Here is a 113694-nt window from a genome sequence, read left to right as displayed (position 1 = left end):
TGGTGCGGGTCTCCTTCGGTCCGATCACCCTGGGCGACCAGAAGTCGGGCTGGCTGCGCCGGCTGTCCAACACCGAGGTCGGCATGCTGCTCAAGGAGGTCGACCTCTAGGTCGGCCAGGGCGACACCCGCTTGTCACGGACCACCACCCCCTTTTATAGTCGTCATGACTATTAAGAGGGGGTGGTCGCCGTGCCGGCACCGGGCAGCCGTGGAACCGCGGGGCCGACCGGGCCTGGAGGGCCTGCAGGGGTTACGGGGCCTGTGGGGGCTACAGGGCCTGCGGGGTACGACAAGTACGCCTTCGAGCCCTTCGCCGTCACCGTCGATCTCGCCGTGCTCACCCTCCTCGACGGCGCTCTGCACGTGCTGCTCGTCGAGCGCGGACAGGAGCCGTACGCCGGACACTGGGCGCTGCCCGGCGGCTTCGTGCTGCCCCAGGAGTCCGCGGAGGCGGCGGCCCGGCGCGAACTCGCCGAGGAGACCGGCCTGTCGGACGTCTCCGGACTGCACCTGGAACAACTGCGCACCTACAGCGAGCCCGACCGCGACCCCCGGATGCGGGTCGTGTCGGTCGCCTTCGCCGCACTGCTCCCGGACGCCCCCGAGCCGCACGGCGGTGGGGACGCGGCGCAGGCCCGCTGGCTGCCGTACGAGTCCGCCGCGCCGCTCGCCTTCGACCACGACCGGATCCTCGCCGACGCCCACGACCGCGTCGGCGCCAAGCTCGAGTACACCAGCCTCGCCACCGCCTTCTGCCCGCCGGAGTTCACCCTCGGCGAGTTGCAGCGGGTCTACGAGACGGTCTGGGGCACGGACCTCGACCGTCCCAACTTCCGGCGCAAGGTGCTCGCCACGCCCGGCTTCGTCGAGCCCGTCCCGGGTGCCGCCCGGCTGACCGGCGGCCGTGGAAAACCGGCCGCGCTGTACCGGGCCGGTGGCGCCGCCACCCTCCATCCGCCGCTGCTGCGCACACCCAGGGAAGGACGCCCCGCATGACCACCACGACCACGGTCCACAAACGCGCCGCCACCGGAGCCCTGCTGGGCCTCGCCCTCGGCGACGCGCTGGGCTTCCCGACCGAGTTCAACGACGTACCGTCGATCCTCGCGAAGTTCGGCCCCTGGCGCGAGATGCCCCTCGTCAGGCCCGCGATCGTCAGCGACGACACCCAGATGACACTGGCGCTGGGGCGCGGGCTGCGCACGGCGATGGACCGGGGGCTGCTCGGGCCGAAGCGGCTGGAGCGGCCGGTGCGCGAGGAGTTCGTGGACTGGTACCAGTCGCCGGAGAACAACCGGGCCCCCGGCCGGACCTGCCTGGTCGCCTGCGATCTGCTCAAGACCCCGGGCCTGCCCTGGCAGGACGCCAGCCAGATCGGCTCCAAGGGCTGTGGCGCCAACATGCGTGTCGCCCCCGTCGGGCTGGTTCCCGGGCTGAGCGACGAACAGCGTTCGGGAGCGGCCCAGTTGCAGTCCGCCCTCACCCACGGACATCCGACGGCGCTCGCCGCGTCCGACCTCACCGCGCACGCCGTACGGCTGCTCGCCCAGGGCGCGGAGCCGACCGGGCTCGTCGGGCTGCTGCGCTCGTACGCCCTCGACCACCGCACCCGCTACCACGAGCGTTGGCTCGGCGACCTGTGGACGCGCAGTCAGGACCCCACCCCCGAGCACTTCGTCGCGCGCGGCTGGGACGAGTGCCTGGCGGTCCTGGACCGCCTTCAGGAGGCCGTGCGCGCCGGTTCCCGCGAGACCGACCCGTGTCTGGCGACGGGGGAGGGCTGGATCGCCGAGGAGGCCCTGGCGACCGGGCTGTTGTGCTTCCTGCTCTTCGTCGACGAACCGCTGACCGCGTTGCGCCGTGCCGCGTGCAGTTCCGGCGACTCCGACTCGATAGCCTGTCTGACCGGTGCCTTCGCGGGCGCGTATCTGGGGGCAGACGCCTGGCCCACCGAGTGGGCGGACCGTATCGAGTACCAGGGCGAGCTGGTGACGCTCGGCGCGCTCTGGGACGCCTGAGCGGGTGGCGGTCAGGCCAGGCTGATCGAGTCGCCGGTCACCGTGATCTTCTTCTCGGCCAGCGGATGGGCGGCCGGAGGGTGGGCCACCGAGCCGTCGGCGATGTGGAACTTGCTGCCGTGGCAGGTGCAGTTGATCGTGCCGTCGGAGACGCTGGCGACCGGGCACTGCCGGTGGGTGCAGATGTTCGTGAAGGCCTTGAACTCGCCCTTCTTCGGCTGGGTGACGACGACCTCGTCGGCCGCGAAGATCTTGCCGCCGCCGACCGGGATGTCACCGGTCTTCGCCAGCACCTTGGTTTCGGTGTCCGCGGCGGCGGAGGCCGAGACGGTCGAGGAGGCGTCGGCGGCGGAGGCGGAGTCGTTGCTGTCACCGTAGTTGCTGCAACCGGCGACGAACGCGACGGCGCCCGTCGCGAGTACGGTGCGCCGCGTCGGGCCATCGATCATGTCGTCACTCCGAAGGTGTCGAAGAACCAGAAGGCGGAGGTCAGCCAGACGACCGTGAGCACGACGAACACGAGTCCGCCGACGATCGGCAACAGCCAGCCGGGAAGCCGCTCCGAGCGGAGCAGCAGCATCTTGGCACTGAAAACACCGAAGAAGAAGCATCCCAGGACGGAGTGCCACAAAACCCTTGTTTCGTACGTCTGATAGCCCAACGCGTACAAACAGTGCACCGCGACCGGGACCGCCACCAGAAACGCCACCCGGCCCGACCACCGGTGCAGTGCCGGTGCCCAGCCGGGGCCCGGCAGCCTGCCGTACATCACCAGCGCCGAGACGAGCTGGACCAGCGCGAAGAAGACCGCCGTCGTCGCCAGCCACGACTTCACCGCGCCGGTGCTGCTGAATCCCGCGAGGTTGAAGGCCGTGCCCGCCGGGTCGTGGACCCGGCCGTAGACCCCGAGCGCGACCGCGACGCAGCCCGCGGCCAGGGCCGGGACGAGATAGCGGGCCGGGTGCGGACGACGGTGGGCGGGGGCGCGCTCGGGGGAGGGGAAGTTCTGGGTGGCGGCGTTCGGGTCTACGGTCATGATCGGCTCCCTGCTCGAAGGGGTCAGGGGATTGCGGGACCGGCCGTGAGCTGCTGTCCGTCGACCGTCACCGCGCCGGTCTCCGGGTCGATCGCGGGTGCCGCCCCGGGGGCGCCGTCGCGGGTGAGGACACCGACCTGCCGGCCGTCCGGCAGCACGATCCAGCCGCCGTCGACCCTCGCGCCGCGCACCGTGGCGGTCGCCCGGTACAGCCCGGACGGCTTCCTCGCCCGGTCGGCGGTGAAGGCGTAGTGCCCGCCGTCGATGTCGACGGTGCCGCGGATCCGCCGGTTCTCGGCGAGCGTGCCGTCCAGCCTCGCGCCGTGACCCCCGGTGAGCCGCAGGGTGCCGTCGTCCTGGACGTCGCCCTTCAGCCAGGACTCCTTGTCGTGTCCGTCGCAGAAGTACGCGATCGCCCTGCCGTCGCGCACGGTCACGGCGACGGCCGCCGTGTCGTCGTCGGTACGGCCCGCGTAGGAGGCGTCGGGCACGGGCGTGCGCGAGGGGCTGGGTGAGGCCGAGGGCGACGGTGTCGGTGATGGTGATAGTCCGGTCTCGGCGGCCGCCGGGGCCGGGGCCTCCCGCTGGTTCGCCGACGACGGGTTCCTCGCCCCGGTCGTCGCGTTGAGCGACAGGAGGAACAGGCCGAGCAGCAGCCCCGCGAGAAGGGTGAACAGCGGTCCAGGACGCTTCAGGCGCTTCATGGCGGCCTCCCCCGAGGCAGGTGTCCTGCCATCAGAGCCGACCCGCGCCCCGGCGTAAAGGGGCGCACGGGGGCGTTCTCACCCCAAGTAGCGGAATAGGGCGATTCGGGTGACATTGGCATGGTCCGAGCCGGGCCCTTCGACCTGGGCGCGGCAGTACCTCAGAAAGGCTTCATCATGGCGGGTAACGATCTCGGCAGTCTGCTCGGAGGCCTCCTCGGCGGTGGCCAGAGCGGTTCCTCCGGCGGCAACATCCTGGGGGCGCTGATCTCGGCCCTCGGCGGCGGCCAGGCCGGCGGCGGTCAGGCCGGCGCCGGTCAGGGCGGCGCCGCTGCCGGTCAGGGCGGTTCCTCCGGCAGCCCGCTCGGCGGCCTGATGGACATGCTCACCAAGTCCGGCCTGTCCGGCCAGATGGACTCCTGGGTCGGCACCGGCCAGAACGAGCCCGTCACCGGCCCGCAGATCCAGCAGGCGCTGCCCGACGAGACCCTCCAGCACGTCGCCCAGCAGACGGGCACCACGCCCGACCAGGCCGCGGACGAGCTGGCCAAGGCGCTGCCCAAGGCCGTCGACAGGCTCACCCCCGGCGGCAAGGTGCCCCAGGCCGCCTCCCTGGAGGAGCTCATCAGGCAGCAGATGCAGCACTGACCGCGGCGCGGCGCCCGCCGTCTCACCGGGCGGGCGCCGCACCCCGCTCGCGCCCGGTCTGACTAGGCTGGATGGACGAGAGTGATCCGTACATCAGCACATCAGCGAGGAGCAGCGCCGTGGCGGTACGAGCGGTCCGGGGGGCCGTCCAACTGGAGCGGGACGAAGCCGGCCACATGAGCGAGCAGGTCGGTGCCCTGCTGACCGCCGTGCTGGAGCGGAACGGCCTGGACACGGACGACCTGATCAGCATCTGGTTCACGGCCACACCCGACCTGCACAGCGACTTCCCGGCGGCCGCCGCCCGCAAGCTCGGCATCGTCGACGTGCCGCTGATCTGCGCCCAGGAACTCGACATCGCGGGCGCCATGCCCCGCGTGGTCCGTCTCCTCGCGCACGTCGAGTCCGACCGGCCCCGGACCGACATCGCGCACGTCTACCTCGGTGCCGCCGCGGCCCTGCGCAAGGACATCGCCCAGTGAGGACCGCGCTCGTCATCGGTACCGGACTCATCGGTACGTCCGCCGCCCTCGCCCTCGCCCAGCGCGGGGTCGTCGTCCACCTCGCCGACCACGACCCGGAGCAGGCCCGCACGGCCGCGGCCCTCGGGGCCGGCACGGACGAAGCGCCCGAAGGGCCCGTCGACCTCGCGATCGTCGCCGCACCGCCGGCCCACGTGGCCGCCGTGCTCGCGGACACCATGCGCCGGGGCCTGGCCCGCGGCTATCTCGACGTGGCCAGCGTCAAGGGCGGCCCGCGCCGCGAGCTGGAGGCGCTCGGCCTCGATCTGTCCCCGTACATCGGCAGCCACCCCATGTCGGGGCGCGAGAAGTCCGGCCCGCTGGCCGCGACGGGCGACCTTTTCGAGGGGCGCCCCTGGGTGCTCACCCCGACCCGGGACACCGACACCGAGGTGCTGAACCTCGCCCTGGAGCTGGTCTCGCACTGCCGTGCGGTGCCGGTGGTGATGGACGCCGACGCGCACGACCGCGCCGTGGCCCTCGTCTCCCACATGCCCCACCTGGTGTCCAGCATGGTCGCCGCGCGCCTGGAGAACGCCGAGGAGGCGGCCGTACGGCTGTGCGGCGGGGGCATCCGCGACGTGACCAGGATCGCCGCGTCCGACCCCCGGATGTGGATCGACATCCTCTCCGCGAACCCGGGGCCGGTCGCGGACCTCCTCGCGGACGTCTCCGCCGACCTCGACGAGACCGTCCGGTCGCTGCGCGCCCTGCAGTCCTCCGACGAGGACAAGCGCCGCGTGGGCGCCACCGGCATCGAGGACGTCCTGCGCCGCGGCAACGCCGGCCAGGTCCGCGTCCCCGGCAAGCACGGGTCCGCTCCGCGGGCGTACGAGACGGTGGTCGTCCTCATCGACGACCAGCCCGGCCAGCTGGCCCGTATCTTCGCCGACGCGGGACGGGCCGGGATCAACATCGAGGACGTACGCATCGAGCACGCGACCGGGCAGCAGGCCGGTCTGGTGCAGCTGATGGTCGAGCCGAAGTCGGCCCCCGTTCTGACGGCGGCGCTGCGCGAGCGGGGCTGGGCCATCCGGCAGTAAGACGGCGTCCGGGGAGCCAGTAACCTTGTGCGGGGCGCGGTCGTGCCCCGCCCCACCACCCCGGTCCAGGAAGGTACCCCCACTGTGGAAAGCGTCCCGGCAGTGATTGTCGCCATCGACGGCCCCTCCGGCACGGGCAAGTCGAGCACGTCCAAGGCCGTGGCCGCCCAGCTCGGGCTGAGCTACCTGGACACCGGCGCCCAGTACCGGGCGATCACCTGGTGGATGGTGAGCAACGGGATCGACGTCACCGACCCCGCCGCGATCGCCGACGCGGCCGGCAAGGCGGAGATCGTCTCCGGCACCGACCCGGCGAACCCGACGATCACGGTCGACGGTACCGACGTGGCCGGCCCGATCCGCACCCAGGAGGTCACCTCCAAGGTCAGCGCGGTCAGCGCGGTGCCCGAGGTGCGGGCCCGGATCACCGGACTCCAGCGCTCCCTGGCCGCCTCCGCGGCGCACGGGATCGTCGTCGAGGGCCGCGACATCGGGACGACCGTGCTGCCCGACGCCGACCTGAAGATCTTCCTCACCGCCTCGGCGGAGGCCCGCGCCGCCCGCCGCAGCGGTGAGCTCCAGAGCGCCGACGTGCAGGCCACCCGCGAGGCCCTGCTGAAGCGGGACGCGGCCGACTCCAGCCGTAAGACCTCCCCGCTCGCCAAGGCGGACGACGCGGTCGAGGTGGACACCTCCGATCTCACGCTCGAGCAGGTCATCGAGTGTGTCGTCACCCTCGTCGAGGAGAAGCGGGCCGCGAAGTGAGCGACCGTTCCATCCCCTCCGTCAGGGGTGCCGAGATCGGCCGACGCATCGGCGTCGGCCTGATGTACGGGCTGTGGAAGCCGCGCGTCCTGGGCGCCTGGAAGGTGCCGGCGGCCGGCCCGGTCATCTTCGCCGTCAACCACGCCCACAACATCGACGGCCCGATGGTCATGGGCGTGGCACCCCGGCCGACGCACTTCCTGATCAAGAAGGAGGCGTTCATCGGCCCGCTCGACCCGTTCCTGCTCGGCATCGGGCAGGTGAAGGTCGACCGGCAGAGCGCCGACCGCACGGCGATCACCCAGGCGCTGGACATCCTCGACCACGGCGGTGTCCTCGGTATCTTCCCGGAGGGCACCCGGGGCGAGGGCGACTTCGCCTCGCTGCGCGCGGGGCTCGCGTACTTCGCCGTACGCAGCGGGGCGCCGATCGTCCCGGTCGCGGTCCTGGGAAGCTCCGGGAAGAGCAGCCGGCTGACCAAGGCGCTGCCTCCGCTGCGCACTCGCGTCGACGTCGTCTTCGGCGACCCCTTCCAGGCGGGCGACGGCAGCGGGCGGCGCACCCGCACGGCGCTGGACGAGGCGACCGAGCGCATCCAGAAGCAGCTCGCCGCGCACCTGGACAACGCCAGGCGCCTGACCGGGCGCTGAGAGACACTTGAGTAGTGGATCACCCGATACGGGCGGTCCACCGATCACCACGATGAACGAGGTACGGACTTCATGAACGACCAGATCCACTCCGAGGGCTCGGGCGAGGAGCACGACCACGGAGCACTTGGCGACGCGGAGTACGCGGAGTTCATGGAGCTCGCCGCGGTCGAGGGCTTCGACCCCGAGGATGTCGAGGGAGCCATCGAGGAGGCGGGTCACGGCCCGCTGCCCGTGCTCGCCGTCGTCGGCCGCCCCAACGTCGGCAAGTCGACGCTGGTGAACCGCATCATCGGCCGCCGCGAGGCCGTCGTCGAGGACAAGCCCGGCGTCACCCGTGACCGTGTCACCTACGAGGCCGAGTGGGCGGGCCGCCGCTTCAAGGTCGTCGACACCGGCGGCTGGGAGCAGGACGTCCTCGGGATCGACGCCTCCGTCGCCGCCCAGGCCGAGTACGCGATCGAGGCGGCCGACGCCGTCGTGTTCGTGGTGGACGCCAAGGTCGGCGCGACCGACACGGACGAGGCGGTCGTACGACTGCTGCGCAAGGCCGGCAAGCCCGTGGTGCTGTGCGCCAACAAGGTGGACGGCCAGAGCGGCGAGGCCGACGCCTCGTACCTGTGGTCCCTGGGACTCGGCGAACCGCACCCCGTCTCGGCGCTGCACGGCCGGGGCACCGGCGACATGCTGGACGCCGTCCTGGAGGCGCTGCCCGAGGCGCCCGCGCAGACCTTCGGGGGTGCCGTCGGCGGCCCGCGCCGCATCGCCCTCATCGGCCGTCCGAACGTCGGCAAGTCCTCGCTGCTGAACAAGGTGGCGGGCGAGGAGCGCGTCGTGGTGAACGAGATCGCGGGCACCACCCGTGACCCGGTCGACGAGCTCATCGAACTCGGCGGTATCACCTGGAAGTTCGTCGACACGGCGGGCATCCGCAAGCGCGTCCACCTCCAGCAGGGCGCCGACTACTACGCCTCGCTGCGCACGGCCGCCGCCGTGGAGAAGGCCGAGGTCGCCGTCATCCTGATCGACGCGTCGGAGAACATCTCCGTCCAGGACCAGCGGATCGTCACGATGGCCGTGGACGCGGGCCGCGCGATCGTCCTGGCCTTCAACAAGTGGGACACGCTCGACGAGGAGCGCCGCTACTACCTGGAGCGGGAGATCGAGACCGAGCTCGCCCAGGTCGCCTGGGCGCCGCGGGTCAATGTCTCCGCGCGCACCGGCCGGCACATGGAGAAGCTGGTGCCGGGGATCGAGACGGCGCTGGCGGGCTGGGAGACCCGGGTCCCCACGGGCCGTCTGAACGCCTTCCTCGGTGAGCTGGTCGCCGCCCACCCGCACCCGGTCCGCGGCGGCAAGCAGCCGCGCATCCTCTTCGGCACCCAGGCGGGCACCAAGCCGCCGCGGTTCGTGCTCTTCGCCTCCGGCTTCATCGAGGCGGGCTACCGACGCTTCATCGAGCGCCGGCTGCGCGAGGAGTTCGGCTTCGAGGGCACGCCGATCCACATCTCCGTGCGGGTGCGCGAGAAGCGCGGCGCGAAGCGGAAGTAGTACGGACGACGTGAAGGGCGGCCCCGGGAATCCGGGGGCGCCCTTCACGTGTCCGGTCCTTCCGGGTCCGCTCAGAGGCCTCTGCGCGGGCCGGGCGGCAACGCCGCCGGGACGTGCTGCATCCCCGTGCCGTGGTGCTGCTGGCCGAGCTGGCCGAGGTGTCCGACGCGCTGCCACGAGGGCTGCTGTCCGCCGCTGTGCCGCGCGACGCTCGCCCCCGCGCTGTAGGCGCTGTAGGAACTGCTGAACGTCCCCGAACGGTGGCCGCCGAACGAGCCCGTGCTGTGCGGGATGTTCCCGAAGGCGGTGAAGCCCAGTTCTTCCTCACCGCTGCGGTCGCCCGGCAGGGTGCGGAAGGACTTGACGTACTCGGCGTAGAGCGCGTCGTAGATCGGCGTGGCCGATGGCCCGCCATGAGGTTCCTGAGCCGGTCGCGGCGGAGGCACCTCCCTGCCCGAACGGAGCGGAGAACCTGAGGGAGGGACCGACTGGAAGGCCTGGCGGCGGGGAACGTCGTATGCGTGCACGTATGTCCAAACGACCCCGCCGCCCAGGGGATGCGGCTGAGCTGCTGATTCAGCAGGTCAACTGTCCCTGGAGCAAGGGTGCTCAGGTCCCCGCGAGGGGCAGTGCGGACGCGACCAGCTTGCCGTTGGCGGCCGCCTTGTCGAGCGCGCCCCGCAGCAGGTCCTCCCGGGGCTGGCGCCCGATCGAACCGACCGGTGCGGCGAACATGAGCACTTGCTGGTGCTTGTTCGCCGCCGCCCGCCAGCTGTCCGTGACCTGGAGCGGCTGGTGCGCCTGCCACCAGGCGACCGGCTGCCCGCCGCCCGTGCCCGGTTGCAGCACGGCGTGCAGTTGGCCCGCGGCGAGCAGCACCGACCAGCCGTGCAGCACGGGCGGTACCTCGGAGATCTCGCTGAGCGGCATGAAGCCCTGCTCGATGAGCAGCGGCAGGAAGTCGTCGCCGATGGCGGTGGAGCCGGGCCGCACGATGGGCGCGGTCGGCTCCACGACGAGCGCGGGGTGCAACTCTCCGGCGATCAGCACGAGTCCGCTGGTCACGCCGAGCACCGCCTGCTCGGGCATGGCCTGGTGCGGGTCGCCGCCGGCGGTGCCGCCGATGGAACGGACCGCGCCCTGCAACTGCTCCTCGGTGACCTGGACGACCTGCGAGGGCAGGCAGCCGGAGTGGGCGAAGGCGAGTACGGCGGTCTCGTCCCCGATGAACAGGACGGTGCTGGTGCGCTCGTGCTCGGAGTCGCCCGGGGTGCGGCAGGACGTGCAGTCGTAACTGCCCGGGGCGTTCTCTCCGGCGAGCAGCCGGTCGGCTTCTTCGTCGCCGATCTCGGCGCGTACCTCGTCGCTGACGTCGAGCATGCGCGGCACGGTGGCTCCCTCGGGATGCGGTGCGTGGCGGGACCGGGTGGCTCCCGGCCCGTGGTCCGGGTGGGTCCCGGGCTCATGCAGAAGACAACGGGCGATCTGTGGCGGGGGTCACGCTGTCGGGCGAACGGAATCGAACCATCCACCGCACAGGGTCACGTCCGGTGCGGAATCGGACACTCATCGTCAAGAGTGGTGAAAAGCAAGGGAGTTCGTTCAGTGAAGTGAGTCACAGACCGTCTGGGTCGTTGGTCGACAAATGTGGAAATCAGGGAATTAAGTGGGTGGCCGGATTTCGCCGATACCGGCGGTAACGATGAACTGGCCTGGGACGACAGGGAGTTGGTTGATACCGAGTCGCTCCGCTCTCTACATTCCTCCGCCGTGTGCACAGAGCACCGCTCGGGAAGTCCGCCGGCCGCGCCAAGCCAGGGCGCAGCACCACCGTCCGGCGGACGGGTGGAGCGCGACGACCGCGTCCGTACGCGGCGTCGCGAACCGACCTAGGGGGACCCCGGGTTGTTCGAGAGGGATCCACATGTCCGAATGTGCCGATACCACCAGCGACATCACCCGTAAGACCCGTAGGACGGCGGTCCTCGCCGGGGCGGCGCTGCTCGCCCCGCTCGGACTGCTCGCCGCGGCCGGCGACGCCACGGCGGCGGACGGCGGGGTGTGGGACCGCATCGCCCGGTGCGAGAGCGGCGGCAACTGGCACATCAACACCGGCAACGGCTACTACGGAGGACTCCAGTTCTCCGCCGGCACGTGGCGCGCCTACGGCGGCGGCGCCTACGCGCCCACCGCCGACCGGGCCACCAGGTCGCAGCAGATCGCCGTGGCCACGAAGGTCCAGAGCGCCCAGGGCTGGGGCGCCTGGCCCACCTGCTCGGCGCGCGCCGGAGCGGCCGGGAGCGCCCCAGCGGCCCCCGCGAGCGGCTCCGCCTCCACCAAGTCGGCGCCGGCCAAGCCGAAGCCGTCGACGCCCCCCACGTCGTCCGGGGCGTCGAAGACGCCGACCCGTGCGACGCAGCACCCGACCCGCGGCGCCTCCCGTGGCGACTACACCGTCCGCGAGGGCGACACGCTCAGCGGCGTCGCCGCCCGGCACGGGACCACCTGGCAGCGGATCTACGCCGCCAACAAGGCCGTCATCGGCGGTGATCCCGACATGATCGTGCCCGGGCAGCGTCTCGACCTCTGAGCGACCGCGCGCCCCGGCCCACGGCCCCGCCCGGTCCACCGACCGGGCGGGGCCCCGCCGTTGCCACCGTCCGGCCGCTGCCCGCCGTACGTCCCGTGCGACACACTGCGACCATGCTGGAGACCTCCGCACGACTGCTGCGCCTGCTCTCGCTCCTCCAGGCCCACCGCGAGTGGTCCGGGGCCGAGCTGGCCGACCGGCTCGGCGTCACCGCGCGCACGGTGCGGCGCGACGTGGACCGGCTGCGCGAACTCGGCTACCCGGTCAACGCCAGCCGCGGCACCGGCGGGGGCTACCAGCTGGGCGCGGGCGCCGAACTGCCGCCGCTGCTGCTCGACGACGACGAGGCGGTGGCCGTCGCCGTGGGTCTGCGCACGGCAGCCGGGCAGGGCATCGAGGGCATCGGCGAGACCTCCGTACGCGCCCTCGCCAAACTGGAGCAGGTCCTGCCGCACCGGCTGCGCCGCCGGGTGGGGGCCCTCAACGCCTACACCGTGCCCATGCTGCGCGGCCCGCAGCCCTCCGCCGTGGACCCGGCCGTGCTGACCGAGCTGGCCCACCTCTGCCGGGACGCCGAACGGCTGCGCTTCGACTACCGCGGGCACGACGGCTCGGCCACCCGCCGCAGCGTCGAACCGCACCGCCTGGTGTGCACCGAGCGCCGCTGGTACCTGGTCGCCTGGGACCTCGACCGGGAGGACTGGCGTACGTTCCGCGCCGACCGCGTCACGCCCAGGCCGCCGCACGGGCCGCACTTCACGCCCCGTGAGCCGCCCGCCCAGGATCTCGCCGCCTATGTCTCCCGGGGGGTCTCCACGCGCGCGTACGCCTCGCACGCCGTCGTCCGGCTGCTGGTGCCGCTGCACGAGGCCGCCGAGCGGGTCTCGCCCTCCGCCGGAACGCTGGAGCCGGACGGCGACGACGCCTGCATCCTGCGGACCGGGGCCGCGAGCCTGGACGTGATGGTCGTTCACGTCATGATGACGGGCTTCGCGTTCGAGGTGCTGGAGCCCGTCGAGCTCATCGCGGCGATCAGGACGGCCCGGGACCGGCTGGACGCCGCTCTGGCCCGGGCAGCGGGACCGGGGCCGCGAACTCCGGGTGGTGCAGGTCGAACGCCGGGGACTCCGAGCGGATCCGGGGCAGCGTCGTGAAGTTGTGCCGGGGCGGGGGACAGGAGGTCGCCCACTCCAGGGAACGGCCGAACCCCCAGGGGTCGTCGACCTCGACCTTCTCGCCGTACCTGGCGGTCTTCCAGACGTTGTAGAGGAAGGGCAGCGTGGACAGGCCGAGCAGGAAGGCGCCGATGGTCGAGACGGTGTTCAGGGCCGTGAAGCCGTCGGCGGCGAGGTAGTCGGCGTACCGGCGCGGCATTCCCTCCGCGCCCAGCCAGTGCTGCACCAGGAACGTGGTGTGGAAGCCCACGAAGAGCGTCCAGAAGTGGATCTTCCCGAGCCGCTCGTCGAGCATCTTCCCGGTGAACTTGGGCCACCAGAAGGAGAACCCGGCGAAGATCGCGAAGACGACCGTGCCGAAGACGACGTAGTGGAAGTGCGCGACGACGAAGTACGAGTCCGTGACGTGGAAGTCCATCGGCGGGGACGCCAGGATCACCCCGGTCAGCCCGCCGAACAGGAACGTCACCAGGAATCCCACCGCCCACAGCATCGGCGTCTCGAAGGACACCGAGCCCTTGAGCATGGTCCCGGTCCAGTTGAAGAACTTCACACCCGTCGGCACCGCGATCAGGAACGACATGAAGGAGAAGAACGGCAGCAGCACCGCGCCGGTCGCGAACATGTGGTGCGCCCACACCACCACCGACAGGCCCGTGATCGCCATCGTCGCGCCGACCAGCGTCAGATAGCCGAACACCGGCTTCCGGCTGAAGACCGGGAGGATCTCCGTGATGATCCCGAAGAACGGCAGCGCGATGATGTACACCTCGGGATGCCCGAAGAACCAGAACAGGTGCTGCCACAGCAGCGCGCCGCCGCTGGCTGCGTCGAACACCTGCGCGCCGAACCGCCGGTCCGCCTCCAGCACCAGCAGCGCCGCCGCCAGCACCGGGAACGCCATCAGGATCAGGATCGACGTGAACAGCGTGTTCCAGGTGAAGATCGGCATCCGGAACATGGTCATGCCGGGGGCGCGCATCCCGATGATGGTGGTGATGAAGTTGACCGCGCCCAGGATCGTTCCGAAGCCGGCCAGCGCCAGGCCCATGATCCACAGATCGGGGCCGAGCCCGGGTGAGTGCTCCGCGCTGTTGAGCGGCGCGTAGGCGAACCAGCCGAACGCGGCCGGGCCCTCGGGCAGCAGCAGCGAGCCGAGCACGATCAGACCGCCGAACAGGAACAGCCAGTACGACAGCATGTTCAGCCGGGGGAAGGCGACGTCGGGGGCGCCGATCTGCAAGGGCATCAGCTCGTTGGCGAAGCCCGCGAAGCTCGGTGTCGCGAAGAGCAGCAGCATGATCGTGCCGTGCAGGGTGAACAGCTGGTTGTACTGGTCGCTGTCGACGATCTGGAGTCCCGGCCGGGCCAGTTCGGCCCGCATCAGCAGCGCCATGACCCCGCCGACCAGGAAGAACCCGAACGACGTGATCAGGTACAGGTGGCCGATCTTCTTGTGGTCGGTGGTGGTCAGCCAGTCGACGACCAGTCGCCCTCGCCGCTTGGCCCGCGTGGGCCGTGCCCCAGCCTGAACGGTCTCCGTCCCCATCGTTCGCTCGCCCCTTCGCTCGTCGCTCCCCGGGTCAGCCGAAGCCCGTACCGCACCGGTGTCCACGGGCCCACGCCATGATGCTCGCGCCGCCACCGACCCGACAGAGGGCCTAAGGGGGTTCTGTGGTGAAGCCGTGCATTACTTATGTGGCGTCAGCTGTCGCGGCCCGCGCGGAATCACAGGAGAACTTCACTCCAGGGACGGTTCTCCCGGTACTTTTCGCTGTCCAATTCACCGACTCCGACCGACACGCGGAAATTACGTTCGAATACCCGCAGAAGGCGTACGCAACCGCTCTTTCGTGTGATGCAGTTCGACCGAAACGCATGTCGTGATCCTGTGACAGAAGTGTGACCAGAGTGATTCACGCCGCCGGTCCGGCTTCCAGGAGCGCCGCCCACGGCCTAGCGTGGCGGTATGTCACCGATTCCCACTCCGCCAGCGGAGCCCCAGGACAGTCCGGACGGGTACGTCGGCCTCGAGGACGGGCGGGCCGAACGGCTCGCCCGCGAGCGCGGGTGGACGACGGTGCGCTCGCTGCCGCCGGGGTCGATCATCACCATGGAATACCGCGTGGGGCGGCTGAACTTCGAGGTCGAGGACGGCCGGGTGACGCGGGCCTGGAAGGGCTGAGGCGCGCTCCGGGACGAAGGCCCCGGCTCCTGGGACACAGGAGCCGGGGCCTTCGTCGTGCGCCGTGCGGGGCCGGGTTGTGCGTACCGGCGGCCCCGCCGTGCGTCGCGGTCAGCTGCCCGTCGGGCGGGCCGCCGAAGCGGCCGTGCCGCGCGGCAGCCGGTCCGGGTGCGGCGGCGGGCGGCGGCTGCCCACCGGGGTGACCGGAGTGCGCTCGGAGCGGGCGGTGTGCGGTCCGGGGGCCAGGTGCAGGGAGGCCCGCGGCGGGCGGGGCGCGGTCGACTCGTGGGCCGCCGCGGCGTCGTCATGCGCGGACGCGCGCGGCTTGAGCAGCACCGGAGCGCCGATCGGGCCGGCCGGAGCGGGCACCGGCACCGAGGTCGTACCGGCGCGACGGGCGCGCCAGCGGTCGCGCAGGTCGAACAGCACGGTCTCGGCCAGGGCGACCAGCGGCTCGAACCACGGCAGCGCCAGCAGGATCAGCAGACCCGCGGCCCAGCCGAGGACCACGTCGCTCAGCCAGTGCGTACCGAGGTAGACGGTGGTGAGGCCGACGCCGAGCGAGGTCACCGCGGAGAGGGCGGACAGCCAGCGGCGCGCTCTTGGCGTGGAGGCCAGATACGCCAGAATCCCCCAGGTCACCACGGCGTTGGCGGTGTGACCGCTGGGAAATATATCGCCGCCCAGGCCCATCTCGTTCGAGCCGATGGTGGTCGCGTAGTGAGGTCCGAGGCGGCCCATGCCCAACTTGGCTGTGCCGACCGTGATGTTCAGCAGCAGCAGTGAGGTGCCCAGGGTCAGCAGCGGACGCAGCGTGTGCTGCCGCCAGGAGCGCCAGCCCAGCCAGGCCGCGACCATCACGGCCGTCGGGCCGCGCTGGCCGAGGACGACGTAGTAGTCGAGGAAGGCGTGGATCTCCGGCCACTGCTGGTAGGGCCGGAAGAACATGACCTGCCAGTCGAGCCGGACCAGCCACGAGGTGATGACCACGGCCCACACGATCGCCAGGTAGAAGGCCAGGGTCGCGCCGAACAGCACGACCCGGTGCCGACTCATTTTCGGCACATCGATGTGGGCCGGTCGTTCCGGCTCACGGTCCAGCCTGGTGAACACCCGGTCCAGACGGGTGAGGTTTCGTTCGGTACGCACCCAATCGACGTTACAGCGAGTGAGCTCTGTCCCCGGTCGATTCAGCGTGTTTGTGATGACGATGTGATGTGGGATTCCTCTCAGGAGGATGTTTATTTCCTGGGATTCCTCAATGTCGAACTGGCGCACCCTGCAATTCTTTTGATCATTCCGGGGGGCAGTTTTATGTCACTTATGAATTCGTTCACCGAATCCTTGGGTGGAATTCTCCGGGTGCTCACCCACCGTCAGGTGTTGATCATGGCGGACCGGAGCCGTTCAGCCAGAACGCCCCGTACGCGGCCGACAGCACCGCGACACCGCCCACCACCAGCGCCGCTCTCGACGTACGCAGCCGCGCCAGGGCCAGGGCGAGGGGCAGCAGCAGCGGGAAGGCGGGCAGCAGCAGCCGCGGTTTCGAGCCGAAGTAGCTCGACGCGCACAGGGCGAGCGCGGTGACGACACCCGTGTACACCAGCAGCGGAAGCGGCTGACGCTGCCGTACGCCGATGACGTACAGCCAGATCACCAGGCCCACCCCGACGATCAGCCCGACCCCGGCCAGGGCCGACGGGAACGACGTGAACTTGTCGGCGACGAAGCGGGCGAAGGCCCAGCCGCCGTCGAAGCCGTTGCGCCAGCCCGCCTGGACGTCGAGGTAGCCGAGCGGTCCCCTGCCGGTGCGGTGGCCGACCCACAGGACGTAGCCGGCGGCGCCCAGGGGTGCGAGGGACATCGCGAGGGCGCGACGGGTGAAAGAGGGGGCGTGCTCCTCTATATATGCGCCGTGCGTGGACGCCTCGCTCCGCGTTCGCACGAACGAGACGATCCCCGCCGTCCACACCGCGGCGACCACGGCGAGCCCGACCGGCCGGGTCAGCCCGGCCAGCGCGGCCAGCGCCCCGGCGGTGAGCCAGCGTCCGGTCAGCACCGCGTACAGCGACCAGGCGGCGAGCGCGGTGAACAGCGACTCGCTGTACGCCATCGACTGCACGATCCCCACCGGCAGCACGGCCCACAGCAGTACGGCGCACACCCCGGCCCGGCGCCCGTACACGAAGTCCGTCACCGCGAAGATCCCCCAGGCCGCGGCCAGTGAGGCGAGCAGGCTGACGGTGAAGCCGGCGCCGGCGTACGACAGCGGGGTGGCCGCGTGCAGCAGCCGCTCCAGCCAGGGCAGCAGCGGGAAGAAGGCGAGGTTGGAGTGAACGTCCCCGTTCGCCAGGCGTACCTCGTAGCCGTAGCCGAGTTCGGCGACCCGCGTGTACCACAGCGAGTCCCACCGGGCGGTCAGCAGCGAGTACGCGCTCTTGCCGCTCGCGCCGCTCCACAGGGCCAGCACGAGCAGGCCCAGGGCGCGCACGGCCGCGTACCCGAGGAGAGCCGGAGCCGCCCGGCGCGGGGCGGCGGAGCGCGGGGGTGCCGCGCGCGTCTCTGGATCGATCACGGGCTCGATTATCGACCGTCTCAGGAACCGGACGGCTCGCCGGGGCGTGGGAGGGGGTGAGGGCAGTGGCGTACGCCACACGGGTTCCGTGTCGGGTGTGAGAGGTCCGCCACTCGGCGTGCGAACGAACTCGCGTACGCTGACGAGTCACTCGCAGGCGATCAGTGCGGGCCGGAGACCGCTCGCTCCGCTCCGGCCGAGACGCGGGGGAGTCCCCCACCCCGTGAGCCCGCCGCACCGCGAGGGATCACCTTGGAGGTACGTACATGTCCGGGACGACCACGGCCGCCGCTGCGCTGCGCCGTCGGGCGGCCGGGGCCGGTGCCAACCGCTGGGTCGTACTCGTCGTCCTGTGCGTGAGCCTGCTCCTCGTCGCCGTCGACGCGACCGTACTGCACGTAGCGGTACCCGCCGTCACCGAGGACCTCAGACCGAGCGGCATGGAGCTGCTCTGGATCGTCGACACCTACCCCCTCGTCTGTGCCTCGCTGCTGATCCTCTTCGGCACGCTGGGCGACAAGGTGGGCCGCAGGCGGATCCTCCTCCTCGGCTACACGCTGTTCGGCCTCGCCTCGGGTCTCGCGGCGCTGGCCCAGGACGCGCACATGCTGATCGTCGCGCGGGCGCTGCTGGGCGTCGGCGGCGCGATGATCATGCCCGCGACGCTCTCCATCCTCCGGCAGGTCTTCCCCGAACGGCGTGAGCGCGCGATGGCGATCGGGGTGTGGAGCGCGGTGGCCGCGGTCGGGGCGGCGGTCGGGCCGCTGCTCGGCGGCTTCCTGCTGGAGCACTTCTGGTGGGGCTCGGTCTTCCTGGTCAACATCCCGCTGATGCTGGTGAGTCTGCCGGTCGGGCGGCTGCTGCTGCCCGAGTCGACGGGCGACGGGCACGGGCCCTGGGACGTCGTGGGCGCGCTGATGGCCGCGGCCGGACTGTTCGGTGTGGTGCTGGGCGTGAAGCGGCTCGGCGGCGGGGAGCCGGTGGTGAGTGTGCTCACCCTGCTGCCGCTGCTGGCGGGCGCCGCGCTGATCGTTCTGTTCGTACGGCGTCAACGGCGCCGTACGCATCCCCTGGTGGACCTGCGGATGTTCGCGCGGCCCGCGTTCAGTACGTCGGTGGGCTGCATCGTGCTGGCCATGCTGGCGCTGGTCGGCCTCGAACTGATCGCCGCGCAGTACCTCCAGCTGGTGCTGGGGCTCTCGCCGTTGGAGACGGGACTACGGCTGCTGCCGCTGACGTTCGCGGCGATGGCGGCCGGGCTCGCGGGGGCGCGGCTGCTGCGGCGGTTCGGGCCGCGACGGATGGTGTGCGCCGGGTTCTGTCTCACCGCGGTCGCGGTGACGGCGCTGACGGCGATGGGCGAATCGGACAACGCGGGGCTGCTGCTGGTCGGGTTCCTGCTGCTCGGCTTCGGCCTGGAGGCGACCCTGTTCGGTGCGTACGAGTCCATGCTGAGCGAGGCGCCGCCGGCGCAGGCGGGCGGGGCCTCGGCGATCGGCGAGACGTCGTACCAGTTGGGGGCAGGGATCGGGATCGCGCTGCTCGGCAGTGTGATGAACGCGGCGTACACGCCAGGGCTGGCGTCCGTGCCGGGTGTCCCGGCGTCCGCGTCGGCGTCGGCGGGGCACTCGCTGGGGGAGGCCTACGACGTGGCCGGGCGGTTGGGGGGCTCGGCGGGCGCGGCCCTGCGCCGGGCGGCCCGGGACTCCTTCGTGCACGGGCTGCACGTGACGTTGCTCGTGAGCGCGGGGCTGCTGCTGCTGGGGGCCGTGATGGCGTTGCGGCTGCCGCGGGTCATGCAGTGCGGGGAGGACACGGACACGGACACGGCGGCGGCGGTGACGGTACCGGCGCCCAGGGAAGTCGCGGAGTCCCGCGTCTCGGCCTGACCGGCACGGCCCGCCCACGCACCGCCTGTCACCACCGACCGAGGGGTGAACGTCGCCCGCGGGGGTGATCCGCCGACGGCCGCCCGCGGTTCGCGGCGGTGGCCAAGGCGGTTGCCGTCGATGTACCTCCTGGCCGGCAGTTGTGGTCCGCGGTCGTGGTCCGCGGCCGGCGTCGGCGGTGGTGCGTGGCGCGTGGGTGCGAAATGCGGGGTGGACGTGGGGGACACTGCGTCGTAACGTCTGCGGCGGTCGAGTCGTGACTAGCGGTGCTAGTTTCAGTTGTCGGAGGGTTCCCATGTCCGCGTCCTCGAAGTTGCCCCCGTTCGACCCCGCCGACCCGCTCGGCATCGACGACCTGCTCGACCCCGAGGACCTGGCCGTCCGGGACACCGTGCGCAGCTGGGCCGCGGACCGCGTCCTGCCCTACGTCGCCGAGTGGTACGAGCAGGGCGAGCTGCCCGGCATCCGCGAGCTCGCCCGGGAACTCGGCGGAATCGGCGCGCTGGGGATGTCCCTCACCGGGTACGGCTGCGCGGGCGCCACCGCCGTGCAGTACGGGCTCGCCTGTCTGGAGCTGGAGGCCGCCGACTCCGGCATCCGGTCCCTCGTCTCCGTGCAGGGCTCGCTGGCCATGTACGCGATCCACCGCTTCGGCAGCGAGGACCAGAAGCAGCGCTGGCTGCCCGCCATGGCCGCCGGCGACGTCATCGGATGCTTCGGGCTCACCGAGCCCGACCACGGCTCCGACCCGGCCGGCATGCGCACGTATGCCAAGCGCGACGGCACCGACTGGGTGCTCAACGGGCGGAAGATGTGGATCACCAACGGGTCGGTCGCCGGGGTCGCCGTGGTGTGGGCGCAGACCGACGACGGGATCCGCGGGTTCGTCGTGCCCACCGACAGCGCCGGGTTCTCCGCCCCGGAGATCAAGCACAAGTGGTCCCTGCGTGCCTCCGTCACCAGTGAACTCGTGCTCGACGACGTGCGGCTCCCCGCCGACGCCGTGCTGCCCGAGGTCGTCGGGCTGCGCGGACCCCTCAGCTGTCTCTCCCATGCCCGCTACGGCATCGTCTGGGGCGCGATGGGGGCGGCGCGCGCCTCGTTCGAGTCCGCCGTCGAGTACGCGCGGACACGGGAGCAGTTCGGGCGTCCCATCGGGGGGTTCCAGCTGACCCAGGCCAAGCTCGCCGACATGGCCGTCGAACTGCACAAGGGGATTCTGCTCGCCCACCACCTCGGGCGGCGCATGGACGCCGGCCGGCTCCGTCCCGAGCAGGTCAGCTTCGGCAAGTTGAACAACGTACGGGAGGCCATCGAGATCTGCCGTACGGCGCGGACGATCCTCGGTGCCAACGGGATCTCCCTGGAGTACCCCGTGATGCGGCACGCGACCAATCTCGAGTCGGTGCTGACGTACGAGGGAACCGTCGAGATGCACCAGCTCGTGCTGGGCAAGGCGCTCACCGGGCTCGACGCCTTCCGGTAGACCCCGCCGGGGCAGGGCCGGTGAGCGGCCCTGCCTCAGCTCTGGTTGAAGAAGCCGTCCGAACGGTGCGCGGCCGGCTCGCCGTTCACGATCTCCGTGTCGGCGGGGGTCAGCAGGAACACCCGGGTGGACACACGCTCGATCGAGCCGCGCAGTCCGAAGATCAGACCGGCCGCGAAGTCGACGACGCGCTTGGCGTCCCCGGCCTCCATGGCCGTGAGGTTCATGATGACCGGGACGCCCTCCCGGAACATCTCGCCGATGGCGCGGGCGTCCCGGAAGCTGTCCGGGGTGACCGTGCCGATCCGGCGGCCCTTCTCCTCGGCCGTGTCCGTGGCCACCTTGACCCGGGGGTCGGTGACCCAGGCGTCCCCGGAGTCGGTCCCCTCGGAGTAGTCATCGTCGTAGTAACGCTCGTCATCGTTGTCGTCGACGAGGCCAAGCCAGGCACTCGCCTTGCGCACCGATCCCATGGACGCCTCCTCTCACAGCGGTCTTGCTTGCTTCCGCATCTCTATGGTCGTCCATGATGCGGATGTCGCGCCAAGTGGATAGACGCCGCACGGGGGGTTTGTGACGGTACTGGTGCACAGCCGATCCGTCGAGAGCCCGGGTGCCCCAAGGGTCGTGCTGTATGCGACTGCTGACTGTGAGTGAAATATGATTCTTCACGGCGTATGGGTGACGGTCGGTGCGTACGGGTGAACGGAGGGGCCGATACGATGCGGCAGCTCAACGCCGTACGCACCCACGGGGGGTTGTCGTGTTCGGAATCGTCAGGCCATGCAGTCACCGTCTCGGTGAGGGACTCAAGGCCCAGTGGATGGCGCATCTGTGTGGGCTCTGCCTCGCGCTGCGCTCGGATCATGGCCAGTTCGCGCGGATTGTGACCAACTACGACGGTCTGCTCATCTCGATTCTGACGGAGGCTCAGGCCGGGCCCCCCGAAGGCCCCGAGCGGGCCGGGAGCGCCATCGGGCGCCGTACGGCGGGGCCCTGCCCGCTGCGCGGGATGCGCACCGCCTCCGTCGCGAACGGCGAGGGGGCCCGGCTCGCGGCCGCCGTCTCGCTGGTGCTCGCCGCGGCCAAGGTGCGCGACCACGTCGCCGACGGGGACGGGTTGCTGGCCCGGCGGCCGGTGGCGCTCGCCGCCCGCCGGGTCGCCGCCGGCTGGGGACGCGCGGGTGCCCGGAGCGGGTCCGCCGTCGGGTTCGACACCGCCGTGCTCCTCGACGCGGTGGACCGGCAGCTCGGTCTGGAGACCCTCGCGGGACCGGGGACGCCGATCCTGGCGGTCACCGAACCCACCGAGACCGCCACCGCGGCGGCCTTCGCGCACACCGCGGTGCTGGCGGGGCGGCCGGGCAACGCCGGGCCGCTCGCCGAGGCCGGACGACTGTTCGGGCGGCTCGCACATCTGCTGGACGCCGTGGAGGACAGGGAAACTGACGCCGCGTCGGGTGCCTGGAACCCGCTCACCGCGACCGGCACCCCGCTCACCGAGGCCCGGCGGCTCGCGGACGACGCGCTGCACGGCATCCGACTCGCCCTGCGCGAGGTGGAGTTCACCGACGGCAGACTGGCCCATCTGCTGCTCGCGCACGAGCTGCGCCGCTCGGTGGACCGCGCGTTCGGGACGGAGTCCTGCGGGCATGCGCCGGAGGGGGCGTTCGGGCCGGCCCGGCAGGGAGGGCCCTACAACCCGCAGGGGCCGCACGATCCGCACCACCCGCAAGGGCCCTATGCGCCGCAAGGGCCGTACGCGCCGCAGGGACCGTACGCGCCGCAAGGGCCGGGGCCGGGCAATCCCTTCGGCGGCAACCCCTTCGGCGGTGAGCCGCCGCGGCCCGGGAAGCGGGGTTTCTGGGCCGGGTGCGCGGTCGCGATCGGGCTGTGCTGCACCTGCAAGGTGTGCTGTGCCGACACCTACGAGGGGCCGTGGTCGCGCAAGCGCCGTGAAGGCTGGTGCAGTGGCTGCGGAAACTGCGACTGCTCCTGCTGCGATGCCTGCGACTGCTGCGATTGCTGCTCGTGCTGCGACTGCGGAGTGTGATGTTTTGGCTGGGTGACGGGAAAACGTGATCGGGTGACCGCAGCGTCCGGGCTCGTCGGTCGGGCCGGCAGAACCCTGCGGGGTTTCTAGTCCTTCAGCTCCGGGGGTGAGATCTCCGACTTCGTGATGGCCGAACCCGTCGTGCCCCACTTCTTGAGGATCTTGGTGTAGGTGCCGTCCGCGATGAGCTTGTCGACCGCGGCCTGGAAGGCCGGCGCCAGCTTCGTGCCCTTCTTGAAGGCGAAGCCGACGTCCAGGCGGTGGTACTCGTTGAGGAACTTCAGGCCCGGCTGGTGGGCGACGGCGTAGCGGAGGCCGTTGATGGTGGACATCACGACGTCGCTGCGGCCCTGTTGGACGGAGGACCAGATCGCGCTGGGATCGCTGTAGGTCTGCACGTGGTACGCCTTCTTGCCGGCGTCGGCGCAGACGTGCGCGTTCTTCTCCAGCGTGGTCTCGAAGGTGGTGCCGGCGCCGGTGGCGATGTTCAGGCCGCACAGCTGCCTCAGGTCGGTCACCTCGGTCGGCTTGCTGTCCGCGCGGGTGGCGAAGCCCTGGCCGTCGTTGATGTAGGTGACGAAGTCGATCGACCCGCGCCGCTCGTCGGTCACCCCGAAGTTGCCGACGCCGAAGTCGTACTTGCCGCTGTCGAGGGCGGGCAGGATCGCCTCGAAACCGGCCTGTTCCGTCTTGAGCCCGATGCCGAGGACCTTGGCCACGGCGTTGGCGAAGTCGATGTCCTGGCCGACCAGGGTCCTGCCGTCGTCCAGGTAGGTGGTGCCGGGCGGGGTGCCGCCCACGGCGACGGCGACGGTCAGGCTGGTCACTCCGGACGGCAGCAGCCCGGCGGCCGTGTCGTCCTCGTGGACGCCGGAGACGACGTCCGTGGTGGGGATGGCGCCGGAGTCCACCGCGGCCCGCGCGGTCGTGCCGGAGGAGTTGCCGGGGCCGGCGCCCGAGCCGCAGGCGGTGAGGAGCAGGGTCGCGCAGGCGACGGGGAGGAAAGGCGCGAAGAGGGCTGTACGGGTACGTGTGGACGCACGGCGCATGGTGTGCGGTCTCCTGAGGGCAGGGCGAAGCGGACGGCGACGGAAGAGGCGCGGGGCGAGGGGAGGGTGCGCGTGTGAAGGCGAGAAGGCAGAGAACGAAGGGGGAGAACGCGAAGAGGAAGAACGCGAGAAGGCAGAACGCGAGAAGGCAGAACGCGAAGGGGGAGAACGCTAGGAGGCGCCCGCGGGAGTCACGGCGCGCAGTGGGTCAGCTCAACAGGAACAGGACCACACACGACCGAAGTCGATGTGGGAGCGGGTGACCAGCCACTGCTGCGGATGCATGGGCCAAGTGGAACAGGTCCCCGGTTTCGCGTCAACTGCCCTGAGACGCAAGGCTCACAGTGTGGACAACCTTGACAGTGAGGGGAAACGCCCCCGTACTCTCGGGGAACGGTCCTGCTGAGGGGCTCGGCCGTACCGCGCCGCAGGGCGCTTCCGTGTGAAGGCATCCACCCGTGTTCGACCTACGTCACGGAGCCTTCCCCATGTCTTCCGACACCCTCGCCAAAGCCTCCTCCGCACCCGGCACACCGGAGCACGCGGACACCCCGCGGATCGTCCCGCAGCGCCGTCTCGGACAGTGGACGGCCGCAGTCGTCGTCCTCGGCCTGCTGGGGGCGGCCGTCACCTCCGTTCTGCGCAACGAGGCGTTCCAGTGGGACGTCGTCGCCGACCACTTCACCTCGGCCGCGGTACTGCGCGGGCTGTGGCTCACGCTGTGGCTGACCGCGGTCGTGATGGCGCTCGGGTTCGCGCTGGGCACGCTGCTCGCCGCGGCCCGGCTGTCCGCCAACCCCGTCCTCAGAGCGGTGAGTTGGGGCTACGTATGGCTGTTCCGGTCGATCCCGATCCTGGTGCAGCTGCTGCTCTGGTTCAACATCGGGGCGCTGTACCCGCGGATCCTCGGCGTGCGGACCGTCGACCTGCTCGGCCCGGTCACCGTCGCCGTCATCGGCCTCACCCTGCACGAGGCCGCCTACGCCGCCGAGGTCGTGCGCGGCGGCATCCTCTCCGTCGACCGCGGCCAGATCGAGGCGGCGCAGGCGCTCGGGCTGAGCAGGTGGCGCCGCTGGTGGCGGATCGTGCTCCCGCAGGCGATGCGCTCCATCGTGCCGCCGGCCGGGAACATGCTGATCGGCACCCTCAAGGGCACCTCCATCGTCAGCGTCATCGCCGTACAGGACCTGCTCTTCTCGGTGCAGCTCGTCTACCACCGCACCTACCAGGTCATCCCGCTGCTGATGGTGGCCACGATCTGGTACACCGTGGTCACCTCGGTGCTCAGCGTCGGCCAGTACTACGTCGAGCGGCACTACGCGCGCGGTGCGGAGCGCACCCGATGACCGCGTCCGGGGCGTCGTCGTCGGCCAGGCCCTCGCTGGTGATCGTCGGGGCCGGGCCGCGGGGGACCGGTCTCATCGAACGGATCGCCGCCAACGCCCCCGAGCTGTACGCCGGTTCGGGCCTCGACATCCATCTCGTCGACCCGCATCGGCCCGGCGCCGGACGCATCTGGCGGCAGGAGCAGTCGCCGCTGCTGTGGATGAACTCGCACGCCGAGGACGTCACCATGTACACCGACGACACGGTGACCATGGCCGGGCCCGTGCGCGAGGGGCCCACGCTGCACGAGTGGGCCGGTATCGACGGCCGCACCTTCGCGGACCGGCGGCTCCAAGGCGCGTATCTGAGCTGGGTCCACGACCGGGCCGTCGCCGCGTTGCCTCCGGAGATCACCGTCCGCCACCACCGGCGGCGGGCCCTGCGGATCGGCGGACCGCGCGAGGGACGCCAACGGGTGTGGCTGGAGGGGCTCGCCCGGCCGCTCACCGCCGACCTCGTCGTGCTCGCCCTGGGCCACCTCGACGCCGAACTCGACGGCGAACAGCGCGTGTTGGCGTCGTACGCCGAAGAGCACGGGCTCGTGCACCTGCCGCCGGACTTCACGGCCGACAGCGACCTGTCCGTGCTCCGTCCCGGCGAGCACGTCCTCGTGCGCGGCTTCGGACTGGCCTTCGTCGACCTGATGGTGCTGCTCACCGAGGGGCGCGGCGGGCGGTACGAGGGGGACACCTATGTACCGTCGGGCCGGGAGCCGGTGCTGCACGTCGGATCGCGGCGCGGAGTGCCGTACCACTCGAAGATCGGCTACGACCTCGGCGGTGAAAGGCCGCCGCTGCCAAGGTTCCTGGGGCCCGCCGAGATCGACGAGCTGCTCGCCCGGCCGGACCGCTTCGACTTCCGGCGTGACGTCTGGCCGCTGGTCGGGAAGGAGCTGGGCTTCGCGCACTACCACCGGCTGTTCACGGCCCACCCCGAGCGGACGGCCGTCGCCTGGAGCGACTTCGAGGAGAAGTACGCGGCCGCCGACGCCGCGGCCCGCGAGGCGCTCGTGGCGTCCGCCGTGCCCGACCCGCGTGACCGGCTCGATCTCGGCGCGCTCGACCGTCCGCTGGCCGGTACGCGGTACGCGACGCACGAGGACCTCCAGGAAGCGCTGCGCGACTACATCGACGCGGACCTGGGACGGCGTCACAACCCGGCGCACAGCGCCGACCTGTCCGTCTTCCTCGGGCTGCTGTCCGTCTACGGGCAGCTGGTGCGGCTCGGCGACATCGGCCCCTGGTGGCACGGCTTCTTCAGCTACCTCGCCTCCGGGCCGCCCGGACCCCGGCTGCGGCAGATGCGATCCCTGTCCCGGGCCAGGATCCTGAGGTTCGTCGGTGCGGACATGACGGTCCGGGCCGAGGACGGGCTGTTCCGGGCGTCCGGCGCCACCGTGCCGGGCCACTCGGTCGAGGCCCGCGCGCTGGTCGAGGCGCGGCTGCCCGAGCCCACCCTCGGGCGCGCCGGCGATCCGCTGCTGCGCGCGCTGCACGCCGACGGGGCCGCCGGGACGCCCGACGGGCTGCTGCGCGTGGACCCCGTGGACGCGAGGGTGCTGGACCGGGCGGGCCGGCCGCACCCCCGGCGTTTCGCGCTCGGCCCCTTCACCGACGGCCGGACCCCCGGCGCGTTCACCCGGCCGCGCACCGGCGGACCCGCGTTCCGGCAGAACGACGCCGTCGCACGGGCCGCGCTGGCCTTCCTGCGGGACCCGGCCCGTCGTGCCGCCGCGTAGTCAGGCCCGGTCCACCGCACCCCATCCGACACCCGAGGGATTCACGCGATGAGCGTCATGGTCGACATCAGGTCCGTGCACAAGAGCTTCGGCCCGCTGGAGGTGCTCAAGGGCATCGACCTCGCCGTGCGCACCGGAGAGGTCACCGTGGTCCTCGGGCCCTCCGGCTCCGGCAAGTCGACGCTGCTGCGCACCATCAACCACCTCGAGAAGGTGGACCGGGGCACGGTCAGCGTGGACGGCGCCCTCATCGGTTACCGGCGCTCCGGCGGCACACTGCACGAGCTGCCCGAGCGCGAGGTGCTGCGGCAGCGCACCCGGATCGGCTTCGTCTTCCAGAACTTCAACCTGTTCCCGCACCTCACCGTGGTGGACAACGTCATCGAGGCGCCGGTCTCCGCGCTGCGGCGGCCGCGCGCGGCGGCGGTGGAGACCGCGCGCCGGCTGCTGGAGCGGGTGGGGCTCGCCGACAAGGCCGACGCCTATCCCCGGCAGCTCTCCGGCGGACAGCAGCAGCGGGTCGCCATCGCGCGGGCGCTCGCACTGGAGCCGAAGCTGCTGCTGTTCGACGAACCGACCTCCGCGCTCGACCCCGAACTGGTCGGCGAGGTCCTCGACGTCATCCGGGACCTGGCCCACCAGGGCACCACGATGATCGTCGTCACCCACGAGATCGGCTTCGCGCGCGAGGTCGCCGACCGGGTCGTGTTCATGGACGACGGACGCGTCGTCGAGCAGGGCGCCCCCGGCGACGTACTGGACCGTCCCCGCCACGAGCGGACGCGGGCGTTTCTCTCCAAGGTGCTGTGAGCACGGTGACTCCCCACGGAAATGGGCTGCCCGCGTGACCGCGTCGCGCGGCCGGGGGATGCCGCACCTGGCCGCCTCCCTCGGCCGGCCGACGGCGCACGACACCGGGACCCAGGTCGAGCTGGCGCGGCTCGCCGAGCGCGGTGGCCTCGACTTCGTGACGCTGGACGGCTTCGGTGGGCGCCTCGGGCCCGACGCGCTCGCCGTGCTGTCCCGCGTGGCCGTCGCCACCCGCCGCATCGGCCTCGTCCTCACCGTCACGATCACGCACCCCGAGCCCTTCGAGGCCGGGGCGGCCGGCGCCACCCTCGACCGGGTGGGCCGTGGCCGGGCCGGCTGGCGGACCGAGGCTCCGACGACGGCGGCCCAGGTCCACGACTTCGCCCGTGAACCCGCCGCACCCGACGAGGCGTGGCGGCTGGAGCGCGCTGACCTCGCCGACGTGACGGGACCGCCGGGGGACGGCGGGAGTCCCGCGACCGTGCCGCGGGCCCCGCGGGGCCACCCCGTGCGCGTGGTCGACGCCGTCGACGACTCCGCCCTGAACTCCGCGGCCCGGTACGCCGATGTCGCCCTGGTACGGGCCGCGACCCCGGCCCAGGCCGGGGCCGTACGGGACGAACTGCGCCGGAAGGCCGCCGAGTCGGGCCGCGACCCCGACGGTCTGCGGGTCCTGGCGAGCCTGCTCGTCGACCTCGGCGACGGCGAGCACGCGGCCCGGCCCGGCCACGGCGGAGGCGGCCCCCGGCAGACCACGCGGGGCCCGCTCTACCGCGGCGGCCCCGTCGACCTCGCGGAACTGATCGCCGCCTGGCACCGCGACGGCGCGGTCGACGGCTTCCACCTCACCCCCGCCGCACCGCGCCGCGACCTGGAACGGCTGGTCAACGGCACGGTGGCGCTGCTCCAGCACCGCGGCCTGTTCCGTACCTTCTACCCGGGCAGCACCCTCCGGGAGCACCTGGGACTGGCCCCGCGCCCCGCGTACGGAATACCGGGGCCGCGCTCCGCGCTCACACCTCGGGTTGCCCGACCCGGTACGAAAGGGTTGACACACATGACGACGGACGCATCCGGCGACTGGAAGCAGTGGCACGAGCACCGCACCACATCGGTCTCGGCGCCCTACGGGTCGCTGGCGCTGGCCGGCACCCACTGGCTGGACGACTATCCGGAGGGTCGACTTCCGGACATCCCGGGGAGTTGGGTGGCCGACGGTGACGTGGTGGTGCTCACCGCGGCCGAGGCGGACGGGCTGACCGTGGACGGGAAGCCGCTCGACGGCGAGGCACGGCTGGCCGCCGACCTCGGCCAGGCGGCCGCGGCCAGGGTCGCGCTGGGCGCGCGCAGGCTGGTCGTCCTGGTCCGCGAGGGGGCCTGGGGGGTACGCGACTTCGACCCCGACGCCGGGACCCGACGCCGGTTCCGCGGCATCGAGGCCACCCCGTACGACCCGCGCTGGTCGGTGCCGGGGCGCTTCACGCCGTACGGCGAGGACCGCGTCGTCCGCGTCGAGAACGCGGACGGGCGCGAGCGCGGACTAGGCCTCGGTGGCGAACTGGCCTTCACCCTCGACGGGCGGGACCACACCCTCCAGGTGTCGGTCGAGGACGACGGCTCGCTGTGGGCGGTCTTCGCCGACGCCACCAGCGGGGAGAGCAGTTACCGCTTCCGGTTCCTGCGCCCGGCCGCACCGGACGCCGAGGGCCGTACGACGGTCGACCTCAACCGCGCGCTGCTGCCCCCGTGCGCCTTCGCGGACCACTTCGTCTGCCCCTTCCCGCCGCCCGGGAACAGGCTGGACGTCGCCGTCGCCGCGGGGGAGCGCACCCTCGCGTGACGGTCTGCACAACTCCCAGGGTCGGTCGGTAAGTTGAAGGCTGCACGGCCGAAAGGCGCCCTTGCGCCTCTTGGCCGCGCGGCCGAATACTCCCCCACAGCGCTTGTCAGGGACACGGAACGTTCGAAATCCGGGCGGCCCCCCTGGCTGCGCCTCACGGGCCTCGACCCCACGCGGGCCCCCGAATTCCCCTGGGAGGGAACGAAAAGTGAGGATCAAGCGCACCACCCCTCGAAGCGGACTCGCGAGACGGACCCGGCTGATCGCCGTGGCGACCGGATTCGTGGCCGCGGCCGCGTTCGCCGTCCCCACCGCGAACGCGAGTGACGTACAGACGTTCAGCGCGAACCAGCTCGGCAGTGTCAACCAGTCCGTGCTCAAGTCCGACATCGCGGGCACCGCCTGGGCCGTCGACGCCAAGACGAACCGTGTGGTCGTCACCGTCGACAGCACGGTCTCCGACACCGAGATCGCGCAGATCAAGAAGGACGCGGGCGCCAACGCCTCCGCGCTCACCATCAAGCACACCCCGGGCCAGTTCAAGCGGCTGATCACCGGTGGCGACGCCATCTACGGCGGCGGCTACCGCTGTTCGCTCGGCTTCAACGTGCACAGCGGGAGCACCTACTACTTCCTGACCGCCGGCCACTGCGGCGAGGTCGCCTCCACCTGGTACTCCAACTCCGGCCAGAGCACGGTGCTGGGCACGAACGTCAGCTACAGCTTCCCGACCAACGACTTCGCGCTGGTGCGCTACACCGGCTCGGCCTCGCACCCGAGCGCGGTCGGCAGCCAGACCATCAGCAGCGCGGCCACGCCGAGCGTGGGCACGACCGTCTACCGTCGTGGCTCCACCACCGGTACGCACAGCGGCCGGGTCACCGCACTGAACGCGACGGTCAACTACGGTGGCGGCGACGTCGTCTACCAGATGATCCAGACCACGGTCTGCGCCGAGGGCGGCGACAGCGGCGGTCCGCTCTACGCGGGCTCCGTGGCCTACGGTCTGACCTCCGGCGGCAGCGGCAACTGCAGCTCCGGCGGCACGACGTTCTTCCAGCCGGTCGTCGAGGCGCTGAACTACTACGGCGTCAGCGTCGGCTGACGATCCGTCCGGTCCGCAGCGCGTGACCGGGCGAGCCCCCGCACGCAACTGTCGTGCGGGGGCTCGCCCTCGTCCGTGTGCCGGAGTTACCGTCGAAGTGGCGCACGGCAGGCGGTACTCCCCTGTGCGAGACGCCCACGTCGGACCCTGGGGGCCGTGATGGTCGAGGTGCTGGTGGCGGCGGGAGCGACGCTCGCGTCCGCCGGAGTGGTGTACGTGATGGCGGCCGCGCGGGTCGTCAAGCAGTACGAGCGGGGCGTCGTGTTCCGGCTCGGCAGACTCCGGCCGGAGGTGCGCGGACCCGGGTTCACGATGGTCGTGCCGTTCGTGGACAAGCTCCGCAAGGTCAACATGCAGATCGTCACGATGCCGGTGCCGGGCCAGGAGGGCATCACCCGGGACAACGTGAGCGTGCGCGTGGACGCCGTCGTCTACTTCAAGGTGATCGGGCCGGCTGAGGCGGTCGTCCGGGTCGAGGACTACCGGTTCGCGGTCGCGCAGATGGCGCAGACCTCGCTGCGGTCCATCATCGGCAAGAGCGAACTGGACGATCTGCTGTCCAACCGGGAGAAACTCAACCAGGGTCTGGAGCTGATGATCGACAGCCCCGCCGTGGAGTGGGGTGTCTCGATCGACCGGGTCGAGATCAAGGACGTGTCCCTGCCCGAGACCATGAAGCGGTCCATGGCCCGGCAGGCCGAGGCCGACCGGGAGCGGCGGGCCCGGGTCATCAACGCCGACGCCGAGCTCCAGGCGTCGAAGAAGCTCGCCGAGGCCGCGCAGCAGATGGCGGACACACCCGCCGCGCTGCAACTGCGGCTGCTGGAGACGGTGGTGGCGGTCGCCGCCGAGAAGAACTCCACGCTCGTCCTGCCGTTCCCGGTGGAGCTGCTGCGCTTCCTGGAGAGGGCACAGCAGCCGGCTCCGCAGCCGCAGCCCGTGACTCGGCAGGCGCAGCCGCAGCCCGTCGCTCAGCAGCCTTCCCCGCAGCCGCAGCCGCAGTCCGTCACTCCGCAACCGGAGCCGCAACCGGAGCCGCAACCGGTCCAGCAATCGGTGCAGGAGCAACTTCCGTCGACCGCGCCCCGCTTGAATGCGGACACCGAAGGGTCGAATTCAAGACAGGCCTAGACCTCACTGGCTGCTGATGAGTTACTCGCACGTAGTGTTTGCAGTGCGAATCGGCCTGGGGTGACCGGGGCGGGCAGCGTGATGGGGGCGCGCGGGGGTTTCCGTGCGCGCGTCCTGAAGTCGACCTTGTGTGCCCCCTGTGAGGTTCGGAAGAGTTAGCGCCCGTCAACCAGCCTTCCGGTCCGTCGGGTCCCCATAACCCCTCGGACCGACCCCCCACAGGAGGACGTGAGTTGAAGCACCGACGTATACCCAGGCGCCGTGCGGCCGTGGCAGGCGCGGGCATCGCCGCGCTGGTCGTCGCGGGAGTCACCTTCCAGAGTGCGAACGCCAGCGAGCCCGCCAAGGCCTCCACGCCCCGGCTCCTGTCGGCCGTGGCGGCCGGAAACCTCGCCTCGACGCTCGGCAAGGACCTCGGCACCGACGCGGCGGGAACGTACTACGACGCGAACACCCGCAGTCTCGTGGTGAACGTGCTCGACAAGACCGCCGCCGAGACGGTCGAGGCGGCCGGCGCCAAGGCCAGAATCGTCGAGAACTCCCTCGCCGAGCTCAAGAGCGCCCGTACGGCCCTCAAGGACGACGCGACCATCCCCGGCACCTCCTGGGTGACCGACCCGCGCACCAACCAGGTCGTCGTCACCGCCGACCGCACCGTCTCCGACGCCGAGTGGACCAAGCTCGGCAAGGTCGTCGACAAGCTCGGCTCGGTGGCCGAACTCAAGCGCAGCAAGGGGGAGTTCAAGCCCTTCATCGCCGGTGGTGACGCGATCACCGGGTCCGGCGGCCGCTGCTCGCTCGGCTTCAACGTGGTCAAGGGCGGCCAGCCGTACTTCATCACCGCGGGCCACTGCACGGAGGCCATCTCCAGCTGGACGGACTCCAGCGGCACCACGATCGGCCAGAACGAGCAGTCCAGCTTCCCGGACAACGACTTCGGCCTGGTCAAGTACACCGCGGAGGTGGACCACCCGAGCGAGGTCGACCTCTACAACGGCTCCGCGCAGGCCATCAGCAAGGCGGCCGACGCCACGGTCGGCGAGAAGGTGACCCGCAGCGGCTCGACGACCCAGGTGCACTCCGGCACGGTCACCGGCCTGGACGCCACCGTCAACTACGGCAACGGCGACATCGTCAACGGCTTGATCCAGACCGACGTCTGCGCCGAGCCCGGCGACAGCGGCGGCGCGCTCTTCGACGGCGACGCGGCGATCGGTCTCACCTCCGGCGGCAGCGGCGACTGCACCGCGGGCGGCGAGACCTTCTTCCAGCCGGTCACCGAGGCGCTGTCGACCTTCGGCGCGCAGATCGGCTGACGGCACCGAGCACCCCGTTCCACGGAAGTCCCGCCCCGCGCGCGAGGGGCGGGACTTCCGCGTGTCCGGATGTCCGGGCGGCGCGGCCGGTGGTCCCGCCCGACGTTTGCGCAGGTGAGAGGGGATCCGGTTTACGTCGTACACATGTTCGAGAATGGGGGTATGGTGGGGGTGAGGCAGTTGGGAACTAATGTTCGAGAGCTGGTCGGGCTCACGAGTGCGGGAGGTGCGCGTGCCGGGATTCACGCATCTGCGCACCGTCTCCGGGTTCTCCCTGCGCTACGGCGCCTCGCACCCGGAGCGGCTGACCGAGCGCGCCTCCGAGCGGGGCATGGACGCCCTCGCCCTCACCGACCGTGACACCCTCGCCGGCGCGGTCCGCTTCGCCAAGGCCTGCGCGAAGGCGGGCGTCCGTCCGCTGTTCGGCGTGGATCTGGCGGTCGAGGAGTCCGGGCCGGTACGGGAGGGCGGGTCCGGGCGGCCGGAAAGGCGCCGCACCCCGGTACGCGGGGGTGCCTTCATCGACGAGTCGACACCCAGGGTCACCTTCCTGGCCCGGGACGGCGCGGCCGGCTGGGCCGATCTCTGCCGGCTGGTCACGGCGGCGCAGGCCGGCGAGGGGACACCGCTGCTGCCCCGGTCCGACAACCACGGCGACGGCCTGACCGTGCTGCTCGGCCCCGCCTCCGACGTCGGCCGCGCGCTCGCCGCGGGACGCCCGGACCGCGCGGCCCGGCTGCTCGTCCCCTGGCGCGAGATCTACGGCGACGCCCTGCGTCTGGAGGCCGTCTGGCACGGCCGTCAGGGCACCGGTCCCGGCTCCCTGCGGCTGGCCGCCCGTACCGTCGGCTTCGCCGCCGAGCAGCGTGTACGTCCCGTGCTCAGCAACGCCGTCCGGTACGCCGACCCCGGCCAGGGCCCGGTCGCCGACGTCCTGGACGCCGCCCGTCGGCTGGTCCCGATCGACCCCGCCAAGGAGCTGGACTCCGGCGAGGCCTGGCTCAAGGACGCCGACGCCATGCTGGGCGTGGCGGAACGGATCGTGGAGGCCGCGGGCTACCGGCGCGACACCGCCCACCGGCTGCTGGAGCAGACCCGGGCCACCGCCGCCGAGTGCCTGGTGGACCCCGAGGACGACCTCGGCATCGGCACCGTCCACTTCCCCGAGCCGCACCTCGTCGGCGCCGGCCGCCGCACCGCCCAGCGGACGCTCGCCTCCCGGGCGGCGGCCGGGATGGTGCTGCGCGGCTACGACACCCGGCACGCCTACTGGGAGCGGATGCACCAGGAGCTGGACATCATCGCGCACCACGGTTTCGCCTCCTACTTCCTGACGGTCGCTCAGGTCGTGGACGACGTGCGGGACATGGGGATACGGGTCGCCGCGCGCGGCTCCGGCGCGGGCTCGCTCGTCAACCACCTCCTCGGCATCGCGCACGCCGATCCCGTCGAGCACGGGCTGCTGATGGAGCGCTTCCTGTCCAAGCGGCGGCCGGTGCTGCCCGACATCGACATCGACGTGGAGTCCGCGCGCCGCCTGGAGGTCTACCGCGCGATCATCGGCCGCTTCGGCGCCGAGCGGGTCGCGACGGTCGCCATGCCGGAGACGTACCGGGTGCGGCACGCCGTCCGGGACGTCGGGGCCGCCCTGTCCATGGACCCCGCCGAGATCGACCGCATCGCCAAGTCCTTCCCGCACATCCGCGCCCGAGACGCCCGCGCGGCGCTGGCTGAACTGCCCGAGCTCAGGCAGCTGGCGGGGGAGGAGCGGAAGTACGGAAGGCTGTGGGAGCTGGTGGAGGCCCTCGACGCCCTCCCGCGCGGAGTCGCCATGCACCCGTGCGGAGTGCTCCTGTCCGACGCCTCCCTCCTGGCCCGTACGCCGGTCATGCCGACCAGCGGCGAGGGGTTCCCCATGTCCCAGTTCGACAAGGACGACGTCGAGGATCTCGGGCTGCTCAAGCTCGACGTGCTCGGGGTGCGGATGCAGTCGGCGATGGCGCACGCGGTGGCGGAGGTGGAGCGGGCGACGGGGGAGCGGCTCGACCTGGACTCCGTGGCGCCGGGCGACCCGGCGACGTATCGGCTCATCCGCTCCGCCGAGACGCTGGGCTGCTTCCAGATCGAGTCGCCGGGACAACGGGACCTGGTCGGGCGGCTCCAGCCGGCCACCTTCCACGACCTGGTCGTCGACATCTCGCTCTTCCGTCCCGGTCCGGTCGCCGCCGACATGGTGCGGCCGTTCATCGAGGCGCGGCACGGGCGGGCGCCGATCCGGTATCCGCACCCGGACCTGGAGGAGCCGCTGAAGGACACGTACGGGGTCGTCGTCTTCCACGAGCAGATCATCGACATCGTCGACATCATGACCGGGTGCGGACGCGGCGAGGCGGACCGGGTGCGGCGGGGGCTGTCCGATCCGGAGTCGCAGGGGCGGATCCGGTTCTGGTTCGCGCAGCACGCGGCGGCGAACGGATACGACGCAGAAACGATTCAGCGGACCTGGGGGATCGTCGAGGCCTTCGGCAGCTACGGCTTCTGCAAGGCGCACGCCGTCGCCTTCGCCGTACCGACGTACCAGTCGGCGTGGCTGAAGGCGCACCACCCGGCCGCCTTCTACGCCGGGCTGCTCACGCACGACCCCGGGATGTACCCCAAGCGGCTGCTGCTGGCGGACGCGCGGCGGCGCGGGGTGCCGATCCTGCCGCTGGACGTGAACCGGTCGGCGGTCGCTCACCGTATCGAACTGGTGTCTGAATCAGTGGGATCTCCGGAATGGGGGCTCCGGCTGGCCCTCTCCGATGTGCACGGCATCAGCGAGGCCGAGGCGGCCCGGATCGCGGACGGACAGCCGTACGCCTCGCTGCTCGACTTCTGGGAGCGGGGCCGGCCGAGCCGGCCGCTGGCCGGGCGGCTGGCCCAGGTCGGCGCGCTGGACGCGTTCGGCGCCAACCGCCGTGACCTGCAACTGCACCTGACCGAGCTGCACCGGGGCGGCCGGGGCGCGGGCGGCGGACGGGGTGCGGGGGGCGGTCAGCTCCCGTTGGCGGGAGGGCGGAAGACGGCTCCGGCCGGGCTGCCCGACCTGTCCGCCGCGGAGCGGCTCAGTGCCGAGCTGGGTGTGCTGTCCATGGACGCCTCGCGCAACCTGATGGACGACCACCGCGCGTTCCTCGACGAGCTGGGCGTGGTGTCGGCGCGACGGCTGCGTGAGGCGCGGCACGGTGAGACGGTCCTGGTCGCGGGGGCCAAGGTGGCGACCCAGACCCCGCCGATCCGGTCCGGCAAGCGGGTCATCTTCACCACTCTGGACGACGGCACGGGCCTGGTCGACCTCGCCTTCTTCGACGACTCCCACGACGCCTGCGCCCACACCGTCTTCCACTCCTGGCTGCTGCTGGTGCGCGGAGTGGTGCAGCGGCGCGGCCCGCGCAGCCTCAGCGTGGTGGGCGCCGCCGCCTGGAACCTCGCCGAACTGGTCGAACTGCGCGCCGAGGGCGGCCTCGACGTGGTGGCGGCGCGGCTGGCCGCCCCCGTGCTTCCGGGGGCGGAGGCGGCGGAGGCGGGGGCCGGTCCGGCGCCGGGCCGGACGATCCGTATGTCCACGGGGTACGAGATGCACCCCTGGGCCGATCTGCGTCCCGCGGGCGAAGGCCCGGCGGGTGGAAGGAAGTTGTGGCACCAGAGTCCGGGGAGTGCGGGATGACCATTCTCTGCGTACGTTTCCAGCTGCCGCCGATGTACGAGGCCGCCCTGCCGGGGCTGCTCGGGCTGCTGGAGGAGTTCACACCCGTCGTCGAGGCGCTGCCCCCGGACGGGGCGCTCGTCGATCTGCGGGGCGCCGAACGGTACTTCGGGCGCGATGCCGTCGAACTGGCATCGGTGATCCGGGTCCGTGCCCTCGCCCACTACGGCGTCGACTGTGTGATCGGCGCCGGGCCGGGACCGATGCTGGCCCGGATGGCGCTGGCCGAGGCCGCTGTCGGGGTGACGTGCGTGGTCCCCGGCGATCCGGCGGCCGTCGCGGAGTTCCTCGCCGAGCGGCCCGTCGCCGCGCTGCCCGGCGTCGGTGCCGCGACCGCCCGCACCCTGTGCGAGTACGGCCTCGACACCCTGGGCCGGGTCGCCGCCGCCCCCCTGTCCACGCTCCAGCGCCTGGTGGGCGCCAAGGCCGGCCGCGCGCTGCGCGAGAAGGCGAACGGCGTCGACCGCGGCCGGGTGGTGCCGAACGCCGTCGCGCGCTCCCTCGCCGCCGAACGCCCCTTCACCCGCGACGAACTGGACCCGGACCGGCACCGCCGCGCCCTGCTCTCGGCCGCCGGGGAACTGGGCGCCCGGCTGCGCGCCCAGGACGAGGTCTGCCGCGCCCTCGCCCTCACCGTGCGCTACGCCGACCGCTCCTCGACGACCCGCAGCCGCACCCTGAAGGAGTCGACCGCGCACTCCGCCGCGCTGACGAGGACGGCGTACGACATGTACGAGGGGCTCGGTCTCCAGCGGGCCCGGGTCCGTGCGGTCACCCTGCGCGCGGAGGGGCTCGGTCCCGCCGAACAGGCCTCCTACCAGCTCACCTTCGACCCCGTCGACGAGAAGGTGCGGCGCATCGAGGAGGTCGCGGACCGCGCGCGGGCGAAGTTCGGGCCGCGGGCGGTGATGCCGGGGACGCTGGCCGCGTAGGGCTCGGCGTGTCCACGGGGGCGATCCGCGTACCGTCGGCGAGTTCCGCCTCCAGCCCGATGGAGGTGGTGACCCAGGAGACCGCGGTCCGGTCGGCCGGGTTCTCGACGGCGAGCGTCGCCCGAGGGTCGGTGATCACCGTCCTGCTCGCCGCCGCGGGCGATCCGACCAGGCGCAGCAACGACGGTGCCGCCGCCCGCGGGTTCGAGAGGCGGCCCGCATACGGCTTCGCCTTCGCGCGGCTCGCCCGGACGGCGCGACCGTCACCGGCCTCGCCGCCCAGCTCGGGGTGACGAAGCAGGCGGCCGGCCGGCTCGTCGACGAGACCGTGCGCAAGGGATACGCCGAGCGGCGGTCGCGCCCCGAGGACGCGCGGCCCGGCTCATGGCGCTGACCGAGCGAGGGCGGGCCCGCACCCGCGCGGCGGAGGAGGCGGCGGCCGAAGCCGTGGCGGGGTGGGCCGAGTTGATCGGTGAGGGTGAAGTGGGTGTGTTGCGTGACCACTTGGCACGTATCGCGCCCTACGGTCCCATCAGGCCCGCCTGGTGATGCTTTGTCCGTACCGTCCCGCCCGACCCGGCTGACTACCACTGGAAGTTTTTACTGACGCGTAACTTCACACGTCAGCTACTCGCCCGTAACTTGACGAATGAACAGCATCCTCGTGATCCGGATCACAGGGCGTAAGGCCGTCGCACTTCCCCTTGAGCCGCAAGGAGATCACACGATGCTGCCCTGGAAACGAGCGCTCAGACCGCTGGTCGCGCTCCTGCTGACCGCTGCGGTCGCCGCCGTCCCCGCCACCGCCGCCCACGCGTCCACCGCGCCCACCAGCGGCTGGAACGACTACTCCTGCAAGCCGTCCGCCGCCCACCCCCGCCCCGTCGTCCTGGTCCACGGCACCCTCGCCAACTCCGTCGACAACTGGCTGTCCCTCGCCCCGTACCTGGAGGACCGCAACTACTGCGTCTTCTCCCTCGACTACGGCCAGTTGCCGGGCGTCCCCTTCTTCCACGCCCTCGGGCCCATCGACAAGTCGGCCGAGCAGCTGTCCGCCTTCGTCGACAAGGTGCTCACCGCGACCGGCGCCGCCAAGGCCGACCTCGTCGGCCACTCGCAGGGCGGGATGATGCCCCGCTACTACCTGAAGTTCCTCGGCGGAGCCGCCAAGGTGAACGCCCTGGTCGGCATCGCGCCCAACAACCACGGCACCACGCTCAGCGGGTTCACCAAACTGCTGCCGTACTTCCCCGGTGCCGAGGACCTGCTCAACCTGGCCACCCCCGCACTCGCCCAGCAGGTCGTCGGGTCCGACTTCATGACCAAACTCAACCAGGGCGGCGACACCGTGCCCGGCGTTCACTACACGGTCATCGCCACCAGGTACGACGAGGTCGTCACGCCGTACCGGACCCAGTTCCTGAGCGGGTCGGACGTCAAGAACGTCCTGATCCAGGACCTGTGTTCGCTCGACCTGTCCGAGCACGCGCTCATCGGACTGACCGACCGGATCGCCTTCCACGAGGTGGCGAACGCCCTGGACCCGGCCCACGCCACCCAGACCACCTGCGCGTCCGTCTTCAGCTGACGCCCGATCGCTCCGCCGGGGCCTGTCCGGCCTGAGCCGCCGGTCAGGCCCCGGAGTTCTGATCAGCGGCCGTGCCGGCCACCGCTCACCGCACGCCGCCGCACCGAGGCGAACAAGGTCGCCGCCCCGAGGGCCAGCACGGCCGCGCCGCCGACGGCGAGATACCGGGTACCGGAGTCGGCGCCGGTCTCGGCCAGGTCCTCGGTGGCACCGGCGGCCTTCGGCGCGTCGGCGCTCGCCTCCTCGGCGTCCGCCGTCTGCGCCTCGGCGGCCGGCGTCGCGCTCGTCCCCGTGTCCGTTCCCGCGTTCGTCCCGGTGGTCGCCGCCGCGGTCGGTTCCGCCGACGTACCGGCGTCGTCGTCCCCATGGCCGTGGTGCTCGACCGTCGACTTGTCGGCACCGTCCTCGATCTGCTGGTCGGAGGGCGCGGAGGCGGCCGGGGCCGAGAAGGAGCCGCTGCCCGCGGAGCCGCTGCCCGCAGAGTCACCGGAACCGCCGGAACCGCCGGAACCGCCGCCGAAGGTGACGTCCGAGCAGGAGTAGAACGCCTCCGGGCTGTCCGAGCGCTGCCAGGCCGCGTACAGCAGGTGCCTGCCCGAGCGCTCGGGGAGCGCGCCGGAGAACGTGTAGAAGCCGTTCGTCGCGACCGGGTCCGTGGCCGTCGCCACCGGGTGCTGGAGATCCAGGTCCGACCAGGCCGGCGGCTTCGTAGGGTCGTAGCCGGCCTGGGTGAGGTAGACCTTGAACGTGCCCTTGTGCGGGGCGGTCACGCGGTACTTGAAGGTGTACGCGCCGCTGCGCACGCCGGTCGCCGGCCAGTCGGCGCGGGCCAGGTCGAGCCCCTTGAACTCCTCGTTGTTCGCGCTGCACAGCTTGCCGTCCGGGACGAGCGTCCGGTGCCGCCCGTTCGCGTCGCCGATCCGGACGCCGTTCCAGTCGTAGAGCGCCTGCGTGCCACCGGCCGCGACCGCCGCCCTGCAGGCGGCCGACTTCGGGCTCTCGGGGCCCTCCGCATAGCACTGCGCGACCCGGCTCACGGGGTCGCCCATCGAGCCGTGCGCCGACGCGGGCGCGGCGGCGAGCGCGGTCAGGGCGAGCGGGGCCGTGCCCAGCGCGGCGGCGAGGGCGAGCTTGCGGCGAGCGGGCATGCAGGAACTCCTCGAGCGGTCCTCCGGGCGGGCAGGATCCCGTGGGGGGATGCTCAGCAAGTTAGCCCCGAGAAACCGTGAAATCGCCTGTCGGAGGCGTTCGAAGGAGATCCTTAGGACCGTCTTAAGGGAGTGCTCAGGCTGAGATCAGGTAGGTACCGTGGACGGCATGACACAGGACCGGATCCGGCCGGCCGTCACCGCCGACGTGCCGGCCGTGCGGGCCGTCACCGACGCCGCGTACCACCCCTACATCGAGCGCATCGGCGTGGTGCCGCAGCCCATGACGGCGGATCACGCGGCGAACGTGGCCGCGGGGCGCGTGTTCGTCACCACGGAGCCCGGGACCGGTGCGGTGATCGGCCTCGTCGTGCTGGAGGCGTACGAGGACCATCTCTTCCTCGACAGCATCGCCGTCCACCCGGACGCGCACGGCACGGGGGTGGGACGGCGGCTGCTGGAGTTCGTGGACGCACACGCGCGTGCGCTCGGCCTGCCCGAGATCAGGCTCTACACGAACGCGATGATGTGGGAGAACCGCGAGATCTACCCGAAGTACGGATACGAGGTCGTGGAACACCGCGTCGACGGGCCCTACGACCGCGTCCACTACCGCAGGCGACTGGTCTGACCGACGCGGGGGCCGGTCCGGTCAGCCGTCCGGCCACCAGGTCCGTGCGATGTCCTTGCGGATCTCCGGCCGTCCGGTGGGGCGCTGCTCGGCGTCCTCGCGGACCCGGCGGCTGTCCGACTTTCTCAGGGGCTTCTGCACTGTCACGCGGCGCATGGCTGCCTCCTTCGAGTGTCTACCGTGTTCCGTGTTGTCACGGAGGTAGACCCTTTCGGGGAGAGTTCCTCATCGGCGGCCGTCTGTCAGTGGCCGGAGTCACGAATCGATTGTCAGTGGCAGGTGTCACGCTTGGGGCATGACGGACGGGACAGCTGACAGGACGAACGGCAAGACCGCCGACGACACCGCTCCGACCTCGGCAGACGTGGACTGGGACGCGCAGGCCGCCACGTTCGACGACGAGCCGGACCACGGCCTGCGCGACCCCCGGGTGCGGGACGCCTGGGCCCGGCGGCTGAGCGCCTGGCTGCCCGGCCGGCCGGGCGACGTGCTCGACCTCGGCTGCGGGACCGGCAGTCTGTCGCTCCTCGCGGCCGAACAGGGACACCACGTGACCGGAGTCGACCGGTCCGTGGCCATGGTCGGTCACGCCCGCGAGAAGCTCGCCGGACGTGACGCCGTGTTCCTGGTCGGTGACGCGGCGGCACCACCGGTCGGCGAGCAGCGCTTCGACGCCGTACTCGTCCGGCACCTGCTGTGGGTGCTGCCCGACCCCGGCCGAGCCCTGCGGCACTGGCGGGACCTGCTGCGCCCCGGAGGCCGGCTCGTGCTGGTCGAGGGCGTGTGGGGCACGCTCGCACCGGTCGGCATACCCGCCTCCCGGCTCACGGCCCTGGTGACCCCGCTGGCCGACGAGGTGCGCCTGGAGCGGCTGTCGGACGACGCGCTGCTCTGGGGAAAGGACGTGACGGACGAGCGGTACGCGCTGGTGGCGACGACCTGAGCCGGACGACGGGGACCGGACGACGGGGACCGGACGACGGGAGCTCGGCGACGTGAACTCGAGGACAGGCACCTGACGACGGGAACTCGACGACGGGTGCCCGGTGATGTCTGCCCGGCGACGGGTGATCGCCCTAGCCGAGCAGTTCGTCGAAGCCGCCCTCGCGGGCCAGCCGTTCCAGGTGGTCGAGGGCGGCCACGGCGGCGGACGCGGCCTGCGGGTCCCGCTCCGCGAGGCCGCTCTCCTCGAACTCGTCCTCGTCCAGCCGTCGTACGTCACTGCCGTCGGCGGAGCGCCACAGGTCCAGGTCGAGGTCCTCCACGACGAGTTCGGTGCCGGAGAAGGTCGCGGGGCGGGCGATGTCGCAGTACCAGCCCTTGAGCGTGCCCGAGGGGTCACGCACCTCCATCACCGCGTACCACCGGTCCCGCCAGTAGTACTCCGTGAAGACGTCGCCCGGCTCGAAGCGCACGAAACCGAAGTCACGTACGGCCTCGCCCGCGAAGGGCGCGCGCACGACGATCCGGGTGCCGTCGTCCCGGAGCAGCTCCGCGGGGTAACGGATCTTCGTCCGGCCGGCCTTGACCAGGACGACGTCGACCGGGCGGCCCGGGTCAGCCGAGGTCGCGGACATACCGCACCTCCGTCGCGCAGATCTCGTACCCGAACCATTTGTTGATGGCGAGCATCGGGCCGTTCCCGTCGTCGTTGCCGGTGAACGCCTCGGTGCAACCGGCCGCGCGGGCGCGGTGCAGGGAGGCGTTCTTGGCGAGCTTGGCGAGGCCCCGGCCACGGAAGTCGCGGGCGGTGCCGGTCATGGCGGTGGAATAGCGGGCGGCACCGTCCGTGTGGGCCACGCTGAAGGCGGCGGGGCGACCGTCGACGACCACGACGACGGTCATGTCGCGGTCGAGGAGCGGGTGTTCCCAGTGCTCCTCGACCCAGGCCGCGTAGTCCGTGAACTCGCTGTCGATGTCGCTCGGTTCGTCCGACGCCGTCTCCGCGTCCAGTTCGAACAGCGGGCGCGGGTCGTCCGCGAAGTCGGCGGCCGTGCGCAGTTCGACGCCGGGCGGCGGGTCCTGGAGCGGCGGCAGCGTGCCGTTCGCCAGATCAAGGCGGAGGAAGTGCGCGCTGCGGCTGGCGCGGTAGCCGTGCCGCTCGGCGAAGGCGCGGTGGGCGGGTTCGTCGAGGACCCAGGAGAACAGCCGGGTCGCTCCCCGGGTGGCCAGGTACTCCTCGGCGGTGCGGACGAGGAGCCCGCCGGCGCCGCGGCGCATCCGGTCCGGGTGCACATAGACGTTGAGGTAGCCCTGGCCCGGCTCGGGGCTCTCGTGGGCCAGGCCGAGCTGGGCCGTGCCGATCACCTCGCCGTCCTCCTCGGCGACGAGGGAGCGGTAGTGGGCGTCCGGGTGGGTGTGCAGGAGCCGGTGGCGGACGGCGTCCGGGGTCCACAGCACGAACGGAAGGGCCCGGTGGCGGACATGGGCGAAGGCCTCGACATCCGGGCGGACATCGGGACGCAGCTCGCGCACGATCACAGTCATGCCGCCGCACGCTACGGTGGCCGCCGCCGGGGCGCCTCTCATTTTCGGGCGCGGCGGCGGCGGGTGCGCGACAATCGTCCCGTGACCTTGAAGATCGACATCGATGACGGCGCTCCGCCGTACGAGCAGGTACGGACGCAGATCTCCGCGCAGGCGCGGTCGGGGGCGCTGCCGGTGGGCTACCGGCTGCCGACCGTGCGCGGGCTGGCCGAGTCGCTGGGCCTCGCGGTGAACACGGTGGCCAAGGCGTACCGGGCGCTGGAGGCGGACGGCGTGATCGAGACGCGGGGGCGGCACGGCACGTATGTCGCGGCGGCCGGGGCGGCCGCGGAACGGGAGCTGGCGGCTGCCGCGCAGACGTACGTGGAGCGGGCCAGGCGCCTCGGACTCACGGAGGCGGACGCGCTGGCCGCGGTACGGCACGCCCTGCGGGCGGCTTACGACGGGTGACGACCAGCGGCTCGGCGACACAGCGGGTCAGCCGGTCAGTGGGTTCGGGACCCGTGGCTCGGCGGCTCGGCGGTTCTGTGGTCCGGCGGCTCAGCCGTGGGCGGTCTGTCGCAGGTCCCGCGGGGTGCGTGTCGGGGTGCGGGTCGGGGCGAGTCCCGCCGTGCGCGCCGCCCGGGCGAACACCCCCGCGTCCACGACGGCCGCCCCGCCGGGGTCGTTGTTGAAGTACGCGTACACGTCCCCGTTCTCGCACCAGGTGTCGGCGATGCGCCGGGCCCACGTCGACAGGGAGCGGCGGCCGTAGCGCGGCCAGGGCCGGGCGCGACCGTGGTGGAAGCGGACGTAGCCCCAGTCGGTGGTGCGCCACAACGGGGTGACCGGCCGCGACCCCGCGTCGGCCCAGCACAGGGCCGCGCCCCGGGACTCCAGCACCTCGCGCACCTCGGGCGTCCACCACGAGTCGTGGCGGGGCTCGACCGCGATCCGCGTGCCCTCCGGGAAGCAGGCGAGGCAGCCGTCCAGCAGCTCCGGATCCACGCGCAGGGTCGGCGGCAGCTGGAGGAGGACCGGGCCGAGGCGGTCACCCAGACCGGCCGCGTGGCTCATCAGCCGGGCGACCGGCTCCTCGGGGTCCCGTAGCCGCTTGATGTGGGTCAGATAGCGGCTCGCCTTGACCGACACCACGAAATCCGTCGGCAGCCGGTCGCGCCAGCCCTCGAAGGTCTCGCGGCTCGGCAGCCGGTAGAAGGCGTTGTTGACCTCCACCGTGACGAACCGCGTCGCGTACTCCTCCAGCCACAGCCGTACCGGCACGCCGGCCGGGTAGAACACCTCGCGCCAGTCCCGGTACTGCCAGCCCGACGTGCCCACGAACACGGTCATACATCCATGAAATCACCCAGGGCGTCGGAGGCGACCGTGGGATCGCCCGCCACTGGAGCGGCCGGCCACCGGAGACGCCGACCGCGGAGGCCGCCGACCGCAGGGGTCGCCGACCGCTAGAGGTAGAGCCCTCCCTCGTCGGCCCCGCCCCGCGGCTCCGGCACCGACGCCGGTGACGTCCCCCGGCGCAGCGCGTACAGCTCCGCCAGCGTCGCCCCCTCCCGGCCGACCCCTTCCTCCGCGCCCAGCCAGTCCACCGCCTCCGCGCGGGTCAGTCTGCCGACCTCGATGCGGGCCAGGCAGCGGCCGGGGCGGACGACGGCCGGGTGCAGGCGTTCCAGGTCCTCGTTGGTCGTGACGCCGACCAGGACGTTGCGGCCCTGGCCGAGCAGGCCGTCGGTCAGGTTCAGCAGCCGGGACAGGGCCTGGCCGGCCGTGTGCTTGGCCTCGCCGCGGATCAGCTCGTCGCAGTCCTCCAGGAGCAGCAGCCGCCAACGGCCCTTGCCCGCCGAGTCCTCCTCGCCGATCGCGATGTCCATCAGATAGCCGACGTCGCTGAAGAGCCGCTCCGGGTCCAGGACGCAGTCCACCTGGCACCAGTCCCGCCAGGAACGGGCCAGCGTGCGCAGCGCCGAGGTCTTGCCGGTGCCGGGCGGGCCGTGCAGCAGGAGCAGCCGGCCGGCGATGTCCTCCGGGGTCGTCTTCATCAGGCGGTTCATCGCGTCGGCCACCGGGGCCGTGTAGTTGGCCCGCACCTCGTCCCACGTACCCGCCGAGATCTGCCGGGTGGTGCGGTGCGGGCCCCGTCTGGGGGACACGTACCAGAAGCCCATCGTGACGTTCTCCGGCTGTGGTTCCGGCTCGTCCGTCGCGCCGTCCGTCGCCTGGTCGAGGACCTTCGCCGCGAGCTCGGCGCTGGTCGCCGTGACCGTGACGTCGGCGCCCCGGCTCCAGCGGGAGACGAGGAGCGTCCAGCCGTCGCCCTCGGCCAGGGTCGCGCTGCGGTCGTCGTCGCGGGCGATGCGCAGCACCCGGGCGTCCGGCGGCAGCAGGGACGCCCCGGACCGTACGCGGTCGATGTTCGACGCGTGCGAGAACGGCTGCTCGCCCGTCGCGAAGCGGCCGAGGAACAGCGCGTCGACGACGTCGGACGGGGAGTCGGAGTCGTCGACGTTGAGCCGGATCGGCAGTGCGTCGTGCGGGTTCGCGGACATGCCGCCATGATCCGGCACGAGGGCGTCCGTTGCACCCGGTTTCCGCAGTGCGCGCGAAGTGTCGGCCGTGTTCCCCACTTCCGGTGTATCCCTTTCTGCGTACCTCCCCGGATCCGCCCGGTCCCCGCGCCGTCCGCGCGCCGTCGGTCTCCCCTCGGTGTTCCCGCCTCCTCCTGTCCCGCCTCCTCCTGTCCCGTCGTGCCTCCTGTTACGAGGCTGTGCATTCACGACACCTGCCCGAACGGCCGTTCCCGCCGTTACTGTTGCCCTTGATGGGACGTCATGGGTGGAATTCGGGGGCACTGCGGTGGCGGCTCACCGCGCTGCTCGGCGTGGGCGTGGCCGCACTCGCTCTGATCGTGACCCTGATCAACACGCTGCCCGGGGGTGGTGGCAGCACCGTGGGCACCACGCCCGACGGCGACAAGGTCCACGGCACCCCCGCCGGCCCGAAGGGCCGGGTGGAGCCCGACGTGGGCTGGGGCTTCACGCACACCCAGTTCAGCGCCGACCAGGGTGGCGGCGCCGCCACCCGGCGGGTCGAGGGGCTGCTGTCGAAGGACGGGGGCCTGCCGCAGAACCAGGCCATCATGGGCTGGGGCGCCGACAACCCGGAACCGGTCAAGGGGCGTTATGACTTCGGGGCGCTGGACCGCCGTGTCGACTTCGTCCGCGCGTCGGGCGGCACCCCGGTCATCACCCTGTGCTGCTCACCGGACTGGATGAAGGGCGGCAAGGCCGGCGCCGACAGCACCGACTGGAGCCAGTCCGCCCTGGAGACGGCGCCGCAGTCCAAGCACTACGCGGACTTCGCCGCGCTCGCCGCGACCGTCGCCAAGCGCTATCCGGACATACGTCACTTCATCGTCTGGAACGAGTTCAAGGGCTTCTGGAACGACGCCGAGGGCCGCTGGGACTACGAGGGGTACACCCGGATGTACAACCTCGTCTACCAGGCCCTGAAGAAGGTCGACAAGGACATCATGGTCGGCGGCCCGTACCTGGTGATGGACAGTGTGGACCCGCGCGCGGAAGAGGCCTCGACGACGTTCAAGGGGCCGTGGGGCGCCATGGACCAGCGTGTCCTCGACGCGTTCGCCTACTGGAACGAGCACAAGGCCGGCGCGGACTTCGTCGTCGTCGACGGCTCCAGCTACACCAGGGACGACGAACTGCTGCCCGACGAGTTCGGCGCCACCGAGAAACTGACCGCCGTCGGCGAGTGGGTGCGGCGGCAGACCGGCGACCTGCCCCTGTGGTGGGCGGAGTACTACGTCGAACCCGCGGACGGCAACGACGACCGCAAGGGCTGGTCCGAGACCCGCCGGGTCGCCGTGCAGGCCGCCGGAATGATCGCGATGGCCAAGGGCGGCGCCTCCTCCGGCTTCTACTGGAACCCGGAGAAGGAGAAGGGCACCGCGTGCCCGGGCTGCCTGTGGAGGCCGACGGAGGCGTCGGACGGCGGCGGGAAGATGCCCATGTACGACCTGATCTCGCGGTTCGGCGCGGCCTTCCCGCCCGGCACGCGGTACGCGACGGTGTCCGTCGCCACGGACGACCTGCCCAACGTCCGGGTCCTCGCCACCGACCGGGTCGTCCTGGTGGTCAACACCCTCGACCGGCCGATCAGCGCGCAGGTCGACGGCAAGCGGTTCGCGATGCAGGCGTACGGGGTGAAGTGGCTCGGCCGCTGAGCCGCCGCACCCCGTACGTCGCTCACTTCATCGTCAGGAACCGTTGCACCAGCGAGGCGAACAGCACCGCCAGCAGCGGCAGCGTGAACCAGAACCCGCTCTGCAACCAGCGCTGCTGCCGCACGCTCGGCCGCATCGCGACCCTGGCCACCTCGCGCGCGGTCAGCAGCACGATCAGCGCGAGGGCCGCCAGCGCGCCGACCACCGACCAGGGCGTCCAGGTGATCTGCGGGCCGATCGGGCCCGGGTCGGCCTTGGGCACCCCGCCCGTGGGCTGCTCGCGCAGCGCGTACATGGTCACGTCGTCGTTGACGAGGACCTTCGTCAGCTCCGGCCGCCGGTCCAGGTTCTCCAGCAGCCGCGGTTCCCAGGTCGCCGAATAGCCCACGTCCAGTTCGAGGTAGACCACCTGGCTGCGGTTGACCATCAGATACGACTGGGGGCCCGCGTCCTTCAGCGCCTTGACCAGGCCCGACACCAGAACCGGGTCGCTGGGCGCCAGGGTCGGCACGTACTGCACCTTCTCCATGTCCCTCGCGCCCCACGGCAACGCCGGGGTCACGTTGTCCACGGTGTCGTTGCTCAGCCACAGCAGGCGTACGGTCGGGTCGTCATGGGCGTAGACGTAGTCCATGGCGGTGACCTCGCCTGGCCGGATCCGCTCGAACGGCTCGTTGCCCCAACGGGCCACCAGGAAGCCGCCCATGAGGATCAGACCCGCCAGCAGCGCCGCCATCGGGGCGAGGCTCACCCGGTCCTTGTCGCGTTCCTCGGCGGTGATCCCGGTACGCGGGAACAGCGCGAGGGCGGCGAGCAGGGCCGCGCCCGGCAGGGCGAACATGAAGACGCGCAGCGCCATCTCGCCGCCGTACGACTGCATGCCGAAGCCCAGGAACGGCACGAAGGTGAGGACGAGCAGCGACACCTCGCGATACCTGTGCTCGCGCCGCCGCCACCAGCCCCAGCAGGCGAACGCCATCACTCCGCCGGCCAGCAGTACCCGGGTGTAGAGCACCAGCTTGTGCGTGGAACTGCCGCCCTGGATACGGCCGGAGACGGACGTCGAGACATTGCTGCCGACCCCGCCGACCCCGCCGAACAGGTCGTCGAAGTGGCCGGACCAGTACGGCTCGGCCATGAAGCCGACCCAGGCCGCCACGATCACGGCGAACAGCAGCGGCAGCCCGCGCAGCTCGGAGCGGCCGAGCACGACCAGCGCCGCCAGTACGCCCAGCATCACGAACGGGGTGAGCTGATGGGCCGGGACGCTGGCCGCGAACAGGCCGACCAGCACGCCGAGCAGCACCGCCTGCTGACGCCGGTTCGTCGGCTCGACCTCCGCCTCGCCGGGCCGCCGCTTCGTCCAGAGCACGCGCGGGGCGCGGAACCAGACCAGCAGGATCGCCACGAAAGCCAGGTAGAGCAGGTAGGTGAAGCCCTGCGGGGAGAAGTAGTCCTGGCCGACCCAGCCGCTGAGCACGAAGATCCAGATGCCGGTCCACTTGGCCCGCCAGCTCGCCCGCAGCGAGCGCACCAGCAGGAACATGGGCGCCAGGTAGAGGAGTTGGATGGCCAGCGGCCACCAGCGGATCAGCTCGGTGTAGTCGGTGACCCCGCAGGCCTTCAGCACGAACGTGGCCGCCGCGAAGAAGCCGGGCCAGCTCCAGCGCGCGTCCAGGTCGGGCACGGCCGAACCGGTCCGGTGGATGTAGTCGAGGAAGCCGAGGTGCTGCCAGGCGGTCGCGAACCGCGGCTCGGTCTCGATCACGGCGGGCAGCGCGTGCAGCGAGACGACCGTCGCGAGCAGCGTGACCAGCAGCAGCCCCTTGTGCTCGCGGCCCAGCCAGAGCAGCGACGCGAAGACCCCGATCAGCAGCGCGGCGCCGACCAGCGTCGGCAGCGGCAGCACCGAGATCAGTCCGAGCCCGCCCATCTCGTCGAGGTCGGCCTCGCCGAGGCGCAGCGCGGGCACCCAGTACAGCAGCAGCGCGGCGGTCAGCAGACAGCCTAGGACCAGACCGGGGCGGGTGGGCAGCAGCCGCTCGCTCCAGGAACGCGGCCCGACGGGTCCGCGTACGGGCGGATCCTCGGACGTGAGCGGATCCTCGCGCACGGGATCGTCCCCGGACGGGTCCTGCCGTACGAGGGTCTCCTGCGCCTCCCGGTCGCTCTCCCGGGCCGCGTCGAGGTCCCGGTCCAGGCCGCCGAGGCCGGTGCCGAAGTCGGCCCCGAACGGGGCGTCGACCTCCGCCTCGTCGCGGCGCGCGGCGTCGGCCGGGCCGAGCGACGCCTCCGACCCGGGCGGCCGCTCCGGCTCCCGGGCCGGTCGCGGGTCGGCGTCGACGACGGGGGTGCCGGTGGGCGGCGTGCCCGGACCGGGCCGGACGTCCGGCCGGCGCTCCTGGTGGTCGAAGTCGACGTGGATGCCGAGGGCGAGGGTGTCGGAGTCCAGCGCCCAGGCGGGCCCCCGCCTGCGGGGCGCGCCCGGGGCGGGGACCTCGCGCGCCCCCAGGTCGGCGAGGTCCCCGTCGGGGGCCGCGGTCTCGGCAACCGCGGTTGGCGCGGCCCTGACCGTCCGGTACAGCCGGGGCGCGGCGAGCGTCACGATCACCGCGAGGCTGGAGATCTCGGCGACGCCCGCGCCGACCAGGCCCATGCGCGGCAGGAGCAGCAGCGTCAGGCCGAGCACCAGCACGCACAGCAGGCCCTGGAGCCAGGCGAGTCCGCCGGTGCGGCTCTGGGCACGCAGCACCGCGAAGTACGTCTCCATCACGACCCGCAGCACCGCGCCGACGGCGAACCAGCGCAGCAGCGGGGTGGCCGCGTCCGCGTAGCCCGAGCCGAAGACGCCCAGGATCCAGGGTGCGCCGACGAACAGCACTCCGCAGACCGGCAGCATGATCCGGGCCATCCGCTTCAGCGCGGCCCGGGTGTTGGCGGCCAGCCGGGCCGGGTCGTGCGAGCCCTCGACGGTCAGCGAGGCGCCCATGTTGATGGCGAGCAGGTTGACCGTGCCGCCTATGGTCGTGGTGATGTAGAAGTACGCGTTGTCCTCGGAGCTGACCTGCGAGGCGATGATCACCGGGACGAGGTAGACCACGGCGAGGGAGAACAGCGAACCGGTGTAGTCCCCGGCGAGGAACCGTCCGACCTCCTTCAGGGTCGGCGGCTTCGCGTGCTCCGCGGTCGCCTTGACGTGCCGCGGCACCAGCCGGCGGAACACCAGCCAGCCCAGCGGCACCACGGAGGTGGCGATCGCGGCGACCCAGGACACGAAGACGCCCGTCGTGGGGATCGCCACCGCGAACGCGACCAGCAGCCCCAGCTTGACGGCCGAGAACACGGTGTTGCCGACCGGCACCCACAGCGCGCTGCGCAGTCCCGTCAGCACACCGTCCTGGAGCGTGAGCAGGTTCCAGGCGACGATCGCCACGACGAAGCCGAGCCCGTTGATCGGCCCGTGCAGGAAGCGGTACGAGGGCCCCCACATGCCCAGGGTCAGCAGGAAGACGCCCGCGGCCACCGCCACGATCGCCGAACTACCCGCGTACGTACGGAAGATGAGGCGGCCCGTGGCCCGCCCGGCGACCGGGATGAAGCGGGCCAGCGCGCCCGTCAGGGTCACCGCGGTCAGGCCCGCGAGCAGCTTCATCGCGGCGATCGCGGCCGACCCCTGGCCCACCGCCGACTCGGAGTAGTACCGGGCGGCGGCGAGCCAGAAGCCGAGGCCGAGCACCGCGGAGATGCCGGTGTTGAGCATCAGGGCGTAGGCGTTGCGGAACAACTGGTTGCCGCCGCCGGAGGACCCGCCCAGGCCGGGCAGGCGCAGTCGACGCGCCGTCCGGTCGGGCGCCTCGGTCACGGTCGACGCTTCCTGGGCTGTGGTCGTCGTGTCAGACACGGGAACGGCTGGCCTTCCGGCGGATCTGGCGGGCTCTGCGGACCATCGCGTACCCCTTGGTCAGGGCACGGTCCCTGGCGAAGTCACGAGCGATCGAGCGGCCCTCGACGAGCCGCTCGAACTCCTCGATCCCGGTGCTGCGGCGCACGGTGACGCGTTGCAGGGCGTACGGCCCCTGGCGGCGGCGGGCGAGTCCGTTGCCGACGGCGAGCGCCTGGGCGAAGCCGTGCGCGCGCACCGCCTGCCGCACCCGACGGCTGGAGTAGCCGTAGGGATAGGCGAACGACACCGGCAGGGCGCCCAGTTCGTCGGCGACGATGTCCCGGCAGCGGGTCAGCTCGTGCCGCAGCGAGCCGTCGTCGAGCTGGTCGAGCTGCGGGTGGCTGTGGCTGTGGCCGCCGATCTCGACCTCCGCCGCCGCGAGGTCGCGCACCTGGTCCCAGTCGAGCATGGTGTCCAGGCCGCCGCCGGTGTCGTACGCGCCCCGGATCCAGCCGGTGGACACGAACAGCGTGGCCGCGAAGCCATGTTTGGCGAGGACCGGCAGGGCGTGCCGGTGCACGCCCTCGTAGCCGTCGTCGAAGGTGATCAGGACCGGGCGCGCGGGCAGCGGCCGGCCGGACCGCCAGCGAGCGGCCAGGTCGGCCGTGGTGACCGGGGTCAGGCCCAGGTCACCGACGAGCGCCAGCTGTTCGGCGAACGCCTCGGGGGCGACCGACAGCGTCCGGGTGGCGTCGTTGGGGTCGGCCGCGACCGCGTGGTACATGAGGATGGGCACGCGTGGCTCAGTCATGTGCTTCCTCCGTGCTCCCCTGGCTCCCCTGGCCCACCCGGCTGCCCTGACTGTCCTGGCTGCCCTGACCGTCCTGGGTCGCCTCGATCCGCACCACCGAGAAGGTGGCCCCGCCCCCGCGTGTCTGGGCACGGCCCACGACATACCCGCCGGCCGCCGTGAGTACTCCGGCGACGATCGCGCCGGCCCGGCCCGCGCCGCCCGGCCGGGCCAGCAGCGCGTCGCGCAGACCGCGGACCACACCGGCCGGCAACACCCGGGTCGCGTACCGCCGTTCGGACTCCAGGCCCTTGTCGGCGCCGACGCTGCGGGCCACCAGCGCCTTGGACAGGCCCTCCGCGTAGGCACGCGTGCGGAAGTACCCGAAGTGCTCGCGCGCCTCGGGCACCCGGTGGTGGATCACGGCGCGGTCGTCGATGAGCAGCACCGCGTCGGGTCTCGCCCGGGTGAGGCGGATGCACAGCTCCGTCTCCTCGCAGCCCAGCGGCCGGCGGTCGCCGTCCCGGCCGATGCCGGTCGCGAATCCGCCCGCCGCGTCGAACGCCGTACGACGGAACGAGGCGTTGCCGCCCAGGACGTTGCGCACCCGGACCCGGCCCGGCGGCAGGCCCCGGTACGTGCAGCCCACCACCCAGTCGAACTCCTCCGGGAACCAGGCGGGCCTGCGCCCCGACGCCCAGATCGGCACCGTGCGGCCGCCGACCGCCATCACGCGCGGGTCGGCGTACCCCTCGGCGAAACGGCGCAGCCAGTCCCGCTCGGCCACGGCGTCGTCGTCGAGGAACGCGACGACCTCGCCGCGCGAGGCGGCGATGCCGGTGTTGCGGCCCGCGGACAGCCCGCGGGGACCCGCGTTGGCGAGGACCTGCACCTCGCCGGCTTCCCGGTACTCCTTGTACTCCTTGGTCAGGCGGTCCAGGAGCGCCGCGTTGTGGTCGACGACCAGCAGCGTCTCCAGGGCCGGACGGGACTGCGCCCGCACGGAGGCGACCGCCGCGAGGATGTCCTCCCAGCGGTCCTCCGTGTACACGCAGATCACGACGGAGATGTCGGGACCGCTCAAGACACCTCTCCCCGGACCGAGTCGAGCATCGGCGAGTGGTGGGCCTGCCGGCGCAGCTCACGCCGGTTCGAGCGCTCGCCGAGGATCACCTTGAGCACCCGGAACCCGTCCCGCACGGCCCGCAGATTGCTCGTGCCGTGGATGCGGAGGTACTCGTGGCTCGGGATCTCCTGCACCTTCAGACCGGCCTTGACCACCCGGATGTTCATCAGGGTCTCGACCTCGAAGCCCGTGCAGTCGAGGTCGATCTTGTCCAGGCAGTGCCGCCAGAACGCGTTGTAGCCGTAGCAGAGGTCGGTGTAACGGGCGCCGAACTTGCGGTTGACGACCGTGCACAGCGCCCAGTTGCCGAGCTTGCGGATGAAGGTCATGTCGTCGGTGCCGCCGCCGTTGGCGAAGCGGGAGCCCTTGGCGAAGTCCGCGCCCGAGACGAGGGCGGAGACGTACGACACGATCTCGTTGCCGTCGGCCGAGCCGTCCGCGTCGACCATCACGATGATGTCGCCGGTGCACGCCTCGAACCCGGTGATCAGGGCGTCCCCCTTGCCCTTGCCGTCCTGTGCGACGACCCGGACCCCGGGCCACAGATCGCGGGCGACCTCGACGGTGTCGTCGGTGGAGTTGCCGTCCACCAGGACCACTTCGTGGATCCAGTCCGGAAGGGTCTTGAAGACGTACGGAAGGTTCTCCGCCTCGTTCATGGCGGGTATCACCACGCTCACCGGTGGCGCGATGGCCAGGTGAGAGGAGATCGGCCGGTAGTGCCCGGCCGTCATCGGATCCTGCCCCGAAGTGGGCGGGCGCAGAACTGAGCTCATGGGTCTGGTCCCTCTCGTCCGGTGGACCGCCCGCCCCTGGGCGGCCCGGCTATGTGTCCGGTTCGAAAGGGGGGTTTCTCATCCACGGCACGGCGGAATGGCTCTCCGTGCACGCGGATGAGCTGGCAAAGCTGGCCGGCCCGCCGGAGTACGACGGCCGGTCGCGCGGCACGACTCGGCGACAGATGCGCTCACCGAGCACGGCACCCCCCTACCGCGCCCCGCCCCGGTTCGCCGCGGCCCTGTGGTCCCTCCCCTGAGCCGTGTGCCGACGGACCGATGCGGGTGAGATGTACGACGGTATTGATGATTGAACCTGTATGGCAAGACCTGGAACGAGGCTCACCTTTTTGTTGGTTTGGTCGTTACACTACTTTGTTCGGTGTTGCTCATCGGCTCGAACGGAAATGACCCACCCGTTTGAGCAGGCGGTCCGCCGGTTCGAACAGTTCCGGACGGGCCAGTACCGCGTTGCGCAGCGCCCGTACCGGGGCACGGCGTGCCCGGTGTCCGACCGCCACCGGGTGACGACGTGTCACCCACCCTTCGGACACGGCGACTTCGCGTGTCTTCAGGGAGTCCTTGTAGCCCTTCTGGCCCCGGCCCAGATCGAGGTACGCGATGCCGTCCGCGGCGGCCGCCTCGGCCATGCGCAGATGCAGGATCAGGCCCGGGGAGTACTTCGCGAACGCCGGGTCGTACGCCGGGAACCAGCAGGCCAGTACGCGCTCGGTGCGCAGTCCGAAGTGGGCGGCGACCGGCCTGCCGTCCGCGTACAGCACCGACAGGATGCCGGCGAACGGCTCGGAGCGGCTGTGGAACAACTGCCGTACGAGCCGGCTGATCCACTCGTGCGCGAAGCGGTCGCTGCGTCCGGTCCTCCGGTACTGCGCGGACTTCCACGCCATCAGGGCGTGCAGCGCGGCCGGATCGCGCTCGTCATGGACGTAGCGCACGTCCTTGGCGTCCCGGCCGAGCCTGCGCTCCTTGGCGAGCGTGGTGCGGGTGAACTTCGGCGACCGGTCGCGCAGCCCGTCCAGATAGGTCTCGTAGCCCTGGTCGACATCCATGACCGGGGACGGGAAGGTGCCGGAGGCTCCCGCCTCGAACGGCTGCTGGCCTTCCACCAGATGGTCGAACTCCCATAACGACAGTCCGCAGGCCCGTAACAGCTCGCGGGCGTCCCAGGTGAACCCGGGCCGGTGCACCAGGCCCTGGGCGTCGGAGACACCGAGGCCGACGGCTCTGCCGACACCGGCGGCGGTTCTCCGGAACGGGAAGTACGCGGCCGGCTCCCCGTCCTCCAGGACGACCGCGATCCGCACGCCGCGTCTGACCCGGCCCGTGGCGAGCGTGAACTCGGGCGACAGGAACGGGTTCGCGAGACCGGGCGCGTCGTGCAGATGGGCCTTGGACTGCATCGCCGTCCACGCCGCCCGGTGGGCGGCGCTCAGCTCGCCCGGGCGGTACACGCTGATGTCCACGTCAGGAGCCCTGTCTTCTCGCCGTACGGCCGCGCCGTCGCCGCACCGGAACCAGCAGGAGAGCCAGGGCGCTGAGCACGGTCACCGCCGTGATCCCGCCGGATACCGACCAGCGGTGCACAGCGAGCATGCCCTGGGCCACCAGCATGTCCAGAACGATCGCGCCCGCAACCGAGGCGAGCACGCGACCGAAAGGATCCAGCCCCCGCAGGGCGGCCGCGATGGCGGTCGCCGGGGCCACGAGCAGGAAGAACAGGGTGAACGGGCCGCGCAGGGCCGAGTCCGAGTCGGTGAGCGCGAGCAGCGCACCGATCGCCCCGACGGCCGTGGCGGCGCCCGCGAGCAGCGGTGACAGGTCCCTCCCCGGTCCTGACCGCGGCTGTTCGGTGTCCTCCGTCGATGCTGTCGAAGCTGTCTTGATACCTATGTTCTGCATTGGCGACTTTGCCCCCCGAAGCGCCGGATGCCGGGCTTCAATGTCGCGCAGCCGGAAGGGCGTCGTCAAGATGCGGAAGTCGTTCACCGCGGTTCTCGTCCGGGACGGGGGCAGGCGGTGCGGCCGGGGCGCCGGATGCGGCCGGGGCGAAGAAATCTTGGCATGGACACTTCCTGTCAACACGCGTAGTTGCTACGAAAGTTGAGGCAGAGATCCTGCTAAAGGGAGGTTCCATGAGACGTTCCCGAATCACGGCATTCGTCAGCTCACTCCTCCTCGCCGGCGGCATCGCCCTCACCGGGACAGGTATGGCGCAGGCGTCCGAGAACGCCGCAGCAACCGGATACGTGGCCCTGGGCGACTCCTACTCGTCCGGGGTCGGCGCCGGCAGTTACATCAGCTCCAGCGGCGACTGCGACCGCAGCACGAAGGCGTACCCCTACCTCTGGAACGCCGCCCACGCCCCGTCGTCGTTCACCTTCGCCGCCTGCTCGGGCGCCAGGACGGACGAAGTTCTGGCGAGTCAGCTCGGCGGGCTCAGCACCTCGACCGGCCTGGTCTCGATCACCATCGGCGGCAACGACGCGGGATTCGCCGACGTCATGACGACCTGTGTGCTCTCCTCCGACAGTGGCTGCATCTCCCGCATCAACACCGCCAGGGCCTACGTCGACTCGACGCTGCCCGGCAAACTCGACACCGTCTACAACGCGATCAGCGCCAAGGCCCCGAACGCTCATGTGGTCGTGATCGGCTACCCCCGCTTCTACAGGATCGGCGCGACCTGCGTCGGCCTCTCCGACACCAAGCGCGCCGCGATCAACGCCGCGGCCGACTACCTCGACGCCGCCGTCGCGCAACGCGCCGCTGCCCACGGCTTCACGTTCGGCGACGTCCGTTCCACGTTCACCGGCCACGAGATCTGCTCCGGCAGCTCCTGGCTGCACAGTCTCAACTGGCTGGACATCGGCGTGTCCTACCACCCGACCGCCGCCGGACATTCGGGCGGCTATCTGCCGGTGCTGACGAACGCGGCCTGATCTCTCACGGAGTGGCGGAGAGCGAGGGGGAGGCCTCGTCCGACGGGGTCTCCTTCACGCACGTCACCGAGAACGGCACAGCGTCGGACGTCTCGTTCACCGGATCGCGCACCTCGACGCTGATCTCGTTCGTGAACGTGCCGGTCTCCGAGTACGTCGTCACGATCACCTTGTCCTGCCGGGACCGCCCGCCGTCCGCGGCGAACGACAGCGTCTTCCAGCCCGGGTCCGAGACCTGGCCGTTCTTCGAGACCCAGCGGTACGTGACCTCCGCCGGCAGCCTGCCCACCCTGATCGTCGCCGTGAACGCGGGCGCGTCCGCGTCCGGCGGCGGACAGCTGCCCTCGTAGTGCGTGTGCGCGCCCGTGAGGGTGACGTCGACCGTCTGCGGTGCGGGCGTCGTGGGACCGCTGCTGTGGGCCGACGGGGACGGTGTGTCGTCCGGGGAGCTCTGCTCGCTCGCGGAGGGCGAGATCCCGCTGCCGCTCTCGGTGGTGGCGCCGCCCCCCTTGTTCCCCTTGTCGCCGTCGCCGTTCAGCAGCGCGTACGTCAGGCCGGCGATGGCCAGCGCGAGGGCGGCCAGCCCCGCGATCAGCACGACGGCGGCGCGGCGGTTGCCGCCCGGCCGGTTCGCGGTGGCCGTCGCTGCGGACGCGGGCTCCGGCGTGGCCGCGGGCCCGGGCCACGGTGGCGTCGGCGGTTCCTGGCGCGACCCCTGCGGGCGGCCCGCGACCGTCGGCGGATACGACGGCGAGCGTACGGTGTCCGCGCGCGGATCGCCCCCCGCGCCGATCAGCCGCAGATCCCGCTCGGCCTGCCCGGCGGACAGCCGCTCGGCCGGGTCCTTGCGCAGCAGCCCCTCGATGACGGGGGTGAGCGGGCCGGCCCGGTACGACGGCGGCAGCTCGTCCTCGACGATCGCGCGCAGGGTGTTCAGCGGAGTGGCCTGGCGGAAGGGGGAGTTGCCCTCGACCGCCGCGTACAGCAGCACGCCGAGCGACCACAGGTCCGACTCGGGCCCCGGGGTGCGCCCGAGCGCCCGTTCCGGCGGCAGGAACTCGGGCGAGCCGATCACCTCGCCGGTCATGGTCAGCGCGGAGCTGCCCTCGACCATGGCGATGCCGAAGTCGGTGAGCACCACCCGGCCGTCGTTCGACAACAGCACGTTGGCCGGCTTCACGTCCCGGTGCAGCACCCCCGCCTCGTGCGCGGCGCGCAGCGCGGCCAGCACCTCGGCGCCGATCTGAGCGGCGCGCTGCGGGGTGATCGGGCCCTCGGCGTCCAGGAGTTCGGCGAGCGAGACGCCGCGGACCAGCTCCATCACGATCCAGGGCCGGCCGTCCTGCGTGGCCACGTCGTACACCGTCACCACGTTGCGGTTGGCGACCCGGGCGGCCGCCCACGCCTCGCGCTCCAGCCGGGCGTACATCCGCTCCACCTCGGACCTCGGCAGTCCGGCCGGGGCACGCACCTCCTTGACGGCGACCTCGCGGTGCAGCACCTCGTCGCGGGCCCGCCACACGGTCCCCATGCCGCCCTCGCCGAGTGGCGACAGCAGTCGGTAGCGACCCGCGATCAACCGTTCACTGCCCGGTTCTTCGGACACCGGTGGCCCCCTCCGCATCCAGGCGAATACCTCCACAAAAGTAGCTCAGCCGAGTACGGATGCCGCCCCCTTGAGCACCAGTCCGGTCCCGAGGGCCACGACGACCAGGGCCGACCACAGGGGTGTGGTCCGGCGGACGGCGGTGACGAACGGGTGGGCGCTCCAGCGGGGGCCTCGGTCGAGTACCCGGGTCATACCGCTACCCAGCCTGACGACGGCGAACCCGGCCGCGGCGAGCGTGAGGGCGAGCCCGGCGCCGTACGCGCCGACGAGCAGCAGCCCGAACCAGGCCTGGCCCAGCGCGGCGGCGCCCACGAGCACGACGACGGCCGACGGACTGGGCACGAGCCCACCGGCGAAGCCGAGGAGGATCGTGCCGCGCAGGGTGGGGGCGGTGGGGTGGGTGTGGGTGAAGCCGTTGTGGGTGTGTTCGAGACCGCGGCTGTGGCTGTGCCCATGTCCGTGGCTGTGCCCATGTCCGTGGTCGTGGTCGTGGTCATGTCCGTGGTCCTGGTCACGTCCGTGCCCGTGGTCGTGTTCGTGCGGGTGGGACTCCGACGGTGCTGCGGCTGTCGATGTGGCCTGGGCGCGAGCGCCGACGAGGGCGAGTGGACGCTCCCTGGCCTCCTCGGTCACGGGAGTGTGCGAGTGGCCGTGCTCATGGCCGTGGCCGTGTTCGGGCCCCTGTTCGTGGCCGTGTTCGTGGCCGTGTTCGTGCCCGTGTCCATGGCTTCGGCTGCGCCATGCCCGTCGTACGAGACTCACCCCCGCCAGCAGTACCAGCGCACCGCTCGCCACGCCCAGCCAGGCGATCACCGAGGGCGCCGCGGCCGAACCGGCCGTCACCAGCAGGCCCAGGGCGACCACGCCCAGGGTGTGGGTGACGGTCACGGACGCGGCGAGCGGCAGGACGTCCTTGAGGCGGGCCTTTCCGCCGCGTGCCGCCGCCGTCGCGGCCATGATGGTCTTGCCGTGGCCCGGGGCGAGCGCGTGCAGCGCGCCCAGGGCGATCGCGATGAGCAGGGCCAGCGCGGCGAAGCCGAGGGTGAGGTCGTGGCGGGCGACCAGATCGTCCAGGGCCTGGGTCCAGCGGTCGGCGCCGCGGGGCAGTACGGAGGCGGCGGGAGCGTCCCGGCCGCCGTCCTCGACCAGGGCCGGGCCGCCGGGCCGCAGCTTCAGGGACGCGTCCGCGGTGTCGGCCGGGGAGGAGAGCAACTCCTGCGGGTAGCTCGTCAGTTCGTGTGAGATCGAGTCCTTCGGCACGTCCGTCGCGGTGAGCGTCGTACGGTCGCCGCGCGCGGTGATCTCCCGCCAGCCGGGGCCGGTGGACGCGCCCGCGCTGTGGAAGCGGAGGGATACCGGCTCGCCCGCGGGCAGCGGTGCGGTCAGCCGGCACTCGACGCGCAGGGTGTCGAGTCCCGCCTGGCCGGGCCGGAGCCGGGCACGGCTGGTGTCGACGGCGAGGGCGACGGCACGTCCGTCGACGGTGACCTCGCTGCCCTCGGCGGCCTTCTCGCACCGCTGCCGCGCCCACTGCGCCGTGCCCAGCCGCCGGAGGTCCGGCTTGGCCTGGGTGGCCGGGATCTCGGCGAGGTCCTCGACGTGGTCGACGCGGAGCCGGTCGGGGGCGGCGACGAGACCGTCGTAGCGGTTGACCGTGAAGTTGCCGAGGGGGTGGGCGCTCGCGGCCGCGGCGGGGACGAGCGCCAGCGCGCAGGCCGCCGTGAGGACGGCGGCGCCGGAGGCGAGCAGACGACGGGGTTTCACCGGGCCGCCTCCAGGGACTTCAGCGCGGTCCTGGCCGCTCGGGCGCCGAGGGGCGAGAAGCCCGGGTTCAGCTTCAGGGCGGCGGCCAGGTGGGTGCGGGCGTCCTCCGGGTGGCCGGTGGCCCGCTCGATCACGCCGCGGTGGTAGAGGAACGAGGCGTTGCGGTAGCCGGTGGCGGTGGCCCGGCGGGCGTAGGGGAGTGCTTCCGTGTCCCGGCCGTCGACGTGCAGGGCCCAGGCGAGGGCGTCCGCGGTGTGCACGGTGTGCCGGCGGTCCCACTCCGCGCGGGCGGCGCGCAGCGCGGACTTCGCGTCGCCGTGGTCGGCGGCGGCGAGCGCGGTGTCGAGGTCGGCGTTGACGCCGTTGGCGCGGGCGAGGGCGGTCCAGGCGTCCACGAGGGCGTACTGGTCGTAGGCCCTGGCCCGGTCGCCGTCTGCGCCGCGGGACTCGTACAGTTCGCCGAGTTCGACGAGGGGGCCGGGCAGCGGGTAGCGGGACACGACGTCCTCCATTGCCTCGAGCGCTCCGGACCGGTCGCCGCTCGCGGACCGGGCGCGGGCGCGGCCCTCGAGGGCGGGGAGGTAGTTCTCGTCGGCGCCGAGGGCGCGGGCGTAGTGGTCCAGCGCGCTCTTGTACTCGCCCTGATTCCAGGCCAGTTGGGCGAGCTGGGTGGAGACGTAGGCCACGTCGCCGGGGGAGGCGGCGGTGTCCAGGGCCTGTTCCAGGACCCGGCGGGCCGTGGCCACGTCGCCGCGCAGTTCGTGCACGTACGCGTAGCGCGTGAAGACCGGGACGCCAGGGTGCCGGGCGTCGGCGATGTCGGCCGCCTTCTGCGCGTCCTCGTACCGGCCGAGCTCGACGAGAGCGTCGACGCGCGAGCAGAGGGCGCGTTCGCTGTAGGGGTTCTGCTTCAGCGCCCGGTCGGCGTACTTCAATGCGTTCGCGAAGTCGTGCCGGGCGGCGGCGAGGGCGGCGCGTCCGGCCAGGGCGGGGTCGTTGTCGGGCGACAGGTCGAGCGAGCGCTTCAACGCCTGCTCGGCCTGCGGGTAGCGGGAGGGGTCGCCCTTGGTGCGCGCCTGCTCGACGTACGCCAGTCCGAGCGTCGCCCAGCCGCCGAAGTCCTTCGGCTGGCTCCGCAGATGGGCCTGGAGCGCGGTGATGCTCGCGTCCAGGTCCGCGCTGCCCAGCAGGGCGGGCGAGACGGCGGCGGGCGCCGCGGCGACGGCGACACCGCGCCCGTCCCGGACCGCCCCGACCGCCACCGCCCCTGCGGTCAACGCCACGGCCAACAGGGCCGCACAACCCGCGAGTCGACCGACCCGCCAGCGCCGCCCGGCGGCGGCGACACGCCGCACGGCGGTGAGGCGGGGGTCGGCGGGGGAGGTGCTGGTGAGGTCGGTGACATCGGTGGTGCCGGTGACCTGAGCGGTGCCGGTGCCGGTGGTGCCGGTGGTGCCGGTGGTGCCGGTTCCCGTGCCGGTGACGTCGCTTCCCGTGTCGGTGGTGCCGGTGCCGGTCCCCGTGCCGTCCGGCGCCGGTGAGGCGGAGGGCGAGGCGGCCTCGCTCCGTGGTGCGTTGTCGTTCGTACGCGGGGCCATGCCCTCTCCTCGGATCGTCGTGCGGGGCGGCGCGGCCCGCACCGTGGGGGATTGTGGATGTGCGGGCCGCGCCGGTCTGTGGGGGTGCGGTGCGCCCTAGTACGGCCGCTGCATGCGCCGGCGCCACCAGGCCAGGCCCAGGCCGATCAGCAGGACACCGGCCGCGCCCGAGGCCGCCGAGGCGGCGATCAGCGTGGTGTCGGCGCCGCTGCCCGCGGCACCGGCCGGCTGGAGGGCGTCGCCGAGCTGGCTGCGGACGTCCGTGCCGCTGGCCGTGCCCTTGGCGAGCGCGCCGCGCGAGCCCGAGGTCGGGTTGGCCAGGTACGGGAAGGAGTGGCCGAACTTCTGGTCGTTGGCGTCGACGGCGTCGCCCAGGTCGTTCTTGGAGCCGACCAGTTCGCCCTCGACGACCTGGAGGGAGGCGTCGATCACGTCGTCGGTGAGCCGACGGCCGTTCGGGAAGCCCGCGTTGTCACCGTCCAGCACGCCCAGCCGCTTCGGGCTGGCGGTCGGCTTGATCGAGGTGTTCAGGCGCAGTTCCTCGGCCGGCTTCACGTGCGGCGGCTGGTTGAGGCCCTTCACGCCCTTCAAGAAGACGTCGACCAGGTCGTTGCGCGGCTCGGCCGGCGCCTTGATCTTGTAGATCGCCTCGATGAGCTTCGGCAGTTCGGGGTTGGTGACGTTCTTCAGGAACTGCGCGTCCTCCCACGGTGAGGAGGCGTTGAACTTGTCCTTGTCCTTCTGCGGGTTGACGACCTCGTTGACGAGCGGGTTGCCCAGCCGCGAGACCTGCGTGTAGTAGCCGCCCGCGGTCCTGCGCTGGGTCGTCGACCAGACGCCCACGATCGGCTGGTGGGCCGACTCGGTGATCATGTCGTTCGGGACCTGGAGGGCGATGGAGTTGACGTTGTAGCCCTTGAGGGTGTCCCGGCCGACCTCGGAGAGGTTCCCGCCGTACAGCAGGTCGAAGACGCGCAGGTCCAGGAAGAACGGGTCGTCCGCCTGCCCCGCGAACGTCTGCGCGCCGCTGGCGAGCTTGTGGATGGCCTGGTGGCGCAGCTTGCCGTAGTCCGGCATCGACGCCTTGCCGACGTTCGACGGCGCGACCGGGACGTCGTCCGCGATCTTCGTCTTCGACACCTGGTGCTGGTTCTTCAGCCGGATCAGGTCGATGTCGTACGTCTGGGTGATGTTGAGGTCGGGGTCGTCGAGGCTGTCGACCGCGCCCGTGTTGTAGAGGAACGTGTTCTTGTTCTTGGTGTGGGTCTTGAAGGTGTAGCGGAAGAGCAGCTCGCCCTGCGCGTCACCGTTGTTGTCGATGTGGATGTCGTACTGGGCGTCGTCCGCGAACGTGTAGAAGTTCGGTCCGCCGGCCGGTTCCTCGAAGGGGATCCAGTTTGCGACGATGGTCGTCGTGTCCGGCTTGTCCGGGCTCACGAAGGCGTACACGTCCGTGTTGTCGTACTGGGGTGTCCCCGAGATCAGCGGGGCTTCGCGGTGGCTGGAGGCGGAGGCCGCCCCAGGTTCCAGTATGGCCACACCGGCGGCTGTGAGCCCCCCGGCGGCCAGCGCACCACATATGAGGGCCGCAACGCTTCGGCGTCCCGTACCGCTCCTGGAGATAGGTGTCATGCCGTCCGTCCTCAGTGCCAACTTGCCTGACGGACGGGTATACGGCGCGATGCCCCCGATCGGATTGGTCTCTCGGGAAAATTCTTTTCTCGCTGTTCCACCCGCGTTTTCGGCCCGCTGATCCGTAACCCCATCCGGAGGTGCGTTCGTTGCGAATGCCTGGTGTGATGGGGCGGGCCGGCTGCGGCCGGGGAGAGGGGGACCGGGTGGAGGCGGACGAGCTTCTGGTGCTCGTGGCTGGTGGCGACCAGAAGGCATTCGAGAAATTGTACGGACTGGTGTCCGGGCCGGTGTTCGGGCTCGTACGACGCGTGGTGCGGGATCCGGCGCAGTCGGAGGAGGTGTCCCAGGAGGTACTGCTCGAACTGTGGCGCTCCGCAGCCCGCTTCGATCCCGGCCGGGGCAGCGCCCTCTCCTGGATCCTCACGCTCGCCCACCGCCGCGCCGTCGACCGGGTGCGCAGTGTCCGGGCGGCCGGGGAACGCGAGCAGCGTGAGGCGCGACGTGCCCACCACCCCGCCTTCGACCAGGTCACCGAGGAGGTCGAGGCGGGCTTGGAGCGCGAGTGGGTGCGCACCTGCCTGGACCGGTTGACGGCGCTGCAACGCCAGTCCGTCACTCTCGCCTACTACGACGGATACACCTACCGTGAGGTGGCCGAGCGGCTTTCCCTGCCGCTGGGCACGGTCAAGACACGTATGCGCGACGGACTCACCCAGCTGCGCAAATGCCTGGGAGGTGTCGCATGAGCGTCCTCGACCGCCTGTTCCGACGCGAGGATCCGCACTCGCTCGCCGCCCCCTACGCCCTCGACGCGCTGGAGTCCGCCGAGCGGCTGCGTTTCGCGCGGCACCTCGCGGGGTGCGACCAGTGCACCGCCGAGGTCCGCGCCCTGACCGAGGACGCCGTGAAACTCGCCTGGTCCACCGCCGCCTCGCCGCCGCCCGCGATGCGCGAACGAGTGCTGGCCGCCGTACGGACGACTCCGCAGCTGCCCGCCGCGGAACGGGAGCACGCGGCCCAGTTGCCGCCGCACGTCTGGGGCGCGCAGCCGCCACCCGCGCGGATGCGCGCGCCTCGTCCGCGCCCCCTGTTCGTCCCGTTCGCCACGGCGACGGCCGCCGCGGCCCTCGTCGTCGCCTCGCTCTTCGCGGTCCAGGCCGACCGCGCCCAGGACCAGCTGAACGCGGAGCGTGCCCAGTCGCGTGAGATCGCCCACGTTCTGGCGGCTCCGGACGCCCGTGCGACCACCGACCGGGACGCGCAGGGGCGAAGTATCGGAGTGATCGCTTCCGCCGAGGAGGGACGAGCGGTCGTCACCTTGAGCGGATATGACGGCCTGTCGAAGGGGCGGGTGCGCCAGCTGTGGCTCATGCGCCCCGACGCGCAGCCGCGCTCCCTCGGTCTCTTCGACGGCGACACGCCCTTGGTCACGTCCGGTCTCGACCGCTCCGCCACGTCACTCGCTGTGACCGTCGAGCCCGGCGGGGGCTCGGTCCGGCCCACCAGCCAGCCGGTTGTCCAACTCGCCCTGAAATCGCTCGGATTCGGAGAGTAATCGTCAACCCCCTTATGGGGAAGGTGAATCCTGTGACCGCGATACACGAGTGCCCCGAGGGAGCGATAGGGTTACTCTGCCCGGGCCGGGTGGACTCGTACGGGTGGGGAGTGACATGGAACAGATAACAGTGCGCAGCAGGGCCAGGGTCCCTGCGATCACCTGCGGGAGCAGCGCGACCAGTTCGCGTCTCGACCGCCATCTCTCGGTGCTGGCGGGCCCCGCCATACCGCAGCGGGAGACGGTCGAGGCGACCTCGCTGATGCGCGAGCTGACGGCACGTGACACCCACCCCGACACCACCAGCAGGGTTGCGCGCGTGCGTCGCGTCTCGCTCTTCGCGCCGCTGCGCCGGCTGCGCCGCTCGCTCTTCGGCGGGAACTGAGGCCCGCGCTCAGGCCGCCACACCGTCCCGGCGCAGGGCTGCGATCTGCTCGTCCGTCATCCCCACGGCGTGCAGCAGTGCCCCGGTGTGCTCCCCGAGCGCGGGTACGTCCCCCATCCTTGCCTCCGCTCCGCCCGGCAGCGTGATCGGCGGCAACAGTGCCCGCAGCGGCCCGACCGGCGTCCCCGTCACCCGCCACCGGTCCCGAGCCGCCAGCTGCGGATGCTCGGCCACCTCGTACAGGTCCCTCAGGCGTGCGCACGCGATGCCCGCGTCCTCCAGTCGGGCGACCGCCTCGTCGGCGTCCAGCGCGCCCAGCGCCTTCGTCACGTGCGCGTCCGTACGTTCCCGGTTCGCGACCCGGGCCGCGTTCGTCGCGTAGGCCGGGTCCGCGCCCAGATCGGGCTGCCCGAGGACCCGTTCGGCCAGCCGTCGCCACTCCCGGTCGTTCTGCACCGACAGCAGCACCCGCCCGCCGTCGGCCGTCGGATAGGCGTCGTACGGCGCGATGACGGCGTGCGCGAGTCCCGTGCGCGCCGGGGGAGTGCCCCCGTGCATCGCATGATGCAGCGGATGTCCCATCCACTCCGTGAGCGCCTCCAGCATCGACACCTCCACCGGGCCGCCACGCCCCGTGGTGCCCCGCCGCACGAGCGCCGCCAGCACCCCGGAGAACGCGTACATCGCGGCCGCGATGTCGGCCGCCGGGATTCCCGCCTTCACCGGCTGCTCCGGTGTCCCCGTCACCGACACCAGCCCGGCCTCGCACTGCACGAGCATGTCGTACGCCCGTTTGTCCGCGTACGGGCCGGACGCCCCGTAGCCCGAGATGTCGACGGCGACCAGCCGGGGATGGGCCGCGCACAGGGTGGCCGCGTCCAGGCCGAGCCGGGCGGCGGCGCCCTGCGCGAGGTTCTGCACGAACACGTCGGCCTCCGCGACCAGCCGCCGTACGACGTCGAGGCCCCGTGCGTCCTTCAGGTCCAGGGCGATCGACTCCTTGCCGCGGTTGCACCACACGAAATGTGAGGCGAGGCCGCCGGCGGCGGTGTCGTAGCCACGGGCGAAGTCGCCGCCGTCGATCCGTTCCACCTTGATCACGCGGGCGCCCAGATCGGCGAGCTGCCGGGTGGCGAAGGGCGCCGCGACGGCCTGTTCGACGGCGACGACGGTGATGCCCTCCAGGGGCGCGGGAAGTGGCGTCATGTGCCGGATCATGTCCCGCGCATGACGCCTTTGTCATGCGCGGGGGTGTGTGTACCGGTGCACGGCGGCCGGTGCGAACAGGGCGATCAGGACGGCGCACCAGGCCAGGGAACCGGCGACGGGGTGCGCCACCGGCCAGGCGGCGCCCGCGGGCACGGGGGCGTTGCCGAACAGGTCCCGCAGGGCCGTCGTCACCGCGCTGATCGGGTTCCATTCGGCGAGCGTGCGCAGCAGGCCGGGCAGGTTGTCGGTGGGGATGTAGGCGTTGGACAGCAGCGGCAGCATGAACGTGGCGCTGCCCAGCTGGCCCGCCGCCTCCTCGCTGCGGCTCAGCAGCCCCAGGAAGATCCCGACCCAGGTGCACGCGAACCGGAACAGCAGCAACAGGCCCAGCGCGCCAGCCGCTCCGGCCGGCGACCCCTCGACCCGCCAGCCCACCGCGAGCCCGACCAGCAGGAACGGCACCGTCCCGACGGCCGTGACGACGAGGTCGGCCGCCGCCTGCCCGAGCGGCACGGCGGCCCTGCTCATCGGCAGGGAGCGGAAGCGGTCCGTCACGCCCCGGTGGCAGTCCTGGGCGGCCTGGAACATGCCGGTCATGATCCCGTTGGCGGCGGTGGCCACCAGCAGACCCGGCACGAGGAAGGAACGGTACTGCGCGCCGGGCATCGCGAGCGCGCTGCCGAACACGTAGCCGAAGAACAGCAGCATGGTGATCGGCATCGTCTGGGTGAGGATCACCAGAGCCGGGTTGTTCCGGACGCGCTGGAGTTGCCGGCCCAGCATCGCGGTCCCGTCGTACGCCAGGGTGCTCATACCGCGTGCTCCTTCGTGGCGGCCCGGTCGGCGGCCCGGTCGGCCGCACCGCCTTCCTGGGTGTCGTCGGTCTCGTCGGTCTCGTCGCTCTCGTCGGTCAGGCTCAGGAAGGCGTCGTCGAGGGTCGGAGGTCGCAGGGTCGCGTCCAGCAACGGCACGCCGGCCGCGTCGAGTTCGCGCACGAGGCGGGGCAGCGTGAGCGTGGGGTCCCGGGTGACGGCGCCCACGGTGCGGCGCACGTGGTCGAGGACGGGCTCGGAGCCGGTGAGCCGGTCCAGGACACCGGCGGCCGTCGCCATGGCGTCCGCGTCCGCGACGACCACCTCCGCGCAGGTGCCGACGACCGCCTTCAGGTGGGCGGGCGAACCGGTGTGCGCGACCCGGCCCCGCCGCATCAGGGCGATCTCGTCGGCGAGTTGATCGGCCTCCTCCAGATACTGCGTGGTCAGCAGCACGGTCGTGCCGTCCGCCTTGAGCTCGCGCACGGCGTCCCAGATCCGGTTCCGGCCGGCCGGGTCGAGCCCCGTGGTCGGCTCGTCCAGGAAGAGCACCTCCGGACGGCGGATCAGGCTCGCCGCCAGGTCCAGGCGGCGCCGCATCCCGCCCGAGTAGCCGGACGCCGGCCGGTCGGCGGCCTCGGCCAGCCCGAAGCGGTCGAGGAGCTCCCCGGCCCGCTCGGCCGGCCCGCGCACCCGGTGCAGACGCGCGAACAGCCGCAGGTTCTGGCGCCCGGTGAGATCCCCGTCGACCGACGCGTACTGCCCCGCGACCCCGATCCCGCGCCGTACGGCCGCGGCCTCCCGGACGAGGTCGTGCCCGGCGACCCTGGCCGACCCCGCGTCCGGCCGCAGCAGCGTGGTGAGCAGCCGTACGGCCGTCGTCTTGCCCGCCCCGTTCGGGCCCAGGACACCGCACACCGTGCCCCGCGGCACGGCCAGGTCCAGCCCGCGCACGGCGGGAACGGCACCGAACCGCTTCTTCAGACCCTCACTAAGTACAGCGTACGTAGTAGTCATGGCCCGACCATAGCGCACTACGTACGGTGTACGTAACTACGATGGTGGCCGAGGTGATGATCGATGGCGGGCCGAGCGGCCGTACCCGAAGTGATCTGGGCGCGCCCCGAGCGGACGGGCCGAGGGCCCAGACCGGCCTACAGCCGGGCCGACGTCGCGGCGGCCGCGGTGCGCATCGCCGACGCCGAGGGGCTCGACGCGGTGTCCATGCGGCATGTGGCGACGGAGCTGGGCTGCGGGACCATGTCGCTGTACAACTACGTCCCCCGCAAGGAGGACCTGCACGAGCTGATGGTGGACGTGGTCAGCGGCGAGCACGAGCGGTGGGAGCCGAGCGGTGACTGGCGGGCCGACATGCTCCGGGTCGCCCACCAGACCCGGACGCTGATGCACCGCCACCCCTGGCTGCCCCGGCTGATGTCACCGGTGTACGGCTTCAGCCCGAACGCCCTGCGCTACCTCGAACACTGTCTGGCCTGCCTGGACCCGCTGGAGGCGTCCTACGGCACGAAGATGGAGCTGGTCGCGATGCTGAACGCGGTCGTGACGGTCTATGTCTCGAACGAGATCGCCACCGCCGAGCGGGCGCGCTCGCTGCCGTGGTCGGAGGAGCGGGAGAACGCGGTACGGATCGCCTACCTCGGGGGACAGGTCGCGAGCGGGGCGTATCCGCGGATGGCGGCCGCGTTCACGGAGGACGCGGGGCCGATCGACCTGGCGGCGGTGTTCGAGCGGGCGTTGGGCCGCGTGCTGGACGGCTTCGCGCCGCCCGGACAGGGGTGAGCGGCGGCCGCGGGAACGCCGACCCCGCGGTCAGATGAGGGCGAACTGCCCCTCGGGGCCCTCCTCGTGGTGGTCGAGGACCGTCGCGGGACGACGGGCGGGCTCCGGTACCGGGAACACCCCCGCCCTGCGCAGCTCCGCCGCCGTGACCGGCGCCGTCATGGTCAGCTCGGCGCGCTGCGGGCCCAGTTCCGCGAGCAGCGTGAGCACCGTGATCAGTTCCAGCAGTTCCGACGTCCACGCCTGCTGCCAGGCGGCCGGCCGGATCGCCGCCAGGGTTCCCGGCTCGCCCTCGGCCGTCCGGGCCGTGAACCACTCCTCCAGGACGCGGACGCCGGCCGCCTCGAAGTCCCACGCCTGTGGCGGCACCGGTGAGACGCGGCCCTCGTCGAGGTGCAGGGTCTCCTCGTCGCGGTCGTAGTGGATGGTCAGGGGCCGGGCGGGGAGGGGGGCACGAACGTAGGGGCGGCGGCCGCCGGGGAGCTTGGGGCGGTCGCCGTCGCGGCGCATCAGCCACAGGACGCGGCCGCCCAGTTCGACGCCCCGGGCCCAGAGTCCGGGGTCCTCGGTGAGGGGGACGGTGAGGTCGGGGCGTACCGCCGCCAGGGTCCAGGCCAGGAAGTCCGCCGGGGCGGGGGAGAGGCCGAGCCGGTCGCCGAGGTGCTCCAGCAGGCCGGGGGCCAGGTTCGGCTCGGTGCCGTCCGGGCGGCGGTACAGCGGGCGGACCCGGCCCGGGCGCAGCAGGGGCAGGAGCGAGGTGGCGAGCAGCCGGGGCCCCGGGGCCTCCGGGGTCTCCGGGGTCTCCACCAGGAAGACCTGGTGCGCGCCGGCCACCCGCCACAGCTCCGGCCGGGCCGCGTCGACCAGGCGGTGGTCGGGGATCAGCCACTGCTCGTCGAAGGGCGCGTGCAGCACCCGTACCGGCTCCGGGCAGGGGCCACAGGCGCGGGCCAGCCTCTCGGTGCCGCTGGTCTGCCCGGGCAGCCGGCCCACCGCCGAGTGCGGGGTGCGCGAGCGCGTCGGCTCGAACAGGGCCTCCCGGTCGGGGCCCTCGGCCTTCATGAGGGCGTCCCAGCGCGCTTTCAGGGACGCCGGGTCAGGGGCCGTCGGCCACCCCCGGCCGAGCCGCGGCGGTGCGACGGACCACGGCATGAGGTCCGCCAGCGGCGGAGCGTCGTCGGGCGTCACGCTGGGCATCGTACGACGGGTCGGCGCGGGGCGGGTCAGGTGGCGTCGAGGGTCACCGTGAAGGAGAAGCGGTCGCCCCGGTAGTGGATGACCGCCACGTCCAGCGCCCGGCCGGCCGTGTCGTAGGTGACGCCGGTGTAGTGCAGGATCGGGCTCAGCAGCGGGACTTGGAGCAGTTTCGCCGTCTCCGGGTCGGCGAGCCGGGCCTCCACCGTGTCCGTGATGCGGCTGATGTCCGCGCCCACCACGTCCCGCAGCACCTTCGTCATCGGCCAGCGGACCAGGTCCGCCAGGTCGATGCGCTCGGCCAGTTCGGGACGGACGTAGTTGCGGGCGTGGTTGGTCGGCTCGCCGGTCGCCTCGTCGCTGCGCAGCCGGTGGTACGTGGCCGTCTCCGCGAGATCCGGGAAGTGCTCGGCGACCTCGGTCGGCAGCGGCGCCCGGCCATGCTCCAGCAGCTCGGTCGTCATCCCGGACTGCTGGGCCACGATCGCGTCCACCGAGCCCAGCAGCCGCACCGGCGTGCTCCGCCGGGCGTCGGGCTCGATGAACGTGCCGCGCCGGCGATGACGCGAGATGAGGCCCTCGTCCTCCAGCTCCTTCAGCGCCTGCCGCATGGTCAGCACGCTCACCCCGTAGTGCCCCGCCAACTGCTCCTCGGTGGGCAGACGCAGCGGGTCCCGGGGTGAGCGGCCGAGTATCGAGGCGCGGAGCGACTGCGACACCTGGTACCACAGAGGCAGCTTGCGGTTCAGGACGATCGAGTCCGGAGCGAAGGGGGTCACGGGCCTATCCGTACCTGTCGGGAACGGTCAGTGCAACGGGCGGAAGTGGCGTTCGAGGCCCTGCCAGACGTCGTCGTAGCGCTGCTGGAGGTGTTCCGCCCGCGCCGCGCGCTCGGTGAGGGTCACCGGCCAGCGGGTCTCGAACATGAACGCCAGCCCGTCGTCGATCTTCTGCGGCCGCAGCTCGGCGGCGCTCGCCCGGTCGAACGTCTCCCGGTCCGGACCGTGCGCCGACATCATGTTGTGCAGCGAGCCGCCGCCCGGCACGAAGCCCCCCTTCCCGGCCGTCTTCGCGTCGTAGGCGCCCTCGATCAGCCCCATGTACTCGCTCATCACGTTCCGGTGGAAGTACGGCGGCCGGAAGGTGTCCTCGCCCACCAGCCAGCGCGGCGCGAAGACCACGAAGTCGACGCCCGCCAGGCCCGGGGTGTCCGACGGCGACGTCAGCACCGTGAAGATCGACGGGTCCGGGTGGTCGTACGAGATCGTGCCGATCACGTTGAAGCGGCGCAGGTCGTAGACGTAGGGAACGTGGTTGCCGTGCCAGGCGACGACGTCGAGCGGGGAGTGGTCGTAGGTCGCGGTCCAGAGGTTGCCGCAGAACTTGTTCACCACCTCCACGGGCCCCTCGACGTCCTCGTACGCGGCGGTCGGCGCGCGGAAGTCACGTGCGTTGGCGAGCCCGTTGGCGCCGATGGGACCCAGGTCGGGGAGGCGGAAGGGGGCGCCGTAGTTCTCGCAGACGTAGCCACGGGCGGAGGCGTCGAGCAGCTCCACCCGGAAGCGGACACCGCGCGGGATCAGCGCCATGTGTCCGGGCTCCGCGTGCAGCATGCCGAACTCCGTGTGCAGCAGCAGTCCGCCGTGCTCCGGGACGATCAGCAGTTCGCCGTCGGCATCGCTGAAGACGCGGTCCATGGAGGAACTGGCGTGATACAGGTGCACGGCCATGCCGGCGCGCTGGGTCGCGTCGCCGTTGCCGCCCAGGGTCCACAGGCCCGCCAGGAAGTCGGTCCCGGCCGTGGGCTCCGGCAGCGGGTCCCAGCGCAGCCGGTTGGGGTCGGGCGGGGTCTCGGTGAAGGGGCCGGTGCGCAGCGCGCCGTTGTCGGTCCGGGTGAACGCCGGGTGGGCGGCCGAGGGGTGGATCCGGTACAGCCACGAGCGGCGGTTGTGGGCCCTGGGCTCGGTGAACGCCGTGCCGCTGAGCTGTTCCGCGTACAGGCCCAGGGGTGCGCGCTGGGGCGAGTTGCGGCCCTCCGGCAGTGCGCCCGGTACGGCTTGCGAGCTGTGCTCGTTGCCGAATCCGGTGAGATAGGACAGCCCTTCGGCGGTCTTCCGTGCGTCCCCGCTCATGATCGCTCCCTCGCAGCCTCATTCCTATGCATCACCGTAGGATTGCGTTTTCGTGTGCGCAAGGGGATCTGCGGACGTAGTCGTCAGGACGGGCCACGGACGACGGGAACCCGACTTCAGGGGGATCCGGGAAGCGGACCGTTGTTCTACGCTCCCGGGCATGTCGTGGACGCGCAGCCTTCTCGGCGCGCTCGCGGTCTGTGTGCTGCTGCCGGTCGGGCCGGCGGGCTGCGGCACCGGCGGTGCGCAGGAGCAGAAGAGCCAGAACAGGGGTGAGTCGGCCGCGCCGGCGGGCAGACTCCTCGACGACACGGACGAGGGAGGGCGGCATTACCGTGAGGTGGAGAAGAAGGGCGCTCCCCGGGTCGCCATCGAGGTGGAACCCGACGACGGCGGCGGCTGGGACGTCCGCCTGACCGTGCGCGACTTCCGCTTCTCGCCGGCCGGAACGCGGCCGAGAGCCGTCCCCGGCCGCGGCGTCGCCCTGCTGCTCGTGGACCGGCGGCCCGTCGCCGTCCTGCGCGGTCCCCGCCACCGCCTCGCGGCCGGCTACCTCCCGCACGGCACCCACCAGGTCACCGCCCGCCTCTGCGCCGACGACGACACCGTCTGGTCCGTCGACGGCGAGCCGGTCGAGAGCACGGCGGACATCACCGCGTCGGCACCCGGACCGGCGCCCCAGGCGAGCGGGTCCGCCACGGTGAGTGCGGAGGGCGGTGGCCCGCGTACCGGGGGGCGAGGTTCACCGGACCGCGGCGGAGAGGCATCATGAAGCCCGTGCCCCACGCGACATCGCTCCGCCGTGCCCCCGTGCAGCGGCGCAGCGCCGAACGGCTGACCAGGATCCTCGACGCCTGCGCCGACCTCCTCGACGAGGTCGGCTACGACGACCTGAGCACCCGTGCCGTCGCCGTGCGCGCCGGCGTCCCCATCGGCTCCGTCTACCGCTTCTTCGGCAACAAGCGGCAGATGGTCGACGCCCTCGCCCAGCGCAACCTCGAGCGGTACTCCGAGCGGATCACCGAGCGGCTGAAGGCGGCCGAACCGGGGGACTGGCGCGCGGCCATGGACGCCGTACTCGACGAGTACCTGGCCATGAAGCGCACCGCGCCCGGCTTCTCCCTCGTCGACTTCGGCAACCAGATACCGGTCGGCGCCCGCCACGCCGAACCCAACCACCGCGTCGCCGACCGCCTGACAGACCTGCTCTCCGGCTACCTCGGCCGCACCCCCGACGACGATCTGCGCCGCACCTTCCTGGTGGCCGTGGAGACCGCCGACACCCTGGTCCACCTCGCCTTCCGGGTGGACCCGGCGGGCGACGAGAAGATCATCCGCGAGGCGCGGGAGATGCTCCGGGCTTATCTGGTGCGGGTGCTGGACTGACGGGGGTCATTTCGGGCGCCCGTTGCTAGAGTGATCGGATCCTTGGGTCGTGCATGGGGGGACACGCTATGGCTCGGGTGGTCTGCGTCCACGGGATCGGCCAGCAGTACACGGGAGAGCGGGAACTGCACGCCTCCTGGTACCCGGCGCTCGCCGACGGGCTGACCCGCGCCGGGGGCACCGCCGCCGCACTGGACGCGGACGACGTCCGCTGCGTCTTCTACGGCGACCTGTTCCGGCCACCCGGCCGCACCCTTGCCGTGCAGGACCCGCCCCTGGATGCCTCCGACGTCATGCCGGGATTCGAGACGGACCTCCTCCTCGCCCTGTGGGCGGAGGCGGGGCGCACCGACCCCGCCGTCCTCCCGCCCGACGCCCGCACCTTGGCCCGTACCCCCCACACGGTGCAGCGCGCCCTCAACGCCCTCAGCCGCTCCCGGTTCTTCACCGGCATCGCCCTGCGCGGCCTGGTCCTCGACCTGAAGCAGGTCCGCGCGTACCTGTACGACTCGGGTCTGCGGGACGCCGTGCAGCGGCGGGTCGCCGACGTGGTGACCGACCGCACCCAGGTGATCGTCGGGCACTCCCTGGGCAGCGTCGTGGCCTACGAGGCGCTGTGCGCGCACCCCGGCTGGCGGGTGCGCGCACTGCTGACGCTGGGCTCGCCGCTGGGCATCCGCAACCTGGTCTTCGACCGGCTGCGGACGGGAGAGGGCGGCGCACCCGGCGACTGGCCGGGCAGCGTCGACCGGTGGACGAACATCGCCGACGAAGGTGACGTCGTCGCTCTGGTGAAGGACCTCCGTCCGTTGTTCGGCGCCCGGGTGCGCTGCCATGTCGTCCACAACGGCGCCCGGGCCCACGACGCCACGCGCTACCTCAACACCCCGGAAGCGGGAGGTGCGGTGGCCGATGCACACGGTCCCGCACTCGGCTGAGGCGCGGGGGGCGGAGTCCGCGCAGGACGCCCGCATCGCACGCCGTTTTCTGATCACCGCCGCTGTCACCGAGGTACGGGCGCACCCAGAGGCGGAGCGTCCCGAACTCGCCGACGACGTAAGGCGGATAGAGGACCTGTTCCTCGGCGAACTCGGCTACCTGCGGGGCGTCGACCTCGGCGCCAATCCGACCCGGGCCCGACTGGCCGACGCTCTGCGGACGTTCGCCACCGCACCGGAGCGCAGCCCAGAGGACTACGTCGTCCTCTACCTCGCCACCCACGGCGTCACCGCCGAACACAGCGGGCGCCACTATCTGCTCCTGCACGACAGCGACGCCCGCAACCTGCGCGGCACCGCGCTGCCCACGGAAGACCTGGTCGCCCAACTGTGGGAGGACACCGACGTCGAGCGGCTGCTCGTGCTGATCGACGCCTGCTACGCCGAGGAGGGCGCCGACCGGGCGCTGCGCGGCGCCCTGGAGGCTCGCCGCTTCCGGGAACCGGTCACCGAGCACGGCAACACCGGCCTCGTCCTCGTCTCCTCCTCGCGCCGCAAGGAGGAGACGTACACGGGTGCCCTGTCGGCCGCCTTCGACCGGGCCGTACGCCGACAGGCCACCGCCGGACACGCCCCGGCCCACATCAGCCTCGAACACGTCATGGCCGCCATCCGCAGCGACAGCGAGGTGCCGCCCGCGCAGCGCCCGGTGTGGTCCCTCACCCACGCCACCGGAGACATCCCCGCGTTCCTGCCCAACCCCCGCCACCTCCCCCACTCCGCCGGGCTCAAGCTGGAGGAGATCGACCGGATCGTGGCACTCGGCGCCCGCGAACGCGAGGCGCGCGACCAGGACATGCGTGGCTTCTTCCTGCCCCGAGCTCGTGGCACCGACGTACCCAGCGAGGACGTCTGGGACTTCACCGGGCGGCACGCGGCCATCGCCGACCTGACCGTCTGGCTCGACCCGCGCCGTACCGGGGAACGGCTGTGCGTGGTCACCGGCGACCCCGGCTCCGGAAAGTCCTCCCTGCTCGGCATGGTCGCGGTGCTCACCGACCCGGAGCGAAGCGCGTCCGTGCCCCGCGCCGGACTCCCGTCCCTGCTGCCCCGGCCCGGGGACGTCGACGTCCGGGTCAACGCCTCCCACCTGTCCACCCGGCAGCTCCTGGACGCCCTGTCCGCCGCCGCGGGCTGTGCCGCCGAGTCCCTGGGCGCGCTCACCGCCCATCTTCAGACCAGGACCAGCCCCCTCGTCGTCCTGATCGACTCCCTGGACGAGGCCCTCGCACCCCACGAGAGCGTCGATGACCTCCTCGTCCCGCTCACCGACCCCGAACGCCGGCTCCCGCTGCGCCTGCTGGTGGGTGCCCGGCCGCACATCGCCGCCCGGCTGCCCGCAGGCGCACCCCGTATCGACCTCGACTCCGAACGTCACGGAGACCCGGACGCGGTTCGCGCCTACACCCGCAAACTCCTGTGCGTCCCCGGATCGGTCCTGGTCACCGCCGCACCCGGACTGGTGGACAACATCGCCGAGGCCGTCGCCGAGGCCGCCGGCCGCTCCTTCCTGGTGGCCCGGATCACCGCCGGCACGATCGCCCGCGAACCGTCCCCGCCCGACCCGCACGACCGGCAGTGGCGCGATGGGTTGCCGCGGCTGCCCGGCGAGGCCATGGAACGTGACCTGGTGCAACGCCTCGGCCCCCGCGCGGCCCAAGCCCGCGACCTGCTTCTCCCGCTCGCCTTCGCCCAGGGCGCGGGCCTGCCCTGGGCGGGCATGTGGCCACGCCTGGCTTCCGCGCTCACCGGCACGGAGTACGGCGACGAACACATCGTGTGGCTGCGCCAGGCGGCGGGGTCGTACGTCGTCGAGGGGGTGGACAGCGGCGGCTCGGTCTATCGGGTCTACCACCGAGCCCTCATCGAGTACCTGCGGGAGGGCCGGGACGTGGAGACGGTCCAGCGGACCGTGACGGAAGCGCTGCGGGACGTCGAACACCCTTACGTACGCCGGTACCTGGCCCTGCACGCCGGAGAGGGCGGGGTGCTCGACCCGCTGGTACAGGACGCGGGGTTCGTGCTCGGTGCCGATCCCGGGCAGCTGCTTGCCGCACTGCCGGCGCTGCGCACCGTGGAGGGGCGGCGCGCCGGGCAGGCGGTGCGGGATCTGGAGGACGAGCTGCGGGATCGGGCGGGCAGGGGAGCGGACCCGGAGGCGCGGGCTCGGCTGCGGCTGGCGGCGGTCTGCCGTCAGGCACAGGCGCTGGCCGACTCCTGCGACACGGGGGAGGGTGAGTTGCCATGGCGGGCGCGTTGGGCGGCCTGGAACCCTCATGAGGGGGACCGACGTTATCCGGGAATGACGATCGGGCTCGGCCGCGGCGTCGTGGTGCCCGACATCCGGGGCGCACGCTATCTGGACCTGCCCTCGCTGCTCGGGCCTCGGTGGTACGACCTGGACGATGGCGAGACGGTCCCGGCGGACCCGCGACGCGTCGAGTGGTACCTGGGAAGTCTGACAGCCCCTCCCCAACTCCAAGGTCAGGCCGCCGCGTTGTGGTTCGACCAGCAGCTGGTGGTCGAGCGCGGTTCCGTGACGGCGAAGAACTACGTCCGGCTGCTCCACCTGTGGGACGGATACCACCGCCGGACGTGGCTTCTGTCACCCGCCCCGGCCCTGGACTTCGAGCCCGAGAGGCGCGTCCCGGACGTCCCGGAGCAACTGGTGGTGCTCGCAGGATCTGACGGCACCCCCGCAGCGGCGGTGCTGCGCATGCGCAACGGCGCCCTGCTCGTCCACCGGCTGGGCACCCAGCGACACTATCCGCCCCTCACCCGACAGCAGCGTCGGTCCCTGTGGAGCTGGGAGACCGAGCGGTGGGAGGGGAAGGCCCACCAGTTGGCGACCGACGTCGCGGTGATGCCATCCGCGGAGAGGGTACGGGGGCCGATCACCGCGTGTGCCGCGCCGCTCGGACTTTCCTCGATGTCGCTCCTGCTGGGGTACGCCAACGGCGACGTCGAACGGTGTCGTGTCGCTGTCGGGCCGGGCGAGGCCGGCGGTTGGGCCACCTCCGACCATGTACGCACGGGGCACGAAGGCCCCGTCACCCATATCGACCTGGTGACCGACCATCCGCAGGGCAGCGCCCTGGTCACGGCCGGCGACGACCACACCGTCCGGCTGTCCTCCCTCAGCGGGGGCGGACCGGTCAGGACCCTGCTGAGGAGCGTCTTCGACATCGCCTCGTTCGCGGTGCGCCGCGTCGGGCGGCAGTGGATCGTCGCTGTGGTCACTGCCGACGGGCAACTGCACCGCGTCGACCTCGACAGTGGTCGTCCGATCGGCCTGCCCTCGCGGGTCGACCGGGGGAGGTCGGTCGCCGTGGCGACGTTCGAACTGGGATCGACCCCCTGCGTGTCCGTCCAGGGCGCCACGCGTGGCCTTCAGCTGTATGACCTGGTGACCGGTGAGCGCGTCGGCGGCCAGGTCCTGCCGCACGCGGTGACGGCGGTGCGCCGGGTCGGCGGAACGGTCTGTGTGGGCGGCTCCGATGGGATCGTACGGTTCTGGCCAACCGCCCACGCGGCGGACTCCATGCAGATCACCGCGCACGAGGGCCCGGTCCTCGCTCTGGGTGAGATCCGCGGCCCGTCGGATGCGCCGGCCCTGGTCAGCGTTGGCGAGGATTATGAGATCCGGTGTTGGGACCTGGCCCGGCCGCATGAACTGTGGCGGCACAGAATTCTCGACCCGGGCCCCTGGGAGGTCCCGCTGGTCGGCTGCGCCACGACCGGGCGCAGCGCCGACGGCCGGGACTACGTGGTCACCGGCGAGTACGGCGGCCGGGTCCGGCTGCTCCTGCTGCGCGACGGACTCCCGCACGCCACACAGGAGTTCACTGTGCCCGACATCGTCACCACGCTGGCATGCGGCCGGATCCACGGTCGGGACGTGGTCGTGGTGGGCACCGACACGGGCCGGTTCGCCTGCTGGGACATCGGGGCGAACCGCATGTACGTCCAAGGCCCGCTGCCCGCTGAGCCGGTGTGGACGACCGCGCTCGCGCTGGCACCCGACGGATCGGGGCGGCTCGCGGCGGGCGGCCTCGATGGGTCCGTACGGGAGTGGTCACTGCCGTCGTGCCGACCCCTGGGACCGGCCCGTCCGGCCCACCGCGGGGCCGTGCCCGCGCTGGCCTACGTAGGCGCGCGGCTCGTCGGCTTCGGGACCGACGCCCGCCTGGTCTCGTACGACGACGGCTGGGAGCGCCGGATGCCCCGTCCGGCCGGATCGATCTGTGCCGAGGACAACGTTCTGCTGTGCGGTGACGGCGGCGGTCACGTCTGGCAGCTGCGGGACACGGCGCAGGGCCGACGGGTCGTCGAGGCGCTCGACGAGGTGCGGCCGGTGTCCGCCGTCGCGGCCGTGCCCCTCGACGGCGCACCGGCGGTCGTCGTGGGCAGCCCCGACGGCACGCTCCAGGTGCGGGAGGCGGAACACGGCCGGCTGGTGCGCCGACTGCGCCCGGTCGGCGACAGCGGCGTCGAGCAACTGGCCACCGTGGCCTGGCGGTCACCAGGCCGAGAGGTGCGGCCCCTGCTCTTCGCCCGCAGTGTCGACGGCCTGTTGCAGTACTGGGACTTCGGCCCGCGGGGCACGTTCGGATCGGCGGCTCTGCCGCTTGTCACGCCAGTCCCCCATGCCCGCCCGGGAGCCCGGCTCGCCGTGCTGCCGGACGGTGCCGGAGCTCAGTCGCTGCTGTCACTCGTCGTGTCGGACGCGATGGATCCCACGGCCTCCGACACGTACCGGGCCGGTCTGGTCTCGGTCCACGACGTCGGCCGGGGACCGCTCCCGGATCAGCCGTGTTCCGCCCTCGGTGAGGGAGAGTCCGACTCCACGGAGATCCACGCGGTGCGCTGCGCCGGCCGACTGCTGGTTCTCCTGCCGTTTCGCCACCACGTGATCCGGGTGCTGGACACGTCGACCCGCCGCTGGGCGCCCCTGTTGTTGTCCGACGACTTCCTGGTCGCCGCATTCGGCCTGACGGGGCCGGACGGCGACGAACTTCTGGTGATCGGCGCGGAGCGCACCCAGATCATCCCCTGGGAGGCGTTCAAGACCCGTTTTGTCGGGACGGCAGAGCGACCGGCGTCGTACCGCTCGGCGGGCCGGCGTCGCTGGGGCCGGTATCGGCCCCCGGTCCCCCCGCCGACTGTCGCCCATGAACACGCGGTGCCGCTGTTCGCCTCCCTTGCCGCGCTTTTCCCCGACGGCGAGTGCTACGCCCTCGCTCACCACACGGACGTTGCCGTAGCCGGTACCCGCGACGGCAACGTCCGCCGTCGGCTGGAACTCCCAGCCCCCTGCACGGCCCTTGCCGTCGGCCCGCAGGGCGAGTTGATCGTCGGCACCCGTAACGGCCCCATTCTCTTCGACTGACGTCCGGGATCCCTCCCCGTCGTTCATACCGGTCGGTATGCTCGCCACGTACGTGTGCGTCGCTGTTGCCGCCACCCTTTCGGGAGGACCCGTGTCCCGCACCGCCCTGCGTATCTGTCCCCTGTGCGAGGCCACCTGCGGCCTGACCCTGACCATCGACGGAACCCGGGTGACCGGGGCCCGAGGCGACCGTGAGGACGTGTTCAGCCGCGGGTTCGTCTGCCCCAAGGGCGCCGCCTTCGGCGCGGTCGACGGCGACCCGGACCGGCTGCGCACCCCCCTGGTGCGCCGGGACGGGGAGTTGCGCGAGGCCGGCTGGGAGGAGGCGTTCGACGCGGTCGCCGCCGGAATCCGGCCCGTGGTCGAGCGGTACGGGCCGAACGCCGTCGGTGTCGTCCTCGGCAACCCCAACGTGCACACCATGGCCGGCGCCCTCTACCCGCAGGTCCTGATCGCCGGCCTGGGGACCCGCAGCCTGTTCACCGCCTCCACGGTCGACCAGATGCCCAAGCACGTCTCCAGCGGGCTGCTGTACGGCGACGCCAACGCCATCCCCGTACCCGACCTGGACCGCACCGACCACCTGCTGCTCCTGGGCGCCAACCCGATGGAGTCCAACGGGAGTCTTTGCACCGCCCCGGACTTCCCCGGCAGGCTCAAGGCCCTCAAGGCCCGCGGCGGCACCCTCACGGTCGTCGACCCGCGCCGCACCCGCACCGCCAAGCTCGCCGACCGGCACCTCGCGATCCGGCCCGGCACCGACGCCCTGCTGCTCGCGGCGCTGGCGCACACCCTGTTCGAGGAGGACCTCGTCGACCTCGGGGACCTCGCGCCCCACGTCCAGGGAGTGGCTGAACTCCGGTATTCCATAGGCGACTTCACGCCCGAGGCGGTCGCAGGTCCCTGTGACGTCGAGGCACCCGTGATCCGTGCCCTGGCCCGCGAGCTCGCCGCCGCCCCGACCGCCGCCGTGTACGGCCGCATCGGCAGCTGCACGGTCCCGCACGGCACCCTCGCCAGCTGGCTCGTCGACGTCCTCAACATCCTCACCGGCAACCTCGACCGCCCCGGCGGTGCCCTCTTCCCGCAGGCCGCCACCGACCGCACGCCCCGCCCGGCCGGACCCGGGCACGGCTTCGCGCTCGGCCGCTGGCACTCCCGGGTCAGCCGACACCCCGAGGCGAAGGGGGAGCTGCCGCTGTCCGCGCTCGCCGAGGAGATCGACACCGCCACCCCGGAGGGCGTACCGATCCGCGCCCTCGTCGCCGTCGCCGCCAACCCGGTGCTGTCCGCACCCGACGGCGCCCGGCTCGACAAGGCGCTGGACTCGCTGGACTTCATGGTCAGCGTCGACCCCTACCTCAACGAGACCTCGCGCCACGCCGACGTCGTGCTGCCCCCGCCCCCGCCCGCGCAGAGCCCGCACCACGACTTCGCCTTCAACACACTCGCCGTACGCAACCAGGTCCGCTACACCCGCCCCGCCGTCCCCCTCGAACCCGGCCGGATGGCCGAGACCGAGATCCTGGCCCGGCTGACCCTCGCGGCGACCGGCCTGCACGGCGCCGACCCGTCCGCCGTCGACGCGATGGTGATCGACCAGACCCTCGGCAAGGCGGTCCGCGAGGAGCACTCGCCCGTGCACGGCCGCGACCCGCGCGAACTCGCCGCGCAGCTGCACGGCGTCAACGGCCCCGAGCGGCGGCTGGACATGATGCTGCGGCTCGGCCCCTACGGCGACGGCTTCGGCGTACGACCCGACGGGCTGAGCCTGGACAGGCTGCTCGCCCACCCGCACGGCATCGACCTCGGCCCGCTGCGCCCCCGGCTGCCGCAGCCGCTGAAGACCGCGAGCGGCCGGGTCGAACTGCTGCCGCCGCCGATCGCCGCCGACCTGCCGCGGCTCCGGCAGGCGCTGCGGGAGCGCCCCGACGGGCTCGTCCTGGTCGGCCGTCGGCATCTGCGCTCCAACAACAGCTGGATGCACAACGTGCCCGCGCTCACCGGCGGCACCAACCGCTGCACCCTGCACATCCATCCCGAGGACGCGGAACGGCTGGGGGTGCGTGACGGAGCGGACGTGCGGCTGAAGGGGGCCGGGGGAGAAGTCGTCGCCCCGGCCGAGGTCACGGACGGCGTCCGGCCGGGCGTGGTGAGCCTGCCGCACGGCTGGGGCCACGACCGCCCCGGCACCCGCCTGAGCCACGCCGCCGCCGATCCGGGCGTCAACGTCAACCAGCTCCTCGACGGCAGCCTGCTCGACCCGCTGTCGGGCAACGCGGTCCTCAACGGAGTGCCCGTGGCCGTCACCGCCCTCACGGGAAGCTCGTGACCTGGAGTTTTGCGCTTATTGCTCGCGCGTCAACATCTTGTTAACGCAGATCGGCGCGACCTAACGTCGACGCACCGCCGGCCCACCGGTGGGATGTTCAAGGGCGAACGTTAGGTATTCCATTCATGCTGACCATCCTCGGCTTCGCCATGATCGCGACCTTCCTGGTCCTGATCATGCTGAAGAAGATGTCGCCGATCGCGGCGCTCGTGCTGATCCCGGCACTCTTCTGTGTCTTCGTCGGCAAGGGCGCCCAGCTCGGCGACTACGTCATCGACGGCGTCACCAGCCTCGCCCCCACCGCGGCGATGCTGATGTTCGCGATCGTCTACTTCGGCGTGATGATCGACGTCGGCCTCTTCGACCCGATCGTCCGGGGCATCCTGAGGTTCTGCAAGGCCGACCCGCTGCGCATCGTCGTCGGCACCGCGGTCCTCGCCGCGATCGTCTCGCTCGACGGCGACGGCTCGACCACCTTCATGATCACGGTCTCGGCGATGTACCCGCTCTACAAGCGCCTGAAGATGAGCCTGGTCGTGATGACCGGCGTCGCCGCCATGGCCAACGGCGTGATGAACACCCTGCCGTGGGGCGGCCCGACCGCCCGCGCCGCCACCGCGCTGAAGGTGGACGCCAGCGACATCTTCGTCCCGATGATCCCGGCGCTCGCCGTCGGCCTGCTGGCCGTCCTCGCCCTCTCCTACGTCCTCGGCCGCCGCGAGCGCAAGCGGCTCGGCGTGCTGACGCTGAACGAGGTGCTGGTGGAGGAGCGCGAGACGGAGACGGCGCTCGTGGGGGCTCGCGGCTCCGCAGACGGCAAGACCGCCGTACGCACCGGCGGCGCGGGCTCCGGCGCGGCCGCGGACCTGCCCGGCGACCGTTCCGACGACGGCTTCCAGGGCCTCGACCCGGACCGGCCCACCCTGCGCCCCAGGCTGTACTGGTTCAACGCGCTGCTCACGGTCACCCTCCTCACCGCCATGATCATGGAGTGGCTGCCGATCCCGGTGCTGTTCCTGCTCGGCGCCGCGCTCGCGCTCACCGTCAACTTCCCGCACATGCCCGACCAGAAGGCCCGCCTCGGCGCCCACGCCGAGAACGTCCTCAACGTCTCCGGCATGGTCTTCGCCGCCGCCGTCTTCACCGGCGTGCTCCAGGGCACCGGCATGGTGGACCACATGGCCGGCTGGCTGGTCGGCAACATCCCCGCCGGGATGGGCCCGCACATGGCCCTCGTCACCGGCGTCCTGAGCATCCCGCTGACGTACTTCATGTCGAATGACGGCTTCTACTTCGGCATCCTCCCGGTGCTCGCCGAGGCCGGCCAGGCCCACGGCGTCTCCACCCTGGACATCGCCCGCGCCTCGATCGTCGGCCAGCCGCTGCACATGTCCAGCCCGCTGGTGCCCGCCGTCTACGTCCTGGTCGGCATGGCCAAGGTCGAGTTCGGCGACCACACCCGGTTCGTGGTGAAGTGGGCCGCGCTCACCTCGCTGGTGGTACTCGGCGCAGGAATCCTGTTCGGGATCATCTGACCCTCTGAATCCTCCGAACCCTCCGAACCCTCTGACCCTCCGTACCGTTCGACCCTCCGTGGAGGACACGCTCATGGGGCCCGGTGGGAACCGCGGCTGGCTGCTCCGGCTCGTCATCGCCTTCGGCTTCGCGCAGGGGGCGGTGTCGATGGCCCGGCCCGCCGTCTCGTACCGGGCCCTCGCGCTGGGCGCGGACGAGCGGGCGGTCGGTGTCATCGCGGGCGTCTACGCCCTGCTCCCGCTCTTCGCCGCCGTACCGCTCGGCCGGCGCACCGACCACGGCCGCTGCGCGCCGCTGCTGCCGGTCGGGGTCGTCCTCATATCCGGCGGCTGCGTCCTGAGCGGCCTCGCCGGTTCCCTGCCGGCGATGGCTCTGTGGAGCGGGGTGATGGGCCTCGGCCACCTGTGCTTCGTGATCGGCGCCCAGTCGCTCGTCGCCCGCCGGTCCGCCCCGCACGAACAGGACCGCAACTTCGGTCACTTCACCATAGGCGCCTCCCTCGGCCAGCTCATCGGTCCGGTCGCGGCGGGTCTCCTGATCGGCGGCCCCGACCGGGCGGGCAGCAGCGCGCTGGCACTCGTCGTGGCGGGCGCGGGGGCGGCGGTCGCGGTCACGTCGCTGTGGCGCATCGAGGACCGCGGTGCCGCCACCTCCGGTACCGGGCGGGGCGAGCGCGTCCCCGTCGGCCGCATCCTGCGGGCCCGCGGTGTCCCCGCCGGCATCTTCGTCAGCCTCTCCGTGCTCTCCGCGACCGACATTTTGACCGCGTACCTCCCGGTGGTGGGCGAGCACCGGGGTATCGCGCCGTCCGTCGTCGGCGTGCTGCTGAGCCTGCGCGCGGCCGCCACCATCGCCTGCCGCCTGGTGCTGACTCCGTTGCTGCGGCTGCTCGGCCGTGCCCCGCTGCTCACCGTGACCTGTCTGCTGGCGGCGGTGCTGTGCGCCGCGATCGCGCTGCCGGTGCCGGTATGGGCGCTGGGCGTGATGCTCGTCGTCCTCGGCTTCTGCCTCGGCGTGGGCCAGCCGCTGTCCATGACGACGGTCGTCCAGGCGGCCCCGGACGGTGCCCGCTCCACCGCCCTCGCCCTGCGGCTGACCGGCAACCGCCTCGGCCAGGTCGCCGCGCCCGCCGCGGCGGGCCTGATCGCGGGAGTGGCGGGCGTGGCCGCGCCGTTCGTACTGCTCGGGGCGCTGTTGCTGCTGTCCTCGGGAGTCGCACTGCGCTCACCGGACCAGGGCACGCGGGGGACGCACGCGGGGCGCCCGGCGGGGAGCCGGGCGGGAAGCCGAGCGGGTCGGTGAGCCGGGCGTCGAGCGGGGTGGACGCGGGTCGGTGAGTGCGTCGAGCGAGGTGGACGCCGGTCGGTGAGTGGTGCGCTGACCGGGGAGCCGCGTGGGGCGGTGTCCGTGGTCGGCGCGGGCTGGTGCTCGAGGGGGCGTGGGCCGGTGACCGGGGGCGGCGGAGGCTGGTGACCGGGGGCGATCGGGCGCGATGCGGGCCGGTGGCCGGGCCGGCGTGGCGGTTCGGCGCGGGCCGGAGCCGCGAGAGCGCCCGTCGGCGGCATCTGACGCCGTCTCACGGCCACCCTGAACCTGATCGTCCGCTTTCTCACCCACTGGACCGGACCCCTCCGATCCCGTTCGGTGTCTTCCCCAGGCCGCGCACGGTCCGTTAACTTCCGTGACTCACAGCCCCGTACGACCCGCACGGGACAATCGACCGCGGAGCACCAGCGCCCTAGTGAGCCCCCGGGGACACTTCCATGACACGCGCCATCTCCCTGCACGACGTGAGCAAGACCTACGCACGAGGCGTCCGCGTGGTGGACCGGCTCTCGCTGGACATCACGCCCGGCGAGTTCCTGGTCCTGCTCGGACCCTCCGGCTGCGGCAAGTCCACGGTGCTCAGGATGATCGCCGGACTGGAGGACATCGACGAGGGTGTGCTGCTTCTCGACGGCGAGTACGGCAACGACCTGCCGCCGTCCGAGCGGGACATCGCCATGGTCTTCCAGAACTTCGCCCTCTACCCGAGCATGACCAGCCGGGACAACATCGGCTTCCCGCTGCGCATCGAGACACCCGGCGCGGACCCGCGCCCGCGCGTGGACGCCACCGCCCGCATGCTCGGCATCGAGGACCTCCTCGACCGCTTCCCCAGCCAGCTCTCCGGCGGCGAACGCCAGCGCGTCGCCATGGGCCGGGCCATCGCCCGGCACCCGTCCGCGTTCCTGATGGACGAACCGCTGTCCAACCTCGACGCCAAGCTCCGCAACCACCTACGGGCCGAGATCTCCGAACTCACCCGGGAGTTGGGCGTCACCACGGTCTACGTCACCCACGACCAGGCCGAGGCCATGTCGCTCGGCGACCGGGTCGCCGTGCTGCGCGGCGGGGTGCTCCAGCAGCTCGGCACCCCGCGCTCGGTCTACGCGCTGCCCCGCAACGTCTTCGTGGCCGCCTTCATCGGCACCCCGCGCATCAACCTGCTGCGCGGCCTGATCCGCGCCCCGCTCGACGGAGCGATGACCATTGGTCTGGGCAAGCAGTACCTCCGGCTGCCCGAACCCCTCTCCCTGGACCACCAGTTGCTGCGGGTGCAGCAGGGCCGCGAGGTGATCGTCGGACTGCGCTCGGAGGCGGTCCGCATCGCCGCCCGGGCCGACGCCCGGCCCGGCGAGGTGGTGCTCACCGGCCTGGTGGAGCACGTGGAGTTCCAGGGGCACGAGGTGCTGGTCCACTTCAACACCGGCTCGCGGCCGGCCGTCGTACCGGACCTGGAGGCCCCGCGCCCCGCCCCCCGGCCGGCCCGCCGCAGGCGCCGCGAGGGCACCGTCCTGGACCGGCTGCGGGGCCGGGCGGGATCCCTGCGCGCCGGGCCGGTGGTCGTCCTGGACGACGCGGCGCACGCCGAATCCGCACCGGTTCCGCCCGAGGGCCGCCTCCCGGGCGACCTCGTCGTGCGCACCACCCCGGACTTCGACCTCCGGCACGGCATGCAGGTCCCCCTCCTCGTCGACCTGGCCCATCTGTTCGTGTTCGACCAACACGGTGACCGCATCTGCCCCGCACCGGACCGGTTGCCCGACCTGGAGGAGTGAGGCGGCCGGGACTTCTAGGCTGAGGAGTGTCTGGCGCACAAAAACTAACACCGCTAGTTTGTGAGCCGGAAGACGCAGCGTCGCGGTCCCGCCCGGGAGGAAGCACGATGAAGGCACACGACGGCATGTACATCGACGGCGCCTGGCGCCCCGCCGCCGGCCAGGACGTGATCGAGGTCGTGAATCCGGCCGACGAGCAGGTCATCGCCCAGGTACCGGCGGGCACCGCCCTGGACGTCGACACCGCCGTGCGGGCCGCCCGTGCCGCCCTCGCGGCCTGGGCCGCGACCGCCCCCGCCGAGCGGGCCGCGCGCCTGACCGCGCTGCGGGACGTCCTCGCCGCCCGCAAGGACGAGATCGCCGCGACGGTCACCGCGGAACTCGGCGCACCCCTGGAGTTCTCGCAGGCCGTCCACGCGGGCCTGCCCGTCGCGGTCGCGGGCTCGTACGCCGAACTCGCGGCGACCCACCCCTTCGAGGAGAAGGTGGGCAACTCCGTCGTCCACCAGGAGCCGATCGGCGTGGTCGGCGCTATCACGCCCTGGAACTACCCCCTGCACCAGATCGTCGCCAAGGTCGCCCCGGCGCTCGCGGCGGGCTGCACGGTCGTCCTGAAGCCCGCCGAGGACACCCCGCTGACCGCCCAGCTGTTCGCCGAGGCGGTGCACGAGGCCGGGATGCCCCCGGGGGTCTTCAACCTCGTCACCGGCCTCGGCCCGGTGGCCGGGCGGGCCCTCGCCGAGCACCCGGGCGTCGACCTCGTGTCCTTCACCGGCTCCACGGCCGTCGGCCGGCAGATCGGCGCCACGGCCGGTGCCGCCGTCAAGAAGGTCGCCCTGGAGCTCGGCGGCAAGTCCGCCAACGTCATCCTGCCGAGCGCCGACCTCGCGAAGGCCGTGAACGTCGGCGTCGCCAACGTGATGTCCAACTCCGGCCAGACGTGCAGCGCCTGGACCCGCATGCTGGTGCCCGCCGCGCGCTACGAGGAGGCGGTGGCGCTCGCCGCGAAGGCCGCCGCGAAGTACGGCGACCGCATCGGCCCGCTGGTCAACGCCAAGCAGCGGGCCCGGGTGCTCAGTTACATCGACAAGGGTGTGTCGGAGGGCGCGCGTCTCGTCGCCGGCGGCACCGAATCCCCGCGTGCTCAGGGCTACTTCGTGGCCCCCACGGTCTTCGCCGACGTCACCCCCGACATGACGATCGCCCAGGAGGAGATCTTCGGCCCGGTCCTTTCGATCCTGCGCTACGAGGACGAGGAGGAGGCGCTGCGGATCGCCAACGGCACGGTGTACGGCCTCGCGGGCGCCGTCTGGGCCGGGGACCCGGCGGAGGCGGCGGCCTTCGCCCGCCGGATGGAGACCGGCCAGGTCGACATCAACGGCGGCCGGTTCAACCCGCTGGCTCCCTTCGGCGGTTACAAGCAGTCGGGCGTGGGCCGTGAACTCGGCGCGCACGGCCTGTCCGAGTACCTCCAGACCAAGTCCCTCCAGTTCTAGGGGAGTCGTCCATCATGGCTGTCCGTGCCGCCGTCCTGCCCGCCATCGGCTCCGCCCTGGAGATCACCGAGATCGACCTGCCGGAGCCCGGCCCCGGCCGGGTCCGCATCCGGCTCGCCGCCGCCGGGGTCTGCCACTCCGACCTGTCCCTGTCCGACGGCACCATGCGGGTACCGGTGCCCGCGGTCCTCGGTCACGAGGGCGCGGGCACGGTCCTGGCCGTCGGTGAAGGGGTGTCCGGCCTCGCGGCCGGCGACGAGGTCGTTCTCAACTGGGCACCCTCCTGCGGTAACTGCCACGCCTGCTCGCTCGGTGAGGTCTGGCTGTGCGCCAACGCCCTCAACGGCGCCGCCGACGTGTACGCCCGGACCGTGGACGGCACCGACCTCCACCCCGGCCTCAACGTCGCCGCGTTCGCCGAGGAGACGGTGGTGCCCGCGGCCTGCGTCCTGCCGGCCCCGCCGGGCATCCCGCTCACCGACGCGGCCCTCCTCGGCTGCGCGGTCCTCACCGGATACGGAGCCGTCCACCGTTCGGCGCGGGTCCGGCAGGGCGAGACGGTGGCGGTGTTCGGCGCCGGGGGAGTGGGACTCGCCGCCCTCCAGGCGGCGCGAATCGCCGGTGCTTCACGGATCGTGGCCGTCGACGTCTCCCCGGCGAAGGAGGAACTGGCGCGCACGGCGGGCGCCACCGACTACGTCGTCGCCTCCGACACCACCGCCCGTGACATCCGCGCACTCACCGGCAAGCAGGGCGTGGACGTCGCCGTCGAGTGCGTGGGCCGCGCGGCCACCATCCGCACGGCCTGGGAGTCCACCCGCCGCGGCGGCCGCACCACGGTCGTCGGCATCGGCGGCAAGGACCAGCAGGTCACCTTCAACGCCCTGGAACTCTTCCACTGGGGCCGCACCCTCTCCGGGTGCGTCTACGGCGACTCGGTCCCGGCGCGGGACCTGCCGGTCCTGGCCGACCACGTACGGGCGGGCCGCCTGGACCTGGGTGCCCTGGTGACGGAACGGATCGCCCTCGACGGCATCCCGGCCGCCTTCGAGAACATGCTCGCGGGGAAGGGCGGACGGGCGCTGGTGGTGTTCTGAGCCTTCAGGAGACCTGCTCCGGCCGCGGCGCGGCGGCCGGAGCGGGTACGGCCGGTCTCCGCGCCCGCGACCGCGAGACCGCGACCCCCGCCAGACACAGCGCCCCGCCGGCCAGCGTGAACGCCCCCGGCACCTCGCCCAGCGCCAGCCAGGACATCAGGACGACCAGCGCCGGGACCGCGTACGTCGTCGCGCCCATGCGGCCGGCCGTCGTACGGGCCAGGGCGTACGCCCAGGTGGTGAAGGCGAGCGCGGTCGGGAACAGGCCCAGGTAGACCATGTTCAGCGTGGCGGACAGCGGTGCCTCGGCCGCCTGCCGCACCAGCTGCCCGGCGAACGGCAGACAGAGCACGGCACCGACCAGACACCCGAACGTCGTCACCTGGAGCGCGCTCGCCCGGCCGAGGGCCGGCTTCTGCGCCACCACCCCGCCGGCGTACGCGACCGCGGCCAGCAGACAGAGCGCCACCCCGAGCGGCGAGGAACCGCCCTCGCCCGACATCGACAGCCCCACGGTCACCGCGCCCGCGAACGACACCGCCATCCCGGCCAGCAGCCGCGGCGGCATCGCGTCGCCGAGCAGCCGGGCGCCGAGCAGCGCGATCAGGAGCGGCCCGATGTTCACCACCAGGGCCGCCGTACCGGCGTCGACCTGCTGCTCGCCCCAGTTGAGCACCACCATGTAGAAGCCGAACCACAGCACCCCGGACACCGCGATCCCGCGCCAGGCCGCCCGCGGCGGCCGTCCCTCCCGCCGCACCGCCCAGATCACCCCGAGGGCCACCGTGCCGGCCAGCAGCCGGCCCAGCGCCAGCGCGCCGGGCGAGTACGCGGCGCCCGCGCTGCGGATCGAGACGAAGGCGGAGGCCCACAGCACGACGGTGACGACGGTCGCACCGGCCGCGAGCAGCCCCGTACGACGGGACGGCGAGGTGTTCATCATGCTCCCGAGAGTAGGAAGAGAAGGGTGGGTGCCGCTGGCGGATTTCGGACCGGGTGCCGCCGCTGTCGTCGCTGCTCGACGCGGCGCCGCCGCCTCGACACCGAGGTGCCCGGCGCGGTGTCCCTGCCTGTGTGTCGAGGTGCTGGGCCGCCCCGCCGGCCGCCGGGGGGGTCAGTGCGGTGCCCCTGCCTGTGTGTCGAGGTGTCGCGCGGCGCCCCCGCCAGGGTGTCGAGATGCTCAGCGCAGTGCCGCCGCCTCGATGCCGAGCAGTTCGGACAGGGCGCGCTCGCCCGCCGCCGTCACCTTCACGGCCCGCTCGGAGCCGATCCGTACGCACCAGCCCGCGTCCAGGGCGTGCCGGCACAGGGCCGCGCCCGCGACACCCGCGAGATGAGGGCGGCGCTCGGTCCAGTCGAGGCAGCCGCGGGCCAGCGGCCGCCGGCCGCGCGGGGGGAGGCCGATGCCCACGGCGTCGAACCACCGCATCCCCGCGTCGGTGAGCGCGAACCCGGTGTCCTGGCGCAGCAGTCCGCGCGCGGTCAGCGCGTCGGTGACCGCGATGCCCAGGCGGCCGGCGAGATGGTCGTAGCAGGTGCGCCCGCGGGCCAGCGCCGATCCGGCGCTCGCCTCCCGCAGGTTCCGCGGGCGCCCGGTGTCCTCCGGGGCGACCTGGGCCGCCAGGTCCTCCAGCAGCTGCGCCACCCGCGGGTCGGCCAGCCGCACGTACCGGTGCCTGCCCTGCCGTTCCTCGGCGAGCAGCCCGCCCGCGACGAGCCTGCTCAGGTGCTCGCTCAGGGTGGACGCGGCGACGCCCGCGTGCCGGGCCAGCTCACCGGCGGTCCAGGCCCGCCCGTCGAGCAGTGCCAGCAGACAGGCGGCCCGGGTCTCGTCGGCGATCAGCGCGGTGAGCCGGGCCAGCCGCGCGGCCCGGGGGTCCCTGGTGGTCATGCGTCCCAGCATGGGACACGGACACTTCGGCGCCCACCGAAGTGTCGCTACGCGCCCTGCCGGACCTGCGCGTACTGCTGCGCCAGTCCGTCCAGCAGCGCCGTCAGACCGGTCTCGAACGCCCGCTCGTCGATCTTCTCCTGCTGCTCGGCGAGGAGGTGGGCCTGCCCGAGGTGGGGGTAGTCGGCGGGGTCGTAGGCGCTCTCGTCGTCCACGAACCCGCCGGCGAACGAGCCGAGCGCGGAGCCCATGACGAAGTACCGCATCAGCGCTCCGATCGAGGTGGCCGTCGCGGGCGGCCAGCCCGCCGCGACCATCGCGCCGTAGACCGCGTCCGCGAGCCGCAGGCCGGCCGGGCGGCGGCCGGGGCCGTGGGCGAGCACCGGGACGATGTTGGGGTGTGCGCGCAGGGCGGCCCGGTAGGAGACGGCCCAGTCGTGCAGCGCCGTCCGCCAGTTCCGGCCGTCCTCGAACATCGACAGGTCGACCTGGGCGCTCACCGAGTCGGCGACCGCCTCCAGGATCTCGTCCTTCGTGCGGAAGTGGTTGTACAGCGAGGGCCCGCTCACCCCCAGCTCGGCGGCGAGCCGGCGGGTGGAGACGGCCGCCAGGCCCTCCGCGTCCACCAGCGTGCGTGCCGCCCCGACGATCCGGTCGGTGCTGAGGAGGGGCTTGCGCGGTCGGGCCATGGCGCACATAGTAGGGCTGCATTCAGAAACTAGCAGTGCTAATTTAAATGTACGGCTTTCAAGGTCTGTCCTGTGAGACGTATCCGTTCCGTGTGATGTGGGGTGACTCGGCATGAACCTGGGGCTCAGCGAGGAGCAGACCGCCGTCCGGCGGCTCGCCCGGGACTTCGTGGAGCGTGAGATCGCCCCCCACGTCATCGCCTGGGACCGGGCCGAGGAGGTCGACCGGGGCATCGTGAAGAAGCTCGGCGAGGTCGGCTTCCTGGGCCTGACCATCGACGAGGAGTACGGCGGCTCCGGCGGCGACCACCTCGCGTACTGCCTGGTGACCGAGGAGCTCGGCCGCGGTGACTCCTCGGTGCGCGGCATCGTCTCGGTCTCGCTCGGGCTGGTCGCCAAGTCGATCGCGGCCTGGGGCGGCGAGGAGCAGAAGCGCCGCTGGCTGCCCGGCCTCACCTCCGGCGAGTACGTCGGCTGCTTCGGCCTCACCGAGCCCGGCACCGGCTCCGACGCGGGCAACCTCACCACGCGCGCGGTCCGTGACGGCGACGACTACGTCCTCAACGGCACCAAGATGTTCATCACGAACGGCACCTGGGCCGACGTCGTGCTCCTCTTCGCCCGCTCCACCGACGCCCCGGGCCACCGCGGCGTCTCCGCCTTCCTGGTGCCGACCGACACCCCCGGGCTGACCCGGCGCACCATCCACGGCAAGCTCGGCCTGCGCGGCCAGGCCACCGCCGAACTGGTGCTGGAGGACGTCCGTGTGCCCGCCTCCGCGATGCTCGCGCCCGAGGGCAAGGGCTTCTCGGTCGCCATGTCCGCGCTCGCCAAGGGCCGGATGTCGGTCGCCGCGGGCTGTGTCGGCATCGCCCAGGCGGCGCTGGACGTGGCGCTGCGCCACGCCGGCGAGCGTGAGCAGTTCGGCAAGACCATCGCCCACCACCAGCTCGTCCAGGAGCTGATCAGCGACATCGCCGTGGACGTGGACGCGGCCCGGCTGCTGACCTGGCGGGTCGCCGACCTGGTCGACCGCGGTCTGCCCTTCGCCACCGAGTCCTCCAAGGCCAAGCTGTTCGCCTCCGAGGCGGCCGTGCGCGCCGCGAACAACGCCCTCCAGGTCTTCGGCGGCTACGGCTACATCGACGAGTACCCGGCAGGCAAGCTGCTGCGCGACGCCCGCGTGATGACCCTCTACGAGGGCACCAGCCAGATCCAGAAGCTGGTCATCGGCCGGTCGCTGACGGGGGTCTCGGCGTTCTGAGTATCGCTCCCGCGGGTTCCTGAGTACGTCGGCGGATGTGGCACGGGCCATGTCCGCCGATGCTCGTCCCATGAGCGACACACCCGTCAAGCAGAACACGGCCGCCTTCTACGGTCAGGCCGTCGCGTCCTTCGCCGTCGCCATGGCGGCCACCGCGATCGGCATCTTCAAACTGAACGCCGACGCCTGGGTACGGGCCTTCCTGGCCATCGCCGTCCTGTATCTCGTCACCTCGGCCTTCACGCTGGCCAAGGTGATCAGGGACCGGCAGGACGCGGCCGTCACCATGTACGGCCCCTTCGAAAAGCGCTGAGCGGCTACGCTAAGCGGTTGCTCACCTTCGGCGGTATGGTGTACCTCCGGTACCGAGAGGGGCGAACCAGCGATGAGTACGGCGGAGGACACGACCGGCGGCGAGGCCGAGGCGTGGGGCGAGGTCACGCCTGACGCGGCCCGGCGGCTGCTGGTGGCCGCCGTGGAGGCCTTCGCCGAGCGCGGCTACCACGCGACGACGACCCGCGACATCGCGGGCCGCGCGGGGATGAGCCCGGCCGCGCTCTACATCCACTACAAGACCAAGGAGGAGCTCCTCCACCGCATCAGCCGGATCGGCCACGACAAGGCGCTGGAGATCCTGCGCACGGCGGCCCGTGGCGAGGGCAGCGCCACGGAGCGGCTGGCCGACGCGGTGAGCTCCTTCGTGCGCTGGCACGCCGGAGGGCGCACCACCGCGCGGGTCGTGCAGTACGAACTGGACTCGCTCGGCCCCGACGCCCGTGCCGAGATCCTCGCCCTGCGCCGCCTGGTCGACGCCCAGGTGCGCGGGATCATCGAAGAGGGCGTGGCCACGGGCGAGTTCGACGTGCCGGACGTGCGGGGCACCACCCTCGCGGTGCTCTCCCTCTGCATCGACGTCGCCCGCTGGTTCAACGTCGACGGCCCCCGCACTCCCGACGAGGTCGGCGCCCTCTATGCCGACCTCGTCCTGCGGATGGTGGGGGCGAAGTAGCCGCCCGTCGGCTCAGAGGTAGTACCGGGACACCGACTCGGCCACGCAGGCCGGCTTCTCGCCGCCCTCGCGCTCCACGGTGAAGGCGATGGAGACCTGGACGCCGCCGGGCACGTCGTCGACGCCGGTGATGACCGCGGTGGCGCGCAGCCGCGAGCCGACCGGCACGGGGGAGGGGAAGCGGACCTTGTTGGTCCCGTAGTTGAGGCCCATCTTCACGCGCTCGACCGAGATCAGCTGCGGTCCGAACAGCGGCAGCAGGGACAGGGTCATGTACCCGTGCGCGATGGTGGTGCCGAAGGGGCCCGCGGCCGCCCGCTCGGGGTCGACGTGGATCCACTGGTGGTCACCGGTGGCCTCGGCGAAGAGGTCGATCCGCTTCTGGTCGACCTCCACCCAGTCGGTGTACCCCAACTGCTCGCCCACCGCCGCCTTCAGCTCGTCGGCTGACGTGAAGATCCTCGGCTCTGCCATGTCCCGGCCTCTCGCGTCTGTTCGCGCTTATGTCTAAGCAACTGCTTAGCATGGTCGGGTCGGAGGCCCCTGTCAACGGACCGCCACGGTGCCGGGATGGGTAGGCTTCGAGAGGTGCCCCAGATTCCCGAGAAGATCCATGAACTCACGGTCGGCCAGCTCGCCGCCCGCAGCGGCGCCGCCGTCTCCGCTCTGCACTTCTACGAGTCCAAGGGTCTGATCAGCAGCCGCCGTACCGCGGGCAACCAGCGCCGCTACGCCCGGGACGCGCTGCGCCGGGTCGCCTTCGTCCGGGCCGCCCAGCGGGTCGGCATCCCGCTGGCCACGATCCGCGAGGCGCTCGCCGAACTCCCGGAGGAACGCACACCCACCCGCGAGGACTGGGCGCGCCTCTCCGAGACCTGGCGCTCCGAACTGGACGAGCGGATCAAGCAGCTCAACCGGCTGCGCGACCACCTCACCGACTGCATCGGCTGCGGCTGTCTCTCCCTGGAGTCCTGCGTCCTGTCCAACCCGGACGACGTGTTCGGTGAACGGCGGGCGGGCTCGCGCCTGATGGTGGAACGGCCCTCCCCGGAGGGGGTTCGGCGGCCGGACGCCTGCCGCTGAACCCGCCCCCGCACCCCCTCACTCGTACTCCGTGCCTCCCTTGCGGGTCAGGTACGCCGGGCTCACCGCCTTGGCGATCGCCCGTCCACCGGTCACGGGGCTGTGCCGCTCGGTGACCGGCCGGATCACCACACCCTCCCGCAGATGCAGCTCGCGCCCCGAGACGGTCTCCCGCCCGCTCGCCACCTCCAGAACCCGCTCGATGTCGTACGGCCCCTCGAACAGCCGCGGAACCAGAGGCAGTTCCCCGTCGAGCAGGTCCGCCGCGTCCAGCCACCGCACCACGCCGTCCATCTCCGCGGACACGTCGAACACCGCGTAGCCCAGCGTGTCGCCGCGGCCGTTCGCGCCGTACGCCAGGTCCTGCACGCCCGCCCCGTACACCTCGCCGAAGACGCCCACCCGGCGCGCGCCCAGCCGTTCGGCGATCCGGGCCGCGGCCTCGGCGACACCGTGTCCGCGCACGGCCCGCCAGTACAGGTTGCGCGGGTCCTCCTTCAGAGCCAGGGACTTGGCGCCGAAGCCCTTGGAGGAGACGTACGCGCGGCCCTCCTCGGCGTGGTAGGTCAGCAGACAGGCCGACCCGTGCAGCTTCTCCGTCAGCACGACCGGCTCGCCCGGCGCGAAGACGTCCGGGTAGCGCTGGATGTTCTCGATGTCGACCCAGGGCAGCAGATCGGGGGCGGACTCGACCTCGCCGCTCATCGTGGGCGGGATCGGCGGCACCCACTTGACGATGCCCAGCCGCTGCGCGAAGTCGGTGCCGTCGGCCGCGGCCCGCGCCAGGTCGACGTCCGCGAGCGCCGTGGGCCGGCACACGATGCCCTGCGACAGCTCACCGCGCAGCCGGACCGCCCTGACCCGGTCGGCGTTGCCCCCCGCGAGCCGGCCGGTCAGCCCCAACTCCTCGATCAGCGCTTCCGGGAGCACGGACTGCTCGGGGATGTACACCGCGGCCTCGCCGGTGCGGTACGCGCCCTTGGCGACGACGGCCCGGTACAGGCCCACCTGCGCCAGTTCGAGGGCGTCGGCGTTCGGATGTTCGTGGACGGTCAGCACTTCGGCGGTGACGCGCAGCGTCGACATGGCGGCTCCCTGGGTGTTTCCGGTACCTCAGACGGGTCTCATCGCCACCCACTGTCCGGACCCGAAACGGGTGGAGCCAGTGATTTTCCCCCTGCTACGGTCCCGGCTCGTCCCGGCGCAGCCCCTCCGCAACCAACTGCCCGTTGGAGACGGCCCGTCGGCCGTCCGGCAGGAGAAGGGTGTCCTCCAGGCCGATCCGGGTCGCGAGGCCGAGCCGTGCGGCCAGGCGCAGCACCGGCCACGCGCCGCCGTCCTCGCCGTGCAGCAGCACGGGCCGGCCGTGTGCCCCGCCGAGGCCGGCCAGCAGAGCCCGCGCCGACTCCTCGGCCGTCGCCGGGTCGGGGTCCGTCACCTCCGCCAGCACACGCAGCGCCCTCGGACCGAGCGGGGAGCGGGCGAACCGGGCCGCGCCGTCCGTGCCGGACCAGATCCCGGCCTCCACCCCCACCCCGAGCCGGAGCAGGGCCGCGGCCAGCTCCTCGGCGCCCGGTTCATGCCAGTTGACCGAGGCGTGGTCGGGCAGCACCGTCCAGTCGAGGACCTGTCGCAGGCGGGCCGCCGGATCGGGTTCCGCCCAGGCGCCCGTGGTCACACCGACCGGCACCGGCACCCGGGCCCGGATCGCGATGAGCGTCGCCGCCACCACCCGGGGCGACAGACTGTCCTGACCGCAGGGGGTCTTGGGGTGGACGTGGACGTCGGTGGCCCCGGCCGCGAACGCCTCGGCCGCGGACTCGGCCAACGCCTGCGGCGAGAGCGGGATCATCGAGCCGTCGGCGGCGCCTCGGCGCCCGTTGAGACAGACCTGCACCATGCCCCGATGGTGCCATCCGGCGGTGATCAGGGGGGGTGCGGCATCCCCGGCGCACCCCCGGCGTGCTCTCAGGCCGACATCAGCATCCGTCGCCCCCGCCTGGCGTACGCCAGGGCCTCGGGCGTGAGGACGGGCCGCGGTACCAGTATTCCGCAGTCCGCGCAGACCGGACCCGACGAGGGTTCGTGGTCCAGGTCGTACTTCCAGAACAGGCGCTCCCCGTCGCACACCGGGCAGGACGCGCCCGGTTCGCGCTCCAGCGCCTCGATGAGGCTGCGCAGCACCTCACCGAGCGGAGCCCGCGGGTGCACCCCGGGGTTGTCGCACCAGGCGACACCGAAGCCCCCCCAGGTCAGCCGGTGCCAGTCGTCCACGCTGCCGGGCCTTCGCAGCCCGTCGTGCTTCTCCTTCTTGCGGCGTTCGGCGAACTCGATCTCGTAGTCGAGCCATACCGCCCGGGCCTCCTCCAACTCCTCCAACGCGGCCACGAGCCGCGCCGGGTCGGGAGAGCGGTCCTCGGGGCCGAACCCTGACCGGGAGCACAGATGGTCCCAGGTCGCCCTGTGCCCGTAAGGAGCGAACCGCTCAAGGCACTTGCGCAACGAGTAGCGCCGCAGCGCCAGATCGCAGCGCGGATCTCGCACCTGTCTCGCCAGACTCCGGAAACCGGCCATCGCCTTGCACCTCCGTCACACCTGCAGCTGTACTTCGGTCACTTCGGCGTCGTCGAACGGACGTCGCCGAGTAGACGTATCGACACCCGATTCGGCTCCATCCGATTTCCGATCGCCCCCATAAGCCGGAGCCACGACTCCGAAAACTGACGCATGTTCATCTTCAATCCCGGGGATACCGGCGGTAACGTCCGGCCCACCCCCGTCGGTAGGAGCTGACATGCCTCGGCGCACCCCACGAACACCTCTCGTCAGACTGAGAACTCCCGGCAGATATCCCGGGTTCCTGAAGACGGCTTCCATATGCGTCCTGATCGCCGGTCTTTTGTCGCCGCTCTCCCAAGCGGCGGTCGCCGCCGAGGCCACGGCGGCCAACGACCACTGCGGCGGACAGTGTTCCGACATCCTGCCGCCGGGCGAGAACGGCAACGCGACCCTCGCGCAGATCATCCTCAACCAGGCCTTCGGCACCCAGCCCTCCCACGCCGAGGACCAGCTCGGCCCCTACGCCAACCTGGCCACCGGCTACTCCACGCTCACCACTGACAAGATCAATACGTTCTTCAACGACGCTTCGTTCGGCGTCGCGTCCGATCAGGTCGCCTCCACCGAGAGCCCGGCGGGCCGCAGCGATGTGAAGATCGTGCGCGACAAGAAGACCGGTGTGCCGCACATCACCGGCACCACCCGATACGGCACGGAGTTCGGCGCGGGCTATGCCGCGGCCGAGGACCGGCTGTGGCTCATGGACGTCTTCCGGCACGTCGGGCGCGGCCAGCTGACCACGTTCGCGGGCGGCGCGCCCTCCAACCAGGGCCTCGAGCAGGAGTTCTACCGCAACGCGCCGTACACCGAGGCCGACCTCCAGGCGCAGATCGACAACGCCGTCGCGGGCAACGGCGCCCGTGGCCAGCAGGCGCTCGCCGACGCCAACGCCTACCTCGCCGGCGTCAACTCCTACATCGACGCCTCCGACAGCGGCCGCTACTTCCCCGGCGAGTACGTCCTCACCGGTCACAAGGACTCCATCACCAACGCCGGCACCATCGACCACTTCAAGATCACCGACCTGGTGGCCCTGGCCTCGGTGATCGGCTCGCTGTTCGGCTCCGGCGGTGGCGGCGAGGTCGACAACGCCGTGTCGCTGCTCGCCGCCCAGGCCAAGTACGGCGTGGTGGACGGCACCAAGGTGTGGGAGTCCTTCCGCGAGCGCAACGACGCCGAGGCCGCCCTCACCCTCCACAACGGCGAGAGCTTCCCCTACGCCGTCAAGCCCGACGACCCGCAGGGCGAGGCCCTGCCCGACGCCGGTTCGGTGGCCCAGGAACCGCTGGTGTACGACCGTACGGGCAGCGCGGCCACCGCGAAGGCGACGAGCGCCGCCGGCACCGCGGCGGACACCGCGCTCAGTTCCGCCAGGCGCGGCATGTCCAACGCCCTCGTGGTGAGCGGGAGGTCCACCGCGAGCGGCCACCCGATCGCCGTCTTCGGCCCGCAGACCGGCTACTTCGCCCCGCAGCTGCTCATGCTCCAGGAGATCCAGGGTCCGGGCATCAGCGCCCGCGGCGCCTCCTTCGCGGGCTTGAGCATGTACGTCGAACTGGGCCGCGGCCAGGACTACGCGTGGAGCGCCACGACCTCCGGCCAGGACATCATCGACACCTACGCCGTCGAACTGTGCCAGGACGACTACCACTACCTGTACCACGGCGCCTGCACGGCGATGGAGAAGATCGAGCAGAAGAACGCCTGGAAGCCGACGACGGCCGACGGCACCGCGGCCGGGTCCTACACGATGCGGGTCTACCGCACCAAGTACGGCCCCGTGGAGTACCGGGCGACCGTCGGCGGCAAGAAGGTCGCCTACACCACCCTGCGCTCCTCCTACCTGCACGAGGCCGACTCGATCATCGGCTTCCAGATGCTCAACGACCCCGACTACGTCACGGGCCCGGCGACCTTCCAGACCGCGACGCAGCACATCAACTTCACCTTCAACTGGTTCTACGCCGACTCGGCGCACACCGCGTACTACAACAGCGGCGACAACCCGGTGCGCGCGAGCGGAGTCGACGCCGAGTTCCCGGTGTGGGCGCAGCAGGCCTACGAGTGGCGCGACTGGGACCCGGCGACCAACACCGCCGACTACACCCCGGCGTCCGCCCACCCCAACTCCGTCGACCAGGACTACTACATCTCCTGGAACAACAAGCAGGCCAAGGACTACACGACCGCCTCCTGGGGCGACGGCTCGGTGCACCGCGGCAACCTCCTCGACGACCGGGTGCGCAAACTCGTCACGGCCGGCGGGGTGACCAGGACGGCCCTGGTCAAGGCGATGGCGGACGCGGCGCTCGCGGACCTGCGGGCCGAGGACGTGCTGCCGGACCTGCTGCGGGTCGTCAACAGCTCGCCGGTGACCGACACCACGGCCGCGGCGGCCGTCGGCAGGCTCCGGACCTGGCTCACGGCCGGCGCCCGGCGCACGGAGACCTCGGCGGGCTCCAAGACGTACGCCGACGCCGACGCGATCCGCATCCTGGACGCCTGGTGGCCGCTGCTGGTGAAGGCCGAGTTCGAACCCGGCCTCGGCACCGCCCTGTACACCGCCTTCACCGCCAACCTGCCTGTCGACGAGACCCCCTCGGCCGCCCACGGCCCGACCGGCGCGCACGCGGGCAGCTCCTTCCAGTACGGCTGGTGGAGCTATGTCGACAAGGACGTCCGCGCCGTGCTCGGCGACCCCGTGGCGGGGCCGCTCGGGCAGAAGTACTGCGGCGGCGGCAGCCTCAGCGCCTGCCGGGACCTTCTCATCAGCACCCTGAAGCAGGCGGCCGGTCTGACCGCCGCCCAGGTCTACCCCGGCGACGCCCTGTGCGCCGCGGGCAACCAGTGGTGCGCCGACTCGATCGTCCAGCGCACCCTCGGCGGCATCAAGCACGGCAACATCAGCTGGCAGAACCGGCCCACCTACCAGCAGGTCGTGGAGTTCACCTCGCATCGCTGACCCCCGCACGGCGGCGGGCCGGATCAGCGGATACGGCCCGCCGCCAGCACCACCTGCGCCAGTTCCCGGTGCACGATGTCACTGTGCGCCCCGCTCGGCGGGCCGCCGCGTCTGACCACCGCCGCCGCGTCGACATTGACGCAGCCCGAGACCGGCAGCGGGCCGCGCAACGCCTCGGCGAGCCCCAACCGCCGTGTGCCGGGCACCGCCTGTACCCCGTCATGGCCCATGGCCCCCCACTTGGCGCCCAGCACCCGGCCGAGATCGAAGCCCTCGGCCACGCCCTGCGCGTCGCCCGCCATCCGGGAGGCCAGCGGGTACAGCGCCCCGAGGGAGGAGTCGTGGCTGGAGTGGCAGCACACCAGCGGACCGTCGATGCGGTTCTGCTGGCCCTGCAACACGCCCCCCGCGCGCGCGTCGTGCGGCAACCGGGCGGCGAACGCGTAGTGCGAGAAGGCCCCTTGCAGCAGCGTCACGGACTTCACCGTGCGCACGCCCTCGGGCAGCCCGCGCAGGGCGAACGACACCAGCCGCCCGCCGAAGCTGTGCCCGACCAGGTGCACCCGCACCCCCGGCGCCGCGCCCGCCAGCTGACCGATCACGCGCCCGAGCCCGCGCTCGCCCACCGTCCCGGCCCGCCGCTTCATCGCGTAGTACGTCCCCTGCCGCAGCAGTTCGTGCGCCCCGTCCCACGGGTTCGGCAGGGCGAACCCCTCCGTCCCGCCCGGGGAATCGACCTGGGCCAGCGCCCGCGCGAACTCCTCGCACATCGCCGCCACCGACCCGGAGAACATCTCGGGCTCGTCCTGCGGCACCCCCTCCGCCAGCGTGTCCGCCGCGAACAGGGCCTGCGGACCGGGCGGCACCACCTCCACCAGCAGCCGGACCAGCCGCCCGAACTCCTCCAGCTCGGCCTCCTCGCCCGGCTGCTGCTCCAGCAGCCGGGCGAGCTGCTCCACCACGATCGCCCGGCCCGGGAAGGTCTCCAGCAGCGCGTGCCGGGTGTCCTTGTCGAGCGCCGGACGCCGGGGCGGCTCGGCCGCCACCGCCCGCGGGAAGTCCGGGATCGGCTCGTCGGAGAACCGCATCGACGGCCACACCACGCCCGCGTACCCGATCCTGGCCGTCGGCGCGAGCTCGGGGAACGGGGCGAAGAAGTGACTGCAGAGCCGGGTCGCCCCGGAGCGGTCGTTGTTCCAGCCGTGCGCGAAGACGACCAGATCGCGTACCCCGCGCCGGGTCACCCCGGCCAGCAGCCGGTCCCGCTCCGGGCCGTCCACGTCGCCGTCCGCGTCGAAGGTGAGCTCCCAGTAGGGCGTCACGCTCATCGCCGGCTCTGCCATGACGGGCCCCTTGTCCCCCGTGGTGGTGCGCTATGGGCGCATGGTCCTGCCAACAGGGGACATTGGCCATACGTCTCGGGTCATCCGTACGACAGATACGTCCCGCGCACCCGCCGGAACGCCGTCAGCTCCTGCCGCCAGCCCGCCACCACCTCGTCGGTGTCCGCGCCCGCGTCGATCGCGGTGCGCACCTGGGCCGAGCCCGTGAGTTTGTCGATCCAGTTGTCGGAGCGCCAGGCGAAGCCGCTCCAGGTCCGCCTGGCGGTCACCAGCAGCGCGATCCCGGTGCGCACGGGGTCGTAGGCGTCACGGTCGTGCACATGGATCTGCACGCCCCCGACGGTCTTCCCCTGGAACTTGGAGAAGGTGGGGGCGAAGTACGCCTCCCTGAAGCGCACGCCCGGCAGCCCGAGCGCGTTCACCGCGGCGGCCCACCGCCCGTCGACGCCCTCCGCGCCCAGCAGTTCGAACGGCCGGGTCGTGCCGCGCCCCTCCGAGAGGTTCGTGCCCTCGAAGAGACAGGTGCCCGCGTACGCCAGGGCGGTGTCGGGTGTCGGCATGTTCGGGCTCGGCGGCACCCAGGGCAGGCCGGAGGCGTCGTACCACTGCGACCGCTTCCATCCGCTCATCAGTACGGTCTCCAGCGCCACCGGCGTGGTGAGGAACTCCTTGTTGAACAGCCGCGCCAGCTCCGCGACCGTCATGCCGTGCGCCTGCGAGATCGGCTGCCGGCCGACGAACGTCGCGAACTCCCGGTGCAGCACGGGCCCCTGGGCCGCGCGCCCGGTCAGCGGATTCGGCCGGTCCAGGACCACGAACCGCTTGCCGGCGAGCTGCGCGGCCTCCATACAGTCGTACAGGGTCCAGATGTAGGTGTAGAAGCGCGCGCCCGCGTCCTGGATGTCGAAGACGACGGTGTCGACGCCGGACGCGGTGAACACGTCGGCCAGCGGCCGGCCGCTCTTGAGGTAGGTGTCGTAGACCGGCAGCCCGGTCGCCGGGTCGTCGTAGCGGCCCTCGGAGCCGCCCGCCTGTGCCGTGCCGCGAAAGCCGTGCTCGGGGCCGAAGACGGCGACCAGGTTCACGCGGTCGTCGGCATGCATGACATCCACGATGTGCCGGGCGTCCCTGGTGATGCCGGTCGGGTTGGTGACGATGCCGACGCGCTGCCCGGCGAGCGGGGCGTAGCCGTCCGCGGCGAGGCGTTCGAAGCCGGTGCGCAGCTGTCTGCGCGGCTCGAACGTGGCGGTGGTGGGGGTGAGTGACACGGTTGCCGCTGTCGCCGAGGCGAGCAGACTGCGTCTGGAGAGGCGCATGGGGGTCCTCCATGAGGTGACGTTGCGAGCCGTTCCTGGGTGTCGCGCCGCGCGACGGAGCCGTACATCGATACGTCTCCGCGCCCCTTAGGGTGCTCCAGAGACCCTTCCTCTGGTGCATACCGACCGGTTAGTCTGTCGAGGCAGGAGAGCCGATTCGCGTCGTGTCGAAGGAGACCGATGGTGGAAGCCGTGCAGGATGCCGGAGTGGTCGTCACCGGAGCGGGAGGCGGGATCGGGGCCGCGCTGGCCCGCCGCTTCGCCGCCGAGGGGGCCCGGGTCGTCGTCAACGACCTCGACGCCGACAAGGCCAGGGCCGTCGCCGACGAGATCGGCGGCATCGCGGTTCCCGGTGACGCCTCCCTGGTCATCGCCGACGCCCGGGACGCGCTGGGCGGCACGGTCGACGTCTACTGCGCCAACGCCGGTGTCGGATCGGGCGGTTCGGAGGCGGCCGGGGAGCCGGTCTGGGCGCAGGCCTGGGACGTCAACGTCATGGCCCACGTCCGTGCGGCCGAGGCGCTGATCCCCGGCTGGCTGGAGCGCGGCAGCGGCCGGTTCGTCTCCACCGTGTCCGCGGCCGGACTGCTCACCATGATCGGCGCAGCGCCCTACAGCGTCACCAAGCACGGCGCGTACGCCTTCGCCGAGTGGCTCTCGCTGACCTACCGCCACCGCGGGATCAAGGTCCACGCCATCTGTCCCCAGGGCGTGCGCACCGACATGCTGGCCGCCACCGGCAGCGCGGGCGACCTGGTCCTGCAGCCGACCGCGATCGAGCCGCAGGACGTCGCCGACGCCCTCTTCAAGGGTATCGAGGAAGATCGCTTCCTGATCCTGCCGCACCCCGAGGTCGCCGCGTACTACCAGGTCAGGGCCACCGAGCCGGACCGCTGGCTGACCAACATGAACCACCTCCAGCAGAAGTGGGAGGCCGGCCGGTGACCGACTCCCGCTACGCCGCCAAACCCTGGCTCGACCTCCTCAGCGACGCCCAGCGCGCCCCGGTGGACCCCGCCGACTCCCTCGTGCACGCCCTGCGCCGGGCCGTCGCCGAGGACCCCGACCGCCCCTTCCTGGCCTACTTCGACGGCCGGCTGTCCTACCGCGAGGTCGACGAGCTCAGCGACTCCGTCGCCGGTCACCTGGCCGAGCGCGGCCTGGAGCGCGGCGACCGGGTGGCCGTCCTGCTCCAGAACTCGCCGCACTTCGTGCTGGCCCTGCTCGGCGCCTGGAAGGCGGGCGCGATCGTCGTCCCCGTCAATCCCATGTACAAGTCGGGGGAGGTCGCGCACGTCCTGCGGGACGGCGAGGTGGCGGCGCTGATCTGCTCGGACCGCGCCTGGGAGTCGTATCTGCGCGACACGGCCGCGGACTCGCCGGTGCGGATCGTGCTCACCGGCTGCGAGCTGGACTTCCAGACCCGCGGCGACACCCGCGTGCTGACCTTCGAACGGCTGCCGCAGGCCCCGGACGCGGACGATCTCACGGCCGTCGCCCGGCGGGGCCACAAGGCGCCGCAGGGCGCTGGTCCCGGCCCCGCCGACATCGCGCTGATCAGCTACACCTCGGGCACCAGCGGCGCCCCGAAGGGCGCCACCAACACGCATGGCAACATCATGTACAACGCCGAGCGGCAGCGGACCGGACTGGCCCTGCCCGAGGCGCCCGTCTACTACGCGATGGCCCCCCTGTTCCACATCACCGGGATGGTCTGCCAGCTCGGCGCGTGTCTCGACAGCGCGGGCACGCTGGTGCTGACGTACCGCTTCGAGTCGGGCGTCGTGCTGGACGCGTTCGCCGAGCACCGGCCGCAGTACACCGTGGGCCCCTCCACCGCCTTCATGGCGCTGGCCGCCCACCCGGGCGTCTCCCCGGACCACTTCTCCTCCTTCGTGAACATCTCCTCGGGCGGCGCCCCGCTGCCGCCCGCCCTGGTGGAGAAGTTCCGGGCCGGCTTCGGTCCTTACATCCGCAACGGCTACGGGCTCACCGAGTGCACCGCGCCCTGCGCGGCCGTGCCGCCCGGCCTGGAGGCCCCCGTCGACCCGGTCTCCGGCACCCTGGCCGTCGGACTGCCCGGCCCCGAGACGGTCGTGCGGATCGTCGACGACGAGGGCGCGGAGGTGCCCTTCGGCGAGCAGGGCGAGATCGTCGTCCGCGGGCCACAGGTCGTGCCCGGCTACTGGCGGCGTCCCGACGCCACCGCCGAGACCTTCCCCGACGGCGAACTGCGCACCGGCGACATCGGCTTCATGGACCCCCAGGGCTGGCTGTACGTCGTCGACCGCAAGAAGGACATGATCAACGCGTCCGGTTTCAAGGTCTGGCCGCGCGAGGTCGAGGACGTCCTCTACACGCACCCGGCGGTGCGCGAGGCGGCCGTCGTCGGGGTGCCCGACGGGTACCGCGGGGAGACCGTCAAGGCCTACATCAGCCTGCGCCCGGGCGCCGAGACGGACCCGGACGAGCTCGCCGCGTACTGCAAGGAGAGACTGGCCGCCTACAAGTATCCGCGCCAGGTGGAGGTACTGGCCGAGCTGCCCAAGACGGCGAGTGGGAAGATCCTCCGTCGGGAACTTCGTTCCCGCGCGCACGACAGTCAGTAGACGAACCGGCGGAAAAGCGGACAAGTCGACAGTAATGTCGGCGGGCGGGCCGGTGGACGACGGCCGACAGGCGTCGAGGGAAGGCAGGTGGCGGCAGTGCCCAGGACGACCGACGGGGACGGAGCTCCGGTTCCGCAGCGGCTCCTCGCCGCCGCCACCCGGCTCTTCGCCGAGCAGGGCTACGACCGCACCTCGGTGCAGGAGATCGTCGAGGCGGCCGGCGTCACCAAGGGGGCGCTGTACCACTACTTCGGCTCCAAGGACGACCTCCTGCACGAGGTGTACGCGCGCGTGCTGCGCGTCCAGCAGGAGCGGCTCGACGCGTTCGCGGACGCCGACGAACCGGTCGAGAAGCGGCTGCGGGCCGCGGCGGCCGATGTCGTCGTCACGACCATCGAGAACCTCGACGACGCGTCGATCTTCTTCCGCTCGATGCACCACCTGAGCCCCGAGAAGAACAAGCAGGTGCGCGCCGAGCGCCGGCGCTACCACGAACGCTTCCGCGCGCTCATCGAGGAGGGCCAGCAGGCCGGGGTGTTCTCCACGGCGACCCCGGCCGACCTGGTGGTGGACTACCACTTCGGGTCCGTCCACCACCTCTCGACCTGGTACCGCCCCGACGGCCCGCTCGGCGCCCAGGAGGTCGCGGACCAACTCGCGGACCTGCTGCTGCGCGCGCTGCGTCCGTAGGGCGCGCTGCGCCCGGAGGGCCGTAACGCGGGTTGCGCCGGTGGCGACCGCGATGGTCAGTGGTCCGTGGTCAAGGGTCAGTGGGTACGGGCCTGCGGTGCGCGGTCTGCCGTCTGCGGTGCGCGGCCCGCGGTCTGCGGTTTGCGGTGCGCGGCCCGGGTGTCCCGGGCCGGCTTCCCGGTCGGTCCGGGAGAACCTCCGGGGCGGTCCGGACATCGTCCTCTGCTCTCCCGGCCGCCGACGGCGCGATGCTCGTCGGGACGGACCGGCGGAGGTGCCGCCGGCCGGGGCTTTCGGGGGAGAGAACCATGCTTGCAGTGAACCGGCGTCTGGCAGGTCTCGCACTGGGCGGCGCGCTCGCGCTCGGCGGTACGGCTGCCGTGCCCGCGGTGGCGGACGGGGGAGCGGTGGAGGCGCCCGCACGGGCCGTGTGCCACACCCCGGTCGGCAACAGCCTCATCCACCAGCGATGGGCCGCCCTGGGCGGCGCGAGCGGGTGGATGGGCTGCCCGACCTCCGGCACCAGGGACGTGTACGTCAACAACATCTACCAGGGCAAGCGCCAGTACTTCGCGCACGGCAACATCACCACCTCGCGCGCCCAGGGCTCGCGGATGGTCGTCGCCGCCTGGGAGGCCAACGGCTACGCGCACTTCAACTGGGGCCCGACGAACCCCTACCACTACGACGTCTTCCTGTTCCGCTACACCAGCGCGGCCGACCCGCAGGGCCGGCAGGGCCAGGTCGGCGGCGGGTCCTCGGGCCTGATCCGGGTACGGAAGGAGACCACCGGCTCCTACACGTTCCGCGTCGAGGGCTGCGACAGGACCATCTGGGGCCTGAAGTGCAAGCAGGGCTGGACCCTCTCGGCGACCACGAACTGACCACCACCTCGGGGGAACAGGGCCGGTGAGGGCGCAAGGCGCCCTCACCGGCCCGCGCCTCGCTCGGAGGAGCCGTCGGCGATCGGCGGCGTGCGGGCGCCGTGTCCCCGACCCTCGACCTGTCAGGAATTCACCGTTCAGACGATCTCTCTTCATCGGCAGGCCACCATTCGCCCATACCTTTCCCACGCTGTGAACTGATCATGTCAAGGTGGGGGAGTGTGAGCGGATGTCGAGCGGTGGCAGGAAGCGCCCGAGAGTCGGCCACGGGGTGGTGCTCGGCTTAGGTGTCGCCCTGATGGCGGGGCTGCTGCAATTGGGAGCGCTCCCAGTCGAGGCGGTCGCCCGTTCGCAGTCCGGTACGCCGACGACGAAGGCTCTGTCGGCCGGCCCGGGCAGCGCCAAGAGTGGCTCCGCAGCCGCCGCGGCTTCCGAGGAAGAGGCGATCGCGGCGGCGAAACGATCGGGGAAGAGCGTCGAGGTGGCCTCGCTGCGCGGCGAGAGCAGCGACGTGTACGCCACTCCCGAAGGCGACCTGGAGGCGCGGGAGTACCTGCGCCCGGTGCGGACCCGGATCAACGGCACCTGGCAGCCGATCGACACCGCGCTCGCCCAGGCCGAGGGCGGCATGGTCGCACCCAGGGCGGCCACCGTCGGGCTGGAGTTCTCCGGCGGCGGCGAGGACCGGCCGCTGGTGCGCCTCGAGAGGGCAGGGCGGACACTCGAACTCTCCTGGCCCGGCGCCGTGCCCGCGCCGCGGCTGGACGGGGACACCGCCGTCTACAGGGACATCCTGCCGGACGTGGACCTGCGCCTCGGGGCGCGGCCCGACGGCTTCACACAGCTCCTCGTCGTGAAGACGGCCGAGGCCGCGCAGAGCAAGGAACTCGCCGAACTGCGGCTGAAGCTGAACGCCGACGGGATGGCGGTCGACGAGACCGCGAGCGGCGGGCTCCAGGCAGTCGACCGGGGCGCGGGCGGCGTCGTGTTCGAGGCGCCGACCCCGGTGATGTGGGACTCCAGCGCGAGCGGCGAGGGCACACCGGCCACCGGAACCGCCGACCGCGCGAGCTCGACGGCGACCAGAGCGCGGGTGGCGTCCGCCGTGACCACGGCCGTCGCCGGCCGAGGCACGCGGACGGTGACCGTCGCCACGGACGGGTCCACCGCCACCACCACCGACGATCCGACCGCCGCCGAATCCGGCCGGGTCGAGCGCGTCGGCGTCGACGTCGCCGACGGAGGGGAGGCGCTCGTCCTCACCCCGGACAAGGAGCTGCTGACCGGCTCCGACACCGTCTACCCCGTCTACATCGACCCGCAGTGGTACTCGCCCAAGGCCACCTCCTGGACGATGGTGTCCCGGTACTGGGCGAGCTCCCCGCAGTGGAAGTTCAACGGTGACTCCGACGCGGGCCTCGGCTACTGCGGCTGGGACTACTGCGCCCCCTACGACGTGAAGCGGCTCTTCTACCAGATCCCGACCACGAAGTTCGCGGGCCGGACGATCCTGTCCGCCGAGTTCGTCGTCAGGGAGACCCACGCGGCCTCCTGCGACAAGCGCGAGGTCCAGCTCTGGCGGACGAAGGGCATCTCGTCCTCCACCACCTGGAACAGCCAGAACAACTCCGACTTCTGGATCGACCGCCTCAAGACGCTCAGCTTCGCCTACGGCGCCGACGGCTGCGCCGCCGCCGACGCGGAGTTCGACGTGAAGGACGCCGTCGCCACCGCCGCGGCCAAGAACTGGTCGACCATCACCCTCGGGATGCGGGCCGGCGACGAGGACGACCGCTACACCTGGAAGCGGTTCTCGGACGACGCCTACCTGCGGGTGCGGTACAACCGCGCGCCGAACAAGATCACCCTCTCCCAGCTCACCATGAGCCCGGGCGGTCCCTGCGTGGCCTCCGACAAGATGGTGCGCATCCGCTCGGCGGCGACGATCCGCGTCAACGATGTCAAGGACCCCGACGGAGACGCGGTCTCCGTGCAGTTCCAGGCGTCCTGGGACGCGGGTGACGGCGCCGGCTGGAAGGCCCGCTGGACCTCGGCCAGGACCACCAGCAAGAAGAGCGGCTCCGACTTCTCGATGGTGCTGCCCAGCAGCATCCCCAAGAACAAACACGTGGAGTGGCACGTCCACTCCTACGACGGGGCCCAGTGGTCGGCCTGGAGCTACACCGGTTCCCACGGCTGCCACTTCCTCTACGACACCAGTGTGCCCGTCGGCCCGGTGATCAGCTCGGCCCAGTACGGCGCGTCCGACTCCGAGGACCCTGACGACCCCTGGTGGGACGGCGTCGGCCGGTACGGCACGTTCACCGTCGACACCAGCTCCACCGACGTCACCAAGTACTGGTTCGGCGTCAACGCGCCGCCCAGCAGCGCCCACACCCTGACCACCACCGGCGGCGGCGCCAAGACGATCAAGTTCATGCCGACCAGGCCGGGCGTCAACTTCATCACCGCGCAGGCCTTCGACGCGGCCGGCAACGGTTCCGAACCCACCACGTACACCTTCCGGGTCCGCTCGGGCCAGCCGGACCGGCTGTCCTGGCAGATGGACGAGACCGCCGGCACGAGTCAGGTCACCGGCTCGGGCGGCACCTGGCCCGCCCAGCTGTACGCGGGCGCCAAGCCCGGTGGCGAGGGCGTCTCCGGCCACGGCCTGGAACTGGACGGCGTCGACGACTACGCGGCCAGCGACTCCCCGGTCCTCAACACCGCCAAGAGCTTCACGGTGTCGGTGTGGGCGAAGCTGCCGAGCAACCCGACCGGCGCGCCCGTCGCCGTCGCCCAGGCGGGCTCCAGCACCAGCGGCTACGAGATCTACTACTCCACCGCACTCGGCGGCTGGGTGTTCCTGAGACACGCAACCGACGCGTCCGGCACCTCGGTGTCGCGCGCCGTCCAACCGGCCTGCGCGAGCGGGGACACCGCCTGTCAGACGTCCCGGGTCAACACCTGGACCCACCTCGTCGCCGCCTTCAACTACCCGAGCCAGCTGCTGAAGCTGTACGTCGACGGGCAGCTCGTCGCCACCGCTCCCTACACGACCACTCCCTGGGACGCGCGCGGACGTACCATCCTCGGCGCCGCCTCCCATTACGGGACGGTGGAGGGCTTCTTCCGCGGATCCCTCGACGAGGCCCAGTTCTTCGACTACCAGTTGACCGACGCCCAGGTGGCCCAGCTGCACGACCGGCTGCCGGTGAGCAGCGCCCGCCCGGCGAAGCTGGTCCTCCCGATGGACGAGACCGCGGACGCCGTCGCGCTGACCGGCCGCGCCCAGGCGGTCCCCGCCCAGCTCAAGAACGGTGCCGTCGCCGGAGTGACCGGAGTCAACGGCCGCGCCGTCGCGTTCGACGGCGTCGACGACTACGCGACCACCGGCCGCCCGATCATGGACACCGCACAGAGCTTCGCGGTCTCCACCTGGGTGAAGCTGCCCAAGGACAAGGAGGCCAAGGCGATGACGGTCATCGCCCAGGCCGGCATCGTCAATCCCGGCTTCGAGGTCTACCACTCCTCCGCGCTCGGCGGCTGGGTCTTCATACGGGAGCAGAGCGACACCGCCGGCTCCACGGTGGTTCGCGCGACCCAGTCCGCCTGCCCGGCGAACACCAACTGCGCGGCGGCCCGCCTCGGCGAGTGGAACCACGTCGTCGCCGTCCAGGATGTCGACGCGGGCCAGTTGCGGCTGTACGTCAACGGTGTCCTGGAGGCCACGGCTGACTTCACCACCCCCTGGCTCGCCGTCGGTCAGGTCACCCTGGGTGGCACCTACCGAGCGGACGGAACCCTGGGCAGCCCGCTCAAGGGCGGCGTGGACGACGTACGCCTGTACGACCGGGCGATCTCCGACGACGAGGTGAGGCAGCTGTTCAAACAGCGTCCCCTGGTCGGCGCCCGTTGGAGGTTCGAGTCGGCCGCCGGCAACCCGCCGGTCACCCCGGACGCCTCCGCGACCGGCGCGGGCATGACCCTCTTCAACGGCGCGGCGACCGGTTCCGGCTGGGTGGACGGCGGCCTGACGCTGGACGGCGTCGACGACTACGCGGCCACCGCGAGCGGCGCCACGACAATCGACACCAGCGCCAGTTTCACGGTCAGCGGCTTCGTCCAGGCCGCGGCCCAGCCCACCGGGAACGTGACCCTGCTGAGCGGGCCCGGAACGGCCAAGAGCGCGTTCGCGGTTCGCTATGTGCCCGGCTCCACCGGCACCGACCCGGGACGCTGGCGCATCGAGACCGCTGACGCCGACAGCTCGACCGCCACCGCCGCCCAGGTGGAGAACGGACAGTTCTTCAGCGTCCAGGACTGGACACACCTGGCGGTCGTCTACGACGGGTTCGCCCGCGACCTGAGGCTCTACGTCAACGGCGAACTACAGGACGTGGCCTGCGCGGACACCGACGAGAACGGCGAGCCGGACGTGACGGGCTGCACGGACATCGACTCGTCCGGCGAGAACGTCGTGACGTTCAAGGCCGCGCAGAACCTCCAGCTCGGCCGCGTCAAGACCGGTACCAGCACCTGGGGCGAGTACTTCCCCGGGACCGTGTCGGACCTGTGGACCTTCCAGGGGGCGCTGACCGACGCGCAGATCAGCCGGCTCGCCGTCGGCATGCCGGGCCTGGAGACCCGACGGCTCCGGCAGCTCCGGAGACAACCACGGTTTCGCCTTCCTTCGGGCGTCCGATGTCCAGCAATCCGAAGTATGCTGTTAAGC

General features: G+C 72.1%; 93 protein-coding genes and 5 pseudogenes (1 of these 98 only partly in view). 56 read left to right on the top strand and 42 right to left on the bottom strand.

Translation table 11 applies throughout. From position 1 onward, the window contains the following. The 3 genes from ACFV0T_RS18545 to ACFV0T_RS18535 form a co-directional block, all read left to right on the top strand. Positions 1-110 carry the 3' portion of a pseudouridine synthase gene (locus ACFV0T_RS18545; RefSeq protein WP_385779815.1) on the top strand. The gene continues 973 nt to the left of window position 1, outside the view, so 110 of the gene's 1083 nt are visible here — the last part of the coding sequence; its start codon lies off the left edge, out of view; it ends in the stop codon at positions 108-110. 153 nt (positions 111-263) lie between these two features. Next, positions 264-998: an NUDIX domain-containing protein gene (locus tag ACFV0T_RS18540; RefSeq protein ID WP_385779812.1), complete on the top strand. Its 735-nt coding sequence runs from the start codon at positions 264-266 to the stop codon at positions 996-998. After that, entirely contained in the window at positions 995-2020 is a 1026-nt protein-coding gene (locus tag ACFV0T_RS18535) for an ADP-ribosylglycohydrolase family protein (RefSeq protein ID WP_385779809.1), read from the top strand. The genes ACFV0T_RS18540 and ACFV0T_RS18535 overlap by 4 nt, the downstream gene beginning before the upstream one ends. Before the next feature lie 11 nt (positions 2021-2031). Here the strand turns inward: ACFV0T_RS18535 and ACFV0T_RS18530 are convergent, their stop codons facing one another. From ACFV0T_RS18530 to ACFV0T_RS18520, 3 genes are read right to left on the bottom strand one after another with little or no spacing between them, the layout of a single operon-like run. Beyond that, on the bottom strand, positions 2032-2469 hold the full coding sequence (locus ACFV0T_RS18530; RefSeq protein WP_385779806.1) for a Rieske (2Fe-2S) protein: 438 nt from the start codon (positions 2467-2469) through the stop codon (positions 2032-2034). Further along, positions 2466-3056 carry a DUF6529 family protein gene (locus tag ACFV0T_RS18525; RefSeq protein WP_385779803.1) on the bottom strand — a complete coding sequence of 197 codons (591 nt, stop codon included), beginning with the start codon at positions 3054-3056 and terminating at the stop codon, positions 2466-2468. Before ACFV0T_RS18525 ends, ACFV0T_RS18530 begins: the two co-directional genes overlap by 4 nt. A gap of 23 nt (positions 3057-3079) precedes the next feature. Continuing rightward, entirely contained in the window at positions 3080-3751 is a 672-nt protein-coding gene (locus ACFV0T_RS18520; RefSeq protein ID WP_385779878.1) for a hypothetical protein, read from the bottom strand. Positions 3752-3937: 186 nt separating this feature from the next. Here ACFV0T_RS18520 and ACFV0T_RS18515 point away from each other — a divergent pair, with 186 nt between their 5' ends. From ACFV0T_RS18515 to der, 6 genes are all read left to right on the top strand, one after another. Continuing rightward, entirely contained in the window at positions 3938-4408 is a 471-nt protein-coding gene (locus tag ACFV0T_RS18515) for a YidB family protein (RefSeq protein ID WP_385779800.1), read from the top strand. A gap of 119 nt (positions 4409-4527) precedes the next feature. After that, positions 4528-4890 (top strand): chorismate mutase, encoded by a 363-nt coding sequence (gene aroH, locus ACFV0T_RS18510; RefSeq protein WP_385779797.1) that lies wholly within the window; start codon positions 4528-4530, stop codon positions 4888-4890. Further along, on the top strand, positions 4887-5972 hold the full coding sequence (locus ACFV0T_RS18505) for a prephenate dehydrogenase (protein ID WP_385779794.1): 1086 nt from the start codon (positions 4887-4889) through the stop codon (positions 5970-5972). Before aroH ends, ACFV0T_RS18505 begins: the two co-directional genes overlap by 4 nt. 84 nt (positions 5973-6056) lie before the next feature. Then, entirely contained in the window at positions 6057-6737 is a 681-nt protein-coding gene (gene cmk / locus ACFV0T_RS18500) for a (d)CMP kinase (RefSeq protein ID WP_385779791.1), read from the top strand. Positions 6738-6799: 62 nt separating this feature from the next. Further along, positions 6800-7387, top strand: coding sequence for a lysophospholipid acyltransferase family protein (locus ACFV0T_RS18495; RefSeq protein ID WP_385779875.1), 588 nt, complete (start codon positions 6800-6802; stop codon positions 7385-7387). A 72-nt stretch (positions 7388-7459) separates the two neighbouring features. Beyond that, the gene (gene der, locus ACFV0T_RS18490) at positions 7460-8938 is read left to right on the top strand and encodes a ribosome biogenesis GTPase Der (RefSeq protein WP_385779788.1); all 1479 of its coding nucleotides are present in this window, start codon (positions 7460-7462) and stop codon (positions 8936-8938) included. A gap of 71 nt (positions 8939-9009) precedes the next feature. On the opposite strand, the gene ACFV0T_RS18485 is transcribed toward der, so the two are convergent. Further along, positions 9010-9465 carry a hypothetical protein gene (locus ACFV0T_RS18485; protein ID WP_385779785.1) on the bottom strand — a complete coding sequence of 152 codons (456 nt, stop codon included), beginning with the start codon at positions 9463-9465 and terminating at the stop codon, positions 9010-9012. Between the two features lie 82 nt (positions 9466-9547). Continuing rightward, the gene (locus ACFV0T_RS18480) at positions 9548-10327 is read right to left on the bottom strand and encodes a hypothetical protein (protein ID WP_385779784.1); all 780 of its coding nucleotides are present in this window, start codon (positions 10325-10327) and stop codon (positions 9548-9550) included. Between the two features lie 535 nt (positions 10328-10862). Between ACFV0T_RS18480 and ACFV0T_RS18475 the strand changes: the two genes are divergently transcribed. Further along, positions 10863-11528, top strand: coding sequence for a transglycosylase family protein (locus tag ACFV0T_RS18475; RefSeq protein WP_385779781.1), 666 nt, complete (start codon positions 10863-10865; stop codon positions 11526-11528). A gap of 113 nt (positions 11529-11641) precedes the next feature. Then, positions 11642-12682 carry a helix-turn-helix transcriptional regulator gene (locus tag ACFV0T_RS18470; RefSeq protein ID WP_385779779.1) on the top strand — a complete coding sequence of 347 codons (1041 nt, stop codon included), beginning with the start codon at positions 11642-11644 and terminating at the stop codon, positions 12680-12682. 43 nt (positions 12683-12725) lie between these two features. Here the strand turns inward: ACFV0T_RS18470 and ctaD are convergent. Further along, positions 12726-14252: pseudogene (gene ctaD / locus ACFV0T_RS18465) on the bottom strand (cytochrome c oxidase subunit I); the annotation flags it as partial. Positions 14253-14672: 420 nt separating this feature from the next. Here ctaD and ACFV0T_RS18460 point away from each other — a divergent pair. Continuing rightward, positions 14673-14888: an I78 family peptidase inhibitor gene (locus tag ACFV0T_RS18460; protein WP_385779776.1), complete on the top strand. Its 216-nt coding sequence runs from the start codon at positions 14673-14675 to the stop codon at positions 14886-14888. Between the two features lie 111 nt (positions 14889-14999). On the opposite strand, the gene ACFV0T_RS18455 is transcribed toward ACFV0T_RS18460, so the two are convergent. Further along, positions 15000-16037 (bottom strand): phosphatase PAP2 family protein, encoded by a 1038-nt coding sequence (locus ACFV0T_RS18455; RefSeq protein ID WP_385779773.1) that lies wholly within the window; start codon positions 16035-16037, stop codon positions 15000-15002. A 238-nt stretch (positions 16038-16275) separates the two neighbouring features. After that, positions 16276-17463, bottom strand: coding sequence for a mannosyltransferase family protein (locus tag ACFV0T_RS18450; RefSeq protein WP_385779771.1), 1188 nt, complete (start codon positions 17461-17463; stop codon positions 16276-16278). 266 nt (positions 17464-17729) lie between these two features. Between ACFV0T_RS18450 and ACFV0T_RS18445 the strand changes: the two genes are divergently transcribed. Both ACFV0T_RS18445 and ACFV0T_RS18440 read left to right on the top strand, forming a co-directional pair. Beyond that, positions 17730-19352 carry an MFS transporter gene (locus ACFV0T_RS18445; protein WP_385779769.1) on the top strand — a complete coding sequence of 541 codons (1623 nt, stop codon included), beginning with the start codon at positions 17730-17732 and terminating at the stop codon, positions 19350-19352. 295 nt (positions 19353-19647) lie between these two features. Further along, positions 19648-20838 carry an acyl-CoA dehydrogenase family protein gene (locus ACFV0T_RS18440; RefSeq protein ID WP_385779766.1) on the top strand — a complete coding sequence of 397 codons (1191 nt, stop codon included), beginning with the start codon at positions 19648-19650 and terminating at the stop codon, positions 20836-20838. Between the two features lie 35 nt (positions 20839-20873). On the opposite strand, the gene ACFV0T_RS18435 is transcribed toward ACFV0T_RS18440, so the two are convergent. Then, positions 20874-21311: a cell division protein SepF gene (locus ACFV0T_RS18435; RefSeq protein ID WP_385779763.1), complete on the bottom strand. Its 438-nt coding sequence runs from the start codon at positions 21309-21311 to the stop codon at positions 20874-20876. Between the two features lie 290 nt (positions 21312-21601). Here ACFV0T_RS18435 and ACFV0T_RS18430 point away from each other — a divergent pair, with 290 nt between their 5' ends. Further along, positions 21602-22891, top strand: a complete 1290-nt coding sequence (locus ACFV0T_RS18430) for a DUF5685 family protein (RefSeq protein WP_385779761.1) — start codon at positions 21602-21604, stop codon at positions 22889-22891. 86 nt (positions 22892-22977) lie between these two features. Here ACFV0T_RS18430 and ACFV0T_RS18425 read toward each other — a convergent pair whose 3' ends face one another. Beyond that, a complete protein-coding gene (locus ACFV0T_RS18425) occupies positions 22978-23940 on the bottom strand; it encodes an ABC transporter substrate-binding protein (RefSeq protein WP_385779759.1) in 963 nt (320 codons plus the stop codon). A gap of 488 nt (positions 23941-24428) precedes the next feature. Here ACFV0T_RS18425 and ACFV0T_RS18420 point away from each other — a divergent pair, with 488 nt between their 5' ends. The 10 genes and pseudogenes from ACFV0T_RS18420 to ACFV0T_RS18375 all read left to right on the top strand — a co-directional run bounded on the left by ACFV0T_RS18420 (position 24429) and on the right by ACFV0T_RS18375 (position 37943). After that, positions 24429-25286, top strand: coding sequence for an amino acid ABC transporter permease (locus tag ACFV0T_RS18420; RefSeq protein WP_385779756.1), 858 nt, complete (start codon positions 24429-24431; stop codon positions 25284-25286). After that, positions 25283-27064, top strand: a complete 1782-nt coding sequence (locus ACFV0T_RS18415; RefSeq protein WP_385779753.1) for an FAD/NAD(P)-binding protein — start codon at positions 25283-25285, stop codon at positions 27062-27064. Before ACFV0T_RS18420 ends, ACFV0T_RS18415 begins: the two co-directional genes overlap by 4 nt. A 48-nt stretch (positions 27065-27112) precedes the next feature. Further along, positions 27113-27874, top strand: coding sequence for an amino acid ABC transporter ATP-binding protein (locus tag ACFV0T_RS18410; RefSeq protein WP_385779750.1), 762 nt, complete (start codon positions 27113-27115; stop codon positions 27872-27874). 34 nt (positions 27875-27908) lie between these two features. After that, positions 27909-28874, top strand: a pseudogene (locus ACFV0T_RS18405) (LLM class flavin-dependent oxidoreductase); the annotation flags it as partial. Positions 28875-28931: 57 nt separating this feature from the next. Next, positions 28932-29714, top strand: a complete 783-nt coding sequence (locus ACFV0T_RS18400) for a DUF1684 domain-containing protein (RefSeq protein ID WP_385779873.1) — start codon at positions 28932-28934, stop codon at positions 29712-29714. Positions 29715-29922: 208 nt separating this feature from the next. Next, on the top strand, positions 29923-30819 hold the full coding sequence (locus ACFV0T_RS18395) for a S1 family peptidase (protein WP_385779747.1): 897 nt from the start codon (positions 29923-29925) through the stop codon (positions 30817-30819). Between the two features lie 159 nt (positions 30820-30978). Then, positions 30979-31950 carry a slipin family protein gene (locus ACFV0T_RS18390; protein WP_385779870.1) on the top strand — a complete coding sequence of 324 codons (972 nt, stop codon included), beginning with the start codon at positions 30979-30981 and terminating at the stop codon, positions 31948-31950. A 233-nt stretch (positions 31951-32183) separates the two neighbouring features. Beyond that, a complete protein-coding gene (locus ACFV0T_RS18385; RefSeq protein ID WP_385779744.1) occupies positions 32184-33266 on the top strand; it encodes a S1 family peptidase in 1083 nt (360 codons plus the stop codon). Positions 33267-33498: 232 nt separating this feature from the next. Next, a complete protein-coding gene (locus ACFV0T_RS18380) occupies positions 33499-36972 on the top strand; it encodes a DNA polymerase III subunit alpha (RefSeq protein WP_385779742.1) in 3474 nt (1157 codons plus the stop codon). Continuing rightward, positions 36969-37943 carry a hypothetical protein gene (locus tag ACFV0T_RS18375; protein WP_385779738.1) on the top strand — a complete coding sequence of 325 codons (975 nt, stop codon included), beginning with the start codon at positions 36969-36971 and terminating at the stop codon, positions 37941-37943. Before ACFV0T_RS18380 ends, ACFV0T_RS18375 begins: the two co-directional genes overlap by 4 nt. A gap of 16 nt (positions 37944-37959) precedes the next feature. Here the strand turns inward: ACFV0T_RS18375 and ACFV0T_RS18370 are convergent. After that, a pseudogene (locus ACFV0T_RS18370) lies at positions 37960-38094 on the bottom strand (cupin domain-containing protein); the annotation flags it as partial. Between ACFV0T_RS18370 and ACFV0T_RS18365 the strand changes: the two are divergent. Together ACFV0T_RS18365 and ACFV0T_RS18360 are read left to right on the top strand one after the other, a co-directional pair. Next, positions 38075-38492, top strand: a pseudogene (locus ACFV0T_RS18365) (MarR family winged helix-turn-helix transcriptional regulator). The pseudogenes ACFV0T_RS18370 and ACFV0T_RS18365 overlap by 20 nt on opposite strands. A gap of 178 nt (positions 38493-38670) precedes the next feature. Continuing rightward, entirely contained in the window at positions 38671-39531 is an 861-nt protein-coding gene (locus ACFV0T_RS18360; RefSeq protein ID WP_385779735.1) for an esterase/lipase family protein, read from the top strand. Between the two features lie 62 nt (positions 39532-39593). On the opposite strand, the gene ACFV0T_RS18355 is transcribed toward ACFV0T_RS18360, so the two are convergent. Next, entirely contained in the window at positions 39594-40679 is a 1086-nt protein-coding gene (locus tag ACFV0T_RS18355) for a lytic polysaccharide monooxygenase (protein ID WP_385779732.1), read from the bottom strand. A 169-nt stretch (positions 40680-40848) separates the two neighbouring features. Here ACFV0T_RS18355 and ACFV0T_RS18350 point away from each other — a divergent pair, with 169 nt between their 5' ends. Then, on the top strand, positions 40849-41310 hold the full coding sequence (locus ACFV0T_RS18350) for a GNAT family N-acetyltransferase (protein WP_385779729.1): 462 nt from the start codon (positions 40849-40851) through the stop codon (positions 41308-41310). 21 nt (positions 41311-41331) lie between these two features. Here the strand turns inward: ACFV0T_RS18350 and ACFV0T_RS18345 are convergent, their stop codons facing one another. After that, the gene (locus ACFV0T_RS18345; protein WP_385779726.1) at positions 41332-41466 is read right to left on the bottom strand and encodes a hypothetical protein; all 135 of its coding nucleotides are present in this window, start codon (positions 41464-41466) and stop codon (positions 41332-41334) included. Positions 41467-41605: 139 nt separating this feature from the next. Between ACFV0T_RS18345 and ACFV0T_RS18340 the strand changes: the two genes are divergently transcribed. Continuing rightward, positions 41606-42253, top strand: a complete 648-nt coding sequence (locus ACFV0T_RS18340) for a class I SAM-dependent methyltransferase (protein ID WP_385779724.1) — start codon at positions 41606-41608, stop codon at positions 42251-42253. 133 nt (positions 42254-42386) lie between these two features. Here the strand turns inward: ACFV0T_RS18340 and ACFV0T_RS18335 are convergent, their stop codons facing one another. Then, the gene (locus ACFV0T_RS18335; protein WP_385779721.1) at positions 42387-42887 is read right to left on the bottom strand and encodes a DUF402 domain-containing protein; all 501 of its coding nucleotides are present in this window, start codon (positions 42885-42887) and stop codon (positions 42387-42389) included. After that, positions 42868-43797, bottom strand: coding sequence for a GNAT family N-acetyltransferase (locus ACFV0T_RS18330; protein ID WP_385779719.1), 930 nt, complete (start codon positions 43795-43797; stop codon positions 42868-42870). Before ACFV0T_RS18330 ends, ACFV0T_RS18335 begins: the two co-directional genes overlap by 20 nt. Before the next feature lie 81 nt (positions 43798-43878). Between ACFV0T_RS18330 and ACFV0T_RS18325 the strand changes: the two genes are divergently transcribed. Continuing rightward, complete coding sequence (locus tag ACFV0T_RS18325; RefSeq protein ID WP_385779715.1) at positions 43879-44247, top strand: GntR family transcriptional regulator; 369 nt, start codon at positions 43879-43881, stop codon at positions 44245-44247. 90 nt (positions 44248-44337) lie between these two features. On the opposite strand, the gene ACFV0T_RS18320 is transcribed toward ACFV0T_RS18325, so the two are convergent. Both ACFV0T_RS18320 and ACFV0T_RS18315 read right to left on the bottom strand, forming a co-directional pair. Beyond that, positions 44338-45129: a DUF72 domain-containing protein gene (locus ACFV0T_RS18320; protein ID WP_385779712.1), complete on the bottom strand. Its 792-nt coding sequence runs from the start codon at positions 45127-45129 to the stop codon at positions 44338-44340. A 116-nt stretch (positions 45130-45245) separates the two neighbouring features. Beyond that, positions 45246-46343 carry a DUF5925 domain-containing protein gene (locus ACFV0T_RS18315; protein WP_385779709.1) on the bottom strand — a complete coding sequence of 366 codons (1098 nt, stop codon included), beginning with the start codon at positions 46341-46343 and terminating at the stop codon, positions 45246-45248. 272 nt (positions 46344-46615) lie between these two features. On the opposite strand from ACFV0T_RS18315, the gene ACFV0T_RS18310 reads away from it, so the two are divergent. Continuing rightward, positions 46616-48037: a xylan 1,4-beta-xylosidase gene (locus tag ACFV0T_RS18310; RefSeq protein ID WP_385779707.1), complete on the top strand. Its 1422-nt coding sequence runs from the start codon at positions 46616-46618 to the stop codon at positions 48035-48037. Positions 48038-48059: 22 nt separating this feature from the next. On the opposite strand, the gene ACFV0T_RS18305 is transcribed toward ACFV0T_RS18310, so the two are convergent. The 6 genes from ACFV0T_RS18305 to ACFV0T_RS18280 all read right to left on the bottom strand — a co-directional run bounded on the left by ACFV0T_RS18305 (position 48060) and on the right by ACFV0T_RS18280 (position 56532). Beyond that, positions 48060-51938, bottom strand: a complete 3879-nt coding sequence (locus tag ACFV0T_RS18305) for a lipopolysaccharide biosynthesis protein (protein WP_385779705.1) — start codon at positions 51936-51938, stop codon at positions 48060-48062. After that, entirely contained in the window at positions 51931-52731 is an 801-nt protein-coding gene (locus ACFV0T_RS18300) for a polysaccharide deacetylase family protein (protein WP_385779703.1), read from the bottom strand. The genes ACFV0T_RS18305 and ACFV0T_RS18300 overlap by 8 nt, the downstream gene beginning before the upstream one ends. Further along, entirely contained in the window at positions 52724-53794 is a 1071-nt protein-coding gene (locus ACFV0T_RS18295; protein WP_385779701.1) for a glycosyltransferase family 2 protein, read from the bottom strand. Before ACFV0T_RS18295 ends, ACFV0T_RS18300 begins: the two co-directional genes overlap by 8 nt. Continuing rightward, positions 53791-54612, bottom strand: a complete 822-nt coding sequence (locus tag ACFV0T_RS18290) for a glycosyltransferase family 2 protein (protein WP_385779699.1) — start codon at positions 54610-54612, stop codon at positions 53791-53793. Before ACFV0T_RS18290 ends, ACFV0T_RS18295 begins: the two co-directional genes overlap by 4 nt. A 389-nt stretch (positions 54613-55001) precedes the next feature. Next, on the bottom strand, positions 55002-56096 hold the full coding sequence (locus ACFV0T_RS18285; protein WP_385779697.1) for a GNAT family N-acetyltransferase: 1095 nt from the start codon (positions 56094-56096) through the stop codon (positions 55002-55004). A 1-nt stretch (position 56097) separates the two neighbouring features. Next, positions 56098-56532 (bottom strand): hypothetical protein, encoded by a 435-nt coding sequence (locus tag ACFV0T_RS18280; protein ID WP_385779695.1) that lies wholly within the window; start codon positions 56530-56532, stop codon positions 56098-56100. 233 nt (positions 56533-56765) lie between these two features. Here ACFV0T_RS18280 and ACFV0T_RS18275 point away from each other — a divergent pair, with 233 nt between their 5' ends. Then, positions 56766-57572 (top strand): SGNH/GDSL hydrolase family protein, encoded by an 807-nt coding sequence (locus ACFV0T_RS18275; protein ID WP_385779693.1) that lies wholly within the window; start codon positions 56766-56768, stop codon positions 57570-57572. A 4-nt stretch (positions 57573-57576) separates the two neighbouring features. On the opposite strand, the gene ACFV0T_RS18270 is transcribed toward ACFV0T_RS18275, so the two are convergent. The 4 genes from ACFV0T_RS18270 to ACFV0T_RS18255 all read right to left on the bottom strand — a co-directional run bounded on the left by ACFV0T_RS18270 (position 57577) and on the right by ACFV0T_RS18255 (position 64175). Next, positions 57577-59196 carry a serine/threonine-protein kinase gene (locus ACFV0T_RS18270; RefSeq protein ID WP_385779691.1) on the bottom strand — a complete coding sequence of 540 codons (1620 nt, stop codon included), beginning with the start codon at positions 59194-59196 and terminating at the stop codon, positions 57577-57579. Between the two features lie 27 nt (positions 59197-59223). Next, a complete protein-coding gene (locus ACFV0T_RS18265; protein ID WP_385779689.1) occupies positions 59224-60945 on the bottom strand; it encodes a nickel transporter in 1722 nt (573 codons plus the stop codon). After that, complete coding sequence (locus tag ACFV0T_RS18260; RefSeq protein ID WP_385779687.1) at positions 60942-62543, bottom strand: tetratricopeptide repeat protein; 1602 nt, start codon at positions 62541-62543, stop codon at positions 60942-60944. Before ACFV0T_RS18260 ends, ACFV0T_RS18265 begins: the two co-directional genes overlap by 4 nt. A gap of 96 nt (positions 62544-62639) precedes the next feature. After that, complete coding sequence (locus tag ACFV0T_RS18255; RefSeq protein WP_385779685.1) at positions 62640-64175, bottom strand: DUF4331 domain-containing protein; 1536 nt, start codon at positions 64173-64175, stop codon at positions 62640-62642. A 206-nt stretch (positions 64176-64381) separates the two neighbouring features. Between ACFV0T_RS18255 and ACFV0T_RS18250 the strand changes: the two genes are divergently transcribed. The 3 genes from ACFV0T_RS18250 (at position 64382) to ACFV0T_RS18240 (ending at position 66118) form a co-directional block, all read left to right on the top strand. Next, positions 64382-64924 (top strand): sigma-70 family RNA polymerase sigma factor, encoded by a 543-nt coding sequence (locus ACFV0T_RS18250; protein WP_385779867.1) that lies wholly within the window; start codon positions 64382-64384, stop codon positions 64922-64924. After that, complete coding sequence (locus ACFV0T_RS18245; protein WP_385779683.1) at positions 64921-65733, top strand: anti-sigma factor domain-containing protein; 813 nt, start codon at positions 64921-64923, stop codon at positions 65731-65733. Before ACFV0T_RS18250 ends, ACFV0T_RS18245 begins: the two co-directional genes overlap by 4 nt. 115 nt (positions 65734-65848) lie before the next feature. Continuing rightward, a complete protein-coding gene (locus tag ACFV0T_RS18240; protein ID WP_385779681.1) occupies positions 65849-66118 on the top strand; it encodes a hypothetical protein in 270 nt (89 codons plus the stop codon). A gap of 9 nt (positions 66119-66127) precedes the next feature. Here the strand turns inward: ACFV0T_RS18240 and ACFV0T_RS18235 are convergent, their stop codons facing one another. Genes ACFV0T_RS18235 through ACFV0T_RS18225 form a run of 3 tightly spaced genes read right to left on the bottom strand, consistent with a single transcriptional unit; the run spans position 66128 to position 69156 of the window. Further along, the gene (locus ACFV0T_RS18235; protein WP_385779679.1) at positions 66128-67336 is read right to left on the bottom strand and encodes a CaiB/BaiF CoA transferase family protein; all 1209 of its coding nucleotides are present in this window, start codon (positions 67334-67336) and stop codon (positions 66128-66130) included. Between the two features lie 21 nt (positions 67337-67357). Further along, complete coding sequence (locus ACFV0T_RS18230; RefSeq protein WP_385779677.1) at positions 67358-68140, bottom strand: ABC transporter permease; 783 nt, start codon at positions 68138-68140, stop codon at positions 67358-67360. Then, positions 68137-69156 carry an ATP-binding cassette domain-containing protein gene (locus ACFV0T_RS18225; protein WP_385779675.1) on the bottom strand — a complete coding sequence of 340 codons (1020 nt, stop codon included), beginning with the start codon at positions 69154-69156 and terminating at the stop codon, positions 68137-68139. Before ACFV0T_RS18225 ends, ACFV0T_RS18230 begins: the two co-directional genes overlap by 4 nt. Before the next feature lie 63 nt (positions 69157-69219). On the opposite strand from ACFV0T_RS18225, the gene ACFV0T_RS18220 reads away from it, so the two are divergent. Further along, complete coding sequence (locus ACFV0T_RS18220; protein ID WP_385779673.1) at positions 69220-69939, top strand: TetR/AcrR family transcriptional regulator C-terminal domain-containing protein; 720 nt, start codon at positions 69220-69222, stop codon at positions 69937-69939. Positions 69940-69969: 30 nt separating this feature from the next. Here the strand turns inward: ACFV0T_RS18220 and ACFV0T_RS18215 are convergent, their stop codons facing one another. The 3 genes from ACFV0T_RS18215 to hmgA are packed head-to-tail and all read right to left on the bottom strand — an operon-like array spanning position 69970 to position 73265. Beyond that, a complete protein-coding gene (locus ACFV0T_RS18215; RefSeq protein WP_385779671.1) occupies positions 69970-71136 on the bottom strand; it encodes a type ISP restriction/modification enzyme in 1167 nt (388 codons plus the stop codon). Positions 71137-71162: 26 nt separating this feature from the next. Beyond that, positions 71163-71912, bottom strand: a complete 750-nt coding sequence (locus ACFV0T_RS18210; RefSeq protein ID WP_385779669.1) for a GntR family transcriptional regulator — start codon at positions 71910-71912, stop codon at positions 71163-71165. 27 nt (positions 71913-71939) lie between these two features. After that, positions 71940-73265 (bottom strand): homogentisate 1,2-dioxygenase, encoded by a 1326-nt coding sequence (gene hmgA, locus ACFV0T_RS18205; protein WP_385779667.1) that lies wholly within the window; start codon positions 73263-73265, stop codon positions 71940-71942. 160 nt (positions 73266-73425) lie between these two features. Here hmgA and ACFV0T_RS18200 point away from each other — a divergent pair, with 160 nt between their 5' ends. The 10 genes from ACFV0T_RS18200 (at position 73426) to ACFV0T_RS18155 (ending at position 90600) form a co-directional block, all read left to right on the top strand. Further along, on the top strand, positions 73426-74037 hold the full coding sequence (locus ACFV0T_RS18200; protein WP_385779665.1) for a hypothetical protein: 612 nt from the start codon (positions 73426-73428) through the stop codon (positions 74035-74037). Further along, the gene (locus ACFV0T_RS18195; protein ID WP_385779663.1) at positions 74034-74651 is read left to right on the top strand and encodes a TetR family transcriptional regulator; all 618 of its coding nucleotides are present in this window, start codon (positions 74034-74036) and stop codon (positions 74649-74651) included. The genes ACFV0T_RS18200 and ACFV0T_RS18195 overlap by 4 nt, the downstream gene beginning before the upstream one ends. Before the next feature lie 68 nt (positions 74652-74719). Beyond that, entirely contained in the window at positions 74720-75589 is an 870-nt protein-coding gene (locus ACFV0T_RS18190; protein WP_385779661.1) for a hypothetical protein, read from the top strand. After that, complete coding sequence (locus ACFV0T_RS18185; protein ID WP_385779659.1) at positions 75564-81038, top strand: caspase family protein; 5475 nt, start codon at positions 75564-75566, stop codon at positions 81036-81038. The genes ACFV0T_RS18190 and ACFV0T_RS18185 overlap by 26 nt, the downstream gene beginning before the upstream one ends. Before the next feature lie 91 nt (positions 81039-81129). Continuing rightward, positions 81130-83370: a molybdopterin oxidoreductase family protein gene (locus tag ACFV0T_RS18180; protein ID WP_385779657.1), complete on the top strand. Its 2241-nt coding sequence runs from the start codon at positions 81130-81132 to the stop codon at positions 83368-83370. Between the two features lie 125 nt (positions 83371-83495). Next, complete coding sequence (locus tag ACFV0T_RS18175) at positions 83496-84905, top strand: CitMHS family transporter (protein WP_385779655.1); 1410 nt, start codon at positions 83496-83498, stop codon at positions 84903-84905. A gap of 73 nt (positions 84906-84978) precedes the next feature. Next, complete coding sequence (locus ACFV0T_RS18170; protein ID WP_385779865.1) at positions 84979-86208, top strand: MFS transporter; 1230 nt, start codon at positions 84979-84981, stop codon at positions 86206-86208. 461 nt (positions 86209-86669) lie between these two features. Next, the gene (locus ACFV0T_RS18165; protein WP_385779653.1) at positions 86670-88007 is read left to right on the top strand and encodes an ABC transporter ATP-binding protein; all 1338 of its coding nucleotides are present in this window, start codon (positions 86670-86672) and stop codon (positions 88005-88007) included. 107 nt (positions 88008-88114) lie between these two features. Beyond that, positions 88115-89503, top strand: a complete 1389-nt coding sequence (locus tag ACFV0T_RS18160) for an aldehyde dehydrogenase family protein (protein WP_385779651.1) — start codon at positions 88115-88117, stop codon at positions 89501-89503. Between the two features lie 14 nt (positions 89504-89517). Further along, the gene (locus tag ACFV0T_RS18155) at positions 89518-90600 is read left to right on the top strand and encodes a Zn-dependent alcohol dehydrogenase (protein ID WP_385779649.1); all 1083 of its coding nucleotides are present in this window, start codon (positions 89518-89520) and stop codon (positions 90598-90600) included. A 4-nt stretch (positions 90601-90604) separates the two neighbouring features. On the opposite strand, the gene ACFV0T_RS18150 is transcribed toward ACFV0T_RS18155, so the two are convergent. The 3 genes from ACFV0T_RS18150 to ACFV0T_RS18140 form a co-directional block, all read right to left on the bottom strand. Continuing rightward, complete coding sequence (locus ACFV0T_RS18150) at positions 90605-91543, bottom strand: DMT family transporter (protein WP_385779647.1); 939 nt, start codon at positions 91541-91543, stop codon at positions 90605-90607. 237 nt (positions 91544-91780) lie between these two features. Then, complete coding sequence (locus ACFV0T_RS18145; protein ID WP_385779645.1) at positions 91781-92503, bottom strand: ArsR/SmtB family transcription factor; 723 nt, start codon at positions 92501-92503, stop codon at positions 91781-91783. Between the two features lie 35 nt (positions 92504-92538). Continuing rightward, complete coding sequence (locus tag ACFV0T_RS18140; RefSeq protein ID WP_385779644.1) at positions 92539-93180, bottom strand: TetR/AcrR family transcriptional regulator; 642 nt, start codon at positions 93178-93180, stop codon at positions 92539-92541. A gap of 112 nt (positions 93181-93292) precedes the next feature. On the opposite strand from ACFV0T_RS18140, the gene ACFV0T_RS18135 reads away from it, so the two are divergent. From ACFV0T_RS18135 to ACFV0T_RS18125, 3 genes are all read left to right on the top strand, one after another. Further along, positions 93293-94444 carry an acyl-CoA dehydrogenase family protein gene (locus tag ACFV0T_RS18135; RefSeq protein WP_385779642.1) on the top strand — a complete coding sequence of 384 codons (1152 nt, stop codon included), beginning with the start codon at positions 93293-93295 and terminating at the stop codon, positions 94442-94444. A gap of 70 nt (positions 94445-94514) precedes the next feature. Beyond that, positions 94515-94757, top strand: a complete 243-nt coding sequence (locus ACFV0T_RS18130) for a YiaA/YiaB family inner membrane protein (protein WP_385779640.1) — start codon at positions 94515-94517, stop codon at positions 94755-94757. 72 nt (positions 94758-94829) lie between these two features. Continuing rightward, entirely contained in the window at positions 94830-95453 is a 624-nt protein-coding gene (locus ACFV0T_RS18125) for a TetR/AcrR family transcriptional regulator (protein WP_385779638.1), read from the top strand. A 12-nt stretch (positions 95454-95465) separates the two neighbouring features. Here ACFV0T_RS18125 and ACFV0T_RS18120 read toward each other — a convergent pair whose 3' ends face one another. Continuing rightward, positions 95466-95927 carry a MaoC family dehydratase gene (locus ACFV0T_RS18120; RefSeq protein WP_385779636.1) on the bottom strand — a complete coding sequence of 154 codons (462 nt, stop codon included), beginning with the start codon at positions 95925-95927 and terminating at the stop codon, positions 95466-95468. A gap of 114 nt (positions 95928-96041) precedes the next feature. On the opposite strand from ACFV0T_RS18120, the gene soxR reads away from it, so the two are divergent. Next, positions 96042-96536 (top strand): redox-sensitive transcriptional activator SoxR, encoded by a 495-nt coding sequence (soxR, locus tag ACFV0T_RS18115; protein ID WP_385779634.1) that lies wholly within the window; start codon positions 96042-96044, stop codon positions 96534-96536. An 18-nt stretch (positions 96537-96554) separates the two neighbouring features. Here soxR and ACFV0T_RS18110 read toward each other — a convergent pair whose 3' ends face one another. The 3 genes from ACFV0T_RS18110 to ACFV0T_RS18100 all read right to left on the bottom strand — a co-directional run bounded on the left by ACFV0T_RS18110 (position 96555) and on the right by ACFV0T_RS18100 (position 99110). Continuing rightward, entirely contained in the window at positions 96555-97622 is a 1068-nt protein-coding gene (locus tag ACFV0T_RS18110) for an RNA ligase (ATP) (protein ID WP_385779632.1), read from the bottom strand. Positions 97623-97716: 94 nt separating this feature from the next. Continuing rightward, complete coding sequence (locus ACFV0T_RS18105) at positions 97717-98436, bottom strand: 3-keto-5-aminohexanoate cleavage protein (RefSeq protein ID WP_385779630.1); 720 nt, start codon at positions 98434-98436, stop codon at positions 97717-97719. A 68-nt stretch (positions 98437-98504) separates the two neighbouring features. Further along, complete coding sequence (locus ACFV0T_RS18100) at positions 98505-99110, bottom strand: hypothetical protein (RefSeq protein WP_385779628.1); 606 nt, start codon at positions 99108-99110, stop codon at positions 98505-98507. A 220-nt stretch (positions 99111-99330) separates the two neighbouring features. On the opposite strand from ACFV0T_RS18100, the gene ACFV0T_RS18095 reads away from it, so the two are divergent. Continuing rightward, positions 99331-102117 carry a penicillin acylase family protein gene (locus tag ACFV0T_RS18095; protein WP_385779626.1) on the top strand — a complete coding sequence of 929 codons (2787 nt, stop codon included), beginning with the start codon at positions 99331-99333 and terminating at the stop codon, positions 102115-102117. Between the two features lie 23 nt (positions 102118-102140). Here the strand turns inward: ACFV0T_RS18095 and ACFV0T_RS18090 are convergent, their stop codons facing one another. Further along, the gene (locus ACFV0T_RS18090; protein ID WP_385779625.1) at positions 102141-103460 is read right to left on the bottom strand and encodes a serine-threonine protein kinase; all 1320 of its coding nucleotides are present in this window, start codon (positions 103458-103460) and stop codon (positions 102141-102143) included. A gap of 80 nt (positions 103461-103540) precedes the next feature. Then, positions 103541-104776: an exo-beta-N-acetylmuramidase NamZ domain-containing protein gene (locus tag ACFV0T_RS18085; protein ID WP_385779623.1), complete on the bottom strand. Its 1236-nt coding sequence runs from the start codon at positions 104774-104776 to the stop codon at positions 103541-103543. A 180-nt stretch (positions 104777-104956) separates the two neighbouring features. Here ACFV0T_RS18085 and ACFV0T_RS18080 point away from each other — a divergent pair, with 180 nt between their 5' ends. The 5 genes and pseudogenes from ACFV0T_RS18080 to ACFV0T_RS18060 all read left to right on the top strand — a co-directional run. Continuing rightward, entirely contained in the window at positions 104957-105721 is a 765-nt protein-coding gene (locus ACFV0T_RS18080; protein ID WP_385779621.1) for an SDR family oxidoreductase, read from the top strand. Further along, a complete protein-coding gene (locus ACFV0T_RS18075) occupies positions 105718-107385 on the top strand; it encodes a class I adenylate-forming enzyme family protein (protein WP_385779619.1) in 1668 nt (555 codons plus the stop codon). Before ACFV0T_RS18080 ends, ACFV0T_RS18075 begins: the two co-directional genes overlap by 4 nt. A 96-nt stretch (positions 107386-107481) precedes the next feature. Further along, positions 107482-108075, top strand: coding sequence for a TetR/AcrR family transcriptional regulator (locus ACFV0T_RS18070; RefSeq protein ID WP_385779617.1), 594 nt, complete (start codon positions 107482-107484; stop codon positions 108073-108075). A gap of 308 nt (positions 108076-108383) precedes the next feature. Next, the gene (locus tag ACFV0T_RS18065) at positions 108384-108959 is read left to right on the top strand and encodes a hypothetical protein (protein ID WP_385779615.1); all 576 of its coding nucleotides are present in this window, start codon (positions 108384-108386) and stop codon (positions 108957-108959) included. A 229-nt stretch (positions 108960-109188) separates the two neighbouring features. After that, positions 109189-113352, top strand: a pseudogene (locus ACFV0T_RS18060) (LamG-like jellyroll fold domain-containing protein); the annotation flags it as partial. Between the last annotated feature and the right edge of the window lie 342 nt (positions 113353-113694).

The organism is Streptomyces sp. NPDC059582, from assembly GCF_042735715.1.
GTDB lineage: Bacteria > Actinomycetota > Actinomycetes > Streptomycetales > Streptomycetaceae > Streptomyces.
Note: the sequence above shows the minus strand (reverse complement) of the source record. Positions and strands in the feature narration are given on the sequence as shown.

What these genes read in the sequence shown, in the direction of transcription:
- ACFV0T_RS18535 (WP_385779809.1), top strand. Translation starts at nt 995, where the DNA reads ATGACCACCACGACCACGGTCCACAAACGCGCCGCCACCGGAGCCCTG.
- ACFV0T_RS18530 (WP_385779806.1), bottom strand. Translation starts at nt 2,469, where the DNA reads ATGATCGATGGCCCGACGCGGCGCACCGTACTCGCGACGGGCGCCGTC.
- ACFV0T_RS18525 (WP_385779803.1), bottom strand. Translation starts at nt 3,056, where the DNA reads ATGACCGTAGACCCGAACGCCGCCACCCAGAACTTCCCCTCCCCCGAG.
- ACFV0T_RS18515 (WP_385779800.1), top strand. Translation starts at nt 3,938, where the DNA reads ATGGCGGGTAACGATCTCGGCAGTCTGCTCGGAGGCCTCCTCGGCGGT.
- ACFV0T_RS18495 (WP_385779875.1), top strand. Translation starts at nt 6,800, where the DNA reads ATGTACGGGCTGTGGAAGCCGCGCGTCCTGGGCGCCTGGAAGGTGCCG.
- der (WP_385779788.1), top strand. Translation starts at nt 7,460, where the DNA reads ATGAACGACCAGATCCACTCCGAGGGCTCGGGCGAGGAGCACGACCAC.
- ACFV0T_RS18475 (WP_385779781.1), top strand. Translation starts at nt 10,863, where the DNA reads ATGTCCGAATGTGCCGATACCACCAGCGACATCACCCGTAAGACCCGT.
- ACFV0T_RS18470 (WP_385779779.1), top strand. Translation starts at nt 11,642, where the DNA reads ATGCTGGAGACCTCCGCACGACTGCTGCGCCTGCTCTCGCTCCTCCAG.
- ACFV0T_RS18460 (WP_385779776.1), top strand. Translation starts at nt 14,673, where the DNA reads ATGTCACCGATTCCCACTCCGCCAGCGGAGCCCCAGGACAGTCCGGAC.
- ACFV0T_RS18445 (WP_385779769.1), top strand. Translation starts at nt 17,730, where the DNA reads ATGTCCGGGACGACCACGGCCGCCGCTGCGCTGCGCCGTCGGGCGGCC.
- ACFV0T_RS18440 (WP_385779766.1), top strand. Translation starts at nt 19,648, where the DNA reads ATGTCCGCGTCCTCGAAGTTGCCCCCGTTCGACCCCGCCGACCCGCTC.
- ACFV0T_RS18435 (WP_385779763.1), bottom strand. Translation starts at nt 21,311, where the DNA reads ATGGGATCGGTGCGCAAGGCGAGTGCCTGGCTTGGCCTCGTCGACGAC.
- ACFV0T_RS18425 (WP_385779759.1), bottom strand. Translation starts at nt 23,940, where the DNA reads ATGCGCCGTGCGTCCACACGTACCCGTACAGCCCTCTTCGCGCCTTTC.
- ACFV0T_RS18420 (WP_385779756.1), top strand. Translation starts at nt 24,429, where the DNA reads ATGTCTTCCGACACCCTCGCCAAAGCCTCCTCCGCACCCGGCACACCG.
- ACFV0T_RS18415 (WP_385779753.1), top strand. Translation starts at nt 25,283, where the DNA reads ATGACCGCGTCCGGGGCGTCGTCGTCGGCCAGGCCCTCGCTGGTGATC.
- ACFV0T_RS18410 (WP_385779750.1), top strand. Translation starts at nt 27,113, where the DNA reads ATGAGCGTCATGGTCGACATCAGGTCCGTGCACAAGAGCTTCGGCCCG.
- ACFV0T_RS18400 (WP_385779873.1), top strand. Translation starts at nt 28,932, where the DNA reads ATGACGACGGACGCATCCGGCGACTGGAAGCAGTGGCACGAGCACCGC.
- ACFV0T_RS18390 (WP_385779870.1), top strand. Translation starts at nt 30,979, where the DNA reads ATGGTCGAGGTGCTGGTGGCGGCGGGAGCGACGCTCGCGTCCGCCGGA.
- ACFV0T_RS18375 (WP_385779738.1), top strand. Translation starts at nt 36,969, where the DNA reads ATGACCATTCTCTGCGTACGTTTCCAGCTGCCGCCGATGTACGAGGCC.
- ACFV0T_RS18360 (WP_385779735.1), top strand. Translation starts at nt 38,671, where the DNA reads ATGCTGCCCTGGAAACGAGCGCTCAGACCGCTGGTCGCGCTCCTGCTG.
- ACFV0T_RS18355 (WP_385779732.1), bottom strand. Translation starts at nt 40,679, where the DNA reads ATGCCCGCTCGCCGCAAGCTCGCCCTCGCCGCCGCGCTGGGCACGGCC.
- ACFV0T_RS18350 (WP_385779729.1), top strand. Translation starts at nt 40,849, where the DNA reads ATGACACAGGACCGGATCCGGCCGGCCGTCACCGCCGACGTGCCGGCC.
- ACFV0T_RS18345 (WP_385779726.1), bottom strand. Translation starts at nt 41,466, where the DNA reads ATGCGCCGCGTGACAGTGCAGAAGCCCCTGAGAAAGTCGGACAGCCGC.
- ACFV0T_RS18340 (WP_385779724.1), top strand. Translation starts at nt 41,606, where the DNA reads ATGACGGACGGGACAGCTGACAGGACGAACGGCAAGACCGCCGACGAC.
- ACFV0T_RS18335 (WP_385779721.1), bottom strand. Translation starts at nt 42,887, where the DNA reads ATGTCCGCGACCTCGGCTGACCCGGGCCGCCCGGTCGACGTCGTCCTG.
- ACFV0T_RS18330 (WP_385779719.1), bottom strand. Translation starts at nt 43,797, where the DNA reads ATGACTGTGATCGTGCGCGAGCTGCGTCCCGATGTCCGCCCGGATGTC.
- ACFV0T_RS18320 (WP_385779712.1), bottom strand. Translation starts at nt 45,129, where the DNA reads ATGACCGTGTTCGTGGGCACGTCGGGCTGGCAGTACCGGGACTGGCGC.
- ACFV0T_RS18315 (WP_385779709.1), bottom strand. Translation starts at nt 46,343, where the DNA reads ATGTCCGCGAACCCGCACGACGCACTGCCGATCCGGCTCAACGTCGAC.
- ACFV0T_RS18310 (WP_385779707.1), top strand. Translation starts at nt 46,616, where the DNA reads ATGGGACGTCATGGGTGGAATTCGGGGGCACTGCGGTGGCGGCTCACC.
- ACFV0T_RS18300 (WP_385779703.1), bottom strand. Translation starts at nt 52,731, where the DNA reads ATGACTGAGCCACGCGTGCCCATCCTCATGTACCACGCGGTCGCGGCC.
- ACFV0T_RS18290 (WP_385779699.1), bottom strand. Translation starts at nt 54,612, where the DNA reads ATGAGCTCAGTTCTGCGCCCGCCCACTTCGGGGCAGGATCCGATGACG.
- ACFV0T_RS18280 (WP_385779695.1), bottom strand. Translation starts at nt 56,532, where the DNA reads ATGCAGAACATAGGTATCAAGACAGCTTCGACAGCATCGACGGAGGAC.
- ACFV0T_RS18275 (WP_385779693.1), top strand. Translation starts at nt 56,766, where the DNA reads ATGAGACGTTCCCGAATCACGGCATTCGTCAGCTCACTCCTCCTCGCC.
- ACFV0T_RS18270 (WP_385779691.1), bottom strand. Translation starts at nt 59,196, where the DNA reads ATGCGGAGGGGGCCACCGGTGTCCGAAGAACCGGGCAGTGAACGGTTG.
- ACFV0T_RS18260 (WP_385779687.1), bottom strand. Translation starts at nt 62,543, where the DNA reads ATGGCCCCGCGTACGAACGACAACGCACCACGGAGCGAGGCCGCCTCG.
- ACFV0T_RS18255 (WP_385779685.1), bottom strand. Translation starts at nt 64,175, where the DNA reads ATGACACCTATCTCCAGGAGCGGTACGGGACGCCGAAGCGTTGCGGCC.
- ACFV0T_RS18245 (WP_385779683.1), top strand. Translation starts at nt 64,921, where the DNA reads ATGAGCGTCCTCGACCGCCTGTTCCGACGCGAGGATCCGCACTCGCTC.
- ACFV0T_RS18240 (WP_385779681.1), top strand. Translation starts at nt 65,849, where the DNA reads ATGGAACAGATAACAGTGCGCAGCAGGGCCAGGGTCCCTGCGATCACC.
- ACFV0T_RS18235 (WP_385779679.1), bottom strand. Translation starts at nt 67,336, where the DNA reads ATGATCCGGCACATGACGCCACTTCCCGCGCCCCTGGAGGGCATCACC.
- ACFV0T_RS18230 (WP_385779677.1), bottom strand. Translation starts at nt 68,140, where the DNA reads ATGAGCACCCTGGCGTACGACGGGACCGCGATGCTGGGCCGGCAACTC.
- ACFV0T_RS18225 (WP_385779675.1), bottom strand. Translation starts at nt 69,156, where the DNA reads ATGACTACTACGTACGCTGTACTTAGTGAGGGTCTGAAGAAGCGGTTC.
- ACFV0T_RS18220 (WP_385779673.1), top strand. Translation starts at nt 69,220, where the DNA reads ATGGCGGGCCGAGCGGCCGTACCCGAAGTGATCTGGGCGCGCCCCGAG.
- ACFV0T_RS18215 (WP_385779671.1), bottom strand. Translation starts at nt 71,136, where the DNA reads ATGCCCAGCGTGACGCCCGACGACGCTCCGCCGCTGGCGGACCTCATG.
- hmgA (WP_385779667.1), bottom strand. Translation starts at nt 73,265, where the DNA reads ATGAGCGGGGACGCACGGAAGACCGCCGAAGGGCTGTCCTATCTCACC.
- ACFV0T_RS18200 (WP_385779665.1), top strand. Translation starts at nt 73,426, where the DNA reads ATGTCGTGGACGCGCAGCCTTCTCGGCGCGCTCGCGGTCTGTGTGCTG.
- ACFV0T_RS18195 (WP_385779663.1), top strand. Translation starts at nt 74,034, where the DNA reads ATGAAGCCCGTGCCCCACGCGACATCGCTCCGCCGTGCCCCCGTGCAG.
- ACFV0T_RS18190 (WP_385779661.1), top strand. Translation starts at nt 74,720, where the DNA reads ATGGCTCGGGTGGTCTGCGTCCACGGGATCGGCCAGCAGTACACGGGA.
- ACFV0T_RS18185 (WP_385779659.1), top strand. Translation starts at nt 75,564, where the DNA reads ATGCACACGGTCCCGCACTCGGCTGAGGCGCGGGGGGCGGAGTCCGCG.
- ACFV0T_RS18175 (WP_385779655.1), top strand. Translation starts at nt 83,496, where the DNA reads ATGCTGACCATCCTCGGCTTCGCCATGATCGCGACCTTCCTGGTCCTG.
- ACFV0T_RS18170 (WP_385779865.1), top strand. Translation starts at nt 84,979, where the DNA reads ATGGGGCCCGGTGGGAACCGCGGCTGGCTGCTCCGGCTCGTCATCGCC.
- ACFV0T_RS18165 (WP_385779653.1), top strand. Translation starts at nt 86,670, where the DNA reads ATGACACGCGCCATCTCCCTGCACGACGTGAGCAAGACCTACGCACGA.
- ACFV0T_RS18160 (WP_385779651.1), top strand. Translation starts at nt 88,115, where the DNA reads ATGAAGGCACACGACGGCATGTACATCGACGGCGCCTGGCGCCCCGCC.
- ACFV0T_RS18155 (WP_385779649.1), top strand. Translation starts at nt 89,518, where the DNA reads ATGGCTGTCCGTGCCGCCGTCCTGCCCGCCATCGGCTCCGCCCTGGAG.
- ACFV0T_RS18150 (WP_385779647.1), bottom strand. Translation starts at nt 91,543, where the DNA reads ATGATGAACACCTCGCCGTCCCGTCGTACGGGGCTGCTCGCGGCCGGT.
- ACFV0T_RS18145 (WP_385779645.1), bottom strand. Translation starts at nt 92,503, where the DNA reads ATGCTGGGACGCATGACCACCAGGGACCCCCGGGCCGCGCGGCTGGCC.
- ACFV0T_RS18140 (WP_385779644.1), bottom strand. Translation starts at nt 93,180, where the DNA reads ATGGCCCGACCGCGCAAGCCCCTCCTCAGCACCGACCGGATCGTCGGG.
- ACFV0T_RS18135 (WP_385779642.1), top strand. Translation starts at nt 93,293, where the DNA reads ATGAACCTGGGGCTCAGCGAGGAGCAGACCGCCGTCCGGCGGCTCGCC.
- ACFV0T_RS18130 (WP_385779640.1), top strand. Translation starts at nt 94,515, where the DNA reads ATGAGCGACACACCCGTCAAGCAGAACACGGCCGCCTTCTACGGTCAG.
- ACFV0T_RS18125 (WP_385779638.1), top strand. Translation starts at nt 94,830, where the DNA reads ATGAGTACGGCGGAGGACACGACCGGCGGCGAGGCCGAGGCGTGGGGC.
- ACFV0T_RS18120 (WP_385779636.1), bottom strand. Translation starts at nt 95,927, where the DNA reads ATGGCAGAGCCGAGGATCTTCACGTCAGCCGACGAGCTGAAGGCGGCG.
- ACFV0T_RS18110 (WP_385779632.1), bottom strand. Translation starts at nt 97,622, where the DNA reads ATGTCGACGCTGCGCGTCACCGCCGAAGTGCTGACCGTCCACGAACAT.
- ACFV0T_RS18105 (WP_385779630.1), bottom strand. Translation starts at nt 98,436, where the DNA reads ATGGTGCAGGTCTGTCTCAACGGGCGCCGAGGCGCCGCCGACGGCTCG.
- ACFV0T_RS18100 (WP_385779628.1), bottom strand. Translation starts at nt 99,110, where the DNA reads ATGGCCGGTTTCCGGAGTCTGGCGAGACAGGTGCGAGATCCGCGCTGC.
- ACFV0T_RS18095 (WP_385779626.1), top strand. Translation starts at nt 99,331, where the DNA reads ATGCCTCGGCGCACCCCACGAACACCTCTCGTCAGACTGAGAACTCCC.
- ACFV0T_RS18090 (WP_385779625.1), bottom strand. Translation starts at nt 103,460, where the DNA reads ATGGCAGAGCCGGCGATGAGCGTGACGCCCTACTGGGAGCTCACCTTC.
- ACFV0T_RS18085 (WP_385779623.1), bottom strand. Translation starts at nt 104,776, where the DNA reads ATGCGCCTCTCCAGACGCAGTCTGCTCGCCTCGGCGACAGCGGCAACC.
- ACFV0T_RS18080 (WP_385779621.1), top strand. Translation starts at nt 104,957, where the DNA reads ATGGTGGAAGCCGTGCAGGATGCCGGAGTGGTCGTCACCGGAGCGGGA.
- ACFV0T_RS18065 (WP_385779615.1), top strand. Translation starts at nt 108,384, where the DNA reads ATGCTTGCAGTGAACCGGCGTCTGGCAGGTCTCGCACTGGGCGGCGCG.